Genomic DNA, 81,682 nt, shown 5'->3' on the forward strand with positions numbered 1-81,682 from the left:
ATACTATATTGGCTAGCAAATAGCTTAGATTTTGTTTATGCAGAGAGGGTATTTCTTCCATGGGTCGATATGATAGATCTGATGGAAAAAAATAACATACCATTGTTCACGCTTGAGACGAGAACACCTGTTTATGAGCTTGATGCTATAGGTATTTCTCTTGAATATGAGCTTTCTTACACGAATGTCTTGAAGTTACTTGAACTTTCCAAAATACCCTTGAAAGCATCTGACAGAGATGATCGTCATCCACTTGTAATTGCCGGTGGACCTGTGGTGTACAATTGCGAACCTATTGCGGAAGCATTCGATGCTGTTTATCTCGGTGACGGTGAAGTGAACTTGGAGGGAATGCTAAGAATTATAAATTATACAAAAGGGATGCATAGAGAAGAACGGTTAAAAGAGCTTATCAAGTTGGATGGAATTTACGTACCTGCTTTTTATGAACAAAAAGGAAAGAAGATATTACCAAAGTATGATTTTGCACCACAAAGGATTAAGAGAAACATTCTAAAGGACTTAAGTAGTGTGAATCCGTTGACACGAAAAATACTACCACATGTTGAGAGTGTACATGACAGGGGAGTAATAGAAATAAGCAGAGGGTGTACAAGAGGATGCAGATTTTGCCATGCTGGTTATGTTTACAGACCTGTTCGTGAAAGAGATGTTAGTGAAATTGTTGAAAGTGCTAAAAAGCTTATCGCAAACACAGGGTATGGTGAAATTTCTTTGCTTTCTTTATCTTCTCTTGACCACTCACAGATAAATGAAATAGTCGAAGAGCTAATTAAAGGGTTAAAAGATAAGAAAGTATCTATATCCATTCCATCGACAAGAATGGATGCATTTAATATCAAGATTGCCGAGAAAATATCAGAAGTACGAAAAACAGGACTTACCTTTGCACCAGAAGCGGGAAGTCAAAGGATGCGCGATGCAATAAACAAACAAATAACACTTGAGGATATAATAAACACGGTAAAGCAGGCAAAGCAAGCAGGTTGGAGGAGAGTAAAACTCTATTTCATGGTTGGATTTCCGAATGAAACAGAGGAAGATATAAGAGCCATAGGTGAGGTGTTGAAAGAAGTTAAAAGGGTAGGTTTTTCAGAGATAACCGCTTCGGTAAATCTACTTATTCCTAAGCCTCATACGGCTTTTCAATTTGCCGAACTTCGTCCGCCAGAATACATGGATGATGTGAAGAGAATCCTTGGGCAGTATAGAAAATACGGAAAGATAGATATTAATGATGGTAAGAAAAGTTTTGTTGAAGGAATTCTTTCTCGCGGAGATAGAAAGCTTTTTTCTGTTATTGAAAAAGCATACAAGATAGGTTACTATGATGAATGGGGAGAGTATTTTTCGTTCGATAAGTGGATAAAATTGCTTGAAGATGTAGATTACACCCAATATGTTGGTCCGTACGGATTAGAGGATTTTCCTTGGGATCATCTTGACAGCGGAGTTAGTAAGGAGTTTCTTTGGAAAGAATATCAAAAATTTTTTAAAGGTATTCAAACAAGCGATTGCAGAAATGTTTGTGGTTTTTGTGGTGTGTGTTTTGAGTATAAGGTAAAAAATGTAATTGGAGGTGATAAAGGGTGAGTAAAAGGCTTCATCCAAAAGTTTTCAAAGTGCCTATCGATAGAATACGTATGGGATATTATTCGGATAAATACTTCACAAGGTATGTTGAGGTATTGAAAAAGGATAACAGACATCCGAGAGTTTATTATCAATTTTTTCCAAGGGACAACGCTGTTGTTTGCGGAGTAGATGAAGCATTAGCAATATTGAGATATTGTACGGGGTTTTACAAAGATGAGATGAAAGCCAGAGAATTGTATAATGACATCTTGCACCTTGATAAAGTCATGCAAAGTCTTGCAGTGGATGGTAATGTAGAAGAGATCGTAGATCTTACAAGAAAAAAATGGGATTTACGATTGAAATTAAATGAATTGTGGATTGATAAATGGGAGGAAATAGAGGTTAAAGCTGTTTATGACGGTGAATACATTCCAGAAGGAGAACCTCTAATGACGATTGAAGGGGATCCAGTATATTTTGGTTATCTCGAAACCGTTTTACTTGGTGTTATAGCTCGTGCAACAAGCACGGCAACCGCGGTGAAGAAGGTGGTTGAAGCTGCAAACGGCAAACCAATTCTGTTCTTCAGTGCACGTTTTGATCATTATTGGGTACAAGCAACAGATGGATACGCTGCGTTAAAAGCTGGAGCCTTCGGTGTCTCGACAGATGCTAACGCAGATTATTGGGGTGTTGAATCCATGGGTACAATTCCACACGCATTAATCGCTGCATATGATGGAAGTACCGAAGATGCAGCTATAGCATTTGATAAATATATGCCAGAAAATGTTAATAGGATAGTCCTTGTTGATTGGGACAACGATGTGATTGGTACAACCTTTAGAGTAGTTAAAAAACACTATGAGTACTTAACAGGAAAACAATTTGTGTTGGGACAAACAGATCCATCACCTATCATTGGTACTGGCAAGAATAAAATATGGGGTGTTAGATTCGATACTTCTGGTAACTTAAGAGATAAATCTGTCACACCGGTAGGTCCGCAATCTTTTGGTGTGTGTCCTGAGCTTGTTTGGAAGGCACGTCAAGAATTTGATAAAGTGGGACTTAATGGGCTTAAAATTGTTGTTTCTGGTGGTTTTGACGAAGAAAAAATAAGGCTTTTTGAAGCACTTGGTGTACCAGCCGATGTATACGGGGTTGGCTCAAAACTGCTCAAGAAAAAGATTGATATAACTGCTGACATAGTAGAAGTGAATGGAAAACCATGTGCAAAGATAGGAAGATATAAAAAAGATGCGTCACACCTAAAGATTGTCGGTAAACGTTATTGGGAGGAATAAATTAAAATTGGGGCAAAATCAGAAAGGTGGTAAAATGATTGTAGCAGCGCGTGAGCTTATAAATTTTAGAATTTCAAAGATGGGAGTTAGTATCTGTGTGGAAAATTTTGAGAAGCACAGTTGGTGAAATTGAGGCAGCTATTATTGAAAGATTGTTAATATCAAATAACATTCCGGTAATTATCCAAAGAACGGATGTTTTTGTTCATTCGATATTTGGAAGTAGTGTGCAGTGTGAAGTCCTTGTACCCGAAGAAAAATACAGCGAAGCAATTGAAATCATAAATTGGGAGGGAAAGAATGTGAAGTATACACCTCTTTACGAAGATCACTTGAGACTTGGTGCAAAGATGGTTGAATTTGCCGGATTTTACATGCCGTTGCAATACGAAGGTATAGTTGCAGAAGTACAAAATGTGAGAAAAAATGTAGGAATGTTCGATGTTTCGCATATGGGAGAGTTCATGTGCGAAGGATCAGACGCCTTAGCGTTTGCAAATTACGTTGTTACAAATGACTTTGGATCTATAGACTTTGGTGACGTAATTTATACTGCTATGTGTAACGAAAATGGTGGGTTTGTTGATGATTTGTTAGTTTATAAGATCTCTCAAGAGAAGGTTATGTTTGTTGTAAACGCGGCAAATATAGAAAAAGATTTCAATCATTTGTTGAGATTGGCTGAAAAATTTAACGTAAAGTTGACGAATGTATCAGATGAAATAGGACTTATTGCAATCCAAGGTCCAAAAACCCAAGAGATATTGCAACCACATACAGACTTAGATCTTGACCAAATAAGATACTATTCGTTTAAAGAAGGTAGGATTTTTGGAGTTAATGGAATAATCTCAAGGACAGGCTATACTGGCGAGGATGGGTTTGAATTGTACCTACCATCGAATCAGACCGCCACTGTCTGGAGAAAGCTACTGGAAATAGGTATTAAACCTGCTGGATTAGGTGCAAGAGATATACTTAGGCTTGAAGCTGGATTGCTTTTGTATGGAAATGATATGGATGAAACGATAACACCTTTGGAAGCTTCAATACCTTGGGCTGTAAAATTTGAGAAAGGTGAGTTTTTCGGTAAGGATGCCTTGATTAGGCAAAAGGAAGAGGGGTTGAAAAGAAGGTTAAGAGGCATTGTACTCAATGGTAAGCTGGTACCAAGACACAATATGGAAGTTTACAAAGATGGACAAAAGGTAGGTTATGTTACAAGTGGTACATTCTCGCCAACTCTCGAAAAACCAATTGCATTCGTAATGGTTGATGCAAATATAAAGATAGAAGATAAACTAGAGGTACTAATTAGGGACAAGTATGCTGAAGCAACAGTGACAAAAATTCCATTCTACAGAGGTAGCGTAAGGTCAAAAAAATGAAAAAATAAAAAGGGGTGAAAAACGTGCACAGATATGTTCCTCACACAGAAGAAGAAATTAGACAAATGCTTCAAGAAATAGGAATTAGTAGCGTAGACGAGCTCTTTACCAATGTTCCGAAGACCATAGACGGTTACAATATACCTGAAGGGAAAGATGAATTCAGTGTAAGGAAACATATAGAAACATTAGTGAAGCAAAACGTGTATTTCGAACCTGAGAACGTTTTTCTTGGTGCTGGAATATACATTCACTACATTCCTACAGTGGTTAAGCATATGGCTTCAAACCCTAATTTTGTTACCGCTTATACCCCTTATCAGGCTGAAGTTTCGCAAGGCACACTTCAGATGTTGTTTGAGTACCAAACCATGATGTGCGAACTCACTGGAATGGAAGTAGCCAACTCATCTATGTACGACGGTGCAAGTGCATTTGCTGAAAGCTTGCTTATGGCAACAAGAATAACTGGTAAAACTAAAATGATAGTAGCAAGGACAATAAACCCAGAATACAAAACTGTTGCAAAAACATATACGAAACCACATGGAATAGAAATTTTGGAGGTTGGCTACGACAAATTTGGTAGAATCGACTTGGAAAAGTTAAAAGAACTTATTGATGGTGAAACAGCAGCTGTAGCAACTGCTTATACGAATTTCTTTGGTGTTGTAGAAGATCTTAAAACTTTACGTGAGTTAATTCCATCGAACGTTCTTTTCATAGTAGTTGCAGAACCTGTTTCACTGGCACTGCTCGAAGCACCAGGAAAATTCGGTGCGGACATAGTGGTTGGCGAAGGTCAATCACTTGGTGTAACACCAAATTTGGGGGGACCTGGCATAGGATTCTTTACCACACTTGAAAAGCATGTTCGTAAGATGCCAGGTAGACTTATCGGTGAGACAAAGGATATAGATGGAAAAAGGGGTTATGTAATGATACTCCAAACAAGAGAACAGCACATAAGAAGAGAAAAAGCAACATCCAATATCTGCTCAAACCAAGCTTATGTTGCTCTTATTAACGCAATTTACATTTCTACAATGGGCCCAAATGGATTAAGAGAAGTGGCTTGGCGTTCTTACAACAATGCTCATTATCTTTCGAAAAAACTTGAGGAAAATGGTTTTACAAGGATATTTGATGGGGAATTTTTCAATGAATTTGTAATAAGAGTTGACGATAAATACAGAACAAAATGGCATGATATGGTAAAAGAAGGTATACTTGGTCCAATCCCGATAGATAGGGTTTACAAAGAACTTGGTCCAAGTGCTCTTGTTTGTACAACGGAAGTAAACACAAGGACCTCGATTGAAAGATTAGTTGAGGTGATGTTGAAATGACTATATTTGAAAGATCTACTCGTGGTAGAAAAGGTTACGAACTTCCTGCTTATGAATTACCTGAAATGCCATGCAATTTGCCGGAGTATCTAATTAGAAAAGAAGAACCAAAACTTCCAGAAGTTTCAGAGGTAGATGTAGTTAGACATTACACGGAACTTGCTATGAAAAATTACTCAGTTGATAGAGGATTCTATCCTCTTGGTTCATGTACGATGAAATACAATCCGAAGATAAATGAGGATATGGCATCATTGTTCACAGGTCTACATCCCATGCAACCAAGGGAAACAATACAAGGCGCAATAAACCTTATGGGACATCTGAAAGAATTATTGTGTGAGATTACAGGTACTGATGACATGACATTACAACCAGCTGCCGGGGCGCACGGTGAATTAACTGGTTTGTTAATTGCAAGAGCTTACTTTGAAGATAAAGGCGAGCTTTCAAAAAGAAAAAAGGTGCTCGTACCAGACAGTGCCCATGGAACAAATCCCGCCTCCGCTGCCATGGCAGGATATGAAGTTATAGAATTAAAGTCTGGTCCCGATGGTTGTATCAACTTAGAAGAATTAAAAGCACATCTTGATGATAGTGTTGCAGTAATAATGCTAACAAACCCAAATACACTTGGACTTTTTGAAAAGGATATACTTACAATATCCAGATTAGCACACGAAGTTGGAGCATTGTTATATTACGATGGTGCAAACTTAAACGCTATAATGGGTAGAACTAGACCCGGAGATATGGGATTTGACATCGTACACCTTAACTTACACAAAACATTCAGTACACCTCATGGAATGGGAGGACCTGGAAGTGGGCCAATAGGTGTTAAAGCACATTTGGTACCTTACCTTCCGGTTCCAGTTATAAGAAACCTCGGTGATAAGTATGATTTGGATTACAATTTACCCAAGAGTATAGGTATGGTAAGAAGTTTTTACGGTAATTTCATTGTTATGGTAAAGGCTTACACATATATTCTTACCATGGGAAACAAAGGACTTAAACACGTTAGTGATATGGCTGTTCTTAATGCAAACTATCTCAGAGTAAAATTATCAAAGTTGTTTAAGATTGCTTACGATGGAACATGTATGCATGAATTTGTTGTGGACAACGAAGAGTTTTCTAAAAAAACTGGTGTTAGGACTTTGGATATTGCTAAGAGGTTGTTGGACTATGGTTTGCATGCACCAACGGTTTACTTCCCATTAATTGTACACGAAGCTATGATGATAGAGCCAACAGAAACCGAAAGTAAGCAAACGCTTGATTTATTTATTGAAGTAATGGAAAAAATATACAAAGAAGCCATCGAAAAACCCGAGTTAGTCAAAGGTGCACCGTACACTACACCAGTCAGAAGACTTGATGATGTAACTGCAACAAAATTTCCAATTTTTAGATGTAAATGCTAGATGTGAGTGAATCAGCTTACAGTTGGAAGTAAATAAATCTTCTCTGATTGTTTATAATTTGTATTTTTTAACCAAGACTTAGTAAAAACACAAAAAGAGGTGATGATTTTGCATCCAGCAGAGTTAATTGCACCATCAAAAACCTTAGAAATAGATTCGCTTGCAAAAAGGCTTATTTCCGAAGGAAAAGATGTTGTGAATCTTACAGCTGGTGAACCAGATTTTCCCACCCCAAGAGCTATTGTAGAAAAAGCAATAGAGGCGCTTGAAAAAGGCTACACAAAATATACGGATAGCAATGGTATACTTCCACTTAGAGAAGCAATCTCAAGTTATTTGAAAAGAAAAAAGAGTATTGATTACACTCCTGATGAAATCGTCGTCAGTAATGGAGGAAAACAAGCACTTTTCAACGCTTTTGCTTCTCTGCTTGAAGAAGGGGATGAAGTGATTCTTTTTTCACCACTTTGGGTGAGCTACATCCCACAGATACTCATGGCAAGAGGTAAACCAGTTGTTGTTAGAACACACTTTGAGAACCAATTCATGCCATCAATTGAGAACCTACGGTCGCGTATATCACAACGTACAAAAGTGATAGTAGTTAATTCACCAAACAATCCATCCGGAGGTATATACGATCGGGAAACATTATCGAATATAGCGAAAATAGCAAATGAAAGAAAGATTTACGTTATCACGGATGAAGTTTACGATGAACTTGTCTACGATGGCGATCATATATCACTGTATGGACTTGTGGATGATGAACTACTCATATATGTGAACGCCTTTAGCAAGTCTCATGCCATGACAGGTTGGCGTGTTGGTTACACAGCCACAAAAAATAAAGATATAAAAAAACGAATCTCCAAAATTCAAGGGCACATAAGTTCAAACATTAACACTATAGCCCAATATGCCGCGATTGCTGCATGTGAAACTGATAACAGTGAGATGATCGAAGAGTTCAAAAAACGTCGGGAATTTGTTATTCAAAAGGCAAAGGAATATGGACTAACGTTTATTGAACCAAAAGGTGCGTTCTATCTTTTCTTTAAAGTGGAGGAAAATGACGAAAAATTCTGTAAAGAGTTACTTTCCGAAAAGCTCGTTGCAACTGTTCCTGGTAGCGCTTTCGAGATGCCAGGGTTTGTAAGACTCAGTTTTGCCACCAACATCGAAAATATTGGCAAGGGTTTAAAACGCATAAAAGAGTTTATTGATGACAGAACAAGATATTAAATTGATCAATCAATTTACTTACCATTCATTGCAAGCAGGGGGAATTTTCCCCCCGCTTTTTAATTTTAACTTTTGTATTTATTGAAAAATTAACCTAAGCACCAGAAAATTAAAAAACAGTACAAGACGTGTTAACTGAAAAATGGTATAATAACAGTGAAAAATAAAAATAAAAACAGACCAAGGAGATGATAAAATGCGAAAGTTGATGAAATTGAATAAGGAAAAGATAATATCCCAATACGAGCTTATAAAGTTAGCTAACTTGGGTGATAAAAAAGCCCAAGAAATGCTTGAAAAAAGGCTTAAGGATACGGTGAAAAAGGATGAAGAGAAAAAAGGTAGAGAGCAAGGTAACACAAGTAGTATGTGAAAATTTTACAGCAAAAGTTGGAGAAAGTGTACTGTTTGAAAATATCAATTTGTCGCTTAAAACAGGTGATATAGCTATCTTGTATGGACCAAGAGGGTCGGGAAAATCTGCATTTTTAAGGAGTTTAGCAAATTTGAATCCAGAAGTGTATCCTTCTGTTGAATACACAGGTAAGATTCTATTGGAAGGAAAAGATATCAGTGAGTATAAAGAAAAAGAACTTAGAGAAATTGTAAATTATCTTGACACGAATTTTCTTGAATCGCTTGACCACTTAAACTTGAAAGAACTTGTGTACTTAGTGTTTGGTCGTGAGTTTGACTTCAGTGTTGAGAAGTTTGCTGAACAACTTGACAACTTCGGAGTTTTAAAAGCTTTGTACAAGTTTGAAAGAACTCCGCTTTCTTCTCTTTACGTACTTGAAAAGATAGGACTTTTATTGTTTATTTCTTCTGTGAGAAGATCATCGGTTTTGGTATTTGATTGTTTAATAGATCACTTGGATGACGAACACGTCGAGTTTGTGACTAAGTTACTTAAAGATCTTTCAAAGGAAAAAATAATAATATTAGCCACAAGAACTTTGAAAAGATTCCTTGGACTTGGTAATATATTGATAATCATGAAGAATGGTAAAATTGTGTACAACGGAGATCCAGACGAGTATATAGTGGGGGTAAAACAATGAGAAAAGTGCTTGCTGTCTGTTTAAATCCGGCTCTTGACAGGGAGTTTATCATAGAAAATTTTAGTATTGATAAACTCAACATTGTCTCAAATGAAAAAAACAAAATGACTCCTGGTGGGAAGGGAGTAAACGTGGCTGTTATTCTATCTAAGTACGGTATTCCTTCAATTGTTACTGGCTTTGTTGGAGGGTATGTTGGGAATGTTTTAATATCCGAACTCAGAAAGATTGACTCACTCATTTCAACAAGTTTTGTACATATCAACGATGAAACAAGGGAAAACATAGCAATTGCGGATACTGTGAATCACACGCTAACGGAGATAAATTCAGAAGGTCCTTATGTTGATAACTATTCTATGGAAGCCTTTTTAAAAAGGTACGAGGTGCTGCTTCAACAAGTTAGTGTTGTTGTAATTTCTGGTAGTGTACCACGTGGTGTTTCAAATAGTATTTACGGTGAACTTACAAAGATAGCCAAAAAATACAACAAGAAAGTTTTTTGGGAGGCACGTGACGAAATAATAATAGACTCCATCAAGTTAGCGTTTCCGGATGTTTTAAAATATGACATGAGACGAAGTGAAAAAATACTTGGAAACATATTGCACACAGAAGATGAATACATAAAAGCCACAAAGGAATTTGTTAAAAGTGGCGCGAAGCTTGTTATAGTTTCCTACAAAACGATTTTTGACTTTGTTGGAACTGTAGATGGTGTTTGGAAGTTCTCTCCAAAGGTTGATATAGATCACTCTTATTTGCTTGGTACGGGTGATACATTTGTGGCTGCAATGGTTTTGGCTCAATTAGATGGTAAATGTTGCCTTGATATGGCTAGATACGGGTACGCTGCAGCTGTTGCAAAAACTTCCTACATCGGCAAAGAACCACCTTCAAGACAACAGATAGAAGAATATCTTGAACTGATTTCAAGCGAGAGGGTGGAATAGTATGGAATCAATCAAAGTCAAAGATGTGATGACTTACGATTTGACGTTCGTATTCGAAAATGAGACAGTTGAGCAAGTGATAGATTTGCTTGACAAAACAGGAACTTCAGGAATACCGGTGGTCGACACTGATCTTAAGGTTGTTGGATTTATCAGTGAAGATGACATTATACGCGCGTGTTTGCCGAGCTATTTTAATCTACTTCAAACAGCTGCTTTTTTGCCAGATACTAACCTTGTTTTAAGTAACTTGAAGAAAATATCGAAAGACCCGATAGGTAAATATGTTACTAAACCCGTTTTTACCGTAAAGCCTTACGATACGTTGCTATATGTTGCAGATGCATTCATGAGAAAAAATTACAAAATGATACCTGTAGTTGATGACAATAATATTTTACTTGGAGTTGTTACTCGTTTATCTGTGTTGAAAAATGCGATCCAGAAAAGCATGGTGGTGAATAAATGAACACAAGGATTTCAGTAATTACACAAGGATGTAAGATGAATCAATACGAAAGCGAATTAATTATTGAGATGCTCGAGAATGCTGATTACGTAGTCATACCAAATGCAGATAAAGATGCAGCAGTGTATATTGTAAACAGTTGTGCTGTCACAGGTGAGGCTGAACGAAAGGTAAGACAAACTATAAGACATCTTAGAAAAGAAAATCCAAGTTCAAAAATAATCCTTGTAGGCTGTTATACGCAGATCAAAAGAGATCCTTCAGAATATAAATTGCTCGGAGTTGATTTGGTACTTGGAAATCACGAAAAAAAGAATATTCTAAAGTTTCTCCATGAAAATGGTATATATTCAAATAATGAATACTGGAAAGAAGATGATATCTCTTTCGAAATAGTAAAGGATTCCGTTGCTGAAAGGTCAAGGGCATTTGTTAAGGTAGAGGACGGTTGCAACAATGGATGTACTTATTGCATTATTAGGACTCTGAGAGGAACGAAAATAAGAAGCAAACCTACCGAAGTAGTGATAAAAGAGATTGAGCAGTTGGTTACAAAAAAACATAAAGAAATAGTCATAACTGGATTAAATCTTGGCAAGTACGGTTACGATACAGGAACCTCTCTTTCTCAGTTGTTAAGACAAGTTTCTAAAATAAACGGTGAGTTTAGGATAAGATTGAGTTCCATAAATCCTGAGGATATAGATGATTTGCTCATATCGGTAATCTTAGAAAGTGACAAGATCTGTAACCATTTGCACATACCGCTTCAAAGTGGAAGTACGTCTGTACTTAAAAGGATGGGTAGGAACTACACCTCGGAATATTTCCTAAACATTGTTGAAAAGCTAAGGAGTGTTGATCCATTGTTTTCAATAACGACAGATATAATGGTAGGTTTTCCAGCTGAAACTGATGAAGAATTTCAAAAGACGCTCGACATAATCACAAAAGCTGAATTTAGTAAGGTACACGCTTTTAGATACTCCGAAAGACCTGGTACAAAAGCAGCACAAATGGAGAAAAAGGTACCTGGAAACATAAAAAAGGAACGCATTGATATCCTTATAAAACACTCACAGAATATTGCCAATGAATACAAGAAAAAGCTTGTGGGACGTGTTGTTACAGTACTTGTTGAAGGAACAATGAATGGAATATACTATGGTTACGATGAGTATTACGTACCGCATGAGACAAATGCCGGAATCATAGGTGATTTTGTAAAAGTTAAGACTTACTCTGTAACTTCTGAAGGAGTGGTGTCGAAAGTTGTTCAAAAGCAAGTTTCAAACGACTGAAATAATCGAGAGCTTAACCAAAGGGGTAGCAGTTTACGAAACGTTAAGAACATACTCAGGTAAACCTTTCGCGATTAACGAGCATTACACCAGGCTTTGTAAATCTTTGTCTTATTTAAAAATACTACCTCCAAGCTATCAAGAATTTGAACAGTTGATATATGAAAACTTATCTGAGAGAATTAGAGTTGTTTATGTTTATGCTGGTAAGTTGTTAAATTACGTTTCTATCGAAAGTACAGAAGAAATGAACATAGATTTTGTCAAAATTGATTTCACTAACATTAGACGGGCAGACCCTTGGAGTATACCGCCGGACCTAAAATGCTTAGGAAGACCTGATATATATCTTGCACGTTTGACGAAAGGTGATAACTACGACGTAATAATGATGGGTAGCAAAGGACAAGTCTGTGAAGGTACATTTAGTAATGTATTTTTAATCAAAAATCGCAAAATTATCACACCCTCGCTTGAATCTGGAATACTTGATGGCATTACGAGAATGTACGTGATAAAATTTTTGAAAGAAAAAAATTATACAATTGAGGAAAGATTTGTAGAACCATACGAGCTATTCAGCTGTGACGAGATTTTCTTAACACATACCAGCAGAGGAATAGTCCCGGTTAATCAAATAGGTCAGTGGCAGGTTAGCTCAACTCAGCTAAGTAAACAATTTTCTAAGGAATTTGAGGAATATATAAGATGCTTAATTTAAGGCATGCTATTAAAGAGCTAAGCGTTAAAAACACATTTTTTCAAAAACTTTACTTTATAACCTTGCTCAACGAAAATTCTCAAGTTATACTTGGAAACTACATATCAAAGCACGTATACTTTAAGAACTATCAGGATGGAGCACTCTATGTAGAGTGCGATGATTATGTTTGGGCCACCGAACTAAAGAAAATGACACGACAAATTAAAAAAAGAATACTCGAAAAATTACAAATTAAAATTGAAAACATTTTTATCGAGGTAAAACAAAGCTTTCGCCCGAAAATAGAAAAATAAACAACCATTGTCCCTTTGTTGATAAGGAAAAAGTGAATGTTAAGCTTAAAAATTTGGTATTTCAACGAGGATTTGGAGGTGTAACATTGTGTTTGAAAAAATCAGCGAGTTAAACACAGGACAAGCAACAAATACCTTCAGTGAATACAATGCACAAAATATACAAGTCTTGAAAGGACTTGAACCTGTTAGACAAAGACCTGGTATGTACATCGGTTCGACCGGGAAGAATGGATTACACCATTTGATTTATGAAATAGTGGATAACAGCATCGATGAAGCGTTACAAGGTTTTTGTGATATGATACGTGTAACGATAAGGACTGATGGATCTGTTGAAGTAGAGGACAATGGTAGAGGTATACCCGTTGATATGCATCCAGATACTGGGACAAGTGCCCTTGAAGTTGTTATGACCACATTGCATGCCGGCGGGAAGTTTTCTAAGAATAGTTATAAGGTAAGTGGAGGTCTTCACGGTGTTGGTGCTTCTGTTGTTAACGCATTATCTGAATGGATGGAAGTGGAAGTGCACAGAGATGGAAAAATATACAGACAAAGGTACTCAAGAGGCGTAAAGACTACAGAAGTAGAGGTTATTGGTGAAAGTGATAAACGCGGAACAATAGTAAAATTCAAGCCAGATAAATTAATCTTCACTACAGTAGAATTTGACGCAGATACAATACTGACCAGGTTAAGAGACCTTGCATTTCTTAATCCTAAGATAACTATAGAATTTATAGATGAGCGAAACGATATCAGAAAGACTCTTCATTATGGTGGAGGACTAAAAGAATTTGTAACGCATGTTAACAAGGGATCCAAAACACTCCACGAAGTGGTTCTAATCGATGGGGTTCATCAAGATATAGAGGCACATATAGCATTTCAGTACACCGATGAGGATGGAGAAACGATCATTTCTTTTGTGAATAACATAAAGACCGTTGATGGTGGTACCCATGTGACTGGTTTCAAAACCGCATTTACAAGGGTTGTTAATGAACTTGGAAAGAAGAAAAATTTTATAAAAGGTGAACCTTTCAAAGGTGAAGACTTGAGAGAAGGAATGACTGCTATTATCAATGTACTTATGATGGGTACACCGCAGTTTGAAGGCCAAACAAAATCTAAACTTGGCAACGAAGAAGTTCAAGAAGCAGTTGCAAAGATAGTCAGGGATAAGCTGACGGACTACTTTGAAGTTAACGAGTCAGTTTTAAAGATAATAGTTCAGAAGGCACAGCAAGCAAGGGAAGCGAGGGAAGCAGCCAAGCGGGCAAGAGAGGCGGTGAAAAGAAAAAGCGCACTTGGAGCTTCCACGTTGCCAGGAAAACTTGCGGATTGTATAACAAAAAATATTGAAGAAGCAGAACTTTTCATAGTAGAAGGTGATTCGGCAGGAGGTAGCGCCAAACAAGCCAGAGATAGGAACTTCCAAGCAATATTACCTTTGAGAGGAAAAATATTGAACGTGGAGAAAAGCAATGAACTAAAATTATTAAAAAATGAACAAATAAGAGATATAATAACAGCAATAGGTACGGGAATTAGTGACAACTTCGACCCGACTAAATTAAGATACGGAAAAATTGTTATTATGACAGATGCAGATGTCGACGGTGCACATATAAGAACATTGTTGTTGGCTCTTTTCTACCGATACATGAGACAATTGATAGAAGACCAGCGAATTTATATAGCTATGCCACCATTGTATAAATTGTCTATCCCAGGGGAAAAACCAGTCTATCTTTATTCAGAGGAAGAACTGAAAGAAAAACTTGCAAATTTAAATGGTAAAAAGTATGAAACGCAAAGATACAAAGGACTTGGAGAAATGAATCCAGAACAACTTTGGGAAACAACAATGAATCCTAAGACAAGAAAGATAATTAAAGTGAAGATAGAAGATGCTGAAGAAGCAGATAGCCTTTTTGAAATACTCATGGGAAAAGATCCGGAGGAAAGAAGAGAGTACATTGTCCGTCACGCAAGACAACTAAGCTTGGTGGATCTCGATGTGTAATTTATAATCACTTTCCAATATACAACGCAAAACTTCAAAAACGGCTCGGTCCCAGTGGACCGAGAATTTTTTCTAAAAGGTTAACACCATTTTAAGAAAGAATCTATATTACTTCGCATATCGAACAAATCGCAAGATATGATATAATATTTTGGGTAGATGGTCAACTCTAAGCGGATTCTTTAATACCCGAAAAGAGCGATTGTTCATTATTGTTTTCATACCAAGTTGAAAGAGGTGTTATTAATGAGACTTGACAAGTTCTTGAAGCAAAATAGAATAATAAAGCGCAGAACAATAGCTCAAGAAGTCTCAAAAGCAGGGTTAGTGAAAAAGGATGGCAGAAGTCTGAAGCCAAGTTACGAAGTCAAACCGGGGGATATACTTGAGGTTACATATGGTAGTAAGGTTGTTGTGATTAAAGTTACGGAAGATATGAAATACGAGAAGATCATGGAGTATCAAAGAGGTGGAGAAGATGAGGAGTTTGATCGAGAACCATATTGGTGATTTTCTTGAAATACTTACTTATGAAAAACGTTATTGGGAGGATTTTTGGAGGAAACTACCGTTCAAGCCTATAACAGAAAATTATGCAAGTAAATTTGAAAATTTTTACTATAAGCTTGTCAACCTCAACAGAAATGAGTTAACTGAGTTTTCACACACTTATGAAGAATGTAAGGAAAAGATAAAAGAGGAACTTTCAGCAAGGATAAGAAAGAATGCGAAGGACTTACAACTTTCGAGAGAAGATTTCGTAATATACGTCATTGTTGGCATTGGTGAGAAAGACTGGGTAGTGGTTGACGGTAAGAATGAAAAGATCATTGTTTTTGATGCTTTCTCAATTTGGAAAAAGGGAAAATTCAATGCGCTACCAGATGCTGTTTATCAAGCAGTTGTACATTTTAGACACGGAGAAATAGAAGGTAACTATTATGATAAAGCAGAAATATTTAGCTATCTGAAAAGCGAAATTTCTTCTGCAACAAGTGAGAATTTATTGATGAGAATTTGTGAATTACTTGACAAGCATGTTCCGTATTACAATTGGACAGGTTTTTATATCATGGATAAAGATGGGATGTTGGCATTGGGACCATTTGTAGGTGAACCAACAGAACATGTTAAAATCCCTGTCGGAAAAGGTATATGCGGTCAAGCAGCGGAGTCTAAACTTACTTTTATTGTTCAGGATGTCTCTCAGGAGACAAACTATTTGTCGTGTAGTCCTCATGTGAAAAGTGAGATAGTAGTTCCAATATTTAGGCGCGACGGTAGTGTATACGGTGAGATAGATATCGACAGCCATTATATTGCACCATTTGATGAGAGAGATCAACAATTTCTTGAATGGATAGCGAAGCAATTAATGGTCCGTGTTGTTCATTGGGATGAGTTTAAAAGACGTATAAGAATTGCTTATCTTGACAGTTATTTGTCTTACTTGCTAAGTGAGGTAATCAAGTACAACATAACTTTCAACGTGGATTTACACGTACACTACGATCCAGAAAAGGTACCTGAAAACCTTTACAAGCTTTGGAGAGTTTCCGAGAAATTGGTTTGCTCAGAAATAAAAAATATCTACGTAATTGATAACGAATTTGATCAAAGAGCTGTTTTGTACTCAGAATTTGGGAAGATTGAGTTAAATTATGATACATTGATTAAGGAAACACATAAGGTAATTTTACACATGATAAAAAATCTCAGAGAAGAGGTTTCAGAGAAACTTTTTTACATCCACTATCATGCGACAAGACTTGCACAAAGTTTTACTAATTCAAAATTGATCATAGAATACGCATTGAGAACAGATTCAAATATAAATACTATTTTGTATGCCTTTCTAACAGGTATTACCGCTGGTTATTCTGGTTCATTTAACAGGGCACTGTTCTTTAATTACTTTGACGGGAAATTTATATTTCAAAAAGCACTTGGACCAAGGACTTTGGAGGAGGCACATAGAATCTGGGAAGCGATTGAAGATATAGAACTTAACATGCAAGACTTTCTTGAAACTGTAGCTAAAGATTTTAGATCGGCCCTTGAATTGCCATATGAAGGAAAGTTTATTGAATTTGAAACTATTAAAGACTACCTTGATGGTGAGCCTCATGTGTTGACCACTGAGGATATAAAGAATTTAGCCCAAGAATTTGATATTGTAAAAGAATGTGCAATCGTAGCTGTGAAAAGTGGTGAAAGGCTACTTGGCTTGCTGCTTGCGGATAATAACTTTGACCTAAAACCTATAAGTGACTACCAACTTACCGTACTAAGATATCTTGCGCATCAAATGGCACTGATAATCGAGAATAAAAGATTCTTTGAAAAAATGAAAGAGAAGGCTGAGATAGATATAATAACCGGTCTTAAAACTCGAAGAGCATTTGAAGAATTCATTCATAATGTACAACTTGATAACTTTTCGTTGGTCTTCATCGACTTAAACGATTTCAAAATGGTAAACGATATCTATGGACATGATAAAGGTGACGAGCTTCTCAAAAAATTTGGTAAGTGTATAAATATGAATATAAGAAAGGTTGACTTTGCTTTTAGATATGGCGGAGATGAAGCAGTAATAATTTTGAGCACTACCGATCGCGAAGTTGTAGAAAAAATCATAAAAAGGATTTACGAGTGCTTTGAACAGTCCACTGGTAATACATTTTCCGCAGGTATTTCAATTTATCCTTCAGAAGGAGATATACTGAAAGTATTGAAACTTGCAGATGAACGGTGCTATAAATCAAAAGTAACAGGAAAGATTGAATTCGAATAAAATTGAAAATGCCCGAGGTGAAGAAAATTGTTATTAAGAAGCAAAAAAAAGAGGACTGAAAAACAACACAAATCGGTTTTTTTTAGAATGCTAAGGTACTCGCTTCCTTATATTCATTTATTTATCTTGGCTATAGCAATAGTACTTACGTTAACATATTTGGCATTGCTTCCCCCCCAAATTGTTCGTAAGGCGATAAATTCGTATATACTATCTGAAACTTTGAGCGCATCTGAAAAACTCTCTGGAATTGCAAAGCAGGGATTTCTATTCTTGCTTGTATCCGGAGGTATATTCTTATTTGAATATTTGTCAATATTGGTAACAACTTATATAGGTGGCAAGGTTGTATACGATATCAGAAAAGAACTTTACGATCATGTGTTAAGATTGCCCATGTCCTTTTTTGACAAACATCCAAGTGGTCAAATAACAACAAGAATAACAAGTGATACGCAGAACGTACAAGAATTCTTCACATCAGTTATCACAAGTGTTGTAAACGACGTCTTTTTGTTGACAGGCGTAATATTAATGTTGTGGCAAATAAGTTCTCGACTTTTTTTTGATATCATTTATGTATTTCCATTGATAGTTGTTGCTATGATTGTGTTCAGATATTTCGATATACGGGCATACAGAGCGGTTAGAAATACAATAGCAAAGATAAATGCCTACATAGCAGAAAATCTTGCAGGGATGCCGGTTACTAAGTTATTTAATGCTGAAGAATTCAAAAGAAAAGAGTTTGACGTCATAAACCGAGAGTATTATAAGGCAAGAATGAATCAACTATACGTGTTCGGCATCTTCAGGCCTATAATAAATTTTCTTTATTATCTTGCAACATCGCTCATCATTTGGTTTGGAGCAAAGTACATACTTAGGAAAGTTCTGAACTTTGGTGATCTTTTTGCGTTCGTGTCATATATTGATACATTCATGAGACCTATAGAAGATTTATCTGAAAAATATGATATCATTCAAAACACAACTGCAAGCGCCGAAAAGATATTTGCGCTACTTGATGAGAAGACAGAAGAGGAAAAAAGTGGGGGAAAGATGCAAATAGATTATGGTATTATAGAATTCAAAGATTTGTGGTTTACGTACGATAATAAGCGATGGATATTAAAAAACATAAACCTTCGATTCAATCCGGGTGAGCTTGTTGCTATAGTTGGTGAAACAGGAGCAGGAAAAACCACAATAATGAATCTTATAAATGGTATGTACAAACCACAAAAAGGTGTGATAACAATAGATGGCGTACCGCTTGAAGAGTATAACTTGCAGATGCTTAGAAAGCACGTCTCTGCTGTCCCTCAGGATGTTGTGCTTTTCAGTGGAACTCTACTTGATAACATAAGGTTGTTTCATGAAGAAATACCTGAAGAAGAAGTATATAAAGCACTCGAAAAAGTACGAGCACTTGACGTTATCCAAAGGTTGCCAGAAGGAATACACACGAAAATTGTTGAACGTGGGAAAGGTATTTCTGCCGGTGAAAGACAACTTATTGCCCTTGCCAGATCGGTTCTGTTCGGTGCTAAAATATTTATACTTGACGAAGCTACAAGTAATATAGATGTGGAAACAGAACATAGAATCCAGCAAGCAGTCAGAGAATTAGCGAAAGATAATACTGTTATCATGATAGCTCACAGACTTTCTACAGTAGTAGAAGCTGATAGAATAATAGTTGTTTCGGATGGACAGATAGCTGAAGAAGGAAAGCATATAGATTTATTGAGGAAGAGAGGGGAATATTACAAGCTTTACGAAATACAGTTCGCAAAAGAGGGTATGGTTTCATGAATATTAGAGCTTCTTACTGGACTTGGAAACTTATCAACGGTGAGCGTATACCTGATGAAATGTCTACTGCATACATCATGCTCGATGGAAAATGCATGTACGATTGTGCGTACTGTACACACGCACGAAATTCAAGAAGTGATTCATCGTATTTATCACGAATTGTGTGGAAAGAAATTGCCTTGCCTAACCTTTTGGAAAAAATAGCTTTGTTCAAAAGAATATGTGTTCAAACGGTTAACTACAAAGGATACGATAAAGATATATTGACGTTGGTAAAACAAATCAAAGGTACCTACAAAGAAATACTAATATCAGTCTCCACACGTGTTTCTGGGGCAAAAGAAATTGACACATATATAGAAAATGGCGTAGATCAACTCGGTATAGCGCTAGATTGTGTAAATAAGGAACTGCATAAAGCTTATCGTGGCAAACAGTTGGAATACACGCTCTCTCTCATAGAATACGGAGCAAAGAAATATCCGGGTAAGATAACAACACACATAATCGTAGGGCTTGGAGAAAAAGACATAGAACTTGTAGAAACTTTTAGAAGGATGAAAAGACTTAACGTAGAAGTTGCTTTGTTTGCATTTACACCCGTAAAAGGGACAAAATTACAAAACAGTTCCCCACCTGATTTAGATAGATACAGAAAGATTCAAATACTTAGATATATTATCTTTGAAAAGAACCAAGAACCTATCGTTGAATTTGATGAAAATGGCTACATACAAAAATTCATTTATGAAGCAGAAAATGTGCAATTTGCGTTTTTAACTTCCGGCTGCAAGCATTGCACAAGACCTTATTACAACGATAGACCAATCCAAAAATTACTTTACAACTATCACAAACTGCCGTCTACAAGTGTCCAACATTTGTAAAGAGGTGTTGTAAAATAGATGTATATGCACTGCTTCAGCGTTATGCTCTAAGTTGGGGTCTTATAATGTCAAGACTTACAGGTATGATAGTTGTAGCACCAATGTTTGCAGGTTTTTCCCTGCCATTAGAAATTTTGGTTGTATTACTTCTTGCATTGAGTTATGTAACACTTCCTATGGTAAACACTATGGTTCCTCTCACATTACCTATATCAACCCTTGCTGCCTCTCTTCTTTTTAATTTCTTTGTTGGTTTTTTGTTAGGATTAATGGCGTACACAATTGTAAGTGCTGTTTACATAGGTAGTGAGATCTTTGGTATACAATCTGGTTTTAATGTAAGCGGTTCATTAGACCCAACAATGGAAGAATCACCCATAACAAGTGAGTTTGTATATTTAATTTCCGTTTACGTTTTTGTATCACTAAAAGGACATTTGTTAATATACGAAAGTGTGATAAAATCTATACAGACATTTCCCCTTGTGATTACAGATCTGCCTTTTGAAAAAATTCATAATCAATACTTCACACTTTTTATGGATACTTTTCTGTTCTCATTACAAATAGCCTTACCAATAATTGGATTAATGTTTTTGGTCAATGTTCTTTTTGGTTTGCTTTCAAGGCTTGTTCCACAGATGAATGTGTTCATGGTGGCAATGCCGGCGAGCACAATAATAATGTTTCTCATTTTGGTGGGGATGATACCTTTATGGACAGAACTCATTTCAAAAATGATCGAGAAGCTGGGCCCTTACATAGACAAATTATTGGGATTGTAAAAACTACGTCTGGAAATTCAATCTTTGAATTCCGTATAGATATTCAACTTTTCGCTGATCCTGATAAAACTGAAACGGCTACGCCAAGAAAGAGGCAAAAGGCGCGTGAAGAAGGTCAAGTTCCCATTTCGAGAGAGTTTGTCTCCGGTCTTGGTTTTTTATTTGCCTCAATACTTTTTATGTTTTTGGGAAAAATGCTACTTAATGCTACGGTTTACAGTACACAAAACGTATTTGAGATATCGGATACAGATATCAATACACTTGAAGATTTTATCATATACGCTGGTCAAACATTCAAACCTGCATTTGGTATAACATCAGTACTTGTACTTGGAACTGCATTATTTTCTCTTATCATTGGATTTTTGCAGACGAAGTTTCTTTTCACATTAAAACCTTTGAAATTTGATTTCAACCGAATTAACCCCATTTCAGGTCTGAAGAGGATGTTTTCATTGCATTCGCTGTTTGAACTTGCTAAAGCGATACTAAAAGTAATTATAGTAGGTTTTGTAGGCTACAGTGTGATTAAAGGAAGTTACAACAAACTTATGATCACGGCTGACAGCAATTTGATTGAAGGATCGCTTATTATTTGGAGTGTGTTAACCGAATTGATAATCAAATGTGGCATAGCTTTGATAATAGTGTCAATTGCCGATTACTATTATTCGAGATATGAATACGAACAGAACATAAAGATGACAAAACAGGAAGTAAAAGAAGAATTCAAAGAAATAGAGGGAAACCCTGAAATTAAAAGAAAGCAAAGACAAATCATGATGCAATATGCAACACGTAGAATGATGCAAGAAATTCCAAAAGCAAGCGTGGTAATAACAAACCCAACACACTATGCTTGTGCGTTAAAGTACGATCCAGATGAAGATTTTGCACCGTTGCTCGTAGCAAAGGGTACAGACAAGATTGCACTTAGAATTATTGATATAGCACGTGAAAATGATGTTCCAATTGTTAGAAATCCAAAACTTGCAAGAGAAATATATTACACTACAGAAATTGGTGATATTATACCAGAAAAATTGTATAAGGCGGTTGCTGAAGTACTTGCATACATTTATGCTTTACGAGAAAAAAGGGAGATAACTTAGTAAGCGAACTTTTACCGATAAATCGAGGTGAGATATGCGAATATATTTTGACCCTAATTTTTCGTTTAATGAGCTAATAGATTATTATGCACCAGTGATAATAGAAATAGACAATGAAAAGTACATAGACTTACATTCATTGACTGTCATAAACCTACTTGGTGCAGTTCCAAAATTTAAAGGTTTGGAAAAACTTGAAGATTTGTTATTCACCGTCTTAGAATTTGACAATATAGACATTCCAAAGGAACAACTTAAAAGATTTGATAAAGACATGTTTGAAAAATTTAAGATATCTAATACCATATCTCTAAGACAGATGTACCAATCTTTGCTCCATAGACCAAATCTACTGAGATTAGAGAATACGCCACACAACGTAGAATTCTTGGTTTATTTATGTAGTCAATATGTTATTGAAAATCGTCAGTTTTTCCAGGATAAAAGATTTGAAGTAATTCTCGAAATAATAGCTTATATCGAACTAAAAAAATTTTCGGAACGTACTCAAGTTAAATTTTCTATGCCTCAACCATTTATATTTCTCTTTGACCTATCAGATGTTTCCCTCAAGCAAACCCATCTTCTACTTGATGAAATTGAAAACCTCAACAGCGCATTAACTCAAAAAGTGCCAAGCATCTATGAATATTGCAAAGCCAAGATGCATAGCTTGGAAAAACTCTTTGAATCGATAGACCGAAAATCATTTTCCAAACTAATTTCGGCGTTTGCTTCCATAGATGATATAATCTCTGACTTAATCTTGCTTAAAGAGATGCTTCGAGAAATAGAGAAAATTAAATGAATATTGTAAAAAGAATATCTGCATTTAACTTTTCTCCAAGTTGTCTACTTGGAAAATTTAATTTTCTAAGTAAATTGTTTTAATGAGATTTTTACGCTATAAAAAATTCTATTTTGGTCGATAATTTTCATAGACACTTGAAATAGACAAATATCCATGGTGGTGATATTATGCGGATTGATGAGTATAGCTTAACCATGGAGTCAGAAAATACCGTTTTCAAATATTCTAAAATCTCATCAACTTTTAGAAAATATAAAACGCCTGACAAGATAGAGATCATAGTGAGTGAAAAAAAGCCACGGATAGATGAAAAGACATTGCAGAAGCTAAAGGTACTGATTGCAATGTTAGAAAAATTGACAGGTCGAAAGCTGAAAATCTATCTTCCAGAAGCCGAGTATGAAGTACAAATTAGTCATCAAAAAGGACAAGATGTTATCGAGTTTGAAAGTGAGCAAGAATCGTTAGATGCTCAATATTTGAATTTTTCTTCACAAGGTTTTGTAAAGACAAAAGACGGACGATTAATTGATTTTTCTGTTCAGCTTAGAGAATTTCAGCTGTCATATTATTATCTAAGATCGTCCGGCAAAGTAGTTGATCCTTTAGTTCTCGAATTAAAAGGTGGGCATTCAAAGTTGAAGACTGTAGAAATTGATTTAAACTTTGATGGCGAACTTGATAAGTTCTACATTGGCGGTAATCTTGGATTTCTTGTGTACGATAAGAATGAAAACGGAAAGGTTGATAGTGCGAGAGAGCTCTTTGGACCTTCTACTGGCGATGGTTTCAAAGAACTTGCTTTGCTTGACAGTGATGGTGATAATTGGATCGACGAAGACGATTTAGAATTTTTGAAATTAAAAATTTGGACTGTGGATGAGAATGGAAGAGAAAAACTCGTTGGATTGCTTGATTTAAAGGTAGGAGCAGTTTTTCTTGGAAATGTGACGACACCTTTTGAATACGAAGATTACGTTGTCAGAAAAACAGGTGTTTATTTAACAGAAGATGGATTAGCAGGTACTATTAGACAAATTGATGTAAAAGTTTGAAATTGTTATAAATCCGCATAACCTCATCATTATTTATTTTTCACCCAATCTCCATAAGGTTTGGGTGAATTTTTTTTGCAAATTGTTTTTGGTATAATTATAATCGAATAATCGATGATGAACTTTGATATTAATGCCTCTAGCAAGGTGAACACTTTTTAGCTGGAACTTGAAAATATACGTAGAAGTAGAAAGGGGCATACGTATGGCTATATCACCAATTGAACTAAGGCATGAACTCCACATGAATCCAGAACTTGCATTTAATGAATACACAACTCAAAGCATACTTAAACGAGCACTTGAAGATCTTAAGCTCCAACCACAAGTAATAGCGAAAACAGGACTCATTGTGCTTGTAGAAAATGACAAATCCAAACCTTCGATACTTTATCGCGCTGATATGGATGCATTACCTATCAAAGAGGAAACGAATTGGGATTTTAGCTCACAAAACCAATACATGCATGCGTGTGGTCACGATGTTCACATGGCAGTAATGTACGGAGTCATAAAGGAAGTGTTGGAAAAAAATATAAAAGGGAATTTCGTTTTTATTTTTCAACCGGCAGAAGAAACCATAGGTGGTGCTAAACATATACTCGATGAAATGAGAGAAAAGTACAAAATAAAATATGCTACGGCACTGCATGTTAGCGATGAGTACAGTTTAGGAGAATTCGCAACAACCTTTGGTACTTTGTTTGCCTGTGCAATGGAAATTACAGCTAAATTTAAAGGTTTATCCGCACACATTGCACAAAAAGCGAAAGGAGTTGATGCACTTTATAATTGTGTAAAGTTTTTAAATGAATTTTATGAAGCACATATTGATAATGATGAAATTGGAAAACGAGTTCTTGTTGGTTTTGGTAAGATGTTTGCAGGAAATGTTAGAAATGCAGTAGCAGATTATTCAGAGGTGCAAGGATCAATAAGGGGTGAAAAACTCGAAATCGTTTTCGAAACGTTTGAAAAAATTAATAAAATAGCTAGAAAATACAATGGCTTTTTGGAACGAGGTAGTCTTTATCCACCTGTATCAAACAATGGTGAACTTGTTAAGTTGTTTGAATCGGTTGTTGTTTCAAACAATTACAAATTCATAGATTGCGGTATGAAGTACACAGGTGAGGATTTTGGATTTTTCAGCATGAAATTTCCTTCTTTAATGTTCTGGGCTGGGGTAAGGACTTCAGATAAGATGTATGGATTGCACAATCCTAAGTTTTTACCAGATGATGAAGTTATCCCTTTCTTAATTGAATTTATGATAAAATGGTTGAGAACGCTGTCACAGGGGGTATGAGATATGATAGTATTCATGACAGATTGGGGAAATTCGCATTACGTAGGTATTTGTAAAGGAGTTATTAGGAGTATAACTGACTGTGAAATAGTGGATCTAACGCATTCTATTACACCGTACAACGTAAGGGAAGCGATGTACATTCTTGACAGGAGTGTTGATTGGTTTCCTGAAAAGAGTGTTTTCCTGGTAGTTGTTGACTACGGTGTTGGAACGGCAAGAAAAGCAATAGCTGTCGAGACCGAAAAATACTACTTTGTCGCACCAGATAACGGCATATTGACACTTGTTTTAGAGAGGTATCAACCTCGCAAAATAGTAGATTTGGTAAATAAAAAATATCATGTGGGGAACTCTCGAACATTTCATGGGAGAGACATCTTTTCTCCGGCGGCCGCTTACATAACAAAAGGTGTATTTGACGAACTTGGAACGAGAATGCCAAATTACGCCACGGTACCATACAGAAAAGCCCATCTCTCAGCTAACACCATTCAAGGAGAGATAGCTTACTTTGATAGATTTGGGAACATAGAAACGAATATCCCATTTTCTTGGATTTCTGAAAAAGACATTGTTAAGCTAAAAGTTGGAGGAAGAATATATCAGGTACCGGTGGTTGACACCTACGCAGATGTTGATGAAGGCGAATTATTGATCCACGAGGATAGTACGGGTTACATTGAAATAGCCATCAACAAAGGTATTGCACGCGAAAAGATAAGATGTTCAGAAGGTTGTGAGATTGAAATAGCATTTTAGTAACTTCTCTTTGCCTTGGAACAATGTTAGGAGGGTTAGTATGAATAAATTTATCGTCGTTGCCATTATAGTTCTATTTTTAGAAACGTGTTTTTCTGGCGTTCTTTATAACTTTGCGTATCAATTTATGATAGAAAAGAAAGTACCTGAACAACACGCAAGGCTAATGGCATTTGTTTTGGAGGAGGAAGCAAAAAGCGTCCCATTGAGTATCGATCCCCTTTTTATGTTAGCTTTTGGTATGTGTGAGACAGGGTTTGTAAACGCCTTCGGTGACAAAGGAAAAGCAGTTGGGTATTTTCAACTTCACGAAAATGCTGTGATTTACGTGGCAAATTTTTATGATGATGTCAGGCAGTTCAAAAAAAACAATCGAATACACGCCGAGCTTATCAAGTACCCTGACTGGCAATTGAAGATTGCTTATAGATACATATACCTAACTTTGAAAAATGTGTATAATTGGGACTTGATTCAAGCGATTGCCGCTTATAATGGACGAAAGGATAGATATAACCACTACACTGTTAAGTTCTTCAAGAATTATTCAGACATAGTTCAGATGTATACTACTTATCTTTCAAATCTTTCCAACTTGACAAATTTACCTACTTATGGCAACAAGAAAAAATAACCATATTAAGTTTTATTCTCAGATTTGAGGTGATATTGTCTGAAGCTAACTATAGGAAAGTACATTCCAAAAGATTCTTTAATACATGAACTTGACCCGAGGGGGAAGTTGTTTGCTATCATAATGCAGATAACGCTTGTAATGTTTTCACAAAAAATTGTTGACTATCTCATTCCTTTGATTCTTTTAATAACTTTGGTGTGGTTATCCAAAATTAAAACAATCTTGTATTTAAGAAGTTTGAGAAGTATGTGGTTTTTGATAATTTTTGCTGCAGTCATTCAATATTTTGAAGGAGGGGTTTATTCGGCAGCTTACATAGTATTCAGGTTATCTTTAATATTTCTCTTTGCTTCGATACTCACATACACAACCCCCCCACTTTTAATGGCAAGGGGAATAGTTGACATATTAAGATTTTTTGGTGTTAAGGAAAGTTCACGTGAAGATTTTGGAATGATGCTTTCTATATCTATAAGATTTATCCCTGTACTACTCGACGAGACTGATAGGATAATTAAAGCTCAAGTTTCAAGAGGTGCGAAATATTCAGAAAAAGGGCTGAGAAACAAACTCTCAGCCTTGACAAGTATTGTAATCCCCTTGCTCGTTTCATCTTTAAGAAAAGCCGAAGAGCTCTCCCTTGCACTTCAAGCTAGAAAATACGGAATTACTAAAAGAACACATTATTATTCACTGAAGTGGACTCGAAAAGATTCTCTGTACTTACTTGTCAATTTTATTTTTTTGCTCTTAGGCTTATTTCGTAGAGTTTTTTAAAAGGACAGTATCAAACCTATTTCTTATTTCTCTCAGTTCATCTAATGTGACATTTAAAGGTAATAAGAATCTGATCACACCGTTTCCGAGAATATTGACAAGCAATCCTTCCTTTATGAAATCGTTTATTTGTAGGTCGAAACTGTTTTTTAACACAATTCCTCTCATTAATCCTAACCCTTTTATAGTTTCAACATACGGAGCGTCATAAAACCTGTTTTCAAATTCTATACTCATCTTCTCGACATATTGCAAAACTTCTTCGGTAATCATTTCAAGGACAGCCTTACCAGCAGCTAAAGCTACAGGATTTGGGGCAAATGTTGAACCGTGCTCACCTTTTTCAAACGCATCAGAATATTCATTTAACATAAGACATGCACCAAGAGGTAATCCGCCTCCTATACCTTTTGCTACTGTTACTAAGTCTGGCGATATATCAAAATATTGATATGCATAAAATTTTCCGGTTCTTCCAAGACCACTTTGTACTTCATCTGCTACTATCAAGAAGTTCTTTTTTGCCTTGTAACTCTGAATGATTTCAACAATTTCTGTTGGAATTAAATCCAAACCACCACTACCGTGCACTACTTCGACAAAAACTGCTGCTATCTTACTTTCTTGCTTAAAAAATTCGTAGACTACATCCACGTTGTAGGGAAGGAAAACTACATCTTGATCTTCCACAAATTGTTTTCTTATATTTTCAAATCCGGTTATACTTAAAGCTTTGAGTGTTCTACCGTGAAAATTCTTGATAAACGATACTATTTTACCCTGCTTTCTGTACTTTCTAATTACTTTTAAAGCACACTCTGTACTCTCTGCGCCGGAGTTTGTGAAAAAGACCTTTCCTTCATTTTTAGTTTCTTTGACTAACCTTTCGGCAATTATTTCAGCATCTTCGTCAAGAAAAAAGTTGGAGATATGAGTATAGCGCTGAAGTTTTTCTCTCATAGCACTTATAATTCTTTCGTGGTTGTGTCCAAAGAGCAATACACCAATTCCCATGAATGTATCAAAGTACTCTTTTCCTTCTGTATCCCAGACTTTTATACCTTTTGCATGGGAAATTTGGATTGGATACCTATTATACGTGGATGCAATATAACTCATTCTATCACCGCTTTCTCCACTATCTACGTCCTTGACTTTACTTACAACTCGAAAGTCTTGCATATCTTTTCGACCAACTTTTCTGCATCTTCTTCAGGTACAAGAACAGATATTTTTATCTCAGATGTTGTTATAAGCTCGGGTTCGATATTTTCCCTTGAAAGTACATCCAAAAGCTTAGACGCAACACCGTAACTTGATCTCATACCGGTTCCTACGATAGTTATCTTTGCGAATTGTCCATAAAAATGATACTTTGCACCATAAATGGATAAAGTTTGGTCAAGTAATTCTTTTACTTTTTCTACTCTATCTGGTACAACGGTAAAAGAAATATGCGTTGAAAAACCGTTCTTTACAAGAGATATCATATCTACATTAATACCGCGTTCTGCTACTCTCTTAAATATATCTGCAACTACAGCTGCATCGTTAGGTAAGTCCATTATAGAGACCTTAATTTGATTTCTATCTAAACTTACGCCGGTAACAACCGGTTCTTCGAGCCATTCTGGTAATCTATCTACCACCCACGTTCCCTCCTCTTGTGTGAAAGATGAAGCACAATAAATTTTGATTTTGTATTTTTTGGCAATTTCGACAGACCTTGAGTGGAGAACTTTCGAACCTGTTGCAGCAAGCTCCAGCATATCATCGTAGGTTATGTACTTCCATTTCTTTGCCGCTGGATAAAGCCTTGGGTCACAAGAATAAACGCCATCTACATCACTGTAAATCTCACACTCACATCTTAACTTTGCTGCAAGAGCTACCGCCGATGTATCAGATCCTCCTCGCCCAAGCGTTGTGAAATGCCCCTCTTGCGTTATCCCTTGGAAACCTGTTACAACGATAACATCATGATTTTTCAAATGTTCCTTCAAATGTTGCACACTGATGTCCAAGATCTTCGCATTTGTGTGATGATGTGTTGTAAGTATTTTTGCTTGGAATGCGTTAAGTGAAATTGCATTAATTCCTATATCTTTCAGAGCGATAGCTACAAGAGCACAAGATACTTGCTCTCCTGTTACAAGTAACATATCAAGTTCCCGTTCATCTGGGTTCTTGGATAGCGATTTTGCAAGTGAAATCAATTGATCTGTTGTCTTTCCCATAGCTGATATAACTGATACTACTTTATATCCTTCCTTTACTTTGGATGCAATTCTTGCTGCCACTTTTTTAATTCTGTCTACATCTGCAACGGATGAACCGCCGTATTTTTGGACTACCAGTCTCAAGGTTCATCACCTCAAACTATTTTATTTTTCTTAACTCTTCAAGTATCTGTGTTTTACTCAAAGTTTTACCATCAACTTTTTTGACAAACTTAGCAGGTACACCGGCCACAACTGTGTACGGTGGTACATCATCCACCACCACGGCACCAGCAGCTACAACCGAATGTTCGCCAACAGTAACTCCTTCGAGTATTACAGCATTCGCGCCTATCAAAACGTTATCTTCTATTGTTACTGGCTTTGCACTTGGTGGCTCCACAACACCTGCAATCACGCTTCCAGCTCCGATATGACAATATTTTCCAATCCTTGCTCGAGCACCAACAACAACGTTCATATCAATCATTGTTCCTTCGCCAATTACACTACCAAGGTTTATCACCGCACCCATCATGATAACGGCATTATTTCCTATCTCTACGTACTCCCGTATAATTGCACCAGGTTCGATTCGTGCGTTGAATTTCGAAATGTCTGAAAGTGGTATGGCTGAGTTATGTGCTATAACCTCGATCTTAAATGACTTTACTCCAGGATGGTTCAAAATGTCCTTTATATATTCGTAATTTCCAAATAGTACTCCAAAATTATCAGAGCCGATGAACTCAAATTCACTGTTGACCCCATCTTTGTTTTCTATACCAATTTCTTTTAAGTTTCCGCATATGTAAGCTCTTACAATGGTCTTTTTCTCACTTTTTGCAATGAGCTCTATAATTTCGCCACTTGTTAACTCACTCGGTTTCTTATTTATCATGTTTCTAACCTCCCATCTGCTCAACAACGTCCGAGAACGAATAAAATCCGTTCTTCTTAGTCATGGAAAATAACGCAGCCCTTCTTGCCCCTATGGAAAATGCTCGTCTTGAAAGCGCTCTGTGTGTTAACTCAATAACTTCGCCATCGTTTGCAATAATTACAGTATGTTCCCCAAACACACCCCCTACGCGTAATGAATTAATTTGTATCTCCTTACCAAGTGTGTTTTTCAACATGAGTGCTGTCCCAGATGGCGCATCTTTTTTCTTGTTGTGGTGTATTTCAACAATAGTCATATCCCAACTATTAAAATTTTGGTGAAATTTCTGTAAAATGAGTTTTAATAGATTGATTCCTTCTGAAAAATTATAACTTTGCACAACTGGAACACTTTCTGCCAGGTGTCTTAGTTTATTGAAATCATCCTCAGTTAATGCCGTGGTACCTATTACAAGTGGACATGAGAATTTGGTGCACAAATCTATTGTCTTTTCAAGAGCACTTCTATGTGAAAAATCCACGATAACCTCTGGTTTTTCCATTACGTCTTCAACATCAACATCAACTTTTAACACCAATTCATCACCCATTGAAAGGAAATAATCTGCTATTTCTTTTCCCATCTTTCCTTTTACACCTACGATGCCGAATTTCATTGTAAAACACCTACCTTTTCTAAGGTCTTTTTAACTAGCTCGAGCGTTGATTGCTTTGCAGATACAAGTGGTAATCTAAGTTCGTTGTCGATCATCTTCATCAAGTAAAGCGCAGCCTTTACTGGGATTGGATTTGTTTCTACAAAAAGCACTTTCATCACCTCAAGATACTTAAAGTGAATTTCCCTTGCTTTTTGCAAGTTGCCTTCCGTTATTGCGTTTACAAGTTCAACCATTTGAGCAGGTATAACGTTTGAAGCTACGGAGATAACACCATTACATCCTGCACAAATCATGTGGAATGCTCTGTCATCGTTACCTGAATAAATGTAAAATTGTCCATTTGTTAACCTGTATATCTCATCTGCTTGGTTAACATCCGGATTAGCCTCTTTAATAGCGACAATGTTTTTACAATCGCTTGCCAAGCGTGCAACTGTTTCAGGCGAGATATTTACACCCGTCCTGGAAGGTACATTGTATATAACGATGGGTTTACTTAGACGTTCGGAAAGGTATTTATAATGTGCATAAAGTCCATCTTGAGTGGGTTTGTTATAGTATGGTGTGACTATCAAAAGCGCATCGGCACCACTTTGCTCAGCATTTTTGGATAATTCTAAGGTCTTATGTGTGTCGTTTGTTCCCGTACCAGCTATGACTTGCACATTGTTATCGCATAAATCTTTTGTTATCAATATAAGTCTTTCTCTTTCTTCGAGAGTAAGCGTTGCACCTTCCCCCGTTGTACCAGCCACAATTATTGCTTTTACACCAGACTCAACCTGCCATTTTACAAGCCGTTTGTAAGCCTCATAATCTACTTCACCATTTGAAAACGGTGTAACAATAGCTGTTCCAACACCAGTAAACATTTTTGATATTTCTGATAACTTATTCATGTAGAACCCCTCCTTCCAAAAATATATCTTTATCAGAAAAAAGTACGTTTAAAATTCCACCGCGTGCATGTATTTCTACCTTGTCCGGAACAGATGAGTCTTCAAGTATGAAAAACTTGTAATAATAAGCAGCGGCTGTGACTCCTGAACCGCAAGACAAAGTTTCTCTCTCAACTCCTCGTTCGTATGTTCTAATTTTTAAAACTTTCTCTCTTATTACTTCAAAGAAATTTACATTTGCATTGAATTTCCTTCTCATTTCCGGTCCAATTTTCTCAAGTTCAATAAAGTCAACATTTGGAGACTTGACAAGTATGTGGGGAACGCCAACTTCAACTAAAACCCCAATAAAACCGTTGTACTCAATCATATTTTTATAGACCGGAGAAGGCATTTGAACAGAAACAATGTGTAAACTATTTGATGCCTTGGCTTTCAGCATACCTGCGTTAGTTGAAAAAATTATGTCTCCATCGATGTTATAAAATTCCATAAGGTATGTTACGAATGTTCGAGCACCGTTACCACAGAAAGTTGCTCTTTTACCGTCTCTGTTAAAATAATCCATGTGGTACGTATTTCCAGTTTTCTCGACAAATATTACACCATCTCTATCTTCAACACAATTTAACACCGTTGCTGATTTCTCTAAATCATTCAATTTTTCATTTATACAATCTACAACTATAAAAGTGTTACCTGTAGCGTTATATTTCTCTAATTTCATTATGTATCACTCACGTATTTGAATAGGTTCTTTGTTAAGTTCAAAGTGCTTTTCAAGAATCCTAAAAGCATTTGTTGCAGCACCAACTCTAAGGTTATCAGCAACTACCCATATTCCAAATGTATGCGCATCAAAGAGCCGGATCCTACTCACATGCACATAATCATCTTTTTCGATCTCAATTGGTGTAACGATATCGTTATGCAACACTACATTTTCACCACTTGCTATTGTTTCAATCAAATCTTCCTTGGACATTATTGGAAAGATAGTTCTTGCAACAATACTTTCGGAATGTCCAATTCTAACAGGAACTCGTACCGTTGTCGGGAATACATTAACAGAATTAGAATTAAGAATCTTTCTTGTTTCATTTATCATTTTCCATTCTTCTTGGGTAATATCGTCCATCAAGTCCCCTATGAGCGGAATAACATTATGTGCAATGCGTCGCGCAAAGACCGTATGCTCTAACCCCCCACCCAGTTGATTTTCATACTCTCTTATTGCTTTGTAACCAGCACCGGAAACAGCTTGATAAGTTGAAACAAAGATCTCATGAATTTGATATCTGTCATGCACCCGGTATAAGGCAAGTACCATCTGTATTGTTGAACAATTTGGGTTAGCAACTATCCCACGGTAGTTTTTTAATAACCTTCCGTTAATTTCTGGAACAACTAATGGAATTTCAGGTACCATTCGAAAAGCCGAAGAATTATCTATAACAACGCTACCAGCGGCTGCTGCTATTGGTGCAAAACGTTTTGAGACCTCTGATCCTGCGGAAAAAAGCAAATAGTCAAAACCATCTTTCATATGCTCCTCACTTAAAATTTCGACTGGTATGTTTAGACCTCGAAATTTTAAAATTTGTCCAGCAGAGCGTTCTGAGGCAAAAAATCTCACTTCCGAAAAATCCAGCTTTGAACTTTCAAGAACCTCTATCATGTTCCTACCAACAGCTCCTGTAGCCCCTACAATACCTACTCTCATACAAACACCCCCAATGCTTCAAGAATTAGGAAAGTTTCTCACGCTGATAAAAACTACTGATTGTAAATTAAACAAATTTACGTAAATCTATAAAAAAGCGGGCTACAGTGTTCAACTGTAGCCCGCCTTTTGGTGACTAACCTGCGTTTATCCTATACTAAACGCAAGCTGACCACCTATCAGCGGGCAGCTGCGTTTAGCTTTTTTATTCATATTTGAAAAAACACTGTTTACTGGTAAAATAAAACCGTTATAGTTTACTATCATCTTTTAACTTCCTCCAGAACAAAAACTCTCAAGTATGGTAAATCTTTGCCCTAATTATATCATACAAATGTTGTGTTTTGTCAAGTAGTATTTTGATTTTTTTGTTTCTTTGTTTCTTCTTTCATTTTGTACATCAATTTATCAACATCATGAAGAGACTTCTGAAAGTTTTCCGAATACTGGACTACTCCGTAAGAAAAGTCAGGGTTTAACGGGTGTGATAATGTAAATTCTTGTCTTGCCTTTTCGACTATTTCTGTTGCTTTATTAACCGGACAATTCTTTAAGACTAAAAGAAATTCATCTCCTCCCATTCTGACAACGGCGTCTGTTTTTCTCACTGAAGATTTCAACACACTGACAAGAATTTTTAAAATCTCGTCTCCAACATTGTGTCCGTACTCATCGTTTATTATTTTAAAATTGTTAAGGTCTATATATACAAGTGCATCGGTATTGTTCAGAGACATTTCAGAAAGCGCACCTCTGCTGTAAGCCCCTGTTAGAGAATCCGTAATGCTTTTCATATGAGCAAGCGACAAGCCAACTATCATATCTTTGTACTCATTGACTAAACTGTACGCAAAACCTGCAAACAAAGACACTATACCGTACATGGATAGGAGTTTTTGGTTAGATGACAACCACATAGCCACTCCATCATGGACCAATGTCAGAACAAAGAAAAAAGAAAAAGTTATTTGCACTGGAGAGTAAGTTTGTGATATCCTTATTGTTAGATATATACCGTTCAATAAAAGTAGTGATGCTAAGTTGTTCGACAGAATTTTTAAAATGTAATTATTCCACGCAGACAATATTATTATACCTATTCCTACATTGAGAACGATCAAAAGTTTTGTAAATAGGTCTACTTTTTCGAAACTTTGTTTGTTCATCCCATAAATCAGCGAAGACAAACCAAAGTATGCAGAAGCAACAAATATCTTTCTAAATATCAAAACCAAAGATTCGTTACCCATTGTGGGAAGGGGAAGGAGATCGAACATCCAAAATGTACCAAGAAGACTTGCAATAGAAAAATGAAGATAAATACTTCGCTTTTTGTTTGAAAGATTTTTTGAAATCAGATAAAGTATTATTGCTAAGGTTAGTGAAAGTCCGATACTAAGCAGCAATAAAACGTGTGTGACAATGTAAAGTACCATGTATTTATCTTTTTCATCTTCGCTGATTATAACCGGTTTGAAATCAATACCTATTTCATAAACTCCAGATATCTCTAAGGCGATTGTCTTAGTGTTTTTCGGTAGCTGAAAGATGAACGGTTGATACCAAAAGTGCCCACATCTGTCTTTGGTAAAACCATAACTACCGATTAGATTTCCGTTGGAGTAAACTGCTAAGTAAGAGCCATCAACTTGAGGCAGATAGAGATAATTAGCGTCTTTATTTAGTTCAAGATCCCCTATGTTGCAAGATAGCAAAATCGTCGCACGGTTTTTTAAAATAACATAGTAAGGAACTTTAATCTGTTCGCTCTCTACGTTTAAATTGATGCTTTTTTCAACCTTCCAATTTGATAAATAGTACCCTTTTGGTGTCAATGAATATCTTATAACCAAAACAAGAGCTAAGAAAATCGCCAATGCAATTAAGTAGTAAAAAGTTGAATAACGTAGATTGACCATTAGATTCGTGATAAAGTTGCGAATTTTTATCTTCATAAATCCCCCTACTATCCCTGTATTGGTTAACGCTAATATATTATATCATCAATTTTTTGATCCAAAACCATTCAAAAATTCTCAATGTTTTTTCGCCTTCATAAAATCGAGAACTGAGGTGAGACTTTGATTATTCATGTAAATCTACTTGGCTTAGACTTGATGTTAACACCGCATTCGTTTGAAAGGATGGTAGAAAGGGGTATAAGTGTGGATGAAGTCAAGAAGTTGTTGGAATCAAAAGATTCACAGGCGCTATTACAAAAGAACGGTAACATCCGCATAACCAACGGTATAATCTCAGTCGTGTTGAGATTATCTGGTAAGGTGCTGTATCTTGTAACGGTTTACAGAAATTAACTACAACTAAAAACCTCCCCGTTTGGGGAGGAGATGGATCTATTTTTTTGTGGAAAAGAATTAGATATATTTTACTACATTTTCTAAAGGTATCCTTTGTCGTTCACTTTCTTCGGTTAAACGATGTTTTTCGTTTAGTATGTTGAAGTTCCCCCAGTATCCAACAGCTATTATTGTAATCACGATTCCATCAATTCCAAATAACTGTTTGACTTTCACTGGTTCAAATCCAGCAACGGGATGAGCAATAAGTCCCATTTGAGTAGCTTGCACCAAAAGCATGCCAACAGCTAGACCGGTGTCAAACAATGCGTAGTTTCTATCGTCACTTAACTGACAAGCGTACTCATTTTTTGTGTGGACAATTATCAAAGTAGGTGCATATTTCATCCAATAATTTCCACTGCTCAGTGCTTCGTGAAGCTTTTCAAGATTTTCTTTTGTTCTCACAACTGTAAATCTCCAAGGTTGCTTATTTGAGCATGATGGAGCCAAATGTGCAGCTTGAATCAATTTTTCAAGCACTTCATCGCTTACGTTTACTGAACTGATTCCTCTGAAAGCCCTTCTAAGTTGTATATTATCTGAGATCTTGCAATCATCTGAGATAATTTCTTTGTATTTTGAAAGCACCTCTTTTGCATGATCTTTTACATTTACTCTACTCCACTCCATTCTGATCCGTCCCCATGGATCTACTATGTAAGTTGACCGAATGAGTTTACCATTCTTGACTGCGCCAAACTTTTCGGCTACGATCTTATCCGGATCTGATAATAGCTTAACCTTCAAACCTTTCTTTGACTTGAATTCGGCAATGATCTTACAGGTGTCTGGTGATATTCCTAAAACATTTCCATTAAACTCATCTATATAGTACGTAAAGTCAATGCCCTCAAGGGTACAACCAGGTGTATTCGCTTTTGGGTAAAAGTATATAACTGTGTATTTACCAAGCAAACTCTTTGAGTCAAAGTCTTTGCCATCTTCATCTTTAAGGATGAATTCTGGTATCGTTTTATAATTACTCGTTATGTTCTTCATATTTCAATCCCCCTGTATGCAACAGGTGTTTTATCCTTTTTGTATGCGGCAAGCTGTTCTTCAAATACAGGCTTGTCTGGATTTTTATAAATCACACCAAGTGCTATCTTTTTGTCATCCGTTGCAATCTTAAACGCAGCTTGTCTATCGGTTGGATCATAGTTATCTGGCAATAAATATGTGTTTTCTCTGTACCATTGGTAAGTGTTAACTTTATTAAATGTTACGCACGGCTGGAGTATGTCTACAAGTGCATATCCTTTATGCTGAATAGCCATCTTTATAAGCTCAACTGTAAGGTTGAAATTACCTGAAAAGCTCCGAGCAACGAACGAAGCATCGAGTGCTACAGCAACAGCTATTGGATTGAATGGGTCAACATAAACACCGTCAAATTGCAAACTTGTTATTTGTCCTCTTGCCGTAGTTGGTGAAGCTTGACCTTTTGTTAAACCATATATTTGGTTATCATGCACGATGTTTGTTATATCTGGATTTTTTCTTATTGTGTGAATAAAATGGTTACCACCTTCGCCGTATGTACAGCCATCACCGCTTTCAGCAATTACTATGAGCTCGGGGTTGACCATCTTAATAGCAACAGCTGCTGGTAGTGATCTTCCGTGTAAACCATTAAACATATGCGCTTTTACATACTGTGGCATCTTTGCAGCCTGGCCAATACCGGATACAATAACCACACGTTGTGGTTCTATTTGAAGTTGTGCAAGTGCTGTTTTCAGTTCGTTTATTATTCCAAAGTTTCCGCATCCTGGACACCATGCAATATCTGCATTTGGTATATCATAAACCTTTGTTTCCCACATATTATTCGACCTCCTTGACTATTCTTTCGGCTAATTCTTCGACGGAATAAACATACCCGCTGTATTTTAAAATTCTACATGACGTATCGATACCGAATTCTAACTTCAGCAAATTCGCAAATTGACCGCTGGCATTCTGTTCAACAAATATGGTTTTTTTGGCACGCTCAAAGTAATTCTTAACACTTTGAGGGAGAGGATAAACTTGCGAAAAGTGTAATACCGAGATTTTTTCATTTCCAATTCTTTCAACAGCTTCCTTTACTATTTGCTGTGTGGAACCCCAACAAACAACAAGATATTCGTAATCGTTTGTTCCAAACAACTGCGGCATGACAAAATCTTCTTTTATTTTTTCAAGTTTTCTCAATCTTTTTTCAACCATCTTTGTTCTTACTTCTCCACTTTCTGTTATGTGACCGTATTCGTCATGCTCGTCACTATCAACACGTATAAGTCCTTTTCCATAACCAGGTATACCACGCGGAGAGATTCCATCTTCCGTTATTTCATAACGCCTATAAGATTCATCAGTCTTTACTATGAATTTCTCAATTTGGACTTGTGGTAACTCGCTTATGTTATAAAAAGAGTCGAGTAGATACTGATCTGTAAGGACAAATACTGGGATCTGATACTTGTCTGCAATATTGAATGCCTTAGCTGTAAGTTTGTAAGCTTCGCATAGATTACCAGGAGCGTATATTACTCTTGGAAAATCCCCGTGTCCAGCATACAAAACAAGATTCAAGTCTCCTTGCTCAGTTCTTGTTGGTAATCCAGTGGCGGGACCTGGTCTTTGACCAAGATGCACAACAATAGGTGTTTCTATCATTCCAGATAAGCTTACTGCTTCTGTCATGAGTGCAAACCCACCACCAGAAGTGGAGACCATTGCACGTGCACCGGCATACCATGCAGCAATTGCCATATTCGCTGCCGCGATCTCGTCCTCAGCCTGATCTACGAGTATTCCATACTCACCTGACAGCCTTGAAAGTTCAGTAAAAACAGTGGTTGCTGGCGACATTGGATACGACGATATAAAATTACAACCACCAGCAATCGCACCCTTGGCAACTGCCTCATAACCACTTGTCAAATATTGTTGTTTTACTTTTTCATTTCGTTCAATTTCAAAGCTTAATCCAAGGGTCTTACTTATTTCATATCCTTTCAATGCAGCGTTAATATTTGCTCTCACAACTTCTTCCGATTTCCTTTTGAAATATTCTGCTACATTCTTCACAAGTGCGTCTTCTTCTGCACCTATTATTCCGGCTAACACACCTATAGCAACTGAATTTTCATATATCTTATTTCCAAAACTCTCAGCAATTTCTTCAAATTTTACACCAATTGAATTTCTTTCCTTTTCTACATACCGTGGTTCGCCAAGGATTATTGTATGTTCGGTAAGTCTTGAGCGAAGTCTTTCTATAGCGTTATCATTTAACGGAACAAGTATGTCTATTCTATCTACATAAGCATAAACAGGTTTTTCTGAAATTCGTAACTCTGTGGAGTTATTTCCACCCCTAACTCTTGACATATACTCTTTTGTTGCAAAAACATAAAATCCTGAGTCTTTTGCAACACGTGTTAGTATATGTTCCACACTCTGAATACCTTGACCAGCAGCTCCGCTTAAAACTATTGATATTTCACCGTTAGGTCTTATAAATTTTTGGTTCATACTTTACACCTCCAAAATTAATCGTTGATTATCCTCAAGAAAAGCTCTTTGTTAGGTTCAAAAATACGCTCGCTCATCAAATCTTCCATAGCTTTTAAATAATGTTTTACCTCAACTTGTGGTATTAATTGATATTTTGCTATCGTTGCCAAAATTGCAATGTTTTGCATTCTGGCATCTGGTAAGTCGTAATGAACTCGGAAAATTTTTATATTGTTAGTCTTTGAGAATTCTTCAATTTCACTTGTAGTGATTTCGGCTTCTTTCCCCAACCTAACAGGCAGTGGTTGCCATGATGTATCGTAATACACAATAGTTCCTCCAGACTTTAAGTAACTCATCCCGCGGGCTGCTTCATGTCTTTCCAAAGCAATCACTAAATCTACATCGCCGGGCATTACAAGCGGAGAGTTCACATCACCTATCTTTAAATGGGATGAAACAACTCCACCACGTTGAGCAAGACCGTGTGTATCAACACCTATACAATTCTGTCCACTGTAATCTACTGCGCGAATCATTATCTCGCTTAAAGTTCCTATACCTTGCCCTCCAACACCTACCATGTAAATACTAAACGTTTTCATTTGTTATCACCTACACTCTCAACTTTCTCAAGTTCAAGAGCACTTGATGGACACACAGGAACGCAAGACCCGTCCCCAATACACAGATCTTTGTTAACGTACACATTCCCCATGCTATCTGTTTGGAATGAAGGACACGCAAATTTAGTAATACAAACTCTTGCAAGTGTACATCTGTTGGTAACACCCATCTGAGGAACTTTGACTAATCCTTTTCTTCTTCTTTCCCTTGTAAATTTAAGCATGCACGGATGCTTTGCTATTACAACATTGAACTCATCCGAATTGAGTGCTTCTTTCAATACTTCTTCAAGTTTATTCTGCTGGTAAGTATCGACTTCCCAAATATGCTTCACACCCATGCTTTCAAGCAAGGTCCTGATTTTAATCTTTTTGCCAGCGTGATCTTGATGCCCAGTCATAGCGGTTGTGCCATTTTCCATGATTATAAGTGTGAACTTATGGTTATTAAATACCGCATTTATTATTCCAGGTAATCCCGCGTGGAAAAAAGTAGAATCCCCGAGAAATGCAACAACCTTACGAGAAGTGTTAAAAAGACTTAATCCTGATGCAGTTGCCGTTGAATGTCCCATAGAAAGTAGTACCTGTCCCACTTTGTAAGGTTCCAAAAATCCAAGTGTATGACAACCTATATCAGCTACGGATATATCTTCCTTAGATAATATCTTAGAAAGTACATAAAACACTGGTCTGTGTCCACAACCAGGACATAACTGAGGAGGTCTTTGAATAATCCTTGGTTTGTTTTTTAAAGTTTCAACTGTTGTAACAAGTTCAGGCCAAACTTTCCTTAATACACATGAAACTTTTTCGGGTGTGTATTCGCCAATCCAATCATCGAGATCCACCTTTCCGATTATCCTTGTATCTAATCCTTCCTCAAAGGCTATGGACTTAACTGCTTGCTCTATAAAATCATCAAGCTCTTCGACAATTTTAACTTCATCATGTGCTTTTAAGAATTCCACAATGGTCTTTCTTGGCAGCGGATACACCATTCCAAGTCGGAGGATATCTACCTTTCCTGCGTTTTCACCAAGGACATCTAAAAGAGAAAGATAAGGTAACCCTGCTGTTATTATTCCTCTTTTGTTGTTATTTTGTGTAACGTACGCGAAATCTTCTGAGATTTCTTTCCATTTGTTTAGCTTTTCTAAGGCTCTTTTCTTCATAACAGGTACATTTGCTGCTATAGGAATATAAGGACCATTCTTATCAACGTCGAACATTGATTTTGAAGTCTGTGAAGGAAAGTATCTTCCAAAGTTAACTTTTTGCTTAAAGTGAGCAGTATGTGTTGTCAGCCTCAGAATTATGGGAGAGCGAAGTGATTTTGAGTAATTTACTGCCTTCAAAAACATATCATAAACTTCTTGAGCGTCTTTTGGCTCTAAGATAGGAGTGTAAGATAATCTTGCATAATGTCTATTATCTTGTTCATTCTGCGAGCTATTTGCACCGGGATCATCGCCAATTACAACCACCATACCACCAAGTAGTTCCATCATACTTAATTGTACAAATGAATCAGCTACAACATTCATACCTACGCTTTTGAAAAATACACATGAAGTGAATCCGTTGATAGAAGCACCAAATGCCAACTCGAGTGCTACTTTTTCGTTTGTAGAGAATTCAAAATAGAATGGCCTTTTCTCTTGTGGAATAGAGTATATTGCTTCAGCTATTTCTGGGGTTGGTGAACCGGGATACGAAGTCACAACCTTTACACCGCTTTCAATCATCGCCCTTACAATCGCAGTGTTTCCTATAACGATCTCCGAAAACGGAAATTCCTGAATGAGTATTTCCCCCAAGACTTTCATCTTTCCACCACCTTAAATTAGGTTTACCTTATTATAGCATACAAAAATAGATATTGTCCACAACTATTATACTATGAATATTTCGATGTAAGTAATTTAGATAATAATTATCAACATTTTTGGATATGTTGTCAAAGTAATCTTGCTAAAACAACTGATATAAAAATTTGCGTACCAAATATGGAAAATTTCCACAATATCCATTGTTTATTGTATAATATTTAATAAGGTCACAGATTTCACGGAACTCAGGTAGTGGTTTATGTACCACGCTTGGGTTCCAGAATAATAGGGAGGGGTATTGGTATGAAAAAGTTAGTGGTTTTACTCGTTGTTGTAGCGCTTGTTTCGAGTCTTTTTGCAGCACTTGGTTTTAAAGTTGGAATTGTAACTGGTACGGTTTCGCAGGGTGAAGATGAGTATCGTGGAGGAGAAGCTGTAGCAAAAAGATATGGCAAAGAGATTATTCATGTTACGTATCCAGATAAATTTATGCAGGAACAAGAAACAACTATTGCAAGGATTGTTGAACTTGCGTACGATCCACAAGTTAAGGCAATAGTTATTACTCAGGGAGTTCCCGGGACAACAGCGGCAATTAGAAGGGTAAAAGAGATGCGAAAGGATATTGTATTTGTTGTTGGTGTACCGCATGAAGATCCAGCAGTTATTTCTTCTGCAGCAGATGTTGTTTTGGAAGTTGATACACCGGGACGTGGAAGAACGATAGTCGAACTTGCTAAGAAGATGGGAGTTGAAACAATAATTCATTACTCATTCCCGCGCCACATGAGCTACAAGCTTCTTGCTGAAAGAAGAGACATAATGGAAAAAACAGCTAAGCAAATGGGAATTAATTTCGTCTTTGTATCTGCTCCAGATCCACTTGGTGAACAAGGTCTTACAGGTGCACAACAATTCATCCTTGAGGATGTACCAAGGCAACTTGCAAAATACGGTCCAAAAACAGGATTCTTCTCAACAAATTGTGGTATGCAAGAACCTCTTCAAAAGGCTATATTGAAACACGGAGGCTACTATCTTGAACCATGTTGTCCGTCACCAACTCATGGTTTCCCCGGAACACTCGGTATCTCTATTCCATCTGAGAAAAGAGGAGATATGACCTACATCTTGAGAGAAGTAAACAAAAAGATAATAGAAATGGGTGGAGCAGGTAGATTTGCAACATGGCCAGTCCCAATGAATATGCTTTTTGTTGAAGCTGGTGTCGAAATTGCCGCTGCTCTTGTTCAGAAGAAGGTCAGTCCAACTAACCTTAACGGTATAAGACTTATCGTGACAGAAGCAGCTAAGAAAAAATATCCACAGGCAGCTCTTGAAGTTAGGACTCTTGAACCTTACAAAAATTACTATATGTTCATACATAAGTCAGTAATATTTGGTGTTGATAAGTTCTAAGTATATCTCTTTTAAAACAAAAGGTGTCGGCTAAGCCGACACCTTTGCTGTTAGAAAAACAAAAAAAGTTAGTGTTTTAGTATAGTTCCTTAATGATCTGCATTTTTCTCAGAGGAGGTTAGGACAAGAATGGATTATGTACTTGAGATGAAAAACATAAACAAATCTTATTATGGGAATCAGGTATTGAAAAACGTTTCAATTTCTCTAAGACGCGGCGAAATACTTGGTCTTGTTGGCGAAAATGGTGCTGGCAAGTCTACACTGATGAACATACTTTTTGGTATGCCCGTAATCCATTCAACCGGTGGTTTCGAAGGAGAGATTTACTTCGATGGTCAAAAAGTAGATATCAATTCACCGGTAAAAGCTATGGAACTTGGCATTGGAATGGTTCACCAAGAGTTCATGTTATTGCCAGGTTTTAGCGTTACCGAGAACATAAAATTGAATCGCGAAATCACAAAACCAAATTTTGTGAGTAAAATTTTTGGCAAAAAACTTGAAACATTAGACATTGGTTTAATGAAAAAAGATGCGCGCATAGCTTTGGACACAATAGGGATGCATACAATTGATGAGATGTTACCTGTGGCTGGACTTCCTGTTGCACACAAACAGTTTGTTGAAATCGCAAGAGAGATTGATAAAAAATCATTGAAACTACTTGTTTTAGACGAACCAACAGCAGTGCTAACTGAAAGCGAAGCAGAAACTCTGTTGAACGCCATAAGGATTTTGTCAGATAAGGGTATAGGGATAATTTTTATATCTCATAGGTTACATGAAGTGTTAGAAGTTGCCGATAAAATTGTAGTTATGAGGGATGGAAGTGTGGTAGCTGATGGTAAGAAAGAAGAATTCACTATAACGCAAATTGCCGAAAAGATGGTTGGTAGAAAAGTTGAAAAGGTGGAACTACCAAAACGGAAATTTAAATTGAGTGATGACAGAATAATAATGTCTATAAGAGATTTGTATGTTTCGATGCCTGGAGAAGAGGTGAGAGGTTTCTCAATAGATATTAGAGAGGGAGAAATACTTGGAATTGGTGGACTCGCTGGTCAAGGAAAACTTGGTATAGCCAATGGAATCTTTGGTATGTATCCCGCATCTGGTAATGTAACTTACAGAGGAAATACATATCAATTAAATTCTCCACTTTTTGCCCTTAAGAATGGAATAGTTTACGTTTCTGAAGATAGACGAGGCGTTGGTTTGTTACTTGATGAATCTGTTGAGATGAATATTGCAGCTACCGCTATAGAAGCTTTTGGAATGTTTATTAAAAGATTTTTGGGTATAAAAATCTACGATAAGAAAGGTATTAGAAAGCACGCAATGGAACTAATAAAAGAACTCGATATACGTTGTAAAGGTCCTGCACAACCTGTACGAAGGTTGAGTGGAGGAAATCAGCAAAAGGTTTGTTTGGCACGAGCATTTACTCTTAATCCTACTTTGCTGTTTGTTTCCGAACCAACACGGGGAATTGATGTTGGAGCGAAAAAGCTCGTGCTTGATTATTTGGTTAAACTTAACAGAGATCATGGAATAACTATTGTGTTGACATCGAGCGAATTGGCAGAGTTAAAGTCTATATGTGACAGAATAGCAATTATATGTGAAGGAAAGCTCTCTGCAATATTGCCTCCTGATGCATCAGATGCCGATTTCGGATTAGCTATGGCCGGTGAATTGAAAGGAGTGAAGACACATGAATAAAATTTTTGATTACATAAAATCTCTTTTAAAAAATACCGATATTCCTACACTAGTTATAATACTCTTTTTGATAGGACTTTTTATATTAGCCGCAGGGACGAAAATGTCGATTCCTTCACTTCTCAGTGACTCTATAGTCAGAGTGGGTATGAACGGGGTCTTGGTTCTTGCCATGCTGCCTACGATACGTGCAGGTATAGGCCCAAACTTTGGTTTACCTGTTGGTATAATCGGTGGACTGCTTGGTGGACTTATAGTTATGCAACTGCAATTAACAGGTTTTTATGGTTTTCTCGTAGCTATGATAATTTCTGTACTATTCAACCTTGTACTTGGATTCATCTATGCATGGTTACTTGACAAAGTGCGAGGTCAAGAAATGATGGTGGAAACTTACGTTGGATACTCTATTGTTGCGTTTATGTCTATAATGTGGCTCGTGCTACCATTTAGTAATCCAGAAATGATATGGGCAATTGGTGGAAAGGGTTTAAGATACACACTCACTTTACAAAATTACTTTGATAAAGTTTTAAACAATTTCTTAAAATTCCAGATAGGTAAAGATTTTTACTTTCCAACTGGTCTTATAATTTTCTTCGCGCTAAGTTGTTTTGTTGTTAGCTTGTTTTTTAAAACAAAAATGGGGTTGGCGATTGACTTAACAGGTCAAAATGAATTGTACGCTATAAGTTCAGGCGTGAATCCAAAAAAAGCAAGGAGAAATGCTGTTGTTTTATCGACAATAATAGCTGGTATAGGTATTTTGGTATATGCGCAAAGTTATGGATTTTTGCAACTTTACCAGGCTCCTTTATTTATGACTTTTCCAGCTGTTGCGTCAATTCTTATAGGAGGTGCGTCGATAAAGAGGGCAAGTATAACTAATGTTGTGCTAGGTACTGTGGTTTTTCAAACACTTCTTACTGTCTCCTTACCAGTTTTGAGCCAAGTAACACGGGGCGATGTAACCGAGGTCATGAGACTGATAGTTAGTAATGGAATGATACTTTACGCACTTACACGTGCCCCAAAGGAGGCGAATTAAGATGGAAAGAAAATTTAATATTAAAAATATACTCTTGAACAACATTGTTCCAATTGCATTTTTTCTTTTGACTTTAGGAGCTGTTCTTGTTGCAAGGATACCCGTGTTATTTTTACTTTCTGAGATAGTTAGAAGATTAAGTAGAAACACTTTTCTTGTTCTTGCACTCATCATCCCAGTGATAGCTGGTTTGGGTCTAAATTTCGCAATTGTACTCGGTGCGATGGCAGCGCAAGCGGCTTTGTTCTTTGTTGTGGACTGGGGAATCACTGGCCTGAAAGGGATACTGCTTGCAATGGTAATTGCAGGTGTCATATCTGTAGGCCTTGGTTGGATTGTCGGTAGAACCTTGAACAGAGCAAAGGGTCGCGAGATGATAACTTCCATGATTCTTGGCTTCTTTGCCAATGGTGTTTACCAGCTTATATTCTTGTTTTTTGTTGGTTCATTGATACCGTTCAAAAAAACAGAATTCTTACTTCCACAGGGAGTTGGATTGAGAAATACTGTTGATCTCTATGGTATAGTTGATAGTGCGTTAAACAATATTTGGACTGTAAATATTAAATTTATAACCTTTTACATGGTACCACTGTTGATAATCGTAGGACTTTGTTTATTGTTGACATTCCTTTTAAAAACTAAGCTTGGACAGGATTTCAAAGCAGTTGGTCAAGATATGCACGTTGCTCAAACAGCTGGTATAAATGTCAACTCAACACGCGTGACTGCCATTATAATATCAACGGTTCTTGCAGCCATAGGTCAGATTATATACCTTCAGGATATTGGAACAATAAATACTTACAACAGTCATGAACAAATAGGTCTTTTCTCTATTGCAGCACTTCTCGTTGGTGGTGCAAGCACAAGGAAAGCAAACATATGGAATGCCATAATTGGTGTTTTACTATTTCACACGCTTTTTATTGTTGCACCAAGTGCTGGAAACAAACTTTTTGGTCAACCACAAATAGGTGAATTCTTCAGAGAATTTATTGCATACGCAGTCATAGCCTTTGCTCTTGCAATGCATGGTTGGAAATCACGAAGGGGAGCACATTAAGAGTAACTAAATTTGAAGTTTCTAAAAAAACAGTCTACACCAAAATAGGTGTAGACTGTTTTTTTAAACCTTTTTCTTGCTGAAAAGCCATTCTTTCATTTCACTATTGTTATATGCGAGTATCCATGATGCATGTGGTGGTATTTGTAAAGATTTCATATATCCGGCTGGATATTCAGTGTATCTTACCTCTTTTGCCCCTAATCTTTTCAATTCCTCGACAAGGGTTCTTGAATATTCAACTGGTACTATATCGTCATCTTCTGAATGAAAAAACCATAGCGGAATATGAAGAATTTCTTTCATTTTGCGTGGATTTCCACCGCCACACACAACCACACCGGCTGCGAATTTGTTTGGACATAAGGTAAGTAAAGCAATCGTACCAAATCCTCCCATCGATAATCCAGTTACGTATATTCGATTCTTGTCAATCGGGAACCTCTCAGTCAGCTGGTCTATGATAAGCGACACAGCAGCAATTAAAGAATTAGGTCCTAATTTAAGCATCTCGTTGTACATTCTAAACGAAGTTCCCCAGTATCCATTAGATGGGCATTGTGGAGCAAGGACAAAACAAGGATGTTTTTGCTGAAAATCCGGATTTGCCCATGTAGTAGCCCCCTCGTTTGCCGTTATATGCCTTTCGTTGTCTTCTCCACGTTCACCAGCGCCATGCAAAAAAACAACAAGCGGATATCCTTGCCCATTTATAATATTTGGTATGAACAATCTGTAAGGTAATCTAACATGTCCATCCTCATAAATAAAAGGTTTAAACAATTCTAAATAATTCATAACATCACCTCCAATAAAAATATTATAGCACCTTCACAGAGAAGTGATACAATAAATACTATGAACAAGAAATCTTGCACTCAATTAAGGAGGAGGAAAATGGAATTGACGAGAATCCTTGCTGTTGGAATTGGGGGTTTTGTGGGTAGCGTGTTGCGCTATTTCGTGTCACTTCACATGAACGAAATATTTCCCGAAACGTTTATACCGTATGGTACATTGATCGTAAACGTCGCAGGAAGCTTTTTAATTGGCATAATAATGGAGTTATCAATCTATGCAAATATAGACTCAACACTTAGGTTATTCCTTTCCACTGGAATTATTGGTGGATTAACAACTTTCTCCACAATGAGTTACGAAACTGTAGCTCTGATAACAAATTCACAGTATTATTATGCAATGATAAATGTAATTCTTAATTTGTTTTTGGGACTCTCAGCTGCATTCGCTGGAAAGATTGTGGTTGATATATTAGTATAGAATTTTATAGAATTTTTTGGAATACAATACTTTAGGTATACTAAAATACTTAGTGTTCCATATCTTACTATTTACTAACATACTCTCATCTATAAACCATAGTAAATATATTGTCAATATACACTTGTTTAATACTAATTTGTTCTATATATAAAAGTTTATTAGTCTAAAAATATTCTTCCAATAATGAAATATTTTCTTAATATTACCAAAGTCAATTAGCTATCCACGCTTTCATCAGATAATACTAATTCCATTAAAGAAATGGAGGAAACAATATGGAGGATTTTTTAGGTACGTTTATAAAGATATACGTGCGAGAAAATGAAAGATGTAAAGAGTTTCACAACAAACCATTAAACAGAGTAATCGCGGAGATAGCACTTGAGGTTGGTATAACTGATTTCGTCGAATACAAAGCAATTGAGGGGTTTATATTTGACAAAAAATTACACACAACTATCAAAGAAGTTGTACAGCCATCGTTACCGATAATTATTGAGTTGTTTGCCAGTGACGAGCTCGCTCAAAGATTTCTCGAAAAAATTAAATTGTACTTAAACAATTCCGCAGTTTTTGTCTTTAACGATGTTCGTGGTATGTTCTTTAGAAGATGATATAACTTTGATATTTATCCTTGCTTGTCTTCATAAAAATCAAGTTTTTAAATTAGCAAAGATTAGTATCTACTTAGTTGTTTCGTTACTTATTTAGGCTTTTCATAAAACTCTCCATAAGTTGGTGTTTGTAAATCCTAACTCACAAATAGCTATGCGCATAAATAAAGTATTTACAAGCTTTTTTAATATACATAAAATGCAATATAAGAAACCTTATATTGCATCTTTTCTAAGTACGTGCCTATTATTTACTAAATCTCGTTTTTAAGAGTTGAATCATTTTGCAGAGAAACCTAACTATGCACGTACAACCTAATTAAATTATTAATAGAAAATCAAAATAGTCTATAGTATAGTGTTTGTTTAAGCATACTACTAGTATAATTATAAATTAATTAGCCTTAAAACAACTACTTAAAATAAGTAAATACAATGATATATATTGTATATACTTACTTTTACCAAAATTACTGAAAGATTTTCCTGCAAGTCTCAGTTTACAAATTGTAGTTTCTTAAAGAACGTATTGAGGAGACTTAAGTTTGTTTAGGTATGTTGTCTTTGTGGTATTTTTGATTGGTGGTTTTGGCCTTTGGTTGTTTTTGCTGTGGGGTGTCGATTCAACAAGAGCATTCTTAGGCGAGCAGAATTTTTTAAAGGGTTGAAACAAACCGAAGATTACTCACAGAAATTGTTAAGAAATCCTCTGTGAGCTATTTTAGTAGGGAATCATTAACATATTTAGTAAAACAATTAGGCAGTTCTATGATAAGTTTTTTTAAAGCACTAGTTGTGAAGTTTTTATGTCATTGACATTTTGTTTGTAACATCGCCGTTCAGATCGGTGGTATAATTTTTTCGCATTACGAATCTTTTGAAAGGAGTGTGTTTATGGCAAATATTTTTAATAAACTCATACCTTACAAATCACCACTTGAATTGTTGTTAGAACACTCAAAGCTGTGCGTGGAAGCTTCCCAGATAATGAGACAAGCTTTTGAAAAATACTTTGAAGGACAGAATGTGGAAGAACTTTCGAAACAAATAGATAAACTTGAGGATGATGCCGATCGTATAAAGATAAGGGTACGAGAAATTTACGCAAAATTGAAGTGGACTTATTTTAGTAAAACCGACTTTCTCGATATACTACACAACATGGATTCTATTATAGATCTTGTAGATGATGTTTTGAAAATGTTAACGATGAACAACGTTAATGAAGTACCAACGGATGTCAGAAATGATATTTTGATGCTTGTAAAACTTGTTTCTGAGAGTGTAGAGCATATGAATGAAACAGCCCAGGAACTCAGAACAATAGTAGAATCTGCCTTTTCACCTAAGGAAATTAGATCAGAAGATGAAAGAATTAACCTAGTTGAAAAAGAAGAGCATTCAAGTGATATTCTTGGATTGACTATAGGTAAGAAACTTTTTGCTAAAAAGTTTGAGCTAAATCCAGTTGATATTGTTTTTCTGAACAGTGTTGTTGTTCTGTTGATGCGTATTGAAGATAGAGCGAAAAACATTGTGGAAAGAATTAGAATGATAACCCATATATAAGGGAGGAAATGACTATGATAATATTCTTTGCAGTGGTTGTGGGCATGTTCATGGCATTTACCATAGGTGCAAATGACGTTGCCAATGGTATGGCAACGGCTGTTGGTGCACGAGCTATTACCCCAAAGCAAGCAGCTTTGCTTGCATCCATACTTGAATTTCTTGGAGCTGTTATGTTTGGTGCAACAGTTACGAAAACGATAGCAAACGGAATAGTTTCTATAGAACACATTACAAATCCTAAGTTAGTGATGTACGGTGCAATTTCTGCTTTACTTGCAGCAAGTGCATGGGTTATGCTGGCTACTATTTTTGCAATGCCTGTCTCTACTACTCATTCTATAATAGGAGGTATGGTTGGTTTCGGTTTGGTAAGTGGTGGTACTAAAGTGATTTATTGGACAAAATTGTTTAAAATAGTACTTTCGTGGTTCATTTCGCCAGTGATTGGGGGCTTGCTTGCATTTTTTGTTTTTAAAGTACTTACAATTACTATCCTCCATCGCCCCAGTCCTTTGAATGCTGCAAAAAAGGTTGCACCGTTGCTAATTGGTTTTACCTTCTTTCTTATTTCATTTCTCTTTTCAGTAAAGACACTAAGGAAAAACTATAGCTCGTCACTCGTAACCGGAATTGTTTTTTTTGCCGTCTCATGGTTGTTGTCATATTTACTGATAAGAAAATATGCAAAGAAAACTAACAATGAATACAACGCCGTTGAGGGAATATTTAAAAATGTGCAGGTCATGACGTCTGCATATGTTTGTTTTTCTCACGGAGCAAACGATGTAGCCAACGCAGTCGGACCTATAGCATTGATATATATGATTAATAAGATCCATACTACCCACGTTTCCTCAATTGAAATACCAAAGCACATACTCTTTATCGGTGGGATTGGTATAGCGCTTGGTGTGTTATTGTACGGTTATAAAGTTATGCAAACAATAGGACATAATATAACGGAGCTGAACAATACAAGAGGATTTTCAATTGACTTTGGAACCGCAACAACCGTACTTTTGTCATCTATATTTGGTTTCCCAATAAGTACAACACACACGGTTGTTGGAGCAGTCACTGGTGTAGGACTTGCAAGAGGTATAGAAGTAGTTAATATAGATGTACTGAAAGATATTGTGATTTCGTGGTTCATAACTGTACCGTTTTCCGCAGGAGTAAGTGCTATTCTTTATCTTGCATTGTCTACATTTTTCTAAGGGTAATCCAATAAACATTAGACCCCGAATATTTACCCCGTTCGGGGTTTTATTTTGTTTATACACGATCTGGTATAATTGTTATGAATAGCTTCACCAATTATTACATAGACGGAGGAGAGAGTATGAATGTACTTTTCCTTACGAAAATTATAGACTATTTTGCGCAGAGGATAGAAGAGATAAAGAAAGAATTTCCAAAAGATACCTTCTTAGTTCCGAAAGTTCGAGAAGAAATTGAACATATGATTGAGAAAGCAGATGTCATAGTTAGTGGTTCGTTGAGTGAGTATCAAGTCAATAGAGCTGTGAATTTAAAATATATCATCGTTCCCTGGGCAGGTGTTAATGGATTACCATTGGATATTATTAAGTCACGCAATATTATTGTGTGTAACAATCACGGAAACGGGAGAATTGTAGCTGAAAGAGCTCTAGCATTAGCTCTCAGCGTTATGGGAAGGGTTGTTGAATTCCACAATGACCTGTGCAAGGGAATATGGCATGGATATGAGGCTGGTGCTAAAAAGGAGGATTTTTGGTTCTCCCTACAAGGTAAAAAGGTATCTATATTGGGACTTGGTACTATTGGGCAACACATAGCAAGGTTGCTGTCTGGTTTTGAATGTGAAGTAATGGGGTACAAAAGGAATATGACACTAGTTGAGGGAGTTAAATATATTACGACAAATATAGACGAAGCCATAGACTTTGGAGACGTTATCTTTGTTGCATTACCACTTACTAAATCTACAATAGGAATTATAGACAAACAAAGGCTCAGAAGAATGAATGGTAAATTTCTTATAAATGTTGGAAGAGGACAACTTATAGACGAAGAAGGACTCTACTTAGCTTTGAAAGAGAATATACTTGCAGGCGCAGGAATAGACACATGGTACATCTATCCAAGCAATGATCACCAAGTTCAACTACCTTCGCATTATCCAATACATACATTAAAAAACGTTGTAATTTCTCCACACGTGGGCGGATTCACTATCGAAGGGCAGAAAGGAAGAATAGACGAGACTGTAGAAAACTTAAGACTAATTCTATCTGGTAGAATGCCAAAGAATATAGTTGATTTAGAACTTGAATATTGATGTTTTAAGCATTTACTAACTTGCCAAGGTATTCTGGAGAGAGGAGTTATCTTATTATGCCGTTTGATGGTTTTGTGATGAAAAGTATTATCAATTGCATAGCGCAAAAATTGATAGGATTGAATGTTCGAAATGTTTATCTTTCAAAAAACTCTCTCTTTTTTTCTTTTGACGTTGGAGATCTGAAGGTATGTCTCAATCCAAATTTTGCACATATTTCATTGGTAGATCACTTAATCAAGGAACCTGAGAGAAACGTTTTTGTGGACCTATTAAGAAGCAGAATAAGAGGGGCTAAAGTTATCGAATTTTTCAACCATGCTCATGAACGAACAGCCGTTTTGAAATTGAAAAGGATAGATGAGATAGGTTCAATTCATAATTATGTTATATACTTTGATGTTATGGGCAAACACTCAAACGTTATTTTGGTAGAAAACGATGAAATTCTTGATGCATTTAAAAGAGTTGAAACAAGAATACGTAGGCTCTTGCCAGGTGAAAAATTTGTACTTTTCAATTCGGAGAAGAAGAACGTTGAAGAAATAAGTTCTGATGAAATTTTGAGCGATTTGATTAGTAAATTTAAAGACAAAAATAAGAAATTGTCTGAGTTTTTGTACTCTTCAATACAAGGATTCTCGAAAATCACTGCACAAGAGTTGCTGCACAGAGCTGGTCTTGAAGATAAACCCACAACAGAAGTCAACGAATCAGATGTCAAATCATTGTTCACCGGGCTTATGAGCATGGTTGATGAATTAAGAAATGATAAAGTGTTCTTGTATTACAAAGATGAAAGACCTGTTGATGTGTCTTCAATAAGGTTGCATGGCTATAATGACGAAAAGCTTTGCGAGGATGTTATATCGTGCGTTAACGAATATTTTGAATTTATAGAGATAAGAGAGATATTTGAGCAAAAGAGAAAACAATTATTGAGTGTAATTAAGGCAAAGATTAACCAATACGAGGAACTGAAAGAAAAAATCATCAACGAAATTTTAGAGTGTGCTGAAGCTGATAAATACAGAAAGTATGGTGAATTGCTGAAAACCTACAGCTACCAAATTGAGCATGGAATAGAATCCATTGATTTGTTCGATTGGGAAACAGGAGAATATATCACTGTTCCTGTTGAGAGGAACCTAACACCAATTGAAAACAGTATTCGTTATTTTAATCTCTACTCAAAGCTGAAAAGGAAATTGAGAGGTTTGGAAGAAAGGAAAAGTATAATTGAAAAGGAACTTATGTATTTTCAACAACTCTTAATAACAATAGAAAATGCTGAGAATTTGGAAGAATTGAATGAAATAGAAGACGAAATGGAGGAAAATGATTTAATAAAGATTAAAAGGCAAAAAAGGGAAAAGAGAGACGGTCAGTTATCCCAACCAAGGAAATATTTATACAACGGGTTTACAATATATGTTGGTAAGAATAACAGGCAAAATGACGAACTTGTAAGAAAAGCTAACGATAACGACCTTTGGTTACACGTACAAGGTATGCCTGGTGCACACGTAATAGTAAAGACAAATGGCAGAGACGTTGACGAAGATAGTCTTATTTATGCTGCAAAACTTGCTGCAATGTATAGTAAAGGAAAATATTCAACGAATGTACCAGTGGACTATACACTAATAAAATATGTGAAAAAACCCAAGGGATTCAGGCCCGGATTGGTTTTGTACTCAAACTTTAAAACTATTTTTGTTGATCCAAATTAAGGAGGAGAAACATTGAATTTCGAACTTGTAAGTGAATACTTGCCCATGGGTGATCAACCTCAGGCAATAGAAAAACTTGTCAAAGGGCTGAATAACGGTTATAAGTTTCAAACGCTACTCGGTGTAACTGGTAGCGGTAAGACATTTACTATGGCTAATGTTATAAAAGAAGTTAATCGACCTGTTTTAATAATATCGCCAAACAAGACACTGGCCGCACAACTTTATTCAGAATTCAAGACATTCTTTCCCAATAACAAAGTGGAATTCTTTATCAGCTACTATGACTATTACCAACCTGAAGCATACGTACCAACTAAAGATCTGTACATCGAAAAAAGTGCAGATATAAATGATATCATAGCCAGAATGCGAATGAGTGCCATTAAATCTATCATGACCAGGAGAGATGTTGTTGTTGTTGCAAGTGTCTCCGCAATATACGCATGCGGAGATCCAAGAGACTTCGACGTGCTTAACATTAAAATAGAGGTTGGACAGAGAGTTAACTTTACCGATCTACTTAAAAGGCTTGTTAAAATTGGGTATGAAAGAAAAGAGGACATAGGTTTGACAGGGAGCTTTAGACTACGCGGTGATACAATCGAAGTGTTCCCATCTTATCAAGACGAAGGTATAAGGATAGAGTTTTTTGGTGACGAAGTTGATAGAATATACACTTTTGATAGAATGAACAGAAATGTAATTGAACAACTTGATAGGTTGACAATCTATCCGACAAAAGAGTATGTTACAACAGAAGAAAAGATAGCCTCCGCCGTTAAGGGTATTCAAGAAGAATTAAAGCAAAGGGTAGAAGAATTGAAAAGACAAGGAAAGGAACTAGAAGCTCAAAGATTGCTTCAGAGAACTATGAACGACTTAGAGTTGTTAACAACGCTTGGTTACTGTACAGGTATTGAAAATTACTCAAGACATTTTGATGGTAGAAAACCTGGCGAACCACCGTATTCTTTACTTGATTATTACGACGAGGATTATATAGTCTTTATAGACGAATCGCATATTACAATTCCTCAGCTTAAAGCAATGTACCGTGGTGAGATGTCAAGAAAAAAAAGCCTTGTGGAGTACGGTTTTAGGTTACCTTGTGCTTATGACAACAGACCTTTAAAATTTGAAGAATTTTTGCAAAGGGTAAGTCAAGTAATATTTGTTTCGGCAACTCCGGGACCTTTTGAATTGGAAGTTTCTGAACAGATAGTTGAGCAAATTATACGCCCAACAGGATTAGTCGATCCACAAGTTGAGGTTAGGCCTACAAGATATCAAGTAGATGATCTTATAAAAGAAATCGTTGAGGTAAAAAAACGAGGTGAAAAGGCTTTGGTTACAGTCTTAACGAAAAAGACAGCAGAGATGCTTGCAGAGTATTTGGTCGAACTTAACATAAAAGCTTTGTACCTCCACTCGGAGCTTGATGCAATAAAAAGAGTAGAAGTACTCAAGAAACTACGTGCTGGAGAAATTGATGTTGTTGTTGGGGTAAATTTACTTAGAGAAGGTTTAGATTTACCCGAGGTCTCTTTGGTGGCTATACTCGACGCTGATACGGAAGGATTTTTAAGAAGTGAAACAACGTTAATACAGATTATAGGCCGAACGGCAAGAAATGAAAATGGTAAAGTTATAATGTATGCTGATAAGATAACACCAGCAATGCAAAGGGCGATAGACGAAACTAACAGGAGAAGGAAAATACAAATCGAGTACAATCAAAAACATGGTATAAGACCAAAAAGCATAGTTAAGCCTATTATGGAAGATATTTTTGCTCCGTTTAGAGATAAGGAAGAGGAACTATACAAAGTTTACGAAGATAGTATTTTCCAATTAAGAGAGAGTCTCTCAATTGAAGAATACGCGGCCTTGCTTGAAGAAGAGATGTACAAGGCAGCATCTGAATTGAGATACGAGGATGCGGCAAGACTCAGAGATGAGTTGTTTAAAGTAAGAGAACAAATGAGAAAAAATTGAACTTCAAATTTTCGTAAAAACCAAGGGGGGAATCTTATGTTACAGGAAGATATTGAAATTAGATTAATACCTTATCCAAAAAAACTGATACGCAAGGAAGGATTTCTCAAAGTTGAGAGCGATGGAATAATTTTCTTTGATGAGGTCGAATCAAAGAATTTAGCAATTCTACTTAGAGAAGTACTATCAACGTATGGCGGAAATTATACCATCCGCTCTTCCAACAAAAAACTCAACACATTTCACATAATCCTTAAAATAAATTCAGATATTGTTTCACATGCTCAAGGTTATAAGATCTTGATTGATGATTCTGTAACTATGGTTGGAAATGACAAAGCGGGACTTTTTTACGCAGTTCAAACATTTAAGCAACTCTTAAGATTATTTGGATTTAATCTCCCAAAGCTTGTAATTGAGGATTATCCGGATTTCGTAAACAGAGGTATCATGATTGACATAAGCCGTGATCGAATACCAAAAATCGAGACTTTCGAGTACATAATAGAAAAATTATCTGAAATGAAAATAAATCAGTTACAACTGTATTTTGAACACACATTTGCCTACACAAACCACAAAGAGGTTTGGGAAGGGTATTCACCATTAACACACGACGAAGTAATTTATCTTGATAAATACTGCAAAGAGAGATTTATAGAGCTTGTACCTAATCAAAATACATTTGGGCATATGAGCAAGTGGCTCGTGCATAGAAAATATCGAGCTCTTGCTGAAGCACCAGATGGATACGTAACACCATGGGGTACGAAATATGAATATCCATTCTCGCTTTCACCAGCAGTACATGGATCTATAAAACTTGTTGAAGAGCTTCTTGATGAACTACTACCATTATTTGAAAGCAACCAAGTAAATATAGGGTGTGATGAGACATTTGACCTTGGTGTTGGTAAGTCTAAGGAAATTTGTGAAAAGCAAGGAAAAGCGAAAGTGTACTTTGATTTTTTGATGAAGATATACAAAATAGCAAAAAAGTACAAGAAGAGTGTGATGTTTTGGGGTGATATAATCGAAAATCATCCAGAATTTATACCCCTGCTTCCAAAAGATATGATACCTATGGTATGGGGATATGAATATAACCATCCATTTGATAAAAAATGTGAATTGTACTACAACAGTGGACTTTCTTTTTATGTTTGCCCAGGCACGTCCACATGGAATACTTTCATAGGACGAAGCGATAATGCAGTCAAAAATATAAAAAGCGCAGTTTTAAATGGCAAGGAGTTTGGCGCAATTGGTGTACTTACAACAGATTGGGGTGACAATGGGCACGTCCAACATCTCCCATTATCTTGGATAGGTTATTCTTACAGTGCTCACTTAAGTTGGAATACAACTGATCTGGATATCCAAGAATTACTTGATGCTATAGATAAGCACATATTTGAGTCTAAGAATATAGACTTCTCTCTTTCTAAGATGATCTACGAGCTTGGCACAGTGTATAGCAAACTGCCGTATACACCCAATGGTACACCGTTTTTTTACGCCTTTATTTATCCTGAAAGTGCTATCAAAAATTGGGATGCAGAAATGTTAAAACAACTAGAGGATGTGTCAGATAGGATCGATGAAATCAAAGAAAAACTGGCTTCTTGTACTGAGGAAAAGATATTATCCATCTGCGAACAAGTGATTAACAATATTTCCTTTGCACAGATTGGTTTAGCATTAATAAAGTTGATTTTAAAATATGAGGATATATGGAAGATACCAGAAAGTGAATGGAATAAACTGGTAGAGGAGTTTTATAAGACAATTGATGAATACAAAAACATTTGGAACAAGTACAACAGATCAGGTGGACTTGAGGAGAGTATATTCAAACTTTCAAGATTTTTAAGAGTTCGACAAGCAGATTTGCGGGGGTTGATTTTCTGAAAATTGCAAGAAAGACTAAAATTATTTTTTTCCAACTTGTACCCGTGGTTTATATAACAATCTCACTTGTAATACCATTTGCATTAAGCTTGAAACTCTCGCAGGGTTTAAGTTGGAACGCTATTACAGATAATATAAGTAAAATCAGATTCACCATTTTTCAAGCATTCTTATCTGCGATCTTTACAGCAATTTTGGGCTTACCTGGTGCTTATTTAGTGGGTAGAACAAAACTAAACAGCCTCGTACGAAAGATTTTTCGTGTGATCTCAAGCATACCATTCGTCTTACCTGGTATAACAATGGCGATAGGTTTCTTTCTTACATTTGGTAAATCGGGTATTTATTCAAAAATTTTAGGCACTTTTGGAATCAACATCCAAATTCTATACACCTTTACTGCTATAATTCTCGGACATGTGTTTTATAACTTTCCTTTATTTATCAGAATTGTTGGTGAAGCATGGGAAAACATAGATGGCTTCGTAATTGAAGCTGCAAAACTGGATGGTGCGGGGAAGTGGAAAACGTTTCTAAAAGTTGAATTGCCACTATTAATTCCATCAATTTTGAGGGCATTTTTCTTAACCTATATATACACGTTTACAAGTTTTTCGGTGGTTCTTATACTCGGCGGTATAAAATACTCTACAATAGAGGTTGCAATCTATATGTACTCAAGAATAACATTTGACTTCAAATCAGCCTCCACACTGATGCTTTTTCAGCTTTTATTTATATCTTTGATAGGATATTTTGTGTCTGTTAAACGAGAAGTCCACGAGAAAAACTTTCATACGCATTTGGAAAAGTTTCCTAAATGGGGATATGTGTTATTTGGCCTTTACATACTTTTAATATTTGTGCCTCTTTTTTATTCGGCAATTTCTGGATTTCTGGACTATTATGGAAGATTTTCATTAACTAATTTTCGTATATTTTTCTCGGAAAGCTTAGAATATCTCGTTGGTACAACCGTTAAAGAAATGATTTTTTACACGGTCTTGATTTCTACTGTTTCATCCATTATAAGTATTTTAATAAGTACAATAGGTGGATATTACTCATCAAGGGGAAAAAGATTCAATTACATACTTCTTATCCCCGCGGCAATGTCATCTGTGACTATAGCATTTCCTTATGTACTAATCAATATCCCGGTTTTGTTGAAAATAGTTTTCACTCATTCTCTGATTGTACTCCCAATAACATTTGGGATCATAGAAACAGGATGGAGGAGTATACCAAACAACATAATAGAGGCAGCAAAAGTTGATGGTGCAGGTGACATTCTGACATTTTTAAAGATAGCTTTACCGCTTCTAAAGAATTTTATCTTTACGGCATTTGTATATTCAGTTACAATCTCTGTTGGTGAAACATCAGGTACACTTACATTAGTCGAACCACCTATTATGACCTTTTCGACCGTGGTTTTCAGATTAATGAATTCAAGAAACACAGAAGTTGCAATGGTATTGAACACATTCTACTTTATCTTTGTTGTCTCTTTGTTCATAATGGTTGAATTTTCAAGGAGGGAGGAAGTCTTATGATTCTTTTTGGAACAGGTGGGATAAGAGGTATAATGAGGGAAGGAGAATTCGATGAAAAAACGGTTGCCGTAGCATCAAAAGGTGTTGCTAATTACATGAAAATGAAAAACCTTAAAAGCGTACTCATCGCCTATGATACAAGAAACAATTCGGAAAAATTTGCCAAATTATCTGCCTGTGTATTTTCTGGAGAAGGTTTGGAAGCTTATCTCTTTCAAGAACCTGTACCAACACCTGTTCTTTCGTATGGTGTTAGGAAATTAGGGATGGATATCGGAGTAGTTATAACCGCAAGTCATAATCCTCCGGAATACAACGGTTACAAAGTTTACACCTCAAATGGTGTTCAAGCAGTACCTGAGGTTACAGATGTACTTACTGAACTTGTGAAGAAAGCTTGGGAAGAACCTATATCTGCCGTGGAAAAGTATAGTTATATCTCTGAAGACCTTCTCAACGAATATGTAGACGAATGTGCTAAATTAATAAATGGCAGCCTCGAAGGTCTTAAAGTAATTTATTCACCCTTACATGGGACGGGTTCAAAGTTTGTACCAAAATTACTTAGAGCACTCGGTGCAGAAGTTGTTGAAGTTTCAGAACAGATGGACCACAATGGAAATTTCCCAACCGCAAAAACCCCGAATCCGGAAGATGACAGAGCACTTGTACTGCTTAGAGAATATATGGAAAGATACAAAGTAGATCTTGGGATTGCGACAGATCCAGACGCAGATAGAGTTGGTGTAATTTACAAAGATGTCAGGTTAACTGGTAATCAAGTAGGTGTACTTCTAAGTGATGCTTTAATTAAGGAATACAAAACTTCTGGGAAAAGTTCTGGAATGTTAATCAAAACCATCGTGAGCACAAACATGGTTGTTCCAATATGCATGGAGCATAACGTACAATTATTTGAAGTGCCAACTGGATTTAAATTTATAGGTGATTTAGCTGAAAAAAGAAAAGACCTTGATTTTATACTTGGTTTTGAAGAAAGTTGTGGTTACTTGACAGGTAATTTAGCAAGGGACAAGGATGCTGTATTGTCATGCGGGCTCATATCAAAGGTTGCAAAACAGCACGATTTACTCGAACAGTTAAATAAATTGTACGAAAAATACGGATATTACCTGGAGAAACTACTGAACTTTGAATTTGGAAGCGTGCGCAAATCATATGAGGTTTATGAAAAATTGAAGAAATTGAATTCAAAAGATGTGATAAACGTTATAGATTATTCTGAAGGTTACGGTGGAATTATACCAAATGAAACTCTGAGATTCGATTTCCAAAACGGCACGATTTTTGTTAGGCCCTCCGGTACAGAACCAAAGATGAAAGCGTATGTTATGGTCAAAGCTGACACTTTAGAAAGAGCAAAAGAAGATGTTGAAAAACTTGCCAATAAAATGAAAGACATAGTCAGAAGTCTCGAAAATGAATAAAAAGCAAAAATTGCCGGGAACATGGATCCCGGCAATTGTTTAGTCTTTTAATGATTAAGAACAGAAATCAATTGGTTTACCAACTCTAATTTAAAATTAGACTACTTTGCCTTATTTTAGTTCGTTAGTCTACTGAGGAAAGATCAAATTTGTAAATTAAATATTTCTTGCTCAAGAACCGCAAGATCTTGAAAAATTATTCCAAGCTAATGCTACCTTCGATGAATATCTTTGCGCTCCCACCAACGTAAGATTTGTAAATTCCATCCTTAAAGTGTATTTTTACAAATATATCTGAAATTCTTCCCATGGACTCTCCTTGTATTATCTTGTAAATCTTTTCAGCTTCTATAACACCGTGTTTAAACAAATAATAAGCCAATGCTCCGTTTGCTGTACCTGTGGCAGACTCTTCTTCGATTCCATACAAAGGTGCAAAATCTCTACAGTTTGCTAATGCTTTTTGTTCGTCGAGAGTAAAGATATGGAAGCTAACTAGTTTGTTTATCCTGCAGAAATCGGATATCAGTTCATAATCAGGGTTTAAAGAAAAAAGTATTTGCTTGGAAACAACCGGAACAATTAAATCCCAAAGACCTGTTGTAACGACCTTCGGCTTTAGGTTATAACTCTTATCTCCTATATCATTAACAGAAATTCCAAGTGCTTGGGCTATGAATTCATAATCGTTTTCATCTAAATTATCCATACTTGGCTCTGCCTGTTCCATCATGACGTATGATTCGGTTACCTCAATCTCTAAGGTACCAGCCCTTGAATGCATTCTGTAAACCTTTCCAGGAACCAGATATCCCTTATCTCGAAGTACTGTAAATGTAGCTACAGTAGCGTGTCCGCATAGGTCTATTTCTGACAATGGCGTAAAAAACAACACTACAAATTCATCGTCTGACCTTTTTCTGACAAAAGCTGTCTCGGAAAATCTTAGTTCCTTAGCTATAGTCTGCATAACTTCTTTCGAAATAGAATGCTCCGAATTAATAATCACTACACCAGCAGGGTTTCCATAAAACAGCCTGTCAGTAAAAGCATCAACTATATAAATCTCCACAAAGCTCACCACCCATAATACGCATTTTCGTGCAACTAAATTATTTAAAGTACCATATCAAAATTTTACCACATCAAGTTGTACTTAGGCAAAACTTAATATTTTTTAAAAAAACTATGGTAAAATAGAAAAAAACAGAACTCAGGAGGCATAAGTATGAGAAGAGTCGCTTTTATATCAGACATTCATGCAAATATAGAAGCTCTTGAATCGGTGTTAGATGACATACGTTCAAAGGGAGTAGATGAAATTTACTGTCTTGGTGACCTTGTTGGCTATGGACCAGATCCAAATGAAGTGATAGAAATGATAAGAAATAATGGAATAAAGACCGTCATGGGGAATTATGATGATGCCGTTGGATATGAAAAAGACAACTGTGGTTGTTCTTACAATCCTGGTAGAGAGACAGAAATTGGTGACGAATCCCTGTCTTGGACAATAAAAAATACAACAGCTGAGAATAAGGAGTTCCTCAGATCGCTTCCAAAAAGACTGTCTATCGGAATAGAAGGGGTAAAGATACTTCTAGTTCATGGAAGTCCTTTGAACTACTTACTTGAATACGTCAAACCAACAACGTCTGCTGAAAGACTGAGGATTCTTGTGAAGGATATTCAAGAAGATATAATTGTTAATGGACATACTCATTTAATGATGGCAAAACACATTCTTGGTAAGACGATCCTTAATCCTGGTAGTGTTGGAAGGACAAAAGACGGGGTTCCGGGAGCCACCTACTTAATCTTGACTATCGATTCATGTGTATTTTCTTATCAATTTGTACACGTGAAATATAATGTGAAATCCGTAATTGAAAAAATAATTTCTGTAGGGCTTCCTGTAGAACTTGCAACTGTTCTTGCACTTGGTGAAACTTTTGAGATGGGAAAGTCAAAAAAAGAACTTAAGGAAACTTCGGAGAGATTTAAAGATATAAAATTTAGTATTTAAGGAAAGTTTTTATGATTTCTTCAGAAGTGGTAATCACCGCGAAACCATGGGCAAGGTTTTTTAAAGAAGAATAATGGTACCATTCATCTTTGTCCCAGAGACAATCTTCGATCATCACGATATCGTAACCGCGAACAAAACCGCTTCTTGCCGTTGTTTCACAACATAGATGAGTCATTACACCAGTTATCAACAACTGATCTATGGATAATGAAGATAAAATGTTTTCAAGGTCAGTATTATAGAAAGCATCATAAGTATTTTTCTTCAAAATGTAATCCACGCTGCTTTGGTTAATCATCAATTCTGTCCAGATTTTATCCACAGTGTTATTCCACCATTTAAACATTTGTGAATTACCACCCTCGTGAATGGTGGCTATAATAGGAATCTTAACTTTTCTCAAAGCGTTAACTAACCTTTCTATGTTCAAAAGTACTCGCTCGCTACCACTTATATAAGCTGGGGAGTGTTTTTGGAAAAAATAATTTTGTACGTCTACAATTAAAAGTGCAGGATTTGAAATCGAGAGTGGGTGTCTTTCCCGTTCCTTATAAAACATAATATACCTTCCTTTTTATTTTCGCACAAAAAGTTCTATCTTCAGATTTCCATCGCTTGTATCGAAATCTATTTTGCTTAGATACGGGGCAATTGAGTAAATACCTTGTAAATTTCCTATTTGTTCACCGAGAGCACCGTAGTACTTTAACTCCGGATGGTCTTTGATTTTTCTTATTAAGGAAAGATCCCTAAGTATTTCATCATTTACCGACATGTTAGCCTCTATGAGTATATGAAAATCCTTCTCAAGTGACACTATCTCCGAGGAAATAATATGTGCGTTCTTTCTAAGTAAATAGTAAACTATTTCGTTTAGCGTTATCACTATCAATTTTTCAATTTCCATATCTGTTATCTAGTCATCTAAACTGTACATGTTTAGATGGCTGGGGTATTTCTTACCGCCTTTCAAGTTGTCCCTCCCCCAGCTGGCGGTATTTGGGACAACTATACCTTAGCATTAATAAACCTTTCATGTTTTTCTAATATCTATTTCGAATCTAACTTTGTAGTGTCAATCTTGCAAATCAACATATTCCTTTAACTTTCAATGATTTTTAAGATATTCTTCCTGCTTTTTTGTGGACATGTATTATGAGATAACTTGTGCTTTTCTTCAAGCATATCCAACAACTTATGTATATCTTCTTTTTTTCCTTTGGAGTTATCAATCTTTTTTCTGAAACTATTAGTTCAGTTTTGTCAGTGTTGTATGTTTCTTCAATTTCCTGCACTCAAAAACGTAGATAACCACCCAATAAAAATTATACAATTTTTCATTGTTACTTTCAACTTTATGAAGTTCTTGCATCATTGCTTTTTTAGCCTTTCTTTAAACCCCTCGCTTAGTTTTTTGGATGCATCAATTATAGGTTGAAGAAATATCGCAATAAATCCACCAGAAAAACCGTTGTTGTAAAGGTTCATTCCTAAATGCAGAAAGCTGAGATTAGTAACAAGAGCGCTGTGTAAAAATCCTGCGAGCATTCCCCAAACAACTCCAAATTCACCAGCTATAGGTGCCAACGTAGTACCAAACAACACAGCTAAAACCATTGAAGCACTGTTTATCGGCTGAGAATTTGTTATTGCACCTATTAAAACCCCCGCAAAGACTGGTAAAATATTTTTTGGATGCTTACCAAGTGCACCAAAACCAGCCAATGTCATTATCCCACCTATTGTTGGTCCATTCAAGGGTGCGCCAATTGAGAGTACATAGACTGTTCCAAGAACACCTAAGATTCCAATGTTTATAAAACTAAGTGCCTCGTTTTCAAGAAGTACAAAATCCGTTAGTAGTTTTCCTGAGTAGTTTAGTAACCTTGTGTAACCTTTCATTTTCCAGCTATTCAATTTCAAACCATACAACATTGTACCAATGAAAATTGTAAATATAAAGATAGATAATAACAATTGGCTTCCCTCATACCAAAAATAACGTGGTTCTGGCTGCAGATTATAGGCTTTCAATATTGCACCGAGAAACATCCCAAGAAATCCTGCCGTAAAACCCACATTGTACAAATTGTATCCCCTGTGAAGTGTTAAACAAAAACTTGCTAAAGGAGGTAATAGAAAGCCTATAAGCAGAACAAATAGTAACCCTGTCATGTTAAAACCATTGTTTAAAATTAAATGTGTACTTATAGGTGCAAGTGCTGTTCCAAAAAAAGCTACATACAAGTAAGTTCTCATGTTTTCTTTGACAAGCCATGTATACAGAAAGACACCTGCTACAATAGGCCAAACGTTGAAGATGTTTTTTCCAAATAGAGCAAATCCTCCTATTGTCATAATAGATGCAATAGAAACACCTGATGGATTTATTGATAAAATTTTCAATATGAAGGTAAAAAACAACATCAAGAGCCCGCTGTTGAAGAAAGCTCCACCCACACCTGCTATCTCCATATAATCGGTTATCAAATAGTCTGGAGATACAATTATTATTTTCATTTGCTCAAATAAATTAAAATTTCCAGTTATAAACCCAAATATAATAAACGTAAGCGAGATCGAATACAGAAATCTAAAAATTAACATACACAACTCCCCCAAATTTAATTTTTGTTACCTGAAAATCTCAATCTTATTATATCTACATCTTTTAAAAAAACAAAATTCAATTTTGTATAAAAATCCGCATCAAGTTTCCTATTAGAAATTGTATTCCAACTATATACTAAGTTCTGTGAAATTTTATGTCCTCATACTTAGTCTTGCCAGAGAAGTTTTTTGCATGTATAAAAACTTACAAAAAATAACAAAAGAAAGAGAATGGATAAGTTTTCCCGTTAGAATGAGATAGGAGAAACATTTCAGCAAACATTTGTAATTTGGTCTTAGTATCATATTCTTGATAAAATGAATTAAATTCTTATCGGTAACGTTACCAATCACGAATGAAATTGAAAGGAGGCAGAACTATGAGAAATTTGATAAGGTTAGTGAATTTTATGTTGTTATTTTGCTTTATATGGATAACTTTATCATGCTCACAACTCAAGCAAGAAGAAGTTTATAAAAGAGTAGAAGAGAGCTTTGCTGATTCGGTAAATATTGATTTTAGCAAAGACTTAGATATGACAACTCACTCATCTACACTGCCAGAATATGATGTTTCAGCTGTTTTTTCCTTTACATTTCCAAAACCAATCCAAGCTTCTTCTTTAGTGAGTAATGTTAAATTGATAAGAGAAGATAATAATAGCCCAGAAGAGATAAGTATATACCTTTCGACTGATAGGAAGAAAGTGTATGTGAAACCAGTTTTTAGATTTGTACGGGGAAATGGTGAAGTTCTTATGAAAGGATTGAAACCAGGATTGAATTACAAGATTGTTTTTTCTCCATTTTTAAAGTTTGAGGACAACAGTATTTCAGGTGTGGAAAAGATATTTAGATTTAAGAGTAAAAGTTTAGATTACGGAATTTATTGGTTTTCTTCTGATGGGACAGTAGAAAAGTTTGTTTCAGGAAGAACTAATCCTTATTTTAACCCATCTAAGCCATCGGTTATATATATACATGGCTGGCAGAAAGATACTACAATAAAAGATTATTTCAGAGAAAACCCGTATTTTTTAATCACCAAAACTATCAAAAATGTTAACACTTCACAATTTTGGATAAGTAAAAATTACAACGTCGGTGTCTTTTATTGGAATCAATTTGCTGATGAAAGCGAAGTTAAAGACGCAGAAGCGAAGATTTGGAGTTACTCAGGTTTCAAAAGGATGCGTTATCGTTTAAACGATGGAAGCTATCTTAGCTTTGGCGAACCAAAATCGGTTAGTGACTTAGCTTTCGAATGTTTTGTTGAGAACTTTAAAAATTATTCGGGCAGCGAAATAAGGCTTGTTGGGCATTCATTAGGCAACCAACTTGCGACAGTTTTAGCTTGGAAAATCCACAAAGGCATAGAGCGTGGTATTCTGTCACCTAATGTTATGCCAAAAAGATTAGTGTTGCTCGATCCATTTTGGAGCAAAGGTGAAAAGAGCTATATTGGTAACCGATGGACTGGTGAAGTTGCACGGTGGTACGTACGCGAGTTAATCACTTTAAGGGCAATAGCTGTAGAGATGTATAAAAGTAGCATGATTGGTGGTTTGTTAGTTGGGGATGAGAATGAAGAGATGAAGGGTATGGTTGCGTTTTATCGTTTGTGGGCAGATTTTATACCGACAAATGATCAAGCAGAACAACACACTTACGCTGTTGCATGGTACTTTTGGTCTATGGAAGGTATGATAAATGGTGATAACTACAAATTTGGTGCTGCGGTTGACAATGATACTGTTAAGAAAATGATGAATTGGAATTGGACGGAAAATAAACCAATCGAAGAGAATTTTAGAAAGATGTGGTATACAGAAGGTCAGGGAAATAAAACTCCTACACCATTAGATGATTATTTTAAACAAAAAAGCGGTGTTAGTACTTGGGAGAACAGGGATAATGACGAAAAATAATTTCGACAACCGTTTTATAAAAATAAAACTCCGAGCTATCAATTTGCTCGGAGTTTTTGATTTATCAAAACTTTCTCGAATTTACATCGAAGTGTCTAAGAGTCTGTTTTTATTTTGTGTTTCACCATCTTGCTTGACAAAGTTAACACCGAGGTAAACAATCCATGTATCTATATAATCTAAGAAAAATTCAAATACTGTTGTTGTGAAAAATATATGAAGATACGTTTTCAGATCTACTAAACCAAAAAAAGCCATCGTGACAAAAATCAAATTATCCGCAATTTGTCCAAGCTTAGTTGCCAAATTGTTTCTCATCCAAAGTTTTGTTTTTTTCTTTAGTACGTCATGAATCCAAACGGCTAAGTACCCTGAAACAATGAAAGCGATCCAACTTGCAATTGCGATTCTTGGAGTTATGGAAAAAACTTGTGAAAGGTAACGTTGAGAAAAGTCATTTTGTGAAGGGATATAACTTGTGTAAACCAAGCCAAGCATGATAAACAAAAATTGTGCAAAGAAGCCTATCCATACAGCCTTTCTCCCTTCAGATTGACCATACACTTCTGTCAGAATAGAATATATTACAAATGCCATCCCCATACTCATATTTGCCGCAGTAACTTCCATTCCAAATAAATTAAATAATTTAGCTACTCCAAGATTCGAGGCAATTATAAGAGTCGACAGAACAACGTATGCTCCCTCCTTCTTCATGAAACGCAACGCAAGTAACACAGCTATACCGGACAAAAGATATTCCAATGCAAGAACAAACATGTTGAACATATATCTACCTCCTAAATGATTTTTCGATAGTAAAATTTTTAATAGTTTTATATAAGATCTTTGATATCGTTTAGACTTTCGTAGGTTTTAATAAAGCTGCTTACCCTTGTCATTTCAAGAACTCTTCTTACATTTGCCTTAGGTGCCAGCATACTTAACTCTCCTCCTAACAATGAAACACGTCTGTGCAGGTTTATTAGTATCCCTATCGTGTGACTGTTTATACCTTTTAACTCGGATATATCCAATAATGTTTTGTTATAACCAGTTTTCAAGAATTTATTTGTTATCCATTCTTTCAACTCTACAGGGTTTCCTTCGTTAAGCTCATCTGTTAGCTTTATTATAATGAATTCTCCATGATATGTATATTCGTACATTTTACTACCTTCTCAAATAAAATCATCCACTTTTTACCAAATAAATTGCAAGACTCGAGGTTAGCAAAGTAAGCATGGAAGTCACAAATGTTTCACGCATAAACTTCTTGTTATCCATTTGTATACCGTAGAATCTCAATATTCGAGCCCACATTATACCTGCAAGTGCACCAATTAGAGTTATATTTCCCCCTATGTTTGAACCAAGAACGAGTCCCATAGCGTAGTTCAAAGGTTTTCCCCACAAGGCTTGTGCAAAAAAAATTGTCATCGGTTGGTTTATCATGATATTTGCTGAAAAAGCAGTTACGTAAGATGTAAAAATAGTACCAAGAAGCTCTTTTTCAAATTCGAAGAATCTGCCAACGAATTTAGTGACGCCAAAGAGCGTAAATATATGAACAAAGACGAAGAACGTCACAACCATTGGCAGCATTTTCCAAGGTACTCTTTTTATAGTGTCAACAAAAAAAGTTGCGTTGAAATCATAATTTCCCACTTCGATTACAAATTCATCTCTATTGGACATAACATCGGAAAAGGCAGAGTTAATCAAGATATAGATCGTTGAAAACAATAAGATAGATTTCCAAAGTTCAAAATTTATCAAGTCACCAACTGCTATGGTTATGAAAAATATGATGAACAACCCAGATGAGAGTACGGCATATTTTTTATCTTTTATAATTTGCCCCTCTTCAGGTTCAAATCTTACAATCAACTTGTTTGGTAAATTCTTCTTGTATTTTAGGTAGAGGGTAGTCGTAGATGTCAAAATAGCAACTAATGTTGGGAAAAACATAAGTTTCGCGTACTGTCCAAAACCAAGAGAGTAAGCTTGGGCAACAATAACATTAGTTGGGTTCCCTATGTAAAAGAACATACTCCAAGTATTCGATGTAAAAAAGATCGCTATCAAATATGGCAAAGGATCGATACCAGCGTATCGACTGATATATATTACTATAGGTGTTAGCGTGAGCGTTACGATGTCGTTCGAAGTAAAGATCGTCATTAAACCAGCTAAAGTCACTAAACTAAGGAATAATCTTTTGCCGTTGTCTGTGGATACTGCAAATTTATAGGCAATCAGCTTTAATACCCCAGATGCATCCAAAGAACCACAAATGTAGGCAGAACCAAAGAAGATTATTAATATCTGCCAAGGTACAATATTCATCTGTGGCATTATTGCAGATTTTATCGTTGTTAAAGATGCTATTCCAGAAGCTACCAGAAGTCCTAAGACACCTAAGGAAACTCTTGCGTAATCAAGTACTATCTTTCTATTTCTTATAACAACTTCTGGTTCTTTTATAACAAGGTAAACCGTGGTAAAAAAGAGATGAATTGTTATGATCGTTGCTATCATTTATCAATCCACCCTGTTAATAAACATTATCCTACAACAAAAGTCCTTTGATTATCAATTCAGTTGCTTCTTCGTCTGTTAACCCTTTTGCCATCAGTGTTTCAAGCTGCTTTTGGCTAACTCTTCCTATCGAAGCTTCGTGTGTAAGTTCAGCAAGATCATTTGAGATCTTTAAAACAGGGGTGGTTGAAACTATTACCTTTTCTCCTTTCGTAATTTCTTCACAAGATATGTGTGCTCTTGAATAAGGGGCATTGCCGTATGCTTCGTTGAGAACGTTTACTTTGGATTCGTCAAGTCCAACAACAACTGTTTTCGCAAGTCCCCTTGCGCGTTCGCCATTAAGGTGGATTATCTCATTTATGTTAACAGAATCATCTTTTGATGCCTTAACTTTTGAAACAAGCTCACCAACAGCTCCTTCTCTTAGCTCAAGGTTCATAACGATGTTCATTTTTCCAACGCGTGTTTTTGTAAGATGGAAAGTGTTCTTGTAAACGCCGTTTTTTTCGACAACAGCGTTAGTAATTGTCTTAAGTGAGATTGTTCCAAGCTCACTATGATAATGTTCGTCGTTGTACTCCATAATAGCTCCTTCTTCGACAACGACATTTGATGTAGCATCATGCGTAAATTCTTCGGCCTGCGGAAAAACGCAATGTGCTGTGAATTTCACCTTCGCTCCTTTCTTAATACGTATGTTGAATATGATTCTTTGATATCCCTTTTTCTCTATGTAGCCAGTACATACGTGTATAGGAAAAGGTACTTCTACACCTTCTGTTATCTCCATATTTACTTCAACACCATGTTCTATTTGTTTATGATTCAAATTAACACCGGGTACATTGTTTAAGCCAATTACCCTATCTCCACTGATTATTATAGAAGCTATCCTTTTATCCATGAATTTTGAAGCATCTGTACCCAATTTTTCAGCGGTCTTAACTATTGTTTCAAACTCTTTTCGCACGTCCATACTATTTCAACTCCCCCGGTGTAGGAATATTCGGATGTGTACACACTTCACAAGAGTTTCTGAAGGCTTTAATTACGCCATCTATCTTCCCGTGAAGCAATATACTACCTGAGCATATTAGGTATCCATAATCAGTATTATATGCCATTTCCTCCCTATGAGTTATGATAATGGGGGTACCGCCGTATTGTGCTATGTAGTTTACAACATCGTTTATAATATCGAGACTCATCAGATCTATGCCAGAATCAGGTTCATCGAGAACAGCGTATTTTGGCTTTATGAGGATAATAGATGCAAGCTCTATTCTTTTTCGTTCACCACCACTCAAGGTTTTATCGACGAATCTTTTCATATAGATATTTGGTTGAAGTCCTACAAATTCAAGTGCCTCCATTAGCTCCGATTTTTGTAACGGAAGTTTACCACCAAGTGTTAGGTAATTCTCGACAGTCATTCCATCAAACCGTGCAGGTTCTTGCCACATTAAAGTGATACCAAGTTTAGCACGTTCAGTGATGGTAAGGTTTGTAATATCCTTTCCATCAAGTATTACTTTTCCGAAAGTTGGTTTGTACCCATCAAGTCCCATTATGATATACCCTATGGTGCTCTTACCTGCACCGTTTGTGCCTATAACTGCATATCGATAACCAGGTAGAAATTTCATTGTTATATCTTTTAATATCTGCTTTTCCTGAGTTTTGTAAGAAACGTTGTTAATCTCAAGCATAAAATTCACCTCGTGCTAAACAATTTTCTTCAAGTAGAATAAATCTCCTGACTTAAACAATTTTACTACACTGTCAAACAAATCTATGCGTTGACAAAACTCGATATCTTTTTCAAAACCTAATTCAACAAGTTTTCTCGAATGCGTCCCAGTGAAATCGGTTTTCCCAATAGCTTTCCAAACACTGTAAGCGATCTTGGAGCCATCACTTAATTCGTAACTTTTTCTTTCTACTAACTTTTCAATTATCTTCCCAGCTAACTGAGTATCTTCGTAAGACGCATATCCTTCGTTACCTGCGCACACTATCCCAAGTTTATCGTATTTCAACAAATAGTTAACTGTGGAAGATAAATTTAGAAATGCACCAACATAAATGTTTTCAGAAAATTCTTGGACCTTCAACAAAGCTTTTGTCCCATTGGTTGTTGTAAATATTATATCTTTACCATCTACAACCTCTTTTCGAAATTCTAAAGGTGAATTGCCCAAATCAAAATTTGCTGGTTTATTACTGTTCCGTTCACCACACAGGAGAATGTTCCCACACTTATTAAATTGGTCCCTAAATAAAACAGCTTCTTCAACTTCGTAAAAAGGAATTATTCTTACACAACCATTTGATATAGCAGTTACCATTGTAGAAGTAGCCCTCAGCACATCTATTACAATTATGCCATCAAATGAAATTTTCTTATCTAATTTTTCAATTTCCCCATAAGTAAAAAACGTTTCAATAAATTTCAATATCTCACCTTCTCAACAGGAGATATTCTCATTACTTTTTACAGGTAAGATTATACATCGGAAAATGGTGTGATTATTTATAACAGGGAGGATAATTGATTAATTTTGCGTTAATCTTTTGATAAATTCATCTATTGGAACAGGCTTTCCAAACAGATAACCTTGGAATAGCCTGTAACCTATCATGGAGAGTATTTCCAGCTGTTTTTCGTTCTCTACACCCTCAGGAATGGCCTCCAATTGAAATGCTTTTGTAATGTTATAGATTGCTTCGAGCAATTTTATCGACTTTTTGTCCTCTGGCAATTTGAAGACAAAGGATCTGTCAACTTTTATCTTTCTTAGTGGTAATAGTGTAAGATAGGACAACGAAGAATATCCTATCCCAAAATCATCGATACACAATTCAAAACCATACGAAAGCAATCTATCTATATTTGCTTTAACAACCTCACTCATATCGATGAGTATATTTTCTGTTATCTCTAATACAATTTTTGAAGGCTTTACTCCATAAGCCTTTGTTATTTCTATGAATCTATCCGCCATTTTTTGATCCCTAAGTTGGATAGGACTAATGTTTACATCAATGAATGACAACTTATTTTGAGCTTTTTCCAAGACTTCACAAACTTGCCTTAGAATTTCCTCGCCTACAGGAATTATCATACCGTTTTCTTCTATTATCTGGATGAATTCGTAGGGTGGAAGAATCGTACCATCTTTCTTAATCCATCTCATTAGCGCCTCTGCACCTGATATCCGACCGGAATAATTACAAATTGGCTGGAGAAAAACCTTCAGCTCACCATTATAAAATGCTTCTCTAAGTGCTCTCTCCTTTACAGCCCTTTCTTGTAATTCGTTATCGATCAGTATACTGTAAAAAGTAATTTTGTCCCTTGAATTTTTAGCCCTGTTCAATGCAAGGTTGGCTTTTCTTAATGCTTCTTCTGATGTGTCAAGAACACTGAATATATGTACACCAACAGAAAACCTTACCTCTATCGTTTCACCATCTATATGGTATGGTTTTGAAATTTCTGACAGTATTTTGTTAACCACATTTTGCACAACATCTCTCGCAGCTTGATAGCTTTTACCTGCTTTCTCAAGAAGTATCCAAAATTCGTCTGCGTAAGGTCTAGAGATTGTATCTCCTTCTCTAAGAGCTGATCTGAGTCTTTGTGAAATAGCCTTAAGCACTCCATCGCCAAATTGATGTCCCTTGAGAATGTTAATTTGACTGAAATTCGATATGTCTATGAAAATTAATCCATGGTAATCATTTATTGATGAAAATTCACTAATACTGCTCAGTTTTCTGAGAAAGTAATTTCGTGTGTATAAGCCAGTTAATATGTCTCTCTGGAGTGTGTTCCTTGCTATATTCATCGCTTCTCTCTCTGAAGAAATATCTGTATAGAAGGCGTAAATCAAATATTCACCACTGTTATCAGAGCCAAGAACTAAATTACTAATCTTCGCAACGGTTATTCTCACATCAATTTCTTTATTGTCCTTTGTTTTGCGAACAGTTTCAACCCTTAAAGTGTTTTGCGATGAAACCAACTCTCTCAGCTTTGGAGGTTCGTCTTTAAGGTTCTCGGGAACTATTAAATCGTCTATTTTCTTACTAAGAATTTCGTTTTTTGAATATCCAAACATTTTGGAAAACTGCGTGTTACAATTTATTATCGTGCCGTCTTTTTTTAGTATTACAACTCCATCCGGGACATTTTCGAAAAGTGAATCAAACAATATCGTAAATTCTTCGAGGTGTTTTCTTGAGATCAACTCAGAAGTTACATCTTTCAATATCAATAATTTCGTCCCGTTGACAACTTGAAGATTAACGTAAAAATATCTGCCGTTGAGTTCAGTTACTTCACCAGCTCGAGATATAACTTCTTCAACTCCCTGGTGCTTTTTACCAATGAGCTGATTTTGATCGACGTTTAAAACTTTCGCAGCAGAATTGTTCAAATTTATTATATGGTTATCTTCGTCAAGCACTACTATAGCATTCTCAGAAGTTTGAAAATTTGACAACAAAGCATCATGTATGCTTATTTTCCAGAACTGTCGTACAAGAAGTAGCTCAGTGGTCAGTACGGTTAAAGAAATAGAAAATACCATAAGTGTGTAATTATAGTCAGAGTAAAATGAAATTGCTGCTAATGTTACTCCAATTAGAAAAACAGTTGCGATCTTAACTTTAGTTGATATACTGATCGTTCGAGCTTTTGCAATACCCCAATACATTATAATCAAAATGATTACAAAGATAGCGTAATAAAACAAAATCGCTACTCCTATGGTTGGTCTTAAATTGCCCTTGTACAAATCACTCACTCTTGTACCAGCCCAAAACAAGTTGTGAAATTTATTAGTAAGTGCTAAAATAAGATATATTGTAGAAACAGTGTAAAAGAAGCCTATTAACTTTTTACTCAGGTTCAAAGACAAAAACTCGTTAAAAAAAGATAAAAGAAATACAGGAAAAAACAAAAGTATACAATCTTGGATTTTTTCATACACCATCAGATACGCTTCATGCTTCAAAAATTCAAAAATTGATAGCAAGGTTGCCAGTGATGATAGATAAACTATCATTCTTGAAATCTTTTGAATATTTCTATCAAAAAGATAAAATAAAGAAAGTACCGAAATCACTATAGCTGCGAGAGATATGATCTTGTTAATATTTTCACCTCACTTTAAATTTTACGAATAATGCATTTTGAAAAAATTATACCACAACTCAAGTTGAAACGTTCATCATTTTCAGATAAAATAGGAACAAAATGGAGGGGAAGGTATGGATTCGATAGAATTGCATCGTATGTTGGAAGGCAAATATAGAATTTCACCCACTATTGAAGTTACGGACGAAAATCTAAAATTTCTTTATACACCAGGAGTGGCCGAAGTAGCGAAGATATGTGCTGAAGACAATCTAAATACTTTTATTTACACAAGAAGAAAAAAAGCCATCGCAGTAATCAGTGATGGTAGTGCTGTGCTTGGACTTGGAAATATAGGACCATATGGTGCATTACCTGTAATGGAAGGAAAGGCTATACTATTTAAACAATTTGGTGATTTGGAAGCATTTCCAATATGCTTATCTACACAGGATACAAATAAGATAGTAGAAATTGTTATGGCACTTGAACCATCTTTTGGTGGGATAAACCTTGAAGATATATCCGCTCCAAGATGTTTTGAAATATTGAACAAATTAGATGAAAAAATGAACATTCCTGTTTTCCACGATGATCAACAAGGAACGGCAGTAGTTGTAGTTGCTGGGTTAATAAACGCACTCAAATTGGCTCAAAAGAGAATAGATGAGGTTAAGATAGTTGTAAATGGTATAGGGGCTGCTGGGTATAGTATTGTTAAACTACTCTTAGAGTTTGGAGCAAGACATATTGTACCTTGTGATATCAATGGTATAATAAACGAAGATAACGCTCTTCATAAGTATCACAAAGAGATAGCTCAAATACTTGGGACTAAACAGACGACAGGGGATTTAAAAGAAGCAATCAAAGATGCTGACGTGTTCATAGGTGTTTCAAAGGGAAATTTATTAACTGGTGAAGACGTAAAAGCAATGAACAAACGACCAATTATTTTTGCTCTTGCAAATCCAATTCCTGAGATACTTCCTGACATAGCTTATGAAAATGGCGCATTTATAGTTGCAACTGGGCGTTCGGATTTTCCAAATCAAGTGAATAATCTTATAGCTTTTCCTGGTATAATGAAGGCAGCGGTTGAAAAACAAAAAAAGATTACAAAAGCTGTTCTTATAAGAGCAGCCGAAATAATTTCATATGTCATTGAGCCAGAAAGGAATTGTATACTACCAAAAGCTACAGATAGACGCGTTCATGATGAATTATATTATGGTCTAAAAGAATATTTTGAAAACTATTAAGAAAAATTAAAATGGAGGTGAGTGGTATGTTAAATCAAAGTCTAAAAGTGTTTATTTTGCTCGTCTTCATTTCTGGGTTTTTCTTCAATCCAGCATTTTCTAATAATAGTTCAAGAAGTTATTTGTATGTCTCATTTACAACAGATAACTTTGTTGGTGTTGAATTCAGGGCATATTTCGACAATTACAGTCACTTGTTTGCAAATATTGGGGTTAACTATGTAAAAGGAGGAGTAAGGTTTTCTTCAAAAAGCACTTCTGGACTTTACATTTCACCGGTGGCTTATGTTGATTATAAGAGTGGAACATACTTTGGTCTATTCGCTGGATGGTCGACAACGATATCCAATTTAAATAACCTACAATTTTTTGTTGAAGGTGGTGCAACAAAGATTCCACAAAAGCCAGAAAGTATCGTAATACTTGGAATTGTTCTGAGGTTCTGAAAAATTTTGTGACATTAAACTTGAAAAATTTGGAGGATTTAGAAGTGGGTAGACTGATTCCAGCATTGGTGAACTCCCTTGCTGTTTTCGTAGGTAGCCTGATTGGAATGTTTTTTAAAAAAGGAATTTCAGAAAAATACAGAAAAATACTATTTTTTGCTGTTGGGTTGTCAACACTTGGTATTGGGATAAAGATGACTTTAAATGTAAACAGCTTCTTAATAGTTTTGTTTTCTATGGCAGTTGGTGGATTTACTGGAGAAATGCTAAACATAGAAGGAAAGCTCAAGGGTATTGGAGATAGGATAAAAGAAGGGGAGTTCTCGACTGGATTTGTAACATCTTCACTCTTATTTTTGGTTGGTCCAATGACAATTGTTGGTTCTATAACAGCCGGTTTAAGAAACGATGGGACAATAATCTACACAAAATCCTTGTTAGATTTTGTATCATCAATAGTACTTGCCTCCACATACGGTGTAGGAGTTCTCATTTCAGCACTTAGCGTCTTGTTTGTACAAGGAAGTATTACTTTACTTGCAAATGCACTGACATTTTTAACATCTCCTGAGTATATTAATGACCTTGTAGCTGTTGGTGGATTAATGGTGATAGGTATAGGTCTAAGAATATTGGAGATAAAAGACACAAAAGTAGGTAATTTTTTACCAGCGCTTATTATACAACCTATTTTAGTCGCATTAAGTATGTTTTTAAAAAAATAAACCAAAACCGCCTCTTCTTAGAGGCGGTTTTTGACTTTGTCTTAGATTATTCTTCTACTTTTATCTCCTTTGCACCTTCCCACAAACCGTGGATGTTACAATAGGAAAGTGCTATTAATTTTGAGTTTTTCTCAAGTTTTATTTTAGTTTTTACAAATGGTTCTTCCAAAGTTGGTGAAAACTCATATCTACCTATTCTTAAGATATATGGAGCTCCCTCTGGCATCGCGTAAAGTTCAATCCATGCTATGTAGTGTTCTACAAGATTTGGATGCGGAATTTCTTTCCCTACACATACCGCGACCTCAAACCATTCTCCTTTTTTAACAACGTCCGGTGCTTCTATTACTGGAACATGTTTTTCACCTTTGAAATCCCCACTCTTAATGTACTCACCGAGCATTTTTATCCCCCCTAAAATTCTACAAAGGCCGATTTTGGTGCTCCACAAACAGGACACTTATCCGGTGCAACATTTTCAGCTGTGTAGCCACAAACAGGGCAAATGTAAATCTTTTCTGCGTCGTAGTCTTTTCCTTCGTTAACTAAATTAAGAGCTTTCTTGTACATTTCTGCGTGAATCTTCTCTGCTTCAAGCGCATAATGTGTAGTAATCTGTGCTTCCTTTTCACCTTGGAACTTGGCTGTTTCATTGTAAACCGGATACATTTCCTGGATTTCAAAAGTCTCCCCTGCAATACAAGATTGAATATTATCAGTTGTGTCTCCAAGTTTCTTCAATGCTTTGAAGTGATTCTTAGCGTGCACAAACTCTGCGTAAGCAATAGCTTTAAAAACATTTGCAAGATTCTTTAATCCCTTCTTTTCCGCTTCTTCAGAAAATATAAGATACTTCATATGTGCCATCGACTCTCCCGCAAAAGCATCTTCCAAAAACTTTTTGGTCATATCACGCATACATACAACACCTCCCCTAAGAAGTGGATTTAAAAGCAATGATTTGTAAGTAATCTTATCTTTTATTCAAACACTTAGAACATACACCAACTAAAGTAAGTTGAACATGGTGAACTTCGTGATTATCAACCGATTTGACCTCTGGTAAAGCAACATCAAGCTCAACATCGTAGACTGTCTTGCAATTTGTACAATAAAAGTGATGGTGGTTTTTTCTTATAAAGTCGTATCTCACAGCATCCGGAGTGATTATAACAGAAATTATACCAGCCTCTGCAAGAGCCTTAAGAGTATTGTAAACGGTCGCCCTTGATAAAACAGCTAACTTCTCTTCTTTCTTGAAATGCTCATAAATCTCATCAGCTGTTGGATGCTCATAACTCTCAAGTAAATACTCTAAAATCTCCACCCTGTGAACGGTTGGTTTAATACCTCTTTCTCTCAGCAGTTCCTTAACGTTTAGACTCACCATGAAACCTCCCTCTGTACGATTTATATAGTGTTTGACTTTATCTAAATTTATTATATCACAAGCCTTGGAAAATGTGCAATAGGAATTGTTAAATTATTGACAAACATGACAAATATGATATAATTTAGGTGAAACTAATTAATAAAGAGGTGAATAAGATGGGGTGCGGTTGCCTTGGCTGAGCATTTTACTGAATGCAAAGAAACAAAGTGTAAAACATTCGTTTTCTTGTTATCAAGCAAAATCTAAGAACAGAGACATTAGTATTATAAGACTTTTCAAAGAAATTTCAAGAATCCAGAAGGCTCTTAAAGCAGATAGAGAAGCGTTAAAAAAATTAGATCCATCTTTTGAATCTTCTTATCAACTTCTTTTTCATGCTGGATACAGATCTTTAAGATTGTACAGAATTGCTCACGCTTTTTACATTTCCAACTTTAAATTTTTTGCCTACCTTATATATCATTTGAATCGCGTTATCTATTCTTGTGATATACATCCAGCTGCTGAGATTGAACCAGGTGTTGTAATTGATCACGGAGTTGGTGTTGTTATTGGTTCCACAGCGGTTGTTGGTAGTGGTAGCGTAATTTATCATGGAGTAACATTGGGAGCAAAGCATATAACAAAAGGTAAAAGACATCCAACTGTTGGAAAAAACGTAATCATAGGAGCGGGGGCAAAGTTATTGGGACCTATTAATATAGGTGATTACGCCAGAATAGGCGCAAACGCTGTTGTACTATCTGACATCCCTCCCAAAACTACAGTTGTAGGAATTCCCGCAAGAGTAGTTAGATTTCATAGCGAATATAGCGATCCAAAAAAGGATGATTTACTTTGTAGATTCAAAAGACAATTTGTATTAAACTCAGGTGGTAGTTAGTTATGGCGAGCAACTTGAATAGTTTATTAGAAAAATTATCTGATGTATACATAGGAAACACTCCGTTAGTTTTTCTTAAAAAGTACGGTGTTTATGCTAAATTTGAGCGAACAAACCCCATGGGGAGTGTGAAAGACAGACCTGTATATTTTATGCTAAAGGATGCAATTATAAAAGGTCAAATAAATGAAGATACTATGCTTGTTGAACCAACAAGCGGAAATACCGGAATCGCACTTGCCTATTTTGGAGCAAAACTTGGGTTGAAAGTATTGATAGTAATGCCTAAAAGTGTATCTGTTGAGAGAAGACAAATCTTACAATCCTTAGGTGCTGAAGTAATTCTAGTTGAAAACATGAGTTTAGCAATTCTGAAGGTAAGGGAAATAG

Annotated in this window: 77 protein-coding genes; 49 read left to right on the plus strand and 28 right to left on the minus strand. The window is 36.0% G+C overall.

Going from position 1 to position 81,682, the window contains the following annotated elements:
- From N2Z58_07455 to N2Z58_07580, 26 genes are all read left to right on the plus strand, one after another.
- The coding region (locus N2Z58_07455) for a TIGR03960 family B12-binding radical SAM protein (GenBank protein ID MCX7654491.1) at positions 1-1,614 on the plus strand (1,614 nt) is incomplete at its 5' end.
- A gap of 50 nt (positions 1,615-1,664) precedes the next feature.
- Positions 1,665-2,906 carry a nicotinate phosphoribosyltransferase gene (locus N2Z58_07460; protein MCX7654492.1) on the plus strand — a complete coding sequence of 414 codons (1,242 nt, stop codon included), beginning with the start codon at positions 1,665-1,667 and terminating at the stop codon, positions 2,904-2,906.
- A gap of 95 nt (positions 2,907-3,001) precedes the next feature.
- Positions 3,002-4,294, plus strand: a complete 1,293-nt coding sequence (gene gcvT, locus N2Z58_07465; GenBank protein ID MCX7654493.1) for a glycine cleavage system aminomethyltransferase GcvT — start codon at positions 3,002-3,004, stop codon at positions 4,292-4,294.
- A gap of 23 nt (positions 4,295-4,317) precedes the next feature.
- A complete protein-coding gene (gene gcvPA, locus N2Z58_07470; protein ID MCX7654494.1) occupies positions 4,318-5,643 on the plus strand; it encodes an aminomethyl-transferring glycine dehydrogenase subunit GcvPA in 1,326 nt (441 codons plus the stop codon).
- Positions 5,640-7,073, plus strand: a complete 1,434-nt coding sequence (gene gcvPB, locus N2Z58_07475; GenBank protein ID MCX7654495.1) for an aminomethyl-transferring glycine dehydrogenase subunit GcvPB — start codon at positions 5,640-5,642, stop codon at positions 7,071-7,073. The genes gcvPA and gcvPB overlap by 4 nt, the downstream gene beginning before the upstream one ends.
- Before the next feature lie 108 nt (positions 7,074-7,181).
- Positions 7,182-8,318 (plus strand): aspartate aminotransferase, encoded by a 1,137-nt coding sequence (gene aspC, locus N2Z58_07480; protein ID MCX7654496.1) that lies wholly within the window; start codon positions 7,182-7,184, stop codon positions 8,316-8,318.
- 196 nt (positions 8,319-8,514) lie between these two features.
- Positions 8,515-8,691, plus strand: a complete 177-nt coding sequence (locus N2Z58_07485; protein MCX7654497.1) for a hypothetical protein — start codon at positions 8,515-8,517, stop codon at positions 8,689-8,691.
- Positions 8,645-9,379: an ATP-binding cassette domain-containing protein gene (locus N2Z58_07490; GenBank protein ID MCX7654498.1), complete on the plus strand. Its 735-nt coding sequence runs from the start codon at positions 8,645-8,647 to the stop codon at positions 9,377-9,379. The genes N2Z58_07485 and N2Z58_07490 overlap by 47 nt, the downstream gene beginning before the upstream one ends.
- The gene (locus N2Z58_07495) at positions 9,376-10,332 is read left to right on the plus strand and encodes a PfkB family carbohydrate kinase (protein MCX7654499.1); all 957 of its coding nucleotides are present in this window, start codon (positions 9,376-9,378) and stop codon (positions 10,330-10,332) included. The genes N2Z58_07490 and N2Z58_07495 overlap by 4 nt, the downstream gene beginning before the upstream one ends.
- 1 nt (position 10,333) lies before the next feature.
- Positions 10,334-10,801 carry a CBS domain-containing protein gene (locus N2Z58_07500; GenBank protein MCX7654500.1) on the plus strand — a complete coding sequence of 156 codons (468 nt, stop codon included), beginning with the start codon at positions 10,334-10,336 and terminating at the stop codon, positions 10,799-10,801.
- Positions 10,798-12,102 (plus strand): tRNA (N(6)-L-threonylcarbamoyladenosine(37)-C(2))-methylthiotransferase MtaB, encoded by a 1,305-nt coding sequence (mtaB, locus tag N2Z58_07505; GenBank protein MCX7654501.1) that lies wholly within the window; start codon positions 10,798-10,800, stop codon positions 12,100-12,102. Before N2Z58_07500 ends, mtaB begins: the two co-directional genes overlap by 4 nt.
- A complete protein-coding gene (locus N2Z58_07510) occupies positions 12,074-12,823 on the plus strand; it encodes an aminotransferase class IV (protein ID MCX7654502.1) in 750 nt (249 codons plus the stop codon). The genes mtaB and N2Z58_07510 overlap by 29 nt, the downstream gene beginning before the upstream one ends.
- The gene (locus N2Z58_07515) at positions 12,811-13,119 is read left to right on the plus strand and encodes a DUF721 domain-containing protein (protein MCX7654503.1); all 309 of its coding nucleotides are present in this window, start codon (positions 12,811-12,813) and stop codon (positions 13,117-13,119) included. Before N2Z58_07510 ends, N2Z58_07515 begins: the two co-directional genes overlap by 13 nt.
- A gap of 100 nt (positions 13,120-13,219) precedes the next feature.
- Positions 13,220-15,151, plus strand: a complete 1,932-nt coding sequence (gene gyrB / locus N2Z58_07520) for a DNA topoisomerase (ATP-hydrolyzing) subunit B (GenBank protein ID MCX7654504.1) — start codon at positions 13,220-13,222, stop codon at positions 15,149-15,151.
- A gap of 246 nt (positions 15,152-15,397) precedes the next feature.
- A complete protein-coding gene (locus N2Z58_07525) occupies positions 15,398-15,661 on the plus strand; it encodes a S4 domain-containing protein (protein ID MCX7654505.1) in 264 nt (87 codons plus the stop codon).
- Positions 15,630-17,948: a diguanylate cyclase gene (locus tag N2Z58_07530; GenBank protein ID MCX7654506.1), complete on the plus strand. Its 2,319-nt coding sequence runs from the start codon at positions 15,630-15,632 to the stop codon at positions 17,946-17,948. The genes N2Z58_07525 and N2Z58_07530 overlap by 32 nt, the downstream gene beginning before the upstream one ends.
- Before the next feature lie 87 nt (positions 17,949-18,035).
- Positions 18,036-19,766 carry an ABC transporter ATP-binding protein/permease gene (locus tag N2Z58_07535; protein MCX7654507.1) on the plus strand — a complete coding sequence of 577 codons (1,731 nt, stop codon included), beginning with the start codon at positions 18,036-18,038 and terminating at the stop codon, positions 19,764-19,766.
- Complete coding sequence (locus N2Z58_07540) at positions 19,763-20,656, plus strand: radical SAM protein (protein MCX7654508.1); 894 nt, start codon at positions 19,763-19,765, stop codon at positions 20,654-20,656. Before N2Z58_07535 ends, N2Z58_07540 begins: the two co-directional genes overlap by 4 nt.
- A gap of 65 nt (positions 20,657-20,721) precedes the next feature.
- Positions 20,722-21,441, plus strand: coding sequence for a flagellar biosynthetic protein FliR (locus N2Z58_07545; GenBank protein MCX7654509.1), 720 nt, complete (start codon positions 20,722-20,724; stop codon positions 21,439-21,441).
- Complete coding sequence (flhB, locus tag N2Z58_07550) at positions 21,372-22,556, plus strand: flagellar biosynthesis protein FlhB (protein MCX7654510.1); 1,185 nt, start codon at positions 21,372-21,374, stop codon at positions 22,554-22,556. Before N2Z58_07545 ends, flhB begins: the two co-directional genes overlap by 70 nt.
- 34 nt (positions 22,557-22,590) lie before the next feature.
- Complete coding sequence (locus N2Z58_07555) at positions 22,591-23,364, plus strand: hypothetical protein (protein MCX7654511.1); 774 nt, start codon at positions 22,591-22,593, stop codon at positions 23,362-23,364.
- A gap of 170 nt (positions 23,365-23,534) precedes the next feature.
- Positions 23,535-24,422, plus strand: a complete 888-nt coding sequence (locus tag N2Z58_07560) for a hypothetical protein (protein MCX7654512.1) — start codon at positions 23,535-23,537, stop codon at positions 24,420-24,422.
- Positions 24,423-24,627: 205 nt separating this feature from the next.
- Positions 24,628-25,731, plus strand: coding sequence for a M20 family metallopeptidase (locus N2Z58_07565; protein ID MCX7654513.1), 1,104 nt, complete (start codon positions 24,628-24,630; stop codon positions 25,729-25,731).
- Positions 25,732-25,734: 3 nt separating this feature from the next.
- Positions 25,735-26,493, plus strand: a complete 759-nt coding sequence (locus N2Z58_07570; GenBank protein ID MCX7654514.1) for an SAM-dependent chlorinase/fluorinase — start codon at positions 25,735-25,737, stop codon at positions 26,491-26,493.
- Positions 26,494-26,533: 40 nt separating this feature from the next.
- The gene (locus N2Z58_07575; protein MCX7654515.1) at positions 26,534-27,127 is read left to right on the plus strand and encodes a hypothetical protein; all 594 of its coding nucleotides are present in this window, start codon (positions 26,534-26,536) and stop codon (positions 27,125-27,127) included.
- 81 nt (positions 27,128-27,208) lie between these two features.
- Positions 27,209-27,907, plus strand: a complete 699-nt coding sequence (locus tag N2Z58_07580) for an energy-coupling factor transporter transmembrane protein EcfT (GenBank protein MCX7654516.1) — start codon at positions 27,209-27,211, stop codon at positions 27,905-27,907.
- On the opposite strand, the gene N2Z58_07585 is transcribed toward N2Z58_07580, so the two are convergent.
- The 8 genes from N2Z58_07585 to N2Z58_07620 form a co-directional block, all read right to left on the minus strand.
- Positions 27,887-29,089, minus strand: coding sequence for an aminotransferase class III-fold pyridoxal phosphate-dependent enzyme (locus N2Z58_07585; GenBank protein MCX7654517.1), 1,203 nt, complete (start codon positions 29,087-29,089; stop codon positions 27,887-27,889). The genes N2Z58_07580 and N2Z58_07585 overlap by 21 nt on opposite strands.
- Complete coding sequence (locus tag N2Z58_07590) at positions 29,068-30,270, minus strand: aspartate kinase (protein ID MCX7654518.1); 1,203 nt, start codon at positions 30,268-30,270, stop codon at positions 29,068-29,070. Before N2Z58_07590 ends, N2Z58_07585 begins: the two co-directional genes overlap by 22 nt.
- Before the next feature lie 16 nt (positions 30,271-30,286).
- Entirely contained in the window at positions 30,287-31,027 is a 741-nt protein-coding gene (gene dapD, locus N2Z58_07595) for a 2,3,4,5-tetrahydropyridine-2,6-dicarboxylate N-acetyltransferase (GenBank protein MCX7654519.1), read from the minus strand.
- Positions 31,028-31,031: 4 nt separating this feature from the next.
- Complete coding sequence (locus N2Z58_07600) at positions 31,032-31,685, minus strand: 4-hydroxy-tetrahydrodipicolinate reductase (protein ID MCX7654520.1); 654 nt, start codon at positions 31,683-31,685, stop codon at positions 31,032-31,034.
- Positions 31,682-32,560 (minus strand): 4-hydroxy-tetrahydrodipicolinate synthase, encoded by an 879-nt coding sequence (gene dapA, locus N2Z58_07605; protein MCX7654521.1) that lies wholly within the window; start codon positions 32,558-32,560, stop codon positions 31,682-31,684. Before dapA ends, N2Z58_07600 begins: the two co-directional genes overlap by 4 nt.
- 19 nt (positions 32,561-32,579) lie before the next feature.
- Positions 32,580-33,314, minus strand: coding sequence for a diaminopimelate epimerase (gene dapF / locus N2Z58_07610; protein ID MCX7654522.1), 735 nt, complete (start codon positions 33,312-33,314; stop codon positions 32,580-32,582).
- Positions 33,315-33,320: 6 nt separating this feature from the next.
- Positions 33,321-34,310 carry an aspartate-semialdehyde dehydrogenase gene (locus tag N2Z58_07615; protein MCX7654523.1) on the minus strand — a complete coding sequence of 330 codons (990 nt, stop codon included), beginning with the start codon at positions 34,308-34,310 and terminating at the stop codon, positions 33,321-33,323.
- A 347-nt stretch (positions 34,311-34,657) separates the two neighbouring features.
- On the minus strand, positions 34,658-36,265 hold the full coding sequence (locus N2Z58_07620; protein MCX7654524.1) for a GGDEF domain-containing protein: 1,608 nt from the start codon (positions 36,263-36,265) through the stop codon (positions 34,658-34,660).
- A 126-nt stretch (positions 36,266-36,391) separates the two neighbouring features.
- On the opposite strand from N2Z58_07620, the gene N2Z58_07625 reads away from it, so the two are divergent.
- Entirely contained in the window at positions 36,392-36,625 is a 234-nt protein-coding gene (locus N2Z58_07625) for a DUF4258 domain-containing protein (GenBank protein MCX7654525.1), read from the plus strand.
- A gap of 60 nt (positions 36,626-36,685) precedes the next feature.
- On the opposite strand, the gene N2Z58_07630 is transcribed toward N2Z58_07625, so the two are convergent.
- From N2Z58_07630 to N2Z58_07650, 5 genes are read right to left on the minus strand one after another with little or no spacing between them, the layout of a single operon-like run.
- Complete coding sequence (locus N2Z58_07630) at positions 36,686-37,669, minus strand: redoxin domain-containing protein (GenBank protein ID MCX7654526.1); 984 nt, start codon at positions 37,667-37,669, stop codon at positions 36,686-36,688.
- Positions 37,666-38,496, minus strand: coding sequence for a thiamine pyrophosphate-dependent enzyme (locus N2Z58_07635; protein ID MCX7654527.1), 831 nt, complete (start codon positions 38,494-38,496; stop codon positions 37,666-37,668). Before N2Z58_07635 ends, N2Z58_07630 begins: the two co-directional genes overlap by 4 nt.
- Before the next feature lies 1 nt (position 38,497).
- The gene (locus N2Z58_07640; protein ID MCX7654528.1) at positions 38,498-40,192 is read right to left on the minus strand and encodes a 2-oxoacid:acceptor oxidoreductase subunit alpha; all 1,695 of its coding nucleotides are present in this window, start codon (positions 40,190-40,192) and stop codon (positions 38,498-38,500) included.
- Between the two features lie 17 nt (positions 40,193-40,209).
- A complete protein-coding gene (locus N2Z58_07645; protein MCX7654529.1) occupies positions 40,210-40,779 on the minus strand; it encodes a 2-oxoacid:acceptor oxidoreductase family protein in 570 nt (189 codons plus the stop codon).
- A complete protein-coding gene (locus tag N2Z58_07650) occupies positions 40,776-42,629 on the minus strand; it encodes a thiamine pyrophosphate-dependent enzyme (protein MCX7654530.1) in 1,854 nt (617 codons plus the stop codon). The genes N2Z58_07645 and N2Z58_07650 overlap by 4 nt, the downstream gene beginning before the upstream one ends.
- Positions 42,630-42,935: 306 nt before the next feature.
- Between N2Z58_07650 and N2Z58_07655 the strand changes: the two genes are divergently transcribed.
- The 4 genes from N2Z58_07655 (at position 42,936) to N2Z58_07670 (ending at position 47,890) form a co-directional block, all read left to right on the plus strand.
- On the plus strand, positions 42,936-44,051 hold the full coding sequence (locus N2Z58_07655) for a DUF3798 domain-containing protein (GenBank protein MCX7654531.1): 1,116 nt from the start codon (positions 42,936-42,938) through the stop codon (positions 44,049-44,051).
- Positions 44,052-44,180: 129 nt separating this feature from the next.
- Positions 44,181-45,776 carry a sugar ABC transporter ATP-binding protein gene (locus N2Z58_07660; GenBank protein ID MCX7654532.1) on the plus strand — a complete coding sequence of 532 codons (1,596 nt, stop codon included), beginning with the start codon at positions 44,181-44,183 and terminating at the stop codon, positions 45,774-45,776.
- Positions 45,769-46,824 carry an ABC transporter permease gene (locus tag N2Z58_07665; protein MCX7654533.1) on the plus strand — a complete coding sequence of 352 codons (1,056 nt, stop codon included), beginning with the start codon at positions 45,769-45,771 and terminating at the stop codon, positions 46,822-46,824. Before N2Z58_07660 ends, N2Z58_07665 begins: the two co-directional genes overlap by 8 nt.
- Position 46,825: 1 nt before the next feature.
- Positions 46,826-47,890: an ABC transporter permease gene (locus N2Z58_07670; GenBank protein MCX7654534.1), complete on the plus strand. Its 1,065-nt coding sequence runs from the start codon at positions 46,826-46,828 to the stop codon at positions 47,888-47,890.
- A 63-nt stretch (positions 47,891-47,953) separates the two neighbouring features.
- Here N2Z58_07670 and N2Z58_07675 read toward each other — a convergent pair whose 3' ends face one another.
- A complete protein-coding gene (locus tag N2Z58_07675) occupies positions 47,954-48,688 on the minus strand; it encodes an alpha/beta fold hydrolase (protein ID MCX7654535.1) in 735 nt (244 codons plus the stop codon).
- A 99-nt stretch (positions 48,689-48,787) separates the two neighbouring features.
- Between N2Z58_07675 and crcB the strand changes: the two genes are divergently transcribed.
- The 11 genes from crcB (at position 48,788) to N2Z58_07730 (ending at position 62,329) form a co-directional block, all read left to right on the plus strand.
- Complete coding sequence (gene crcB, locus N2Z58_07680; GenBank protein MCX7654536.1) at positions 48,788-49,171, plus strand: fluoride efflux transporter CrcB; 384 nt, start codon at positions 48,788-48,790, stop codon at positions 49,169-49,171.
- A 278-nt stretch (positions 49,172-49,449) separates the two neighbouring features.
- Positions 49,450-49,788 carry a DUF190 domain-containing protein gene (locus N2Z58_07685; protein ID MCX7654537.1) on the plus strand — a complete coding sequence of 113 codons (339 nt, stop codon included), beginning with the start codon at positions 49,450-49,452 and terminating at the stop codon, positions 49,786-49,788.
- Between the two features lie 545 nt (positions 49,789-50,333).
- Positions 50,334-50,456: a hypothetical protein gene (locus N2Z58_07690; GenBank protein ID MCX7654538.1), complete on the plus strand. Its 123-nt coding sequence runs from the start codon at positions 50,334-50,336 to the stop codon at positions 50,454-50,456.
- A 226-nt stretch (positions 50,457-50,682) separates the two neighbouring features.
- Entirely contained in the window at positions 50,683-51,357 is a 675-nt protein-coding gene (locus tag N2Z58_07695) for a DUF47 family protein (GenBank protein MCX7654539.1), read from the plus strand.
- A gap of 8 nt (positions 51,358-51,365) precedes the next feature.
- Positions 51,366-52,577: an inorganic phosphate transporter gene (locus tag N2Z58_07700; protein ID MCX7654540.1), complete on the plus strand. Its 1,212-nt coding sequence runs from the start codon at positions 51,366-51,368 to the stop codon at positions 52,575-52,577.
- 125 nt (positions 52,578-52,702) lie between these two features.
- The gene (locus N2Z58_07705) at positions 52,703-53,683 is read left to right on the plus strand and encodes a 2-hydroxyacid dehydrogenase (protein MCX7654541.1); all 981 of its coding nucleotides are present in this window, start codon (positions 52,703-52,705) and stop codon (positions 53,681-53,683) included.
- 56 nt (positions 53,684-53,739) lie between these two features.
- Entirely contained in the window at positions 53,740-55,416 is a 1,677-nt protein-coding gene (locus N2Z58_07710) for an NFACT family protein (GenBank protein MCX7654542.1), read from the plus strand.
- A 12-nt stretch (positions 55,417-55,428) separates the two neighbouring features.
- Positions 55,429-57,414 (plus strand): excinuclease ABC subunit UvrB, encoded by a 1,986-nt coding sequence (gene uvrB, locus N2Z58_07715; GenBank protein ID MCX7654543.1) that lies wholly within the window; start codon positions 55,429-55,431, stop codon positions 57,412-57,414.
- A gap of 36 nt (positions 57,415-57,450) precedes the next feature.
- Positions 57,451-59,325 (plus strand): beta-N-acetylhexosaminidase, encoded by a 1,875-nt coding sequence (locus N2Z58_07720; protein MCX7654544.1) that lies wholly within the window; start codon positions 57,451-57,453, stop codon positions 59,323-59,325.
- A gap of 44 nt (positions 59,326-59,369) precedes the next feature.
- Positions 59,370-60,881, plus strand: coding sequence for an ABC transporter permease subunit (locus N2Z58_07725; protein ID MCX7654545.1), 1,512 nt, complete (start codon positions 59,370-59,372; stop codon positions 60,879-60,881).
- The gene (locus tag N2Z58_07730; protein ID MCX7654546.1) at positions 60,878-62,329 is read left to right on the plus strand and encodes a phospho-sugar mutase; all 1,452 of its coding nucleotides are present in this window, start codon (positions 60,878-60,880) and stop codon (positions 62,327-62,329) included. The genes N2Z58_07725 and N2Z58_07730 overlap by 4 nt, the downstream gene beginning before the upstream one ends.
- Positions 62,330-62,525: 196 nt before the next feature.
- On the opposite strand, the gene N2Z58_07735 is transcribed toward N2Z58_07730, so the two are convergent.
- Positions 62,526-63,401 (minus strand): PhzF family phenazine biosynthesis protein, encoded by an 876-nt coding sequence (locus tag N2Z58_07735; protein MCX7654547.1) that lies wholly within the window; start codon positions 63,399-63,401, stop codon positions 62,526-62,528.
- 156 nt (positions 63,402-63,557) lie between these two features.
- On the opposite strand from N2Z58_07735, the gene N2Z58_07740 reads away from it, so the two are divergent.
- A complete protein-coding gene (locus tag N2Z58_07740; GenBank protein MCX7654548.1) occupies positions 63,558-64,355 on the plus strand; it encodes a metallophosphatase family protein in 798 nt (265 codons plus the stop codon).
- Here N2Z58_07740 and N2Z58_07745 read toward each other — a convergent pair.
- From N2Z58_07745 to N2Z58_07755, 3 genes are all read right to left on the minus strand, one after another.
- Complete coding sequence (locus N2Z58_07745; GenBank protein MCX7654549.1) at positions 64,345-64,920, minus strand: isochorismatase family protein; 576 nt, start codon at positions 64,918-64,920, stop codon at positions 64,345-64,347. The two genes, N2Z58_07740 and N2Z58_07745, sit on opposite strands and share 11 nt — an antisense overlap.
- Before the next feature lie 12 nt (positions 64,921-64,932).
- Entirely contained in the window at positions 64,933-65,244 is a 312-nt protein-coding gene (locus N2Z58_07750; protein ID MCX7654550.1) for a hypothetical protein, read from the minus strand.
- A gap of 485 nt (positions 65,245-65,729) precedes the next feature.
- Positions 65,730-66,965, minus strand: a complete 1,236-nt coding sequence (locus tag N2Z58_07755) for a DUF1576 domain-containing protein (protein MCX7654551.1) — start codon at positions 66,963-66,965, stop codon at positions 65,730-65,732.
- Between the two features lie 383 nt (positions 66,966-67,348).
- Here N2Z58_07755 and N2Z58_07760 point away from each other — a divergent pair, with 383 nt between their 5' ends.
- A complete protein-coding gene (locus N2Z58_07760; protein ID MCX7654552.1) occupies positions 67,349-68,896 on the plus strand; it encodes a hypothetical protein in 1,548 nt (515 codons plus the stop codon).
- Between the two features lie 81 nt (positions 68,897-68,977).
- Here N2Z58_07760 and N2Z58_07765 read toward each other — a convergent pair whose 3' ends face one another.
- From N2Z58_07765 to N2Z58_07795, 7 genes are all read right to left on the minus strand, one after another.
- On the minus strand, positions 68,978-69,685 hold the full coding sequence (locus N2Z58_07765) for a queuosine precursor transporter (GenBank protein MCX7654553.1): 708 nt from the start codon (positions 69,683-69,685) through the stop codon (positions 68,978-68,980).
- Between the two features lie 47 nt (positions 69,686-69,732).
- Complete coding sequence (locus tag N2Z58_07770) at positions 69,733-70,065, minus strand: STAS domain-containing protein (GenBank protein MCX7654554.1); 333 nt, start codon at positions 70,063-70,065, stop codon at positions 69,733-69,735.
- A gap of 22 nt (positions 70,066-70,087) precedes the next feature.
- Positions 70,088-71,437, minus strand: coding sequence for an SLC13 family permease (locus tag N2Z58_07775; GenBank protein MCX7654555.1), 1,350 nt, complete (start codon positions 71,435-71,437; stop codon positions 70,088-70,090).
- Positions 71,438-71,468: 31 nt separating this feature from the next.
- The gene (locus N2Z58_07780; GenBank protein ID MCX7654556.1) at positions 71,469-72,416 is read right to left on the minus strand and encodes a SufD family Fe-S cluster assembly protein; all 948 of its coding nucleotides are present in this window, start codon (positions 72,414-72,416) and stop codon (positions 71,469-71,471) included.
- A 1-nt stretch (position 72,417) separates the two neighbouring features.
- The gene (locus N2Z58_07785) at positions 72,418-73,149 is read right to left on the minus strand and encodes an ATP-binding cassette domain-containing protein (GenBank protein MCX7654557.1); all 732 of its coding nucleotides are present in this window, start codon (positions 73,147-73,149) and stop codon (positions 72,418-72,420) included.
- A gap of 15 nt (positions 73,150-73,164) precedes the next feature.
- Positions 73,165-73,896, minus strand: coding sequence for a 2-phosphosulfolactate phosphatase (locus N2Z58_07790; protein ID MCX7654558.1), 732 nt, complete (start codon positions 73,894-73,896; stop codon positions 73,165-73,167).
- A gap of 99 nt (positions 73,897-73,995) precedes the next feature.
- Complete coding sequence (locus N2Z58_07795; GenBank protein MCX7654559.1) at positions 73,996-76,572, minus strand: EAL domain-containing protein; 2,577 nt, start codon at positions 76,570-76,572, stop codon at positions 73,996-73,998.
- A 145-nt stretch (positions 76,573-76,717) separates the two neighbouring features.
- On the opposite strand from N2Z58_07795, the gene N2Z58_07800 reads away from it, so the two are divergent.
- From N2Z58_07800 to N2Z58_07810, 3 genes are read left to right on the plus strand one after another with little or no spacing between them, the layout of a single operon-like run.
- Positions 76,718-77,845, plus strand: a complete 1,128-nt coding sequence (locus N2Z58_07800; protein MCX7654560.1) for an NADP-dependent malic enzyme — start codon at positions 76,718-76,720, stop codon at positions 77,843-77,845.
- Positions 77,846-77,871: 26 nt separating this feature from the next.
- Complete coding sequence (locus tag N2Z58_07805) at positions 77,872-78,291, plus strand: hypothetical protein (GenBank protein ID MCX7654561.1); 420 nt, start codon at positions 77,872-77,874, stop codon at positions 78,289-78,291.
- Positions 78,292-78,335: 44 nt separating this feature from the next.
- Positions 78,336-79,016, plus strand: a complete 681-nt coding sequence (locus tag N2Z58_07810; GenBank protein MCX7654562.1) for a DUF554 domain-containing protein — start codon at positions 78,336-78,338, stop codon at positions 79,014-79,016.
- A 46-nt stretch (positions 79,017-79,062) separates the two neighbouring features.
- On the opposite strand, the gene N2Z58_07815 is transcribed toward N2Z58_07810, so the two are convergent.
- Genes N2Z58_07815 through N2Z58_07825 form a run of 3 tightly spaced genes read right to left on the minus strand, consistent with a single transcriptional unit; the run spans position 79,063 to position 80,403 of the window.
- Entirely contained in the window at positions 79,063-79,419 is a 357-nt protein-coding gene (locus tag N2Z58_07815) for a class II SORL domain-containing protein (protein ID MCX7654563.1), read from the minus strand.
- Positions 79,420-79,430: 11 nt separating this feature from the next.
- Positions 79,431-79,934 (minus strand): rubrerythrin family protein, encoded by a 504-nt coding sequence (locus tag N2Z58_07820; GenBank protein ID MCX7654564.1) that lies wholly within the window; start codon positions 79,932-79,934, stop codon positions 79,431-79,433.
- A gap of 55 nt (positions 79,935-79,989) precedes the next feature.
- Positions 79,990-80,403: a transcriptional repressor gene (locus N2Z58_07825; GenBank protein MCX7654565.1), complete on the minus strand. Its 414-nt coding sequence runs from the start codon at positions 80,401-80,403 to the stop codon at positions 79,990-79,992.
- A 172-nt stretch (positions 80,404-80,575) separates the two neighbouring features.
- Here N2Z58_07825 and N2Z58_07830 point away from each other — a divergent pair, with 172 nt between their 5' ends.
- On the plus strand, positions 80,576-81,292 hold the full coding sequence (locus N2Z58_07830) for a serine acetyltransferase (protein ID MCX7654566.1): 717 nt from the start codon (positions 80,576-80,578) through the stop codon (positions 81,290-81,292).
- A gap of 2 nt (positions 81,293-81,294) precedes the next feature.
- On the plus strand, positions 81,295-81,682 hold a 388-nt coding region (locus tag N2Z58_07835; GenBank protein ID MCX7654567.1), incomplete at its 3' end, for a pyridoxal-phosphate dependent enzyme.

This window comes from Fervidobacterium sp. (assembly GCA_026419195.1).
In the GTDB taxonomy this organism is placed as follows: domain Bacteria; phylum Thermotogota; class Thermotogae; order Thermotogales; family Fervidobacteriaceae; genus Fervidobacterium.

Bases quoted from the DNA above. Each gene is read 5' to 3' on its own strand.
- N2Z58_07775 (MCX7654555.1), bottom strand. From the start codon at position 71,437: ATGATAGCAACGATCATAACAATTCATCTCTTTTTTACCACGGTTTAC.
- N2Z58_07660 (MCX7654532.1), top strand. From the start codon at position 44,181: ATGGATTATGTACTTGAGATGAAAAACATAAACAAATCTTATTATGGG.
- N2Z58_07665 (MCX7654533.1), top strand. From the start codon at position 45,769: ATGAATAAAATTTTTGATTACATAAAATCTCTTTTAAAAAATACCGAT.
- N2Z58_07765 (MCX7654553.1), bottom strand. From the start codon at position 69,685: ATGTTCAACATGTTTGTTCTTGCATTGGAATATCTTTTGTCCGGTATA.
- N2Z58_07755 (MCX7654551.1), bottom strand. From the start codon at position 66,965: ATGTTAATTTTTAGATTTCTGTATTCGATCTCGCTTACGTTTATTATA.
- N2Z58_07525 (MCX7654505.1), top strand. From the start codon at position 15,398: ATGAGACTTGACAAGTTCTTGAAGCAAAATAGAATAATAAAGCGCAGA.
- N2Z58_07500 (MCX7654500.1), top strand. From the start codon at position 10,334: ATGGAATCAATCAAAGTCAAAGATGTGATGACTTACGATTTGACGTTC.
- dapF (MCX7654522.1), bottom strand. From the start codon at position 33,314: ATGAAATTAGAGAAATATAACGCTACAGGTAACACTTTTATAGTTGTA.
- N2Z58_07540 (MCX7654508.1), top strand. From the start codon at position 19,763: ATGAATATTAGAGCTTCTTACTGGACTTGGAAACTTATCAACGGTGAG.
- N2Z58_07535 (MCX7654507.1), top strand. From the start codon at position 18,036: ATGCTAAGGTACTCGCTTCCTTATATTCATTTATTTATCTTGGCTATA.
- crcB (MCX7654536.1), top strand. From the start codon at position 48,788: ATGGAATTGACGAGAATCCTTGCTGTTGGAATTGGGGGTTTTGTGGGT.
- N2Z58_07565 (MCX7654513.1), top strand. From the start codon at position 24,628: ATGGCTATATCACCAATTGAACTAAGGCATGAACTCCACATGAATCCA.
- N2Z58_07760 (MCX7654552.1), top strand. From the start codon at position 67,349: ATGAGAAATTTGATAAGGTTAGTGAATTTTATGTTGTTATTTTGCTTT.
- N2Z58_07585 (MCX7654517.1), bottom strand. From the start codon at position 29,089: ATGCAAGACTTTCGAGTTGTAAGTAAAGTCAAGGACGTAGATAGTGGA.
- N2Z58_07460 (MCX7654492.1), top strand. From the start codon at position 1,665: ATGGGATATTATTCGGATAAATACTTCACAAGGTATGTTGAGGTATTG.
- N2Z58_07490 (MCX7654498.1), top strand. From the start codon at position 8,645: ATGAAGAGAAAAAAGGTAGAGAGCAAGGTAACACAAGTAGTATGTGAA.
- N2Z58_07485 (MCX7654497.1), top strand. From the start codon at position 8,515: ATGCGAAAGTTGATGAAATTGAATAAGGAAAAGATAATATCCCAATAC.
- N2Z58_07575 (MCX7654515.1), top strand. From the start codon at position 26,534: ATGAATAAATTTATCGTCGTTGCCATTATAGTTCTATTTTTAGAAACG.
- N2Z58_07650 (MCX7654530.1), bottom strand. From the start codon at position 42,629: ATGAAAGTCTTGGGGGAAATACTCATTCAGGAATTTCCGTTTTCGGAG.
- dapD (MCX7654519.1), bottom strand. From the start codon at position 31,027: ATGATAAATAAGAAACCGAGTGAGTTAACAAGTGGCGAAATTATAGAG.
- N2Z58_07740 (MCX7654548.1), top strand. From the start codon at position 63,558: ATGAGAAGAGTCGCTTTTATATCAGACATTCATGCAAATATAGAAGCT.
- N2Z58_07670 (MCX7654534.1), top strand. From the start codon at position 46,826: ATGGAAAGAAAATTTAATATTAAAAATATACTCTTGAACAACATTGTT.
- N2Z58_07700 (MCX7654540.1), top strand. From the start codon at position 51,366: ATGACTATGATAATATTCTTTGCAGTGGTTGTGGGCATGTTCATGGCA.
- N2Z58_07800 (MCX7654560.1), top strand. From the start codon at position 76,718: ATGGATTCGATAGAATTGCATCGTATGTTGGAAGGCAAATATAGAATT.
- flhB (MCX7654510.1), top strand. From the start codon at position 21,372: ATGGACAGAACTCATTTCAAAAATGATCGAGAAGCTGGGCCCTTACAT.
- N2Z58_07685 (MCX7654537.1), top strand. From the start codon at position 49,450: ATGGAGGATTTTTTAGGTACGTTTATAAAGATATACGTGCGAGAAAAT.
- N2Z58_07630 (MCX7654526.1), bottom strand. From the start codon at position 37,669: ATGAAGAACATAACGAGTAATTATAAAACGATACCAGAATTCATCCTT.
- N2Z58_07515 (MCX7654503.1), top strand. From the start codon at position 12,811: ATGCTTAATTTAAGGCATGCTATTAAAGAGCTAAGCGTTAAAAACACA.
- N2Z58_07655 (MCX7654531.1), top strand. From the start codon at position 42,936: ATGAAAAAGTTAGTGGTTTTACTCGTTGTTGTAGCGCTTGTTTCGAGT.
- N2Z58_07695 (MCX7654539.1), top strand. From the start codon at position 50,683: ATGGCAAATATTTTTAATAAACTCATACCTTACAAATCACCACTTGAA.
- N2Z58_07730 (MCX7654546.1), top strand. From the start codon at position 60,878: ATGATTCTTTTTGGAACAGGTGGGATAAGAGGTATAATGAGGGAAGGA.
- N2Z58_07705 (MCX7654541.1), top strand. From the start codon at position 52,703: ATGAATGTACTTTTCCTTACGAAAATTATAGACTATTTTGCGCAGAGG.
- N2Z58_07710 (MCX7654542.1), top strand. From the start codon at position 53,740: ATGCCGTTTGATGGTTTTGTGATGAAAAGTATTATCAATTGCATAGCG.
- N2Z58_07645 (MCX7654529.1), bottom strand. From the start codon at position 40,779: ATGAAAACGTTTAGTATTTACATGGTAGGTGTTGGAGGGCAAGGTATA.
- N2Z58_07600 (MCX7654520.1), bottom strand. From the start codon at position 31,685: ATGAAATTCGGCATCGTAGGTGTAAAAGGAAAGATGGGAAAAGAAATA.
- N2Z58_07545 (MCX7654509.1), top strand. From the start codon at position 20,722: ATGTCAAGACTTACAGGTATGATAGTTGTAGCACCAATGTTTGCAGGT.
- N2Z58_07570 (MCX7654514.1), top strand. From the start codon at position 25,735: ATGATAGTATTCATGACAGATTGGGGAAATTCGCATTACGTAGGTATT.
- N2Z58_07820 (MCX7654564.1), bottom strand. From the start codon at position 79,934: ATGCGTGATATGACCAAAAAGTTTTTGGAAGATGCTTTTGCGGGAGAG.
- gcvPB (MCX7654495.1), top strand. From the start codon at position 5,640: ATGACTATATTTGAAAGATCTACTCGTGGTAGAAAAGGTTACGAACTT.
- N2Z58_07770 (MCX7654554.1), bottom strand. From the start codon at position 70,065: ATGTACGAATATACATATCATGGAGAATTCATTATAATAAAGCTAACA.
- N2Z58_07785 (MCX7654557.1), bottom strand. From the start codon at position 73,149: ATGCTTGAGATTAACAACGTTTCTTACAAAACTCAGGAAAAGCAGATA.
- N2Z58_07720 (MCX7654544.1), top strand. From the start codon at position 57,451: ATGTTACAGGAAGATATTGAAATTAGATTAATACCTTATCCAAAAAAA.
- N2Z58_07560 (MCX7654512.1), top strand. From the start codon at position 23,535: ATGCGGATTGATGAGTATAGCTTAACCATGGAGTCAGAAAATACCGTT.
- N2Z58_07615 (MCX7654523.1), bottom strand. From the start codon at position 34,310: ATGAGAGTAGGTATTGTAGGGGCTACAGGAGCTGTTGGTAGGAACATG.
- N2Z58_07640 (MCX7654528.1), bottom strand. From the start codon at position 40,192: ATGAACCAAAAATTTATAAGACCTAACGGTGAAATATCAATAGTTTTA.
- N2Z58_07635 (MCX7654527.1), bottom strand. From the start codon at position 38,496: ATGTGGGAAACAAAGGTTTATGATATACCAAATGCAGATATTGCATGG.
- N2Z58_07675 (MCX7654535.1), bottom strand. From the start codon at position 48,688: ATGAATTATTTAGAATTGTTTAAACCTTTTATTTATGAGGATGGACAT.
- dapA (MCX7654521.1), bottom strand. From the start codon at position 32,560: ATGTTTACTGGTGTTGGAACAGCTATTGTTACACCGTTTTCAAATGGT.
- N2Z58_07495 (MCX7654499.1), top strand. From the start codon at position 9,376: ATGAGAAAAGTGCTTGCTGTCTGTTTAAATCCGGCTCTTGACAGGGAG.
- N2Z58_07530 (MCX7654506.1), top strand. From the start codon at position 15,630: ATGAGGAGTTTGATCGAGAACCATATTGGTGATTTTCTTGAAATACTT.
- N2Z58_07620 (MCX7654524.1), bottom strand. From the start codon at position 36,265: ATGAAGATAAAAATTCGCAACTTTATCACGAATCTAATGGTCAATCTA.
- N2Z58_07805 (MCX7654561.1), top strand. From the start codon at position 77,872: ATGTTAAATCAAAGTCTAAAAGTGTTTATTTTGCTCGTCTTCATTTCT.
- N2Z58_07815 (MCX7654563.1), bottom strand. From the start codon at position 79,419: ATGCTCGGTGAGTACATTAAGAGTGGGGATTTCAAAGGTGAAAAACAT.
- N2Z58_07780 (MCX7654556.1), bottom strand. From the start codon at position 72,416: ATGGACGTGCGAAAAGAGTTTGAAACAATAGTTAAGACCGCTGAAAAA.
- mtaB (MCX7654501.1), top strand. From the start codon at position 10,798: ATGAACACAAGGATTTCAGTAATTACACAAGGATGTAAGATGAATCAA.
- N2Z58_07555 (MCX7654511.1), top strand. From the start codon at position 22,591: ATGCGAATATATTTTGACCCTAATTTTTCGTTTAATGAGCTAATAGAT.